General features: G+C 72.9%; 93 protein-coding genes, 1 tRNA gene, 1 other RNA gene and 1 pseudogene (1 of these 96 running past the window's edge). 41 read left to right on the forward strand and 55 right to left on the reverse strand.

What is annotated here, in order from left to right; all coding sequences use genetic code 11:
- Nucleotides 1-256: 256 nt before the first annotated feature.
- The gene (gene hppD, locus AB6L24_RS39530) at nt 257-1,402 is read right to left on the reverse strand and encodes a 4-hydroxyphenylpyruvate dioxygenase (RefSeq protein WP_405664346.1); all 1,146 of its coding nucleotides are present in this window, start codon (nt 1,400-1,402) and stop codon (nt 257-259) included.
- 121 nt (nt 1,403-1,523) lie between these two features.
- On the opposite strand from hppD, the gene AB6L24_RS39535 reads away from it, so the two are divergent.
- The 6 genes from AB6L24_RS39535 (at nt 1,524) to AB6L24_RS39560 (ending at nt 6,628) form a co-directional block, all read left to right on the forward strand.
- Nucleotides 1,524-2,003 carry an Lrp/AsnC family transcriptional regulator gene (locus tag AB6L24_RS39535; protein WP_030358359.1) on the forward strand — a complete coding sequence of 160 codons (480 nt, stop codon included), beginning with the start codon at nt 1,524-1,526 and terminating at the stop codon, nt 2,001-2,003.
- 78 nt (nt 2,004-2,081) lie between these two features.
- Entirely contained in the window at nt 2,082-2,729 is a 648-nt protein-coding gene (locus tag AB6L24_RS39540) for an ABC transporter permease (protein WP_030358360.1), read from the forward strand.
- Entirely contained in the window at nt 2,722-4,008 is a 1,287-nt protein-coding gene (locus tag AB6L24_RS39545) for a betaine/proline/choline family ABC transporter ATP-binding protein (RefSeq protein WP_405664349.1), read from the forward strand. The genes AB6L24_RS39540 and AB6L24_RS39545 overlap by 8 nt, the downstream gene beginning before the upstream one ends.
- Nucleotides 4,009-4,034: 26 nt before the next feature.
- Complete coding sequence (locus tag AB6L24_RS39550) at nt 4,035-4,907, forward strand: ABC transporter permease (protein WP_380855316.1); 873 nt, start codon at nt 4,035-4,037, stop codon at nt 4,905-4,907.
- Nucleotides 4,904-5,911 (forward strand): glycine betaine ABC transporter substrate-binding protein, encoded by a 1,008-nt coding sequence (locus AB6L24_RS39555; RefSeq protein WP_405664351.1) that lies wholly within the window; start codon nt 4,904-4,906, stop codon nt 5,909-5,911. Before AB6L24_RS39550 ends, AB6L24_RS39555 begins: the two co-directional genes overlap by 4 nt.
- A gap of 105 nt (nt 5,912-6,016) precedes the next feature.
- A complete protein-coding gene (locus tag AB6L24_RS39560; protein ID WP_405664352.1) occupies nt 6,017-6,628 on the forward strand; it encodes an ArsR/SmtB family transcription factor in 612 nt (203 codons plus the stop codon).
- 154 nt (nt 6,629-6,782) lie between these two features.
- Here AB6L24_RS39560 and AB6L24_RS39565 read toward each other — a convergent pair whose 3' ends face one another.
- From AB6L24_RS39565 to AB6L24_RS39585, 5 genes are all read right to left on the reverse strand, one after another.
- Nucleotides 6,783-7,592: a S16 family serine protease gene (locus AB6L24_RS39565; RefSeq protein WP_405664354.1), complete on the reverse strand. Its 810-nt coding sequence runs from the start codon at nt 7,590-7,592 to the stop codon at nt 6,783-6,785.
- A gap of 113 nt (nt 7,593-7,705) precedes the next feature.
- Nucleotides 7,706-8,347, reverse strand: coding sequence for an IclR family transcriptional regulator (locus AB6L24_RS39570; RefSeq protein ID WP_087884308.1), 642 nt, complete (start codon nt 8,345-8,347; stop codon nt 7,706-7,708).
- Between the two features lie 326 nt (nt 8,348-8,673).
- Nucleotides 8,674-10,467 (reverse strand): DEAD/DEAH box helicase, encoded by a 1,794-nt coding sequence (locus tag AB6L24_RS39575; protein ID WP_030358367.1) that lies wholly within the window; start codon nt 10,465-10,467, stop codon nt 8,674-8,676.
- Between the two features lie 325 nt (nt 10,468-10,792).
- Nucleotides 10,793-12,268, reverse strand: a complete 1,476-nt coding sequence (locus tag AB6L24_RS39580; RefSeq protein WP_405664356.1) for an MFS transporter — start codon at nt 12,266-12,268, stop codon at nt 10,793-10,795.
- 150 nt (nt 12,269-12,418) lie between these two features.
- Complete coding sequence (locus tag AB6L24_RS39585; RefSeq protein WP_405664358.1) at nt 12,419-13,135, reverse strand: hypothetical protein; 717 nt, start codon at nt 13,133-13,135, stop codon at nt 12,419-12,421.
- Nucleotides 13,136-13,544: 409 nt separating this feature from the next.
- On the opposite strand from AB6L24_RS39585, the gene AB6L24_RS39590 reads away from it, so the two are divergent.
- Together AB6L24_RS39590 and AB6L24_RS39595 are read left to right on the forward strand one after the other, a co-directional pair.
- Nucleotides 13,545-13,967, forward strand: a complete 423-nt coding sequence (locus tag AB6L24_RS39590) for a tyrosinase cofactor (protein WP_405664360.1) — start codon at nt 13,545-13,547, stop codon at nt 13,965-13,967.
- Between the two features lie 17 nt (nt 13,968-13,984).
- Nucleotides 13,985-14,812, forward strand: coding sequence for a tyrosinase family protein (locus AB6L24_RS39595; RefSeq protein ID WP_405664362.1), 828 nt, complete (start codon nt 13,985-13,987; stop codon nt 14,810-14,812).
- On the opposite strand, the gene AB6L24_RS39600 is transcribed toward AB6L24_RS39595, so the two are convergent.
- On the reverse strand, nt 14,794-15,063 hold the full coding sequence (locus AB6L24_RS39600) for a DUF397 domain-containing protein (protein WP_405664364.1): 270 nt from the start codon (nt 15,061-15,063) through the stop codon (nt 14,794-14,796). The genes AB6L24_RS39595 and AB6L24_RS39600 overlap by 19 nt on opposite strands.
- Nucleotides 15,060-15,917 (reverse strand): helix-turn-helix domain-containing protein, encoded by an 858-nt coding sequence (locus AB6L24_RS39605; protein WP_405664366.1) that lies wholly within the window; start codon nt 15,915-15,917, stop codon nt 15,060-15,062. The genes AB6L24_RS39600 and AB6L24_RS39605 overlap by 4 nt, the downstream gene beginning before the upstream one ends.
- Nucleotides 15,918-16,076: 159 nt before the next feature.
- On the opposite strand from AB6L24_RS39605, the gene AB6L24_RS39610 reads away from it, so the two are divergent.
- A complete protein-coding gene (locus AB6L24_RS39610; RefSeq protein WP_405664368.1) occupies nt 16,077-16,496 on the forward strand; it encodes an ATP-binding protein in 420 nt (139 codons plus the stop codon).
- A 10-nt stretch (nt 16,497-16,506) separates the two neighbouring features.
- Here the strand turns inward: AB6L24_RS39610 and AB6L24_RS39615 are convergent, their stop codons facing one another.
- The 5 genes from AB6L24_RS39615 to AB6L24_RS39635 all read right to left on the reverse strand — a co-directional run bounded on the left by AB6L24_RS39615 (nt 16,507) and on the right by AB6L24_RS39635 (nt 20,564).
- Nucleotides 16,507-17,058 (reverse strand): isochorismatase family protein, encoded by a 552-nt coding sequence (locus tag AB6L24_RS39615; protein WP_405664369.1) that lies wholly within the window; start codon nt 17,056-17,058, stop codon nt 16,507-16,509.
- A gap of 47 nt (nt 17,059-17,105) precedes the next feature.
- The gene (locus AB6L24_RS39620; RefSeq protein WP_405664371.1) at nt 17,106-17,921 is read right to left on the reverse strand and encodes a histidine kinase; all 816 of its coding nucleotides are present in this window, start codon (nt 17,919-17,921) and stop codon (nt 17,106-17,108) included.
- A 70-nt stretch (nt 17,922-17,991) separates the two neighbouring features.
- On the reverse strand, nt 17,992-18,600 hold the full coding sequence (locus AB6L24_RS39625) for a hypothetical protein (protein WP_405664373.1): 609 nt from the start codon (nt 18,598-18,600) through the stop codon (nt 17,992-17,994).
- A gap of 12 nt (nt 18,601-18,612) precedes the next feature.
- Nucleotides 18,613-20,067: a hypothetical protein gene (locus AB6L24_RS39630; RefSeq protein WP_405664375.1), complete on the reverse strand. Its 1,455-nt coding sequence runs from the start codon at nt 20,065-20,067 to the stop codon at nt 18,613-18,615.
- A 71-nt stretch (nt 20,068-20,138) separates the two neighbouring features.
- Nucleotides 20,139-20,564, reverse strand: a complete 426-nt coding sequence (locus AB6L24_RS39635) for a hypothetical protein (protein WP_405664377.1) — start codon at nt 20,562-20,564, stop codon at nt 20,139-20,141.
- Between the two features lie 283 nt (nt 20,565-20,847).
- Here AB6L24_RS39635 and AB6L24_RS39640 point away from each other — a divergent pair.
- Nucleotides 20,848-20,922: transfer RNA gene (locus AB6L24_RS39640), tRNA-Cys, on the forward strand.
- A gap of 15 nt (nt 20,923-20,937) precedes the next feature.
- Here the strand turns inward: AB6L24_RS39640 and AB6L24_RS39645 are convergent.
- Nucleotides 20,938-21,888 carry a L,D-transpeptidase gene (locus tag AB6L24_RS39645; protein WP_405664379.1) on the reverse strand — a complete coding sequence of 317 codons (951 nt, stop codon included), beginning with the start codon at nt 21,886-21,888 and terminating at the stop codon, nt 20,938-20,940.
- A gap of 177 nt (nt 21,889-22,065) precedes the next feature.
- Here AB6L24_RS39645 and AB6L24_RS39650 point away from each other — a divergent pair, with 177 nt between their 5' ends.
- Both AB6L24_RS39650 and AB6L24_RS39655 read left to right on the forward strand, forming a co-directional pair.
- A complete protein-coding gene (locus tag AB6L24_RS39650) occupies nt 22,066-22,632 on the forward strand; it encodes a SigE family RNA polymerase sigma factor (RefSeq protein WP_405664381.1) in 567 nt (188 codons plus the stop codon).
- Nucleotides 22,622-23,326, forward strand: coding sequence for a L,D-transpeptidase (locus tag AB6L24_RS39655; protein ID WP_405664383.1), 705 nt, complete (start codon nt 22,622-22,624; stop codon nt 23,324-23,326). The genes AB6L24_RS39650 and AB6L24_RS39655 overlap by 11 nt, the downstream gene beginning before the upstream one ends.
- A gap of 240 nt (nt 23,327-23,566) precedes the next feature.
- Here AB6L24_RS39655 and AB6L24_RS39660 read toward each other — a convergent pair whose 3' ends face one another.
- The 7 genes from AB6L24_RS39660 to AB6L24_RS39690 all read right to left on the reverse strand — a co-directional run bounded on the left by AB6L24_RS39660 (nt 23,567) and on the right by AB6L24_RS39690 (nt 33,604).
- Nucleotides 23,567-24,112: an AAA family ATPase gene (locus tag AB6L24_RS39660; RefSeq protein ID WP_405664385.1), complete on the reverse strand. Its 546-nt coding sequence runs from the start codon at nt 24,110-24,112 to the stop codon at nt 23,567-23,569.
- A 229-nt stretch (nt 24,113-24,341) separates the two neighbouring features.
- The gene (locus AB6L24_RS39665) at nt 24,342-26,633 is read right to left on the reverse strand and encodes a xanthine dehydrogenase family protein molybdopterin-binding subunit (protein ID WP_405664387.1); all 2,292 of its coding nucleotides are present in this window, start codon (nt 26,631-26,633) and stop codon (nt 24,342-24,344) included.
- Nucleotides 26,630-29,104: a 2Fe-2S iron-sulfur cluster-binding protein gene (locus tag AB6L24_RS39670; RefSeq protein WP_405664389.1), complete on the reverse strand. Its 2,475-nt coding sequence runs from the start codon at nt 29,102-29,104 to the stop codon at nt 26,630-26,632. The genes AB6L24_RS39665 and AB6L24_RS39670 overlap by 4 nt, the downstream gene beginning before the upstream one ends.
- A complete protein-coding gene (locus AB6L24_RS39675; RefSeq protein ID WP_405664391.1) occupies nt 29,101-30,003 on the reverse strand; it encodes an FAD binding domain-containing protein in 903 nt (300 codons plus the stop codon). Before AB6L24_RS39675 ends, AB6L24_RS39670 begins: the two co-directional genes overlap by 4 nt.
- Before the next feature lie 298 nt (nt 30,004-30,301).
- The gene (locus tag AB6L24_RS39680; RefSeq protein WP_405664393.1) at nt 30,302-31,927 is read right to left on the reverse strand and encodes a beta-N-acetylhexosaminidase; all 1,626 of its coding nucleotides are present in this window, start codon (nt 31,925-31,927) and stop codon (nt 30,302-30,304) included.
- Nucleotides 31,928-32,103: 176 nt separating this feature from the next.
- A complete protein-coding gene (locus AB6L24_RS39685; RefSeq protein ID WP_033263869.1) occupies nt 32,104-32,400 on the reverse strand; it encodes a DUF3039 domain-containing protein in 297 nt (98 codons plus the stop codon).
- Entirely contained in the window at nt 32,387-33,604 is a 1,218-nt protein-coding gene (locus AB6L24_RS39690) for an MFS transporter (protein ID WP_405664395.1), read from the reverse strand. Before AB6L24_RS39690 ends, AB6L24_RS39685 begins: the two co-directional genes overlap by 14 nt.
- A gap of 117 nt (nt 33,605-33,721) precedes the next feature.
- Between AB6L24_RS39690 and AB6L24_RS39695 the strand changes: the two genes are divergently transcribed.
- Nucleotides 33,722-34,594 (forward strand): LysR family transcriptional regulator, encoded by an 873-nt coding sequence (locus AB6L24_RS39695; protein ID WP_405664397.1) that lies wholly within the window; start codon nt 33,722-33,724, stop codon nt 34,592-34,594.
- Nucleotides 34,595-34,735: 141 nt separating this feature from the next.
- Here the strand turns inward: AB6L24_RS39695 and AB6L24_RS39700 are convergent, their stop codons facing one another.
- Nucleotides 34,736-35,296, reverse strand: coding sequence for a YqgE/AlgH family protein (locus AB6L24_RS39700; protein ID WP_190113989.1), 561 nt, complete (start codon nt 35,294-35,296; stop codon nt 34,736-34,738).
- A gap of 254 nt (nt 35,297-35,550) precedes the next feature.
- On the opposite strand from AB6L24_RS39700, the gene murA reads away from it, so the two are divergent.
- Complete coding sequence (gene murA, locus AB6L24_RS39705) at nt 35,551-36,900, forward strand: UDP-N-acetylglucosamine 1-carboxyvinyltransferase (protein WP_405664399.1); 1,350 nt, start codon at nt 35,551-35,553, stop codon at nt 36,898-36,900.
- A gap of 139 nt (nt 36,901-37,039) precedes the next feature.
- Here the strand turns inward: murA and AB6L24_RS39710 are convergent, their stop codons facing one another.
- The 6 genes from AB6L24_RS39710 to AB6L24_RS39735 form a co-directional block, all read right to left on the reverse strand.
- Complete coding sequence (locus AB6L24_RS39710) at nt 37,040-37,321, reverse strand: HU family DNA-binding protein (protein WP_016645140.1); 282 nt, start codon at nt 37,319-37,321, stop codon at nt 37,040-37,042.
- Nucleotides 37,322-37,719: 398 nt separating this feature from the next.
- The gene (locus AB6L24_RS39715; RefSeq protein WP_087884325.1) at nt 37,720-39,150 is read right to left on the reverse strand and encodes an NAD-dependent malic enzyme; all 1,431 of its coding nucleotides are present in this window, start codon (nt 39,148-39,150) and stop codon (nt 37,720-37,722) included.
- A gap of 398 nt (nt 39,151-39,548) precedes the next feature.
- Nucleotides 39,549-41,987, reverse strand: coding sequence for a HelD family protein (locus AB6L24_RS39720; RefSeq protein ID WP_405664401.1), 2,439 nt, complete (start codon nt 41,985-41,987; stop codon nt 39,549-39,551).
- Between the two features lie 111 nt (nt 41,988-42,098).
- Nucleotides 42,099-42,983 carry an anti-sigma factor family protein gene (locus tag AB6L24_RS39725; protein WP_405664403.1) on the reverse strand — a complete coding sequence of 295 codons (885 nt, stop codon included), beginning with the start codon at nt 42,981-42,983 and terminating at the stop codon, nt 42,099-42,101.
- A complete protein-coding gene (locus AB6L24_RS39730) occupies nt 42,980-43,597 on the reverse strand; it encodes a sigma-70 family RNA polymerase sigma factor (RefSeq protein WP_289950216.1) in 618 nt (205 codons plus the stop codon). Before AB6L24_RS39730 ends, AB6L24_RS39725 begins: the two co-directional genes overlap by 4 nt.
- 206 nt (nt 43,598-43,803) lie before the next feature.
- Nucleotides 43,804-44,421 carry a CGNR zinc finger domain-containing protein gene (locus AB6L24_RS39735; RefSeq protein ID WP_405664404.1) on the reverse strand — a complete coding sequence of 206 codons (618 nt, stop codon included), beginning with the start codon at nt 44,419-44,421 and terminating at the stop codon, nt 43,804-43,806.
- Nucleotides 44,422-44,588: 167 nt separating this feature from the next.
- Here AB6L24_RS39735 and AB6L24_RS39740 point away from each other — a divergent pair, with 167 nt between their 5' ends.
- Complete coding sequence (locus AB6L24_RS39740; RefSeq protein ID WP_405664406.1) at nt 44,589-45,182, forward strand: DUF1772 domain-containing protein; 594 nt, start codon at nt 44,589-44,591, stop codon at nt 45,180-45,182.
- Here AB6L24_RS39740 and AB6L24_RS39745 read toward each other — a convergent pair.
- The 4 genes from AB6L24_RS39745 to AB6L24_RS39760 form a co-directional block, all read right to left on the reverse strand.
- Nucleotides 45,134-46,273, reverse strand: coding sequence for a uroporphyrinogen-III synthase (locus tag AB6L24_RS39745; RefSeq protein WP_380860397.1), 1,140 nt, complete (start codon nt 46,271-46,273; stop codon nt 45,134-45,136). The genes AB6L24_RS39740 and AB6L24_RS39745 overlap by 49 nt on opposite strands.
- 142 nt (nt 46,274-46,415) lie before the next feature.
- On the reverse strand, nt 46,416-47,795 hold the full coding sequence (locus AB6L24_RS39750; protein WP_405664408.1) for a nitrate/nitrite transporter: 1,380 nt from the start codon (nt 47,793-47,795) through the stop codon (nt 46,416-46,418).
- A gap of 135 nt (nt 47,796-47,930) precedes the next feature.
- A complete protein-coding gene (locus AB6L24_RS39755) occupies nt 47,931-48,893 on the reverse strand; it encodes a hypothetical protein (RefSeq protein WP_405664409.1) in 963 nt (320 codons plus the stop codon).
- A gap of 41 nt (nt 48,894-48,934) precedes the next feature.
- Entirely contained in the window at nt 48,935-49,063 is a 129-nt protein-coding gene (locus AB6L24_RS39760; RefSeq protein WP_405664411.1) for a hypothetical protein, read from the reverse strand.
- 171 nt (nt 49,064-49,234) lie between these two features.
- On the opposite strand from AB6L24_RS39760, the gene AB6L24_RS39765 reads away from it, so the two are divergent.
- Both AB6L24_RS39765 and AB6L24_RS39770 read left to right on the forward strand, forming a co-directional pair.
- Complete coding sequence (locus AB6L24_RS39765; protein ID WP_405664537.1) at nt 49,235-50,041, forward strand: helix-turn-helix transcriptional regulator; 807 nt, start codon at nt 49,235-49,237, stop codon at nt 50,039-50,041.
- Between the two features lie 162 nt (nt 50,042-50,203).
- A complete protein-coding gene (locus AB6L24_RS39770) occupies nt 50,204-50,779 on the forward strand; it encodes a DUF1707 domain-containing protein (RefSeq protein ID WP_405664412.1) in 576 nt (191 codons plus the stop codon).
- An 89-nt stretch (nt 50,780-50,868) separates the two neighbouring features.
- On the opposite strand, the gene AB6L24_RS39775 is transcribed toward AB6L24_RS39770, so the two are convergent.
- From AB6L24_RS39775 to AB6L24_RS39795, 5 genes are all read right to left on the reverse strand, one after another.
- Nucleotides 50,869-51,918 carry a hypothetical protein gene (locus AB6L24_RS39775; protein ID WP_405664414.1) on the reverse strand — a complete coding sequence of 350 codons (1,050 nt, stop codon included), beginning with the start codon at nt 51,916-51,918 and terminating at the stop codon, nt 50,869-50,871.
- Nucleotides 51,909-52,562 (reverse strand): hypothetical protein, encoded by a 654-nt coding sequence (locus tag AB6L24_RS39780; RefSeq protein ID WP_405664416.1) that lies wholly within the window; start codon nt 52,560-52,562, stop codon nt 51,909-51,911. Before AB6L24_RS39780 ends, AB6L24_RS39775 begins: the two co-directional genes overlap by 10 nt.
- Before the next feature lie 206 nt (nt 52,563-52,768).
- The gene (locus AB6L24_RS39785; RefSeq protein WP_405664539.1) at nt 52,769-54,925 is read right to left on the reverse strand and encodes a glycosyltransferase; all 2,157 of its coding nucleotides are present in this window, start codon (nt 54,923-54,925) and stop codon (nt 52,769-52,771) included.
- Nucleotides 54,926-55,194: 269 nt separating this feature from the next.
- A complete protein-coding gene (locus tag AB6L24_RS39790) occupies nt 55,195-56,178 on the reverse strand; it encodes a hypothetical protein (RefSeq protein ID WP_405664417.1) in 984 nt (327 codons plus the stop codon).
- 159 nt (nt 56,179-56,337) lie between these two features.
- Nucleotides 56,338-57,393 (reverse strand): LysR family transcriptional regulator, encoded by a 1,056-nt coding sequence (locus AB6L24_RS39795; protein WP_405664419.1) that lies wholly within the window; start codon nt 57,391-57,393, stop codon nt 56,338-56,340.
- A gap of 83 nt (nt 57,394-57,476) precedes the next feature.
- Here AB6L24_RS39795 and AB6L24_RS39800 point away from each other — a divergent pair, with 83 nt between their 5' ends.
- A complete protein-coding gene (locus tag AB6L24_RS39800) occupies nt 57,477-58,826 on the forward strand; it encodes an MFS transporter (protein ID WP_405664421.1) in 1,350 nt (449 codons plus the stop codon).
- Here the strand turns inward: AB6L24_RS39800 and dacB are convergent.
- The 6 genes from dacB to ftsE form a co-directional block, all read right to left on the reverse strand.
- Complete coding sequence (gene dacB, locus AB6L24_RS39805) at nt 58,750-60,351, reverse strand: D-alanyl-D-alanine carboxypeptidase/D-alanyl-D-alanine-endopeptidase (protein ID WP_405664423.1); 1,602 nt, start codon at nt 60,349-60,351, stop codon at nt 58,750-58,752. The genes AB6L24_RS39800 and dacB overlap by 77 nt on opposite strands.
- Nucleotides 60,352-60,541: 190 nt before the next feature.
- Nucleotides 60,542-60,911, reverse strand: a transfer-messenger RNA (tmRNA) gene (gene ssrA / locus AB6L24_RS39810).
- Between the two features lie 120 nt (nt 60,912-61,031).
- Entirely contained in the window at nt 61,032-61,553 is a 522-nt protein-coding gene (gene smpB / locus AB6L24_RS39815; RefSeq protein ID WP_051810593.1) for an SsrA-binding protein SmpB, read from the reverse strand.
- An 18-nt stretch (nt 61,554-61,571) separates the two neighbouring features.
- Entirely contained in the window at nt 61,572-62,771 is a 1,200-nt protein-coding gene (locus AB6L24_RS39820; RefSeq protein WP_405664425.1) for a S41 family peptidase, read from the reverse strand.
- Between the two features lie 100 nt (nt 62,772-62,871).
- A complete protein-coding gene (gene ftsX / locus AB6L24_RS39825; protein ID WP_030358417.1) occupies nt 62,872-63,789 on the reverse strand; it encodes a permease-like cell division protein FtsX in 918 nt (305 codons plus the stop codon).
- A 104-nt stretch (nt 63,790-63,893) separates the two neighbouring features.
- Nucleotides 63,894-64,583, reverse strand: a complete 690-nt coding sequence (gene ftsE, locus AB6L24_RS39830) for a cell division ATP-binding protein FtsE (RefSeq protein WP_016644946.1) — start codon at nt 64,581-64,583, stop codon at nt 63,894-63,896.
- A 286-nt stretch (nt 64,584-64,869) separates the two neighbouring features.
- Between ftsE and AB6L24_RS39835 the strand changes: the two genes are divergently transcribed.
- Nucleotides 64,870-65,061 carry a hypothetical protein gene (locus AB6L24_RS39835; RefSeq protein ID WP_030358418.1) on the forward strand — a complete coding sequence of 64 codons (192 nt, stop codon included), beginning with the start codon at nt 64,870-64,872 and terminating at the stop codon, nt 65,059-65,061.
- Nucleotides 65,062-65,314: 253 nt separating this feature from the next.
- Here the strand turns inward: AB6L24_RS39835 and AB6L24_RS39840 are convergent, their stop codons facing one another.
- The 4 genes from AB6L24_RS39840 to AB6L24_RS39855 form a co-directional block, all read right to left on the reverse strand.
- Nucleotides 65,315-65,992 (reverse strand): hypothetical protein, encoded by a 678-nt coding sequence (locus AB6L24_RS39840; protein ID WP_405664428.1) that lies wholly within the window; start codon nt 65,990-65,992, stop codon nt 65,315-65,317.
- Nucleotides 65,993-66,318: 326 nt separating this feature from the next.
- Nucleotides 66,319-67,425 carry a peptide chain release factor 2 gene (gene prfB, locus AB6L24_RS39845; RefSeq protein WP_405664430.1) on the reverse strand — a complete coding sequence of 369 codons (1,107 nt, stop codon included), beginning with the start codon at nt 67,423-67,425 and terminating at the stop codon, nt 66,319-66,321.
- Nucleotides 67,426-67,480: 55 nt separating this feature from the next.
- Nucleotides 67,481-68,716: a serine/threonine-protein kinase gene (locus AB6L24_RS39850; protein WP_405664432.1), complete on the reverse strand. Its 1,236-nt coding sequence runs from the start codon at nt 68,714-68,716 to the stop codon at nt 67,481-67,483.
- A gap of 160 nt (nt 68,717-68,876) precedes the next feature.
- Nucleotides 68,877-70,502: a serine/threonine-protein kinase gene (locus AB6L24_RS39855; protein WP_405664434.1), complete on the reverse strand. Its 1,626-nt coding sequence runs from the start codon at nt 70,500-70,502 to the stop codon at nt 68,877-68,879.
- 584 nt (nt 70,503-71,086) lie between these two features.
- On the opposite strand from AB6L24_RS39855, the pseudogene AB6L24_RS39860 reads away from it, so the two are divergent.
- The 8 genes and pseudogenes from AB6L24_RS39860 to AB6L24_RS39895 all read left to right on the forward strand — a co-directional run.
- Nucleotides 71,087-71,947 (forward strand): annotated as a pseudogene (locus AB6L24_RS39860) (FHA domain-containing protein); the annotation flags it as partial.
- A gap of 426 nt (nt 71,948-72,373) precedes the next feature.
- Nucleotides 72,374-75,925 carry an FtsK/SpoIIIE domain-containing protein gene (locus AB6L24_RS39865; protein WP_405664541.1) on the forward strand — a complete coding sequence of 1,184 codons (3,552 nt, stop codon included), beginning with the start codon at nt 72,374-72,376 and terminating at the stop codon, nt 75,923-75,925.
- Between the two features lie 710 nt (nt 75,926-76,635).
- Nucleotides 76,636-78,036 carry an ABC transporter substrate-binding protein gene (locus AB6L24_RS39870; protein WP_405664436.1) on the forward strand — a complete coding sequence of 467 codons (1,401 nt, stop codon included), beginning with the start codon at nt 76,636-76,638 and terminating at the stop codon, nt 78,034-78,036.
- Between the two features lie 7 nt (nt 78,037-78,043).
- Complete coding sequence (locus AB6L24_RS39875) at nt 78,044-79,426, forward strand: carbohydrate ABC transporter permease (protein ID WP_405664438.1); 1,383 nt, start codon at nt 78,044-78,046, stop codon at nt 79,424-79,426.
- Nucleotides 79,423-80,337 carry a carbohydrate ABC transporter permease gene (locus tag AB6L24_RS39880; protein ID WP_405664440.1) on the forward strand — a complete coding sequence of 305 codons (915 nt, stop codon included), beginning with the start codon at nt 79,423-79,425 and terminating at the stop codon, nt 80,335-80,337. Before AB6L24_RS39875 ends, AB6L24_RS39880 begins: the two co-directional genes overlap by 4 nt.
- 269 nt (nt 80,338-80,606) lie before the next feature.
- Nucleotides 80,607-81,617, forward strand: a complete 1,011-nt coding sequence (locus AB6L24_RS39885; protein ID WP_405664442.1) for a class I SAM-dependent methyltransferase — start codon at nt 80,607-80,609, stop codon at nt 81,615-81,617.
- 317 nt (nt 81,618-81,934) lie between these two features.
- A complete protein-coding gene (locus tag AB6L24_RS39890; RefSeq protein ID WP_405664444.1) occupies nt 81,935-83,020 on the forward strand; it encodes a hypothetical protein in 1,086 nt (361 codons plus the stop codon).
- Between the two features lie 55 nt (nt 83,021-83,075).
- The gene (locus AB6L24_RS39895; RefSeq protein WP_405664446.1) at nt 83,076-85,985 is read left to right on the forward strand and encodes a stealth conserved region 3 domain-containing protein; all 2,910 of its coding nucleotides are present in this window, start codon (nt 83,076-83,078) and stop codon (nt 85,983-85,985) included.
- Here AB6L24_RS39895 and AB6L24_RS39900 read toward each other — a convergent pair.
- Nucleotides 85,961-88,120: a CDP-glycerol glycerophosphotransferase family protein gene (locus AB6L24_RS39900; protein ID WP_405664448.1), complete on the reverse strand. Its 2,160-nt coding sequence runs from the start codon at nt 88,118-88,120 to the stop codon at nt 85,961-85,963. The genes AB6L24_RS39895 and AB6L24_RS39900 overlap by 25 nt on opposite strands.
- Before the next feature lie 179 nt (nt 88,121-88,299).
- On the opposite strand from AB6L24_RS39900, the gene AB6L24_RS39905 reads away from it, so the two are divergent.
- The 7 genes from AB6L24_RS39905 (at nt 88,300) to AB6L24_RS39935 (ending at nt 101,330) form a co-directional block, all read left to right on the forward strand.
- Nucleotides 88,300-91,821, forward strand: coding sequence for a CDP-glycerol glycerophosphotransferase family protein (locus AB6L24_RS39905; protein WP_405664543.1), 3,522 nt, complete (start codon nt 88,300-88,302; stop codon nt 91,819-91,821).
- Entirely contained in the window at nt 91,818-93,401 is a 1,584-nt protein-coding gene (locus tag AB6L24_RS39910) for a hypothetical protein (protein ID WP_405664449.1), read from the forward strand. The genes AB6L24_RS39905 and AB6L24_RS39910 overlap by 4 nt, the downstream gene beginning before the upstream one ends.
- 136 nt (nt 93,402-93,537) lie before the next feature.
- On the forward strand, nt 93,538-95,166 hold the full coding sequence (locus AB6L24_RS39915) for a glycosyltransferase family 2 protein (RefSeq protein WP_405664545.1): 1,629 nt from the start codon (nt 93,538-93,540) through the stop codon (nt 95,164-95,166).
- A 150-nt stretch (nt 95,167-95,316) separates the two neighbouring features.
- A complete protein-coding gene (gene galE / locus AB6L24_RS39920; RefSeq protein WP_405664451.1) occupies nt 95,317-96,303 on the forward strand; it encodes a UDP-glucose 4-epimerase GalE in 987 nt (328 codons plus the stop codon).
- 94 nt (nt 96,304-96,397) lie between these two features.
- Complete coding sequence (locus tag AB6L24_RS39925) at nt 96,398-97,279, forward strand: NAD(P)-dependent oxidoreductase (protein ID WP_405664453.1); 882 nt, start codon at nt 96,398-96,400, stop codon at nt 97,277-97,279.
- Nucleotides 97,280-97,506: 227 nt separating this feature from the next.
- The gene (locus AB6L24_RS39930; RefSeq protein WP_405664455.1) at nt 97,507-98,346 is read left to right on the forward strand and encodes an ABC transporter ATP-binding protein; all 840 of its coding nucleotides are present in this window, start codon (nt 97,507-97,509) and stop codon (nt 98,344-98,346) included.
- A 368-nt stretch (nt 98,347-98,714) separates the two neighbouring features.
- Nucleotides 98,715-101,330, forward strand: a complete 2,616-nt coding sequence (locus AB6L24_RS39935; protein WP_405664457.1) for an ABC transporter permease — start codon at nt 98,715-98,717, stop codon at nt 101,328-101,330.
- A gap of 102 nt (nt 101,331-101,432) precedes the next feature.
- Here the strand turns inward: AB6L24_RS39935 and AB6L24_RS39940 are convergent, their stop codons facing one another.
- Nucleotides 101,433-102,074 carry a response regulator gene (locus tag AB6L24_RS39940; protein WP_405664459.1) on the reverse strand — a complete coding sequence of 214 codons (642 nt, stop codon included), beginning with the start codon at nt 102,072-102,074 and terminating at the stop codon, nt 101,433-101,435.
- The gene (locus tag AB6L24_RS39945) at nt 102,062-103,276 is read right to left on the reverse strand and encodes a sensor domain-containing protein (RefSeq protein ID WP_405664461.1); all 1,215 of its coding nucleotides are present in this window, start codon (nt 103,274-103,276) and stop codon (nt 102,062-102,064) included. The genes AB6L24_RS39940 and AB6L24_RS39945 overlap by 13 nt, the downstream gene beginning before the upstream one ends.
- A gap of 170 nt (nt 103,277-103,446) precedes the next feature.
- Here AB6L24_RS39945 and AB6L24_RS39950 point away from each other — a divergent pair, with 170 nt between their 5' ends.
- On the forward strand, nt 103,447-103,611 hold the full coding sequence (locus AB6L24_RS39950) for a hypothetical protein (RefSeq protein ID WP_405664463.1): 165 nt from the start codon (nt 103,447-103,449) through the stop codon (nt 103,609-103,611).
- A gap of 36 nt (nt 103,612-103,647) precedes the next feature.
- Here the strand turns inward: AB6L24_RS39950 and AB6L24_RS39955 are convergent, their stop codons facing one another.
- Nucleotides 103,648-104,289 (reverse strand): TetR/AcrR family transcriptional regulator, encoded by a 642-nt coding sequence (locus tag AB6L24_RS39955; RefSeq protein ID WP_405664465.1) that lies wholly within the window; start codon nt 104,287-104,289, stop codon nt 103,648-103,650.
- Nucleotides 104,290-104,456: 167 nt separating this feature from the next.
- On the opposite strand from AB6L24_RS39955, the gene AB6L24_RS39960 reads away from it, so the two are divergent.
- Together AB6L24_RS39960 and AB6L24_RS39965 are read left to right on the forward strand one after the other, a co-directional pair.
- Nucleotides 104,457-105,407, forward strand: a complete 951-nt coding sequence (locus tag AB6L24_RS39960) for an ABC transporter permease (protein ID WP_405664467.1) — start codon at nt 104,457-104,459, stop codon at nt 105,405-105,407.
- Between the two features lie 124 nt (nt 105,408-105,531).
- Entirely contained in the window at nt 105,532-106,296 is a 765-nt protein-coding gene (locus AB6L24_RS39965; protein WP_405664547.1) for an ABC transporter ATP-binding protein, read from the forward strand.
- A 73-nt stretch (nt 106,297-106,369) separates the two neighbouring features.
- On the opposite strand, the gene AB6L24_RS39970 is transcribed toward AB6L24_RS39965, so the two are convergent.
- Nucleotides 106,370-106,612, reverse strand: coding sequence for a hypothetical protein (locus AB6L24_RS39970; protein ID WP_405664469.1), 243 nt, complete (start codon nt 106,610-106,612; stop codon nt 106,370-106,372).
- Between the two features lie 189 nt (nt 106,613-106,801).
- Between AB6L24_RS39970 and AB6L24_RS39975 the strand changes: the two genes are divergently transcribed.
- Both AB6L24_RS39975 and AB6L24_RS39980 read left to right on the forward strand, forming a co-directional pair.
- Complete coding sequence (locus AB6L24_RS39975; protein WP_405664548.1) at nt 106,802-109,048, forward strand: CDP-glycerol glycerophosphotransferase family protein; 2,247 nt, start codon at nt 106,802-106,804, stop codon at nt 109,046-109,048.
- On the forward strand, nt 109,045-110,733 hold the full coding sequence (locus AB6L24_RS39980; protein ID WP_405664471.1) for a glycosyltransferase family 2 protein: 1,689 nt from the start codon (nt 109,045-109,047) through the stop codon (nt 110,731-110,733). Before AB6L24_RS39975 ends, AB6L24_RS39980 begins: the two co-directional genes overlap by 4 nt.
- Nucleotides 110,734-111,113: 380 nt before the next feature.
- Here AB6L24_RS39980 and AB6L24_RS39985 read toward each other — a convergent pair whose 3' ends face one another.
- Nucleotides 111,114-111,557, reverse strand: a complete 444-nt coding sequence (locus AB6L24_RS39985) for an ATP-binding protein (RefSeq protein ID WP_405664550.1) — start codon at nt 111,555-111,557, stop codon at nt 111,114-111,116.
- A gap of 162 nt (nt 111,558-111,719) precedes the next feature.
- Here AB6L24_RS39985 and AB6L24_RS39990 point away from each other — a divergent pair, with 162 nt between their 5' ends.
- Together AB6L24_RS39990 and AB6L24_RS39995 are read left to right on the forward strand one after the other, a co-directional pair.
- Nucleotides 111,720-112,262 (forward strand): UTRA domain-containing protein, encoded by a 543-nt coding sequence (locus AB6L24_RS39990; RefSeq protein WP_405664473.1) that lies wholly within the window; start codon nt 111,720-111,722, stop codon nt 112,260-112,262.
- Nucleotides 112,259-113,038 (forward strand): GntR family transcriptional regulator, encoded by a 780-nt coding sequence (locus tag AB6L24_RS39995; protein ID WP_405664475.1) that lies wholly within the window; start codon nt 112,259-112,261, stop codon nt 113,036-113,038. Before AB6L24_RS39990 ends, AB6L24_RS39995 begins: the two co-directional genes overlap by 4 nt.
- A 25-nt stretch (nt 113,039-113,063) precedes the next feature.
- Here AB6L24_RS39995 and AB6L24_RS40000 read toward each other — a convergent pair whose 3' ends face one another.
- Entirely contained in the window at nt 113,064-114,248 is a 1,185-nt protein-coding gene (locus tag AB6L24_RS40000) for a transcriptional regulator (protein WP_405664477.1), read from the reverse strand.
- Nucleotides 114,249-114,466: 218 nt separating this feature from the next.
- Nucleotides 114,467-115,343 carry the 3' portion of a UDP-N-acetylmuramoyl-L-alanyl-D-glutamate--2,6-diaminopimelate ligase gene (locus AB6L24_RS40005; RefSeq protein WP_405664478.1) on the reverse strand. Its footprint extends 674 nt past the window's final position, so the window shows 877 of its 1,551 coding nt (coding positions 675-1,551); its start codon lies beyond the right edge, outside the window — the gene reads right to left on this strand; it ends in the stop codon at nt 114,467-114,469.

Below are 115,343 nucleotides of genomic sequence, written 5' to 3' on the forward strand. Positions count from 1 at the left end.
GCGGGGAGGCGGGCGGTCGCCAGGGATGCGGCCCGAGGCATGAGGTGCCAGTAAACGGGCGGGCGGGTGGGAGATGTCCACCGCGGTAGCGGTGGAAGGACTCGACGGGCCGCGGACGCCGACGGCGAGAGGCCCCCACGGGCGACGGTCACCGTCCGGTCGACTGGAAACGGGCGGGCGGGTGGGAGATGTCCGGCGCGGTAGCGGCGGGACAGGAGCAACCCCCACCCCGCCGCAGACGAAAGCGAACCCCGTCCTAGAGGTTGCCCCGCTTCTCCTGCTCGCGCTCGATCGCCTCGAAGAGGGCCTTGAAGTTCCCCTTGCCGAAGCCCATCGAGCCGTGGCGCTCGATCATCTCGAAGAAGACGGTGGGCCGGTCCTGGACCGGCTTGGTGAAGATCTGGAGCAGGTACCCGTCCTCGTCCCGGTCGACGAGGATCTTCTGCTCGCGCAGGATCTCCACGGGCACCCGGGTCTCACCGGCCCACTCGCCGAGGGTGTCGTAGTAACTGCCCGGCACGTCGAGGAACTCGACCCCCGCGGCCCGCATGGCCTTCACGGTGGCCACGATGTCGTTGGTGGCGAGCGCCATGTGCTGGACGCCGGGGCCGCCGTAGAACTCGAGGTACTCGTCGATCTGCGACTTCTTCTTCGCGATCGCCGGCTCGTTGATCGGGAACTTGACCTTCTTGGTGCCGTCCGCGACGACCTTCGACATCAGCGCCGAGTACTCGGTGGCGATGTCGTCGCCCACGAACTCCTTCATGTTGGTGAAGCCCATGACCTTGTTGTAGAAGGCACACCACTCGTTCATCTTGCCGAGCTCGACGTTGCCGACGCAGTGGTCGATGGCCTGGAAGGTCCGCTTGGCGGGGGGCTCCACGATCGGCTGCGCGGGGACGAAGCCGGGCAGGTAGGGGCCGTCGTAGCCGGTGCGCTCGACGAGGGTGTGGCGGGTCTGGCCGTACGTGGCGATGGCGGCGCGGACGACGGTGCCGTGCTCGTCCTTCGTCTCGTAGGGCTCCTCGAGGCCGGTGGCGCCGTGCTCGACGGCGTAGGCGTACGCGGCGCGCGCGTCCGGGACCTCGATGGCGAGGTCGACGACACCGTCACCGTGCTCCGCGACGTGGCCCTCGAGGAAGCGGCCCCAGTCGGTGGAGGCCTTGATGACGGAGGTGAGGACGAAGCGGGCGGCACCGCTCTCCAGCACATAGCTGGCGGTCTCGCGGCTGCCGTTCTCCGGTCCGGAGTAGGCCACGAGTTTCATGCCGAACGCCGTGGAGTAGTAGTGCGCGGCCTGCTTGGCGTTGCCCACGGCGAAGACGACCGCGTCCATTCCCTTCACCGGGAAGGGGTCGGCCTCGCGCGCGGTTTCGGGGGTGGTGTGTGTGGTCTGAGTCATAGAGCGAGGCTCCCGCCGAACCACAAGATGCGCAATAGTTCGCGTATTCACTGGGCAATCTGCCCAGCATTCATCGCGAAGCAGCGGGCGTTCTGTACAGGATGCTCATCAGGGAGGCGGCATGGCGATCGATCATTTGGACGGCAGGCTCATCGTGCTGCTCGCGCGGGAGCCGCGCATCGGGGTCCTGGAGGCGTCCCGCCGCCTGGGGGTCGCGCGGGGCACGGTGCAGGCGCGGATGGACCGGCTTCAGTCGAACGGAGTCATCCGGGGATTCGGCCCGGACGTGGATCCGGCGGCGCTCGGCTACCCGGTGACGGCGTTCGCGACGCTGGAGATCAAACAGGGCCAGGGCGCGGACGTACGGGCCCATTTGGCGACCGTGGCCGAGGTCCTGGAACTGCACACCATCACCGGTCACGGCGACATGCTCTGCCGTCTGGTGGCCCGCTCGAACGCCGATCTCCAACGTGTGATCGACCGGGTGGTGGGTTTTGATGGCATCGTCCGGGCCTCCACGGCGATCGTCATGGAGAACCCGGTCCCGCTGCGGATCATCCCCCTGGTGGAACAGGCGTCCGACGACACCGGACCTGGGTAGAGACGACGGGTACGGCACGCGGGCGCCGGGAGCTTCCCGGCGCCGTCCGAGCGCTTCTCGGCGAGGTGAACGGCACAGATGAACTTCTGGGACTACCTCGGCAACCGTCACCAGCAGTTGCTGATGGACGCGTACCAGCACGCCAGCGCCGTCTTCCAGTGCATGGTCGTGGCCACGGCCATCGGCGTACTGATCGGCGTCCTGACGTACCGCAGCGAGTGGGCGGGGAATCTCGCCACCACCCTGACGTCCACGATCCTCACCATCCCCTCGCTCGCCATGATCGGTCTGCTCATCCCGATCGTGGGCCTCGGCGTCGCGCCGACGGTGACGGCCCTGATCCTGTACGGCCTGCTCCCGATCGTGCGCAACTCCATCGTGGGCCTGCGCGGGGTCGACCCGACGCTGGTGGACGCGGCGAAGGGCATCGGGATGTCGCGGCTGCACCGGCTCGTGCGGATCGAGCTGCCGCTGGCGTGGCCGCCGATCCTGACCGGCATCCGGGTCTCCACGCAGATGCTGATGGGCATCGCCGCGATCGCCGCGTACGCGTCGGGGCCCGGCCTCGGCAACGAGATCTTCCGCGGCATCGCCTCGCTGGGCAGCAAGAACGCGCTCAACCAAGTGCTCGCGGGCACGCTCGGGATCATCGTCCTGGCGCTGCTCTTCGACGCCGTGTACGTCCTGATCGGCCGGCTGACGATTCCGAGGGGTATCCGTGTCTGAGACGTCCGATACGACCGCCGCCACCGCCCCGCCCGAGGAACCGGCGCCCGCGGCGACCACCGGCGCGACCATCGAGCTGGAGAACCTCACCAAGCGCTACCCCGGCAGCGGCGACCCGGCCGTGGACAGCGTGAACATGGAGATCAAGGCGGGCGAGATCGTCATCTTCGTGGGCCCTTCGGGCTGCGGGAAGTCGACCACGCTGAAGATGATCAACCGTCTGATCGAGCCGACCAGCGGCCGCATCCGCATCAACGGCGAGGACGTCACCGACATCGACCCGGTGAAGCTGCGCCGCAAGGTCGGCTACGCCATCCAGTCCTCCGGGCTCTTCCCGCACATGACGGTCGCTCAGAACATCGCCCTCGTACCGAAGATGGTCGGCTGGGGGAAGTCGAGGATCAAGGCGCGGGTGGAGGAGATGCTGGACCTGGTGGGCCTGGACCCGGCCGAGTTCCACGGCCGCTATCCGCGCCAGCTCTCCGGCGGCCAGCAGCAACGCGTCGGCGTGGCGCGGGCGCTCGCCGCCGACCCGCCCGTGCTCCTGATGGACGAGCCGTTCGGCGCGGTCGACCCCATCACCCGCGACCACCTCCAGGACGAGCTGATCCGCCTCCAGCACGAGCTGCACAAGACGATCGTCTTCGTCACGCACGACTTCGACGAGGCCATCAAGCTGGGCGACCGCATCGCCGTCCTGCGCGAGCGCTCGCACATCGCGCAGTTCGACACCCCCGAGGCGATCCTCACCAACCCGGCCGACGACTTCGTGTCGGGCTTCGTGGGCGCGGGCGCGGCCCTGAAGCGGCTGAACCTCACCCGCGTGCGCGACGTGGAGATGGCGGACGTGCCGACGGTGACCGTCGACGACCCGCTCCAGACGATCTTCGACAAGCTGCGCGCCAGCGGCACCAACGAACTGCTCCTGCTCGACAAGCGCGGCCGCCCCTACAAGTGGCTGCGCCGCGGCGACCTGATGCGCGCCAAGGGCTCCCTGGCCCGCGCGGGCACCCTCGTGCACGACACGGTGACCCGGGACGCGACGCTGCGGGACGCCCTGGAGGCCGTCCTCACCGACAACGCGGGCCGGGTCGCCGTCACCGGGCGGCGCGGCGAGTACACGGGCGTCGTCGACATGGAGACCCTGATGAACTCCGTGCACGAGATGCTGGAGGCCGACCGGCTCGAAGCGATGGAGCACCAGCACGAACTGGAGGAGCAGCGCGCCGAGTTGACGCACGCGGCGCAGGAGGGCACCGCCGGGGAGGCGAAGGCGTGAGCCCGCCGCCCGGGGGTGAGCCCCGGATCCCCGAACGCAAGGGCGCGGCCAAGGCACCCGCGCGCCCGCGGGGCGAGCACGAGGTCAAGGGCCTGGCGTTCCGCGACGAGGGCGAGGCCGAGCAGGAGGCGCCCGCGCCCGCCGTGGCCGCGAAGCCGCCGCGCCGGATCACCTGGCAGAAGCTGACGGTCCTGCCCGCGATCCTCGCGGCGGTGCTGCTCGCCACCTGGCTCTGGTTCCAGCAGGCGGACCTGGACTCGATCTCCGAGAACGCGCTGTCCAACGGGCAGGTCGGCAAGGCGCTGCGGCAGCACGTCGAGCTGACGGCGATCTCCACGTTCTTCGTGCTGATCATCGCGATCCCGCTGGGGATCCTGCTCACCCGGCGCGCCTTCCGCAAGGGCGCCCCGGTGGCGATGGCGCTCGCCAACATGGGGCAGGCGACCCCGGCGATCGGCCTGCTCGCGCTGCTTGTCATCTGGCTGGGCATCGGCGAGAAGGCGGCCCTGACGGGCATCATCATCTACGCCGTCCTGCCGGTCCTCTCCAACACCATCGCGGGCCTGCGCGCCAACGACCCGACACTCCTGGAGGCCGCGCGCGGCATCGGCATGTCCCCGCTCGGCGTGCTCGCGCGGGTCGAACTCCCCCTTGCCGTACCGCTGATCCTCGCGGGCGTGCGCACCGCCCTGGTCCTGAACGTGGGCACGGCCACGCTCGCGACCTTCGGCGGCGGGGGCGGGCTCGGCGTCCTGATCACGACGGGCATCACCAATCAGCGCATGCCGGTCCTGATGCTCGGCTCGATCCTGACGGTGGTCCTCGCCCTGCTGGTGGACTGGCTGGCCTCGCTGGCCGAGCTGGTGCTCAGCCCGCGCGGCCTGGAGGTGCGGTCATGAGGCGTACGACGCGACGGCGGACGCAGCGGCGCGGGGCCGGTGCGCGCACCAAGGCGCTCGCGGCCGTGGGCGGGGTGCTGCTCGTGGCCGCCGGGTGCGGGCTCACCAGCGGCTCGCCGATGGTGGACGACGTGAAGCCGGGCATCGTCGGCAAGGGCAAGCCGCTGGAGGGCGCCGATCTCACGGTCACCTCCAAGGAGTTCACGGAGCAGCTGATCCTCGGCGCCATCATGGGCATCGCCTTCCAGGCGGCCGGGGCGGACGTCCTGGACCGGACCGGCATCCAGGGTTCCATCGGGGCGCGCGAGGCGGTCAAGGGCGGGGACGCGGACGCCATGTACGAGTACACGGGCACCGCCTGGATCACGTACCTGGGCAACTCCGACCCCATCCCCGACCCGCAGCAGCAGTGGGACGCCGTGCGCAAGGCGGACGCGAAGAACGGCGTGACGTGGCTGCCGCCCGCGGCCCTGAACAACACCTACGCCCTGGCCCTGAACGAGTCGAACCTGAAGAAGTACGGCACGAAGACCCTCTCCGACGTCGCCGCCCTGTCCAAGTCCGACCCGAAGGCGGTCACGCTGTGCGTGGAGGGCGAGTTCGCCAACCGCGCCGACGGCCTGCCCGGCATGCAGAAGAAGTACGGCATGAGCCTGCCGTCCGGGAACATCACGCAGATGGACACCGGGATCATCTACACCCAGGCCCAGAAGGGCAGTTGCACCTACGGCGAGGTCTTCACCACCGACGGCCGCATCAAGGCGATGAACCTGACGCCGATGACCGACGACAAGCACTTCTTCCCCAACTACAACGCCGCCCCCGAGATCAACAGCAAGACCCTGAAGAAGTACCCGGGGATCGCCGAGGTCCTCGCCCCCGTGACGAAGAAGCTCGACAACGCGGTGGCGCAGGAGCTGAACGCGAAGGTGGACGTGGACGGGCAGGACCCGCACAAGGTGGCGAAGGACTGGATGGTGGAGGAGGGCTTCGTCAAGGAGTAGCCGCCGACGGCGCGGGCGCGGCCGCGTGGCGCCCCGACCACTTACAAAGACTCCGTTGCAAAGAAAGCGTTGCAACGGAGTCTTTGCACGCGTAGGCTGCGGAGCATGACGGAGAAGTCACCGCCGCCCGAGCAGGCGGCACCGGCCCGCAAGGTCCGCCACCTCGACCCGCGCGCCCTGCGCGGCATCGCCCACCCCCTGCGCATGCGGATCCTCGGCTCGCTGCGCCTGGACGGCCCTGCGACGGCCTCCCAACTGGGCGAGCGTCTGGGCGAGTCGAGCGGGGCGACGAGCTATCACCTGCGCCAGCTCGCGGAGTACGGCTTCGCCGAGGACGACCCCGGGCTCGGCAAGGGCCGCGAGCGGTGGTGGCGCGCCATCACCGACGGCACGTACGTGGACAACGACCTCGCCCGCAGCACCGACCCCGAAGTGCGCGGCGCCTACGCCACGTTCATGCACGAGCACGCGGGGAACCACGCCACGGAGGTCGCCACCTGGATCGCCACCGGGCAGGACTGGTCGGAGGAGTGGGTCGAGGCCGCGGACATCAGCGACTTCACACTGAACCTGACGCCCGCGCTCGCCGCCGAACTGAAGGCGAAGATGCACGAACTCGTCGAGAGCTACCGACCGTTGGCGCCACAGGACGGCACCCCGAACACCGCCAAGGTCCGCCTGCACACGCACCTGATCCCGACCCGGCTCACGGACTGAGAGGCCTGCGCGATGCACTCCGACGTACATCTGATGCTGCACCACGCCCGCGCGGCGGACCTGCTGCGCGCGGCCCCCGCCGGACGACAGCCGCGCGAGGCCCAACTGCGGGCCCAACTGGGCTGGCGACTGGTCGAGTTGGGGCTGTTCCTGGTCAGCAGCTCGGGACCTTCTCGCCCTTCTCCAGGGCTCGCAGCGACTCGACCGTACTCGCCAGCGTAGTCACGGGGACGAGCCGGAGGTCCTTCGGCTTCTCGGCCTCGGCGTCCGAGCACTCGGCCTTCGGTACGAGGAAGACGGTGGCGCCGTCGCGGGCGGCGGCCTGGGTCTTCATGGAGACGCCGCCGACCGGGCCGATCTTCCCACTGGGCGAGATGGTGCCGCTGCCCGCGATGGTGCGGCCGCCGGTCAGGTCTCCCCCGCTGCCGTCGCCGTCCAGCTTGTCGACGATGCCGAGCGCCAGGAACAGGCCCGCGCTCGGCCCGCCGATCTTGCCGAGGTCGGCCTTGACGTCGATCTTGTCGGTACCGTCCACGCCGTTCGCCCGCAGATAGCCGAGCGCCGCCTTCGTGGCGTCGTCCTGGGACTCGCGCATGTCGCCGAGGTTGTGCTTCTCGACTTCCTTGACGTTGTCGCCGTCGGGGTAGACGGAGTCCTTCGGCATCACGGCCCGGTCCGTACGGAACCAGCCGTCGATGACGTCACCGAGCCGCACGTCCATCTGCGGCCCGGTCGCCACGATGGTCGTCATCCGCAGCTCGCCGTCCGTCTCCCGCGTGGGCGCTCCGCTGATCTTGAGGACGGGCTTGCCCTTGTACTCCCCGAGCACGTCTGCGGTGCCGCCCGGCTGGGCGACGGCGAAGGGGAGCGGGGCGAGCGCGACGACGGCGAGCAGGCCGACGAGGGGCACGGCGGCGACGGCCAGGGCCTTGGGGCGGCTCAGACGAGCGAGACGAGACAGCACGCGTCCAATCTAACGCGAGCGGAGATCAGCCCGTCCGGCGCTTGAGGACGAGCCAGGCCGGAGGCCGCGATCGGCGGCGCCGCAGGTCGGCCCGAGCACGCCGGCGCGGCCTCTCAGCGCAGCGCGTCGGCGACCTCGCGGGCGGCGTCCACCACCCGCGGCCCCACCCGCTCCGGCACGGAATCGGCCAGCATCACGACCCCGACGCTCCCCTCTATCCCGGTCACCCCGACCAAGGGGGCCGCCGCGCCGCTCGCCCCGGCCTCCAGCTCGCCGTGGGTGAGGGCGTAGCCGGGGTCGGTGATCTGGGCCTGGCGGGCCGCGAGGATCGCCTTGCCCGCGGCGCCCCGGTCCAGCGGGTGCCGGAAGCCGGTGCGGTACGCCACGTGGTAGTCGGTCCAGGTCGGCTCGACGACCGCGACGGCGAGCGCCTCGGTGCCGTCGACGAGGGTGAGGTGCGCGGTGGCGCCGATGTCCTCGGCCAGGGCGCGCAGGGCGGGCAGCGCGGCCTCGCGGACGAGCGGGTGGACCTGCCGGCCGAGCCGCAGCACGCCGAGGCCGACGCGGGCGCGGCCACCCAAGTCACGCCGTACTAGGGCGTGTTGTTCGAGCGTGGCGAGCAGGCGGTACACCACGGTGCGGTTCACGCCGAGCTTGTTGGACAGCTCGGTGACGGTGAGGCCGTGGTCGGTGTCGGCGAGCAGCTTGAGGACGCGCAGTCCTCGGTCGAGCGTCTGAGATGTCTCCGCTGTCACGACGCCCACTCCTTTAGTGGTGAGGGTCGACGGCCCCCTGGCGGCGGGCACCGGACGCGCTCCGGGGCGACGCTGCCACGGGGCGTTGTGTAGCGGGGACAGTAGCGAGGGCGTCCCGCTCAGCGGAAGACTCCGTCCAGAATCCGGTCAAGGGGAGGGAAAGAGAGACCGGAACATCCCGATAGATCCCGTCGCCGATGGACGCTGCGTGCACAACGTCTACACGTGGAGCACACGATTCCCTACGGGAGGGCGTACCCGCGGCATACCGGCGGCGTACTGATCGCCACGGGCAGGCGTACGCCCCCGAACGGCGGGGCGAACCCTCACCGCATCCGGGTGGCCCACTCCTGCACCTTGGCGACCCGCTGCCGCAGCTGCCCGGCCGTGGCCTCCGCGCTCGGCGGGCCCCCGCAGGTGCGCCGCAGCTCGGTGTGGATCACGCCGTGGGGCTTGCCGCTCTGGTGGGAGTACGCGCCGACCATGGTGTTGAGCTGCTTGCGCAGTTCGAGCATCTCCTTGTGGGAGACCACGGGCCGCCGCTCGGCGGGCAGTTCGAGGAGGTCGGCCTCCTCGGCGGGCTTCTTCTTGCTGTGGGCGATCTGCCGGGCCTGCCGCTTCTGGAGCAGCAGCTGGACCTGGTCGGGTTCGAGGAGCCCGGGGATCCCGAGATAGTCCTGCTCCTCCTCGCTCCCCGGGTGGGCCTGCATGCCGAACTCGGCGCCGTCGTAGAGGACGCGGTCGAAGACGGCCTCGGACTCCAGGGCCTCGAAGGAGAACTGCTCCTGTTCGCCGGTGTCCTCGTCCTGCTGCTTGTTGGCCTCGTCCATCTCCTGCTCGGACTCGGCGTAGGGGTCCTCCTCGCCGTGCTTCTTCGGCCGGTCGAGCACGTGGTCGCGCTCGACCTCCATCTCGTTGGCGAAGCCGAGCAGGTCGGGGACGGTGGGCAGGAAGACGGAGGCGGTCTCGCCGCGGCGCCGGGACCGCACGAAGCGCCCGACGGCCTGGGCGAAGAACAGCGGCGTCGAGATGGTCGTCGCGTACACGCCCACCGCGAGCCGGGGCACGTCGACGCCCTCCGACACCATGCGCACCGCGACCATCCACCGCTCGTCGCTGCCGCTGAAGTCGTCGATGCGCTTGGAGGCACCGGCGTCGTCGGAGAGCACCAGGGTGGCCTTGGTGCCGGTGATCTCGCGGATCAGCTTGGCGTAGGCGCGCGCGGAGTCCTGGTCGGATGCGATGACGAGGCCACCGGCGTCCGGGATGGCCTTGCGCACCTCGCCGAGGCGCCGGTCGGCGGCCTTCAGGACGTTCGGCATCCAGTCGCCGCGCGGGTCCAGGGCGGTGCGCCAGGCCTGCGAGACGGCGTCCTTGGTCATGGGCTCGCCGAGGCGGGCGGCGATCTCGTCACCGGCCTTCGTGCGCCAGCGCATGTTGCCGCTGTACGACAGGAAGATCACGGGCCGCACGACGCCGTCGCCGAGGGCGCTGCCGTAGCCGTACGTGTAGTCGGCGGCCGAGCGCCGGATGCCGTCGTTGCCCTCCTCGTACACGACGAAGGGGATGGGGTTGGTGTCGGACCGGAAGGGCGTGCCGGTGAGGGCGAGCCGCCGGGTGGCGGGCTCGAAGGCCTCCAGACAGGCCTCGCCCCAGGACTTGCTGTCCCCCGCGTGGTGGATCTCATCCAGGATCACCAGCGTCTTCCGCTGCTCCACGCGGTTGCGGTGCAGCATGGGCCGCACGCCGACACCGGCATACGTGACGGCGACGCCCTGGTACTCCTTGCTGAGCGGTCCCGCGCTGTACTCGGGGTCCAGCTTGATCCCTATCCGCGCGGCGGCCTCGGCCCACTGCTTCTTCAGGTGCTCGGTGGGCGCGACCACGGTCACCTGCTGGACCACGTGGTGGTGAAGCAGCCACGACGCGAGCGTCAACGCGAACGTCGTCTTGCCGGCGCCGGGCGTGGCGACCGCGAGGAAGTCGCGCGGCTGCTCCTGGAGGTACTTCTCCATCGCACCCTGCTGCCAGGCACGCAGCTTGCTGGCGGTGCCCCAGGGGGCACGACCCGGGAAGGCGGGGGAAAGGTGGTGTGACGAGGAGGCGGCGGTGGTAGTCACGGTCTCCGGTTCGTTCGGGCTCGGCGGCACGGCTACGTATGACAACCGGGCCACCTTACCGGTGCGACCCCGGGGCACCGGGTTGACGACCCCGGGGCGGGGACGGGTGGGACACGTCTCACACCACCCGGCCTGTCCGACGCTTGAGGACGAGGCCGAGGGCCGATCGGTGGCAGCCCCTCCCGCCCGCACCCTCCCAGCCCGCCCCGGCAACTTCTAGCCCGTCCGGCGATTGAGGACGAGGCGCGAAGCGCCGATTCGACGGCGCCCTCGTCCCACCCGCCACGGGACACCCACCCCCTGGGGCCCAGGGGCGCAGCCCCGGTTACGGGAAGGGGCGGGCCTGGGGGCCACGCAGCCGCGTCCCCACCCAGACCCCCACCAGAGCCACCACGGCCATGGGCAGAAACACCACGACGAACGCCCCCGGATGCGACCCCCCGACCTCCCCCGCCCCGTGCCCCGCGCCGACCATCCCCCCACCGAGCGCGGCGAACGCGGCCCCACCCGCGGCCAGCAGAATCACATTCGAAAGCCCGTCGGATATCTGAAGCGAAGCGGAGTTGGCCCCGGCGTCCTCAGGCGCCGACAACCGCAGCAACAACACACTCGTGGACGCGATGACAAGGCCCATCCCGAGGCACCCGACCCCCCACGCGACAGCGACGATCCACACCGGCACGGCGTCGATGAGCACGCTGGGCGCGACCGCGATGGCCAGGGCGACGAGCACCATCCCCAGCGGAACGAGCCGCCCCCGGTACGCCTCCATCCCCGGCCGCGACTGCACGTACGACCCGAGCGCCCACGTGGCACCGCCCGCGGCGAGCGAGAACCCGGCGAGCGTGGGCGAGAGCCCCCGCTCGGTGACGAGCATCAGCGGCACGAAGGACTCGGCGGCGACGAAGGACCCGGCGGCGATGCCGCGCAGCAGCACGACGGAGGGCAGCCCGCGCGCGGCCCGGTAGGTGCCGCGCGGCAGCAGCCCGAGGACGGCGGGCACGAGGAGCGCGGCGCCCGCCACGGCCGGGAGCAGCGAAAGCCACCGCAGGTCCTGCCCCGCGTACTGGAGGAGCCCCGCGCCGAGCGAGATGCCGAGGGCGAGCCGGATGCGGCGCCGGTCGAAGGCCTCGACGGGCGCGTCGGGGTCGAGGGGCCCGGACGCGGTGCGCCGTATCGCGGGCAGCGCGAGCATGAGCGGCGCCACGACGAGGACGGGGATGCCGACGAACACCCAGCGCCAGCCCAGGTGCTCGGTGACGGTCCCGGCGATGAGCGGTCCGACGATCGAGGGCACCACCCAGCAGGCCGCGAACGCCGCGAGGATGGGCGCCCGCAGCCGCTCCGGGTAGGCCCGGCTGACGATGACGTACAGCGACACGATCACCAGGCCGCCGCCGAGGCCCTGCACGGCGCGCCCCAGGATGAACATCCACATCACGGTGGCCGTGCCGGACAGCACGAGTCCCGCCGCGAACGCGCTGATCCCCACCGCGAGCGGCCCGAGCGGTCCCCGCCGGTCGGCCCACTGCCCGGAGAGCACCATCCCGAACAGGCTCGTCGTGAAGTACCCGGAGAACGCGAACGCGTACAGCGAGATCCCGTCGAGCTCCCGCGCGGCCACGGGCATCGCCGTCCCGACGGCGGTCGCCTCGAAGGCGATGAGCAGGACGACGGAGACGATGCCGATGCTCAGCGCGCGATGGGCGCGGCCGAGGAGGCCGCCTTCCGGCTCGGGCGGGTCCACGTCGACGGACGGGGCGGGGGCGACATCCGTGTCGCGCGGGTCGGGGGCGGTCATGCGAGCAACCGTAAGGTCCACGACCGACATTGACCCCTGTCCGGAGAAGGTCACCCGCTGGTCCCTTGGTCGTACGACCCGGGTCCTGAGCAGGCATGGTCCCGTCCTACGCGCTCCGACCCCACGGTGCCGCGACGACCGAGGCGCGGCTCAGTTCAGCTCCACGCTCGCCACCACCTCGTCCACCGCCTCCTCGTCCACCGGCCCCTTGTCCGCGTACGGGCCGATGTCCGTGCCGGGCGTCGCGATCCCCAGCAGGAAGGCGGACCGGGTGTCGTCCACCGAGACGAGGGTCAGGCGCAGATGGGCCGTGCCGCCCTCGCCGTCGCGGACCGTGAGGGCCGTCGTGTGGGCGGGGCGGCCGTCGACGGTCGTCGCCTCGGACTCCTTCAGGTCCGACGAGCCGTCCGGGTAGAAGAACTCCGCGTTGGAGCGGGCCGCCCGCTCCGTCTCGGTCTTCAGCGAGGATTCGGGCACCGCTCCCGACCGCCCCGCGAGCACGATCCCGCCGCCCTCCTCCTCGTTCCCTTCCTCCGCCGAGTCCGCGAGGCCCTTGCCCTTAGAGGCGATCGACGACGTGAACGCGCCGATCAAGCCCCCCTTCTTGTCGTTGCGTTCCCACCCTTCGGGGATCCCGTACGACACCCCGGCCCGCGCGTCCGTCACCCGCGGCCTGCCCGCGAGCGGCCCTTCGTCGCCGTCCCGCGTCCACCACCAGGTGCCGAGGCCCGCGGCGAGCACCGCGAGGACCACGGCCACGACGACCGGGACGGTCCTGCCCCTGCGGCCCCCCGCGGGCTGCGGCGGCTGCGGGTACGGCGCGTACGGCTGCGGGGGCGTCGGCGGCATCGGGGGCGTCGAAGTCATGCGCCAAGCCTCGCCGTCCGGCTCCGCCGGGCCCTGAGTACGCCTACTCAGCGCCCTACTCACTCCCCCACATCCGCCGCACACACCAGCCCCGTGCAGCTCTCGGGCAGCAGGTCTTCAGGCCAGCTTTCCGCTGTGACCAGGGGCACCCGCCGTGAAGCATGAGTGAAGATCTTTCACGTTATCCTCACTCAAGGCGCAGGATTTGCGGTCTGCGTGCCACCAGGACAAATGGACAGCATAATCACGCTCGTCCAACTCTGCACTACTTACCCGCAGTTGTCCTTAATAAGGGGCAACTCTTCCCGCCGATTGCGGCGCCGCGCCTTTCCCCCTGTACGCATGGCCTGGGCAGTCCGGCCGACCACCGGAACCGCCCCTTCACCACGCTCACTTGGGGGTTTTACGCATGTCCGGAATCACCCGCCGCCGGGCCATCGGCGCCGCCGCGAGCGCCGCCGCCGGTATCGCCGTCGTCGGTGCCGCCCGTGCGGCGGCGACAGCCGCCGAGTCCGGCACCGAGGCCCACCCGGGCGCCGCGCCCGACGCCTTCGACGAGGTGTACCTCGGGCGCCGCATCCAGGGCGCGCCGTCCCACGGCGGCGGCCACCACGGCGCCCATGGGGGCCACGGCGCCGGCTACTCCGTCCAGATCGACGGCGACGAGCTGCACATCATGCGCAACGCCGACGGCACGTGGATCAGCGTCATCAACCACTACGAGCCGCAGGCGACCCCGCGCGCGCTCGCCCGCGCTGCCGTCGTCGAGCTCCAGGGCGCCACCCTCGTCCCGCTCGCCCCGCCCGCGCCCTCGTCCCCGTCCGCCGTCTGACCCGGAGCAGCACCGCCATGACCGTACGCAAGAACCAGTCCCAGCTCACCGCCGACGAGAAGCGGCGCTTCGTGACCGCGCTCCTCGCCCTCAAGCGCGACGGCCGCTACGACTCCTTCGTCAGCACGCACAACGACTTCATCATGAGCGACACCGACAACGGCGACCGTGTCGGCCACCGTTCGCCGTCCTTCCTGCCCTGGCACCGCCGCTTCCTCATCCAGTTCGAGCAGGCCCTGCAGTCCGTGGACGCCTCCGTCGCCCTCCCCTACTGGGACTGGACCGTCGACCGCACCCCGGCCGCCTCCCTCTGGGCCCCCGACTTCCTCGGCGGCACCGGCCGCAGCCGCGACAGCCAGGTCACCGACGGCCCCTTCGCCTCCTCCGGCAACGGCTGGCGCATCAACGTCCGCGTCGACGGCCGCGACTTCCTGCGCCGCTCCCTCGGCGCGGGCGTCCGCCAACTCCCCACCAAGGCCGAGGTCGACTCCGTCCTCGCGATGTCCACGTACGACATGCCGCCGTGGAACAGCGCCTCCGACGGCTTCCGCAACCACCTCGAAGGCTGGCGCGGCGTCAACCTCCACAACCGCGTCCACGTCTGGGTCGGCGGCCACATGGCGACGGGCGCGTCCCCCAACGACCCGGTCTTCTGGCTCCACCACGCCTACGTCGACAAGCTGTGGACCCAGTGGCAGTCGCGGCACCCGGGCTCGCCCTACCTGCCCGCCGCAGGCACCCGCGACGTCGTCGACCTGAACGACACGATGCGCCCGTGGGGCGACGTCACCCCGGCCGACATGCTGGATCACACGCGGTACTACACCTACGACGTGGCCGCCTGAACGAAGTCACGCCAGGCCCCCGCAGCGAATCCGAGGCGGGGGCCTTCGGGGTTCTTGGAGTCGCGTACGTGGATGGTGGTGGGGGTGGGGGCGACTTCGACGCAGTCGTTGCCGTCGCCGCTGCTGCTGTAGCTGCTTTTGGTCCACGTCAGCGCAACCTCGACGCAGTCGTTGATGTTGCTGCTGTCGCTGTAGCTGCTCTTGAACCAGATGAGTTCGCGGCCGTCCCCGGCGAGGGGCTTCTGGGTCATGTCTCTCCCCACAGTTGCTCAATGAAGGCCAGCGACCCCCGTGGAGTGAGAGCCTGGGCCCTGATCATGCCGTAGCGCAGCTCAAGGATTCGGAGCTGCTTCGGATCGGAGACCGGGCGGCCGTTGAACTCCCCTTCGGAACGTCCCACCGCCGTGCCGTCTCCGAACTTCAGCAACTGGATTCGCCCGCCCTCGATTCCGGCATGCTCCTCGCAGTTGGTCGGCATCACCTGGAGGGTGACGTTGGGCAACCGTCCGACTTCCAGCAGCCGTTCGAGCTGCGCGCGCAGAATCATTCTGCCCCCGATGGGCCGTCGGAGTGTCACTTCCTCCTGCACAAAGATCAGGTCGGGTGCGGGTGAGCGCTCGAAGATCTCCTGGCGTGCCATGCGAGCGGCCACGCCGCGCTCCACCTGGTCCAAGGAGTAGGCGGGTTGCCGCGACTCGAACAGCGCCTCCATGTACTCCTTCGTCTGCAACAGCCCGTGCAGGTTGTGGTTGCCGTACGAAGCGACCTCAACCGCCCGCTCCTCCAACTTCGCCAGCTCCCGAACCTTCTTCGGATACCGGGCCTTGGCCATCTCCTCCTTCATCGCCGAGATGAAGCCGCCCGCGCCGAGCACACGGTCGGCGGCATCCAAGTACTCGGGGCGAGGGATCCGCGCCCCGCGCTCGACCTTGCGGACAAGGTCCTCCCCGTACCCGATGGCCTCGCCGAACTCCCCCGCACTCAGCCCCGCGGCCTCACGCCACCGCTTCTGCTGATGGCCCAACGCCTCGACCACCGAGGCGATCTCGTCCTCGGGCTCGACGTCCCAGCCCGTCTCGTCCACACCTTCGCCGTCCGCACTCATCACGCCCACCTCCGAAAAGCGCCGCCCCGCTCCAACGCGCAGCCGTACCCGTAAGGCACTCAGGACAGCCGGGACAGCACCGGACAGCGACGGGACAGTCACCGTACGTGCACGGTGCATCACGGTGCAGGGGAACCGGCTGGCGTCACGCTGAGGTGCATGGACTCGGAGACCACACAAGCCCCGGCCGCGGTGCGGACGTTCAGCATCCGGCTCTCCTCGACGCCGAGGGGCGCCCGCCTGGCGCGCAGAGCGGCGGTGACCCAACTCCACGTGTGGGGGCTGCCGTTCGAGCCGGCGCAGCACATCGTGGCGGAGCTGGCGAGCAACGCGGTGCGGCACGGGTACGTACCGGGCAGGGACTTCCGCCTGACGCTGCGGCTGACGGAGGGCGGGGTCCTACGTGTCGAGGTGACGGACACGTACACGGAGAGGCTGCCCCGCCCGCAGGGCCGGGTGGCGCCGGAGGCGGAGTCGGGGCGGGGCCTGCTCCTGGTCGAGGCGCTCGCGACGCGCTGGGGCACGGAGGTGGGGCCCGCGCCGGGCAAGACGGTGTGGGCGGAGGTCGGCGCCGTCTGAACGGCGCGGCTCAGGAGAAGGAGAGCTCCTGCGCGCGCAGGGTGCCGCCGCGACGGCCGGGGGCTTCCTGCCGGTGCCAGTACAGGTTGGTGTGGGCGATCACGAGGTCGGGGGACGGGGCTCCGTAGGCGCTCAGGTCCTCCGTGGTGTGGGCGTCGGCGACGAGGGTGGCGTCGTAGCCGCGGGTGAAGGCGCCGTGGAGGGTGGAGCGGATGCAGACGTCGGTCTGGGCGCCGGTGACGACGAGGTGGCCGACGGCGCGCTCGGCGAGGACGGACTCCAGGTCGGTGGCCTCGAAGGAGTCGCCGTAGAGCTTGTGGACGAGGGGTTCGCCTTCGCGGCGGACGAGCTCGGGGACGTAGGCCCAGCTCTCGCTGTCGCGCGGCAGTTCGTCGTCGGAGTGCTGGATCCAGATCACGGGCACGTCGGCCGCGCGCGCCTTGTCCACGACGACGGCTATGTTCGCGACCACGGCGTCCCGCTCGTGCGCCTCGGCCACGACACCGTTCTGCATGTCGATGACGAGCACGGCGGTACGGGGGCGGTCGGGCAGGGTGGTCATGGGGGGCTCCGGTTCCAGGTGTGCCGACGGTGCGGATCCGGGTGAGATCACGTGCCGTCGTCCGAGGGCAGGGTCTCACCGATCATCTCCCACACCTGCTTGGCGGCCACACGGGAGAGCTTCAGAGGGCTGTGCGGGCCGACCTGCCCCAGCTCGACCGGTTCGGCGGGCAGTCGGCGGTGCCAGTAGCCCAGGGGGCCGCAGTCCCAGACCGCGAGTGCGCGCGCCGCCAGGCCACCCGGCTGCCCGTGCCGCCCCTGCCAGGCGGCGGTCATGCGCCAGCTCGACCGCAGTTCCGCGATCAGGTCGGCGAAGAGGGCGAGCGTCGGGCCGTCCAGGGTCCCGTGGGCCGCGAGGGCGTTCCGGATGTGCTCGCGCTCCTCGCGTCCGGATGCGGCGAGGGGGATCGTTTCCAGGGCGGACAAGGCCGCGTCGAGCGTTCCGACGGTCGTCTCGACGACGGCGGGCCGTGCGTCGTGGAGGGAATCGATCCGTCGTAGGTTCACCATGTTCGCGAGCGCCCACAGCAGCATGCTCGGTTCGACGCAGGCGTACTCCGATTCGGCGTCGCCGGGCCATGCCTCGTGGGTGACCACGTGGTCGTCGCCGATGAACATCCCGTGGTGCAGCTTTCCCTGCCGACCCGCCACCTCCAGCGAGACGGACACCACGGGGCTGACCATCGTCGTCAGCAGCGGCAGGAGAAGGCTGGAGAGCTGACCCGCCTGATTGATCAGGCCGCGCTCCCGTAACTCGCCGTGGGCCAGGGCCATTTCCCCGGGAGGCGCGTCTCCTGTCGCCAGGCAGCAGAGAACGACGACGTGGTCGTCGCCGAGGCGGAACCGGGACCTGGACACGTCCATGGAAGGCACGTCATCACTCGCTCTGAGGTCGCGTTCGCCACGCCCCGGTCGGGACGTGGTCAGGACGTGGTCAGTACTGGGACTGCAGGGAAAGGTTGAAGACCCTTGAGATTCCCGCCCGTACGGCCCCTCGCCGAGTCAGCGTCGCCCGGTCGACGCCCACGAAGAGGGCTGCGAGCGCGATGTCGGCACCGACGGCCCGTTTCTCGACGCCTATCGTGAACTTCTTTCTCGACCCGATGCCTGTTTCCCGCACCGTGATGATGACTCCGGGATCCTCATCGTCCGCCTCGCGTCGGAGAACGAAAGCCCGGCGGTTGATCGCCGTCAACCGATACTTGTCCCCCGCGTACTTGAGCATCAGCGACCGTCCTCGGTGGGTCATGCCCAACCGATTCCTCGTCGTGTAGACATGGGCGTCGCCGACTCTGAGCGTCGCGCGGTTCAGGGACGGCCTGCTCATCACGTCGGTGTGAATGCCGCGCGACTCAAGGGTGGCGGTGGGGATCGCGTCACCTCGCACCTCGGCGGTGAGACTTTCGTGGTGATTATGGCGCTCATTCGTCACCTTGATGTCGCCGAACTCCTCCGAGGTGCCTTGCCAGCCGAACAGGCGCTTCTCGCCCTTCTCGCGCTGCTTCCAGTAGTGCAGGGTGAACGAGGCAGTGGTGGTGTGCATTTCCGGTCCTCACTAGTCGAACGGGTTGACGACGTCTTTGAACTTCCGCGCACCACTGGCCACGCCGGACTTGAGATCCTCGGTCCGGTCTCCGACCCAGTCCTTCGCATTCCCGACGCCCTTGCCGATGGCTTCGTGGTTGTCCCAGATCAGGGCCCCTCCGTACACGACTCCGGTGCCGACCGCCAGCCCGGCGGTCACAGGGTTGGGCGCCACCGTAAGCGCCGTCAAGGAACCGCTGAACGCCGTCCCGCTGAGGTCCGAGGCGAACTTCGCCGGATCCGCCTTGATCTTGTCCCCGTCGTACGTGGAGAGATTGGCGACGCCATAGACGGTCGCCGCGGCGCCACCGACCACGCCCGTGCCCCGTAGCCACCCAGCGGCCCTTCCGGCCTGTGCGAGCCCGCCGCCCCGCGCGACCCGGACCAGATTGGCCTCGGACGCCGACGGCATGACGAAGGTGCCGTTCTTCATGAAGCCGCCGTACATGGCGGCTTCATCGGATCCGGTCATGGCAGTGACCAGGCCGGGGGGAACACGGCTGATGACGCTTCCGGGAGCTGATCCGGCCAGTTGGGTGTTGATGAAGCGTGACGTCAAGGTGCCAGGGGCATTGAGCGCCTTCTGGTCTCTGAAGTGGCTCACCAGGTTGATGGAGTACATGACAGACGTGCCTGTGACGAGCGCGAAGGCCCCGACGGTCATCGACCCCTTGGTCACCGCACTGACCAGATCCCCCAACTGCGCGCTCCCCGTGAGCCGAGTCACCCCGTCCCGCCGCAGCCGCTCCATGTAGTCGTCCAGGGTCTCGTCATCCCGCTTCTTGAACCAGTCGGAATCGTTCCGGGCCCGCTTCTGCTCGCCGTCGGCCTTCGCCACCTGCCCGGCGTCACCGTTGAAGCCGGTGCCCGTGGTCCCGTCGTTCTTGTTGCCCTTGCCGTCCTTGACCACGGCCTCCAGGTCCCGCTTGAGGTCCTGGTCGGCGTCGTCGAAGGCCTTGACGCACAGCCTGAGGAAGTCGGCCCACGCGTCCACACTCGCGTTGACACTCGCGGCGTGGGCGGGGTTCAAGCGGGCGGCGCTGCTCTCGGACGCGCTGAGCCGGTCGTAGTCGTACACGACCTTCCCCTGCTCGGAGACCTTCATCCCGGCCTTGACGGCATCGGAACGGGCGGTCTCCAACTGCTTCCTGAGCTCGACGAACTGCTGGTGCGCGTTGCGCAGCAGGGTCGCGGTCGCCTTGGCCTGCGTCTGAGCGGCCTGGTACTCGTAGCGCGTGGCGGCGAACTTCGCGTGCGCCGCCCGCGCGCTCGCACCGAGCCAGGCCTGGCCTTTCGTGATCTTCTGGACGCCGTCCCGGTAGCGGCCCTCGACCTTGTGGAACTCGTCCGCCATCTCCTGCCACTTGTCGGCGGCGGCGGAGAGACTCCCGAAGTCCGTCGTCATGACTTCGTAGTACGTCAGCACGCTGCGCTTCCTCCGGAAGGCGTCGGGATGCCATGCCGCTCCGCCGCCTCGCGTCGGGGCCTGGCAGCGGGTCAGTACTGGTCGAGCTTCGAGCTCGCACGGATGCGCTGGGAGGTGCCCACGTCGGTCTCCGTGAAGGTCTTGTTCGTCGACCGCAGGGCGTCCTTCTCCGCGGCGAGCCGTCCCATGAGCGTCTTGACCTGGCTGTCCCAGGTGGTCTGCACCTTCTTCAGGCCGGAGGCCGTGGCCCAGCCGCCGAATCCGCTGATGGCCTTGTCGGTCGCCGCGTCGGCCCAGGTGCCCGCCTTGCGGGTGTCCGGCTGCAGCTCGGTCTCGATGGTGTGCGCGGCGGCCTTCTTCTCCCGTGGCGTCGTCGCGAGATCCGGCGCGCCTCCGGGCGGCGGTCCTGGAGGATCCGTCTGATTGAGCCGCATCGACGTCGGCCGCGGCTCACCCTCGCCGGCCCCCGCCTGGCCCCACTGCTCGTCAAACCCCATGGTCGTGTGCCACAGCACCCCCGTGTGGCCAGGGCTAGGTCTCAGTTGTCACTCTTGTTCGTCCACAGTGACCAACGGGAACCTGGCGTTGCTAGTGCAATTTGCGCCATAGGAAGGCGAGTTCGGTGCCAACCGGTCGGGGCGCGGGTCACCCGGCCCGCCCGGACCCGAGGTGCCCCCCGCCCCCGTTCATGAACGCCGTATGGCAGTCCCGTTGCGGCGCCCCCGCCAGGGTTGAGTGGGGCGGGTGGCGCGCCTACGGTCGAGGGAGTCAGTACGACATGGCCGTGTGCCCGAGTGGTTTAGGGATTCGCCTGCAAAGCGAAGCACACCGGTTCGATTCCGGTCACGGCCTCCACGTCCCCGTCAGGGGTCATGCGTTCAGGGCGCTGCCCGCTCGCCAGTCGGCCCACGAGACGTTCCAGTCGCCGTAGCCGTTGCCGGGGGCGACCGTCTCCTTGGAGCCGGTGACGCGGACGACGTCGCCGGGGATCACCTCTTCGTAGAAGCGGCGGGCCGTGCCGTCCGTGGCGAGGCCTATGCAGCCGTGGGTGACGTTGGAGTTGCCCGCGAAGGTGTTGGCCTTGGGGTTCTCGTGGAGGTAGGTGCCGGACGTCGTGAGGTGGACCGCGTAGCTGTAGTAGCCGGCGTACGCGTCCGCGTAGCCGACCGTGCGGGAGTCCATGAAGACGCGGCGCTGCTTGTCGGAGACCACCATCGTGCCGTTCCAGGTGTCCATGCCGGGCGCCCCCGCCGTGATCGGCACGCGGCGCGTCACGCCGTCCTTGACCACGGTCATCGTGTGGCTGCGTACGTCGACCGTGGCGACCAGGGAGCGGGCGACGGTGAAGCTGCGGTCGATGCCGGAGCCCACCCGGACGGTGACCTTCGCGCCGGGCTTCCAGTACGTCCTCGGGCGGTAGTCGACGCGCTGGCCCTCGTGCAGGTTGCGGTCCTTGACCCAGCTCCAGGAACCGGTGACAGGGGTGCTCGTGCGCACCTTCAGGCGCCGCTCCACCGCCGCCCGCTCGGCCTTCGGCACGGGGCGGGCGAAGGTCACCGACACCGGCATGCCGACACCCACCCGCTGCCCGTCCGCCACGTTCACCCGCACCCCGCCCCCGCGCAGCGCCGCCGGCTCCACCACCGGCTTCGCACGCGGCGAGGGCGTACCGGCCCCGGCCGCCTTCCGGTCGTCCCGCCGCTCCGACGGCGCCGGCGCACCGTCCTGCCCGCCCAGCGAGCAGCCCGCGAGGACGCCCGCGCAGAGCACGGCCGCCGCCGCCCCGCGTACGACGTGACGGATTCTGGTGCGCCTGGCCATCGGGTCCCCCTGTGTGGTGTTCCGGCCTGGGCCGGTGTGTTTCCATGTACGCCACCCATACGCACGGCGGAGACCGCCGGGTTGCATGAGGCGTGCGGGAAGAAATTCGGGGCTGGTTGTGACGGGGCGCGGCGCGGGCGGCGCACGGTCGCGGTCGTGGACAGGAACGGCGGGGGCATGACCGAGGACGAGTTCGACGCGTTCTACGCGTCCGCGTTCCCGCGCGTCGTCGGCCAGGTCTACGCCTTCACCGGCGACCACGGTCAGGCCCAGGACGTCGTCCAGGAGGCGTTCGTACGCGCCTGGGACCGGCGGCGCGACTTCGCAGCCGTACACGCGCCGGAGGCCTGGGTCCGCACGGTGGCCATGAGGCTCGCGGTGAGCCACTGGCGGCGGGCCCGGCGCTGGCTGGAGCTGGTGCGCAAGGAGCCGCCGCCCGAGCACACGGCGGGACCCGGGCCCGAGCACGTCACGCTCGTCGCGGCGCTGCGGAAGCTGCCCGAGGCGCAGCGGCTCGCGATCGTCCTGCATCACCTGTGTGACCTCAGCGTGGAGCAGGTAGCCTCCGAGACCGGCGCCCCGACCGGCACGGTCAAGGCCCGGCTCTCACGTGGACGGGCGGCGCTGGCGAAGCATTTGTCCGGGGAGTACGGGAGCGACGCGGGCGGCAGCGGCAGTGGGGGCGACGGTGTCCTCGGCGGGACGAGCAGCGGGAAGGAGGGGGATCGGGATCGTGTCCGGTGAACCCTCGAAGCCCGAGCCGAACCCCGGGCCGGGCGCCACGCCGCACTCCGGTCCGGCGTCCGCTCCGGCCCCCGACCTCTCCGCCGCCCTCCACGCCCTCGCCGTCGACGCCCGCTCCCCCGCCCCCGGCACCGGCGCCGACGTGCGCCGACGCGCCGGGACCCGGCGGCGGCGCAGGCACGCGGCCCTCGTCGGCGGTGGTGCCGTCGCGGCCGCCGCCCTCGTGGCCGGGCTCGTCGTGGGCCTCGGCGACGACTCCGGCTCCCGGCCCGCGCCGCCCGCCGCGCCCAGCACCTCCGCCGGGCCCACCGCGCCCGCCGCCACCGCCGACCTCACGCGGCGCGAACTGTCCGTGGCGGGCCGGAAGCTGCCCCTGTCGTCGGGCCGCGCGACGTACCCGACGAAGCCGGGGCGCATGACGGTCGTCGCCAAGCACCGCTCGACGAAGCTGTCCGGCGACGGCGTCGGCCTCGGCGAGACGTACGACGTGTACTTCCACTGGGTCCTCGAACTCCGCGACGCCGAAGGCCGCACCAACTACGTCGTCGCCCTCACCTACGACGAGCCCTCCGTCGGCGAGCGCGATGTGACCCACGGGTGGCTCGGGTTGCGCGCGGCGGACGCCAAGTGGCTCTACGGGAAGCTCCGTCCGGGGTCCGTGGTCACCATCGAGGGGAAGGCGCCCGGCAGTTAGCGCCGGGACACGTGAAGAGGGGCGGCCCCCAACGGAAACCGCCCCTCCGATAGTGCCGGGATCAGCCCCAGCCCGTGTCGTTGTCATCCCCCATGACACATCTCCCCCGTAGTGACCGAGTTGTTCGGGACTCTTCGATGGTGCCCTGCAACTGGCCCTGCCTAAAAGGGATTTATGGGGGGATCGCATGCCTGAAGCGTCATCGCGACCCGACCGGCACCGGTCGGAGACATTCCACTCTCAGGTCACGGACGCCTCGTCCAGACGCCCGAGAATCGCGTCCACCGTCTGATCCACCGTCAACTCCGAGCTGTCCAGCCACAGTCCGATACGCGGCGTGGTGGCACGCATCCCCTCGTCCAGGGCAGCCACCGTCCACTCGCCGTAGCCCTTCTTGCCTCGGTTCGCCTCGCGTTCGGTGACCGCGGACGGGGTCGGGGTCAGCACGATCACGTGCAGGGGGCGGGTGCGGACCAGGTCCGCGTAGCGCTTCAGCTGCTCGCCCAGGATGACGTCCTGGACGATCGCCGTGAAGCCCGCTGCGGCGTACGCGTCGGCTGTCGACGCCGACAGGGCGTAGCGGAGGCGGAGTTGGGACTCCGCCTCCGCGCCCGCGCCGGGCTCGTACTCCTGCCGCCCTGAGACGATCATGCGGCGGAAGACGTCGCCGCGCACGTGTGCCGCGCGGGGCAGGCGTTCGGCCAAGGCCTGGGCGACTGTGGACTTTCCGGCGGCCATGATGCCGGTGATGACGATGACCCCTTCGGGGGTGGTGGGGGCGCTCATCTGCGCGAAGTTACCCGAGCGGGGGCCTGGGTTCCTCCCGGTTTTCGGGGGCCCTCGTGGGACGCCCCAGTCCCGCCCCTTCACCGAAACCGGGGCTCCGCCCCTGGACCCCAGGGGCGGGTGCTCCCTTCGGGTGGGACAGCCTCCGCCGAATCGGCGCTCCGCGCCTCGTCCTCAATCGCCGGACGGGCTGAAAATCCTCACCCAGCGCCGGACGCGCCAAGGCCCCTCACGCCAGCTCCGCCCCCACCGCCGCCTGCGGCCTGATCGGCAGGCGGTTCACCGGGCGGCCCGTCGCCGCCCGTACCGCCGCCGCGATCGCCGCCGGGGAGGTCACCACCGGTACCGCGCTCGCGGCCTTCGCGCCGAAGGGGGCGACCACGTCACGTTCCTCGACGAGTTTGACGATGCGGATGTCGGGGGCGTCGAGGGCGGTGGGGAGGGCGTAGCCGGTGAGGTCGGGGTGGCGGACGAGGCCGCGAGGGGTGCGGAGGTTCTCGGTGAGGGCCGCGCCGACGCCCTGGGTGACGCCTGCCTCGATGCGGACGCGGAGTTGCGCGGGGTTGAGGATGCGGCCGACGTCCTGGGCGACGGCGAGTTCCACGACCCGTACGGAACCGATCTCGATGTCGACGTCGACGACCGCGCGGATGGCGCAGAAGGCCATGCCGACGAAGGCGTCGCCCTGGCCGTCGGCGTCGAGCGGCTCGGTGGGGTGCGGGCGGCACTGCGCGGTGGCCCACAGCTCCTTGCCGTCCATGGCCTCCTCGACGGTGGTGGAGAGCACTCCGTCGTACGAGGTGATCTTGCCGTCGGCGATCTGGAGCAGTTCGGTGGACATGCCGAACTTGTGCGCCAGGGGCTGGAGGAGCTGGGTGCGGACCATCTTCGCGGCGCGTTCGACGGCACCGCCCGACACCCAGGTGTGCCGGCCGTGGCAGCTCGGCCCGGCCGGGGGCTGGTCGGTGTCCACCGGGGCCACCCGGACCTCGTCGATGCCGAGCGTCTCCTGGACGATCTGCCGGGCGAGGGTCGTGAAGCCCTGGCCCGTCTCGACGGCCGCGCAGATGACCGTGGCGATGCCGTCGTGGACCTTCACGGTGGCCGTGGACACCTCGTCGGTGCCCTCGGCGCCGAGGAGCTGGACCATGCCGAGGCCGTAGCCGACGCCGCGCCGGACGGCGGCGGGTTCGCCCGCGCCCTCGGGGCCGCCGGGCAGCAGCCAGTCCTCCTGCGGGGTGTCCTTGGGCAGCCCGGGGAGGGGGAAGTCCCGGACGGCGCCGAGGAGTTCGGCGACCGGGGCCGGGCAGGTCACGGTCTGGCCCGTGGGCAGGATGTCGCCGGTGGCGAGGGCGTTGCGCAGCCGCAGCTCGGCCGGGTCGACGCCGATCTTCTTGGCGAGCTTGTCCATCTGCGCCTCGTAGGCGGCGCAGACCTGGAGGGCACCCTCGCCGCGCACGTGGCCGGACGGCGGGTTGTTCGTGCGGACCGCCCAGCCCTCGATGAAGGCGTGGGGGACGACGTAGGGGCCGCAGGCGAAGGAGACGGCCGCGGCGAGGGCGTCGGCGGAGGTGTCCGCGTAGGCGCCCGCGTCGAGCAGGATCTGCGCCTCCACCTTCACCAACTGGCCCTCGGCGTCCGCGTGATGGCGGTAGCGCAGGAGGGTCGGGTGGCGGTGGGCGTGGCCGAGGAAGGACTCCTCGCGGGTCGCGGTGAGCTTGACCGGGCGGCTGGTGCGCAGCGCGAGCAGGCCGAGGGGCAGCTGGAAGCTGGCGTCCTCGCGGTCGGCGCTGGCCCCGGGCACGCCGGTGACGACGACCTTGACCTGCTCGGGGGCGAGGCCGTAGCAGGCGGCGGCCATGTCGCGGTCGCCGTGCGGGTCGGTCGAGGCGATGTACAGCTCGACGCCGCCGTCCGGGCGCGGCACCGCGAGCCCGGCCTCCGCGCCGATGGGCGCCGGGTCCTGACGCCCGATGCGGTACAGGCCCTCGACGACGACCTCACCGGCCGCCTCGGGGTCGCCGTGGCGCAGCGGGATGTGCCGGATCAGATTGCCGTCGGGATGCAGCGGCGCGGCCTCGAAGGCCTGCTCCGGGTCGGTGACCGGGTCGAGGACCTCGTACTCGACGATGATCGCGGCGGCGGCCATCCGGGCCGTGTCCGGGTGGTCGGCGGCGACGGCGGCGATGGCCTCGCCGTGGTGGCGCACCACGTCGGACGCGAACAGCGGCCGGTCGGCGGTCTTGCGGCCGTGGCTCGGCTTGCCCGGCACGTCCTCGTGGGTGACGACGGCGCGGACGCCCGGCATGTCCTCGGCGTGCGTGACGTCGATGGACACGATGCGCGCGTGCGCGTGCGGGGAGCGCAGGACGGCCGCCCACAGCAGGCCCTCGGCCCACAGGTCCGAGGCGTACGGGAACGTGCCCTCCGTCTTCGCCCTGATCTCGGCCGACGGCAGTGAGGAGCCGATGCCGTGCGGCAGTTGCTCGGCGCCCGGCGCGGCGGCTGTCTCGTTGCTCACGCCTGGGCTCCGTCCTGGCCGTAGGGCCCCGACTGGTGCGGTACGCGGGGTCCGCCGGTGTCGGCGTCGTCCGCCTGCTCGGCCGCGGCGCCCTTCGCCTCGCGCTCGGCGACCACGTCGCGGACCGCGTCGAGCACGCCCCGGTAGCCGGAGCAGCGGCACAGGTTGCCGCAGAGCGCGCGGCGCGTCTCCAGGTCGCTGGGGGCCGGGTTGCCTTCGAGGAGGTCGTGCAGGGTCATCGCCATGCCGGGCACGCAGAAGCCGCACTGCACGGCCCCGCAGTTGGCGAGCGCGCGCTGCACGTCCGAGGGGCGGCCGTCGACGGCGAGGCCCTCGACGGTGCGCACCTCGCTGCCCGCAGCGGTGGCCGCGGGCACCAGGCAGGAGGCCACGAGCCGCCCGTCCACCTGCACGTTGCAGGCCCCGCACTCGCCCTGCGAGCAGCCGTCCTTGGCCCCCGCGAGCCCGAGCCGCTCCCGCAGCACGTACAGCAGGGACTCCCCGATCCAGGCGTCGGTGACGGGCCGGTCGGCGCCGTTGACCCGCAGGACGTAGGAGACGAGGGGGTGTTCGTCGTGGGCCGGGGCGTCCGGCTCCGGCGCGTGGTCCGGGGCGTCGGCCGCAGGGGCGACCGGGTCGTCGGCCTCGACGGGGGCCGTGTCGGCGGCGAGGCCGGCCTCGGCGACGGCGGCGGCGTCGACCTCGGGCGCGTGCTCCGCGTCGGGGTCCTGGTCGGCCTCGGCGGGGTCGTCCGTCTCCGGCGCGTCGTCCGCCTCGGGCGCCTGGTCCGCGGCCGCGGGCCCGGGGTCTGGAGTGTGGTCCGCCTCGGGGGCGGGGTCCGGCTCCGGTACGGGGGCGGGGTCCGGGGCCGCGGCGGGGATCGCCTCGGCCGCGTGGTCCTGCGCGGGCGCCGGTGCGGGGTCCGCCGCCCGCGCGGGGGCCGGTACGTGCGCGGGGTCGGCCTCGTGGGGCGGGACCGCCGGTGCGACGGCCGCCGGGTGGGCGGGGTCGGCGGCGGGCTCCGCCGGGTGGGCCGGGTGCGGCGCGAGGGCCGGGTCCAGGTCGTACGAGGGGTCGGTGGCGTGCGCCGGGTCCACCGGGTCCGCCGGGTACACAGCGTCCACGGTGTGCGGGAAGCCGGGCGCGGGGGCGAGGCCCGCCGACTGCGCGGCGTGCGCGTCGAAGTGCGCGTTCCCGCCGAACGAGGCGTTCCCGCCGAGGGACGCGTCCTCGTCGTACCGCGCGTTCCCGTCGAACGCGTTCTCGTCGTACGCGGGGTCCGCCCCGTAGTGGGGGTCGGCGGTCGGCGCGAGGTGCGCGGACGCCGCGGCCTGCGGGCCGAAGTCGCCTTCCAGGGCGGCCGGATCGACCGGGTTGACCGTTTCGCCCGACGCGTCCGGCATGCCTGGCGCAACCGATACACCCGGCATGCCTGATGCGTCCGGTGCATCTGATACGTCCGGTGCGTGCGGGGCGTCTGGTGCGTGCGGGGCGTCCGGTGCGTCTGTCACGTCACCCGGGCCCCCCGAGGGCGCGAGAGACCCGTCCGGGCGCTGCTTGACGACGAACAGCTTCGCGGTCCGCTCGAAGGGGGTCTCCTCGGCGACGCGCGCGGGCCGCACGGGGGCGGCCTCCGGGGCCGGGGCGGGCGGCCCTGCGGGCGCCTGCTCCACGAACGCTTGCGCGGCCGGGTACGGGGACGCCTGGGGCGCCTCCGGGGCGTGCGGAAGCTCCGGGGCCTGAGGGACCTGAGGAAGCTGCGGGGCCTGCGGAACCTGGGGCGCCTCCGGGGCCTGCGTCGGCCACGACGTGGCCCAGGGCGCGGGCGCGCCACCGGGCAGCGTCGCGGGCGGCGGTGCACCACCCCCTCCCCAAGCTCTCAACTCCGTTCGAGCAGGGGACACCCCATCCGCGGCGAGCGACGACGCCGAGTACTCGCCGGACTCCTCCGGCAGGTCACCGTCGGCGACGGGGATGGACCACTGCCCGGTCACGTCGTGCGCGGCGGGCGCGTGCCCGTTCTGGACACCGCCCTGGCCGCCGTTCTGCTCCGGGGGCGTGACGGCGTCCGGGAAGGTCCACTGGCCGGTGGCGCGCGGGTCGTACGCGTCCGGGACCTGCGGCTCGGCCGGGAACTGCTGCTCCTGGTGGGTGCCCAGCTGCGTGCCGGGGTCCGGCCAGCTCACGGCCTGCGTCGCCCCACCGGTGTGCGTGACACCGGTGTGCGCGACACCGGTCACCTCGGGCGGCAGCACCCACGCGCCCGTGGCGGCCGGGTCGGTGGCGTCGGGGGCCGTCGGCGTGACCGTTATCTGCGGCGGTACGTAGCCGTGTCCGGGGGCGGCGAGCGGTGTGCTCACCGCGTCGGCCGCGCCCTCGGGGAGCTGCACGAACGCGGTGGCGTCCGCGTCGTACTCGCCCTGCGGGTGCGGCTGCCAGCCGCCCGCTCCATTCCTCTGACCGTCGGTCACGACAGCGCCCTCCCCAGTGCTCGTCGGGCCAGCGCGGCGACGGTGCGCCGCAAGTGCAGTACGGCGGGCGGCAGCGGCTGCGCGGTGCCGTCCTCGGCGGGCGGGTGGTCGGGGATGCACGCCGCGGCGACGTACTCGCCGAAGGCCGTCAGGGCCTCCGGCACCAGACCGCGCTCGCCGTCCCAGTCGATGAGTCCGGCCACCCACTGCTCGGCCTCCAGGGGCCTGAGCGGCATCGGCGCGATGGCGCCGACGGCGCATCGCACGCCCCTGCGCGCCGGGTCGAGCACCAGGGCGACCGACGCGGTCGCGCGGCCGGGTCCGGTGCGTCCGGTCGCCTTCAGGAAGACCTGCGGGGCGTGCAGCAGCGGCACGCGGACAAATCCGATCAATTCGCCGGGCGCCAGCATCTCCATGCCCGCGAGCAGGTGCGACACCGGGACCTCACGGCGGGTGCCGCCCGGGCCCGCGATGATCAACACGGCTTCCAGCGCGGCGAGTACGGGCAGCGAGTCACCGGCGGGCGCGGCCGAGGCGATGTTGCCGCCGAGGGTGCCCGCGTTGCGGATCTGCGGCGGTCCCGCGGCGCGCGCGGCGGCGGCGAGCGCCGGGATGAGCGCCGCGAAGTCGGGGCGGCCCATGCGGGCGTGCGTCAGGCCGGCGCCGAGGAGCGCGTGCCCGTCCTGGTACTGCCAGCCGCGGATCTCGCTGATGCGGCCGAGGCCGACGAGGGCCGCGGGGCGGAGCTGGCCTGCGTTGACCGACGACATCAGGTCCGTGCCGCCCGCGACGGGCACGGCTGCGGGCACGGCGGCGAGCGCCGCGACGGCCTCGTCGAGCGTGACAGGCAGCGTCACAGACTGCGCCCCCTGCGCCGCCCGCGGTGCGTGCGTGGTCAAAACCGGCTGCCCCTTCCCGATGGCCCGGCAGCTTGCGCGCCGTTCTCACCGTTACGCCTGTTCCGCCGTACGGTACGTGCTCACAACCCGGACGTGGCAACTCTGGCACATCTTCACCGGGCCCCGGCGCGGGGGTCCGCTAGGAGACGTTCGTCCGCAGACCCGGGGGATATGCCGTTTTCGCACTCCCTCGCCGATCAGCGGGAATTGCCACCCTTCGGTGATCCTTGTACGGCTTCCTCCTGGTGGCCCACGGTCGCACCGCGGACCACCGGGAGCACGCGCTCGGGGCGTCACCTCACACGTTTGGGGGCGCCCCCTCGATCGGGCGTCCGAGCACTCCGGGACGCTTCTGCCACGGCAACGGGCCGCCCGGCGGGCGGTAGTCGACGCCGAGGGCGTCAAGTCGGGCGTAGTGGGCGGTCATTCGCCGTTCGAAATCGGCGAAGTCGCGCTCGGCGGGCGCGGGGAGCGTGCGCCAGGCGACCTCCGCGAGCGCCGCGAGCCTCGGGAAGACCTGATAGTCCACGCGGCCGTGGTACTCCATCACCTCGGTCCACACGTTGGCCTGCGTCCCGAGCACGTGCTTCGCCTCGTCCGCGGTCAGGTCGTCCGGCACCGGCTCGAAGCGGTAGACGTCCTCCAGGGTGCGGACGAACCCGATCGGCACCGGCTCGTCGGGACCGCCGTGCTGCCGGTGGTCCAGATAGACGTGCTGCTCGGGGCACATCACCACGTCGTGGCCCGCCTGGGCCGCCGCGATGCCGCCGCCGTAGCCGCGCCAGGACGACACCGCCGCGCCCTCGGCGAGCCCGCCCTCCAGGATCTCGTCCCAGCCGATGAGCCGACGCCCGCGCGCGGACAGCCACTTGTCGAAGTGCCGGATGAACCAGCTCTGCAACTCGTCCTCGTTGCTGAGCCCGAGCTGCTCGATGCGCTCCTGGACGGCCGCCGAGTCCTTCCACTGCTCCTTGGGGCACTCGTCGCCGCCGACGTGGATGAAGGTCGACGGGAACATGTCGAGCACTTCCTCGAACACGCCCTCGTAGAACCGCAGGGTGGTGTCGGAGGGCGCGAGCACGTTGGGCGTGACGCCCCACGAGTCCCACACCCCGAGGGCGGCCGTGTCGATGACGTCGGTGTTGCCCAGCTCGGGGTAGGCCGCGATGGCCGCCTGCGAGTGGCCGGGGACGTCGATCTCCGGCACGACGGTGATGTGCAAGGAGTCGGCGTACGCGACGATCTCGCGGATGTCGTCCTGCGTGTAGAACCCGCCGTGCGGCTTCTCGTCCCACAACTCCGACGCCCGGTGCCCCCACTTGGTGCGCGACCGCCAGGACGCGACCTCGGTGAGCTTCGGATACCGCTTGATCTCGACGCGCCAGCCCTGGTCGTCCGTCAGATGGAAGTGGAAGACGTTCAGCTTGTGCGCGGCGAGCAGGTCCAGATACCGCAGCACGCCTTCCTTCGGCATGAAGTGCCGGGCCACGTCCAGCATCATGCCGCGCCAGCCGAACCGCGGCGCGTCCTCGACGACGCCCGCCGGGACGACACGCTCCTGCCCCGGCCTGACGGCCGCCCGCCGGAAGGCGTCGGGGCCGAGCAGCTGACGGAGCGTCTGCGCGCCCCAGAAGACACCCGCCGGACTCCCGCCCCGGATCTCCACCCCGTCGGCGGCGACGGTCAGCCGATACGCCTCGGCCTCGAGATCCCCGTCGACGCGCAGCGAGACACTCCCCGGCGCACCCTCGGCTCCGGGCGCCAGCGGCAGTCGCAACGCACCCCCCAGAGTGCCCCGCAACCACCGCTCCGTGCCCTCCGTACCGGCCCCCGCCCAAAGCGTGGTCGCCGCGTCGAGAACGAATCCGCCACCACTGTGCTCCTCGGCGCGTGCGGGCGCCGGGATCAGTTGCTCAAAGGTCATGGACTGAGGCTGCCACGCGATTGCACGTGACAAAAGGGCCGTTGCGGGCCCTGCAACGCCGCCGAGAAGGCCCCCGGGACGACAAACGCCGAACGGGACTGTGTCAGCCCGTCCGGCGTTTGAGGACGAGGCGCGAAGCGCCAGAGAGGGGGAAAGGGGCGAAGCCCCAGACGACGCTACTTCTTGCCGTCCTTGCCGCCCTTGTCCTTGTCTCCACCGGCCCCCATGGACTCGTAGATCTCCTTGCACATGGGACAGACGGGATACTTCTTCGGGTCGCGGCCGGGGACCCACACCTTGCCGCACAGCGCCACGACGGGCGTACCGTCGAGCGCGCTCGCCATGATCTTGTCCTTCTGGACGTAGTGCGCGTAGCGCTCGTGGTCGCCGTCACCGTGCGACACCTGTGGCGTCGGCTCTACGAGGGTCCCCGTACCTGCCCCGCGCTCGGGCTCGGGCTCAAGAGTGCTCATAGGTGCCAAGGGTACTCACGCCGGGCGCGTCCTGGCAGCGGCTGCCGTCCGAGCCCTGCGGCTGCGGCCCCGTGCGCCGCGCACGCGCCGCCAGAAGGTGCAGCGCGAGCCCCAGCGCGGCCACCCCGGCCGCCACCCACGGCAGCGCGTCCGCGCCAAGGCCTGCCGACAGGGCGAGCCCCGCGGCGCCGGAGCCGACGGCGCTGCCGAGGTAGAGCGCGGAGTTGTTCAGGGCGAGCGCCACCGTGCCGCGCTCGGCCGACAGCGCCAACAGCCGGTGCTGCTGCGGCACTTGCAGGGCCCAGCCCACCGCGCCCCAGAGCACGAGCGCGGGGAAGGCCGCCGCGCCGAGGGGCGCCACGGCGAGCTCCGCCACCACCAGGGCCGCCATCAGGCCCGCGACCAGGGCGTACAGCTTCCCCCACCGGTCCACGAGCGGCCCCGCGAGCACACTGCCGAGCACCCCGCCGATCCCCCACGCCCAGAGGTACGGCGCCACATCGCCCTCGCCGACACCGCCGCCGGCCTCCAGGACCGGCGCGAGGTAGGTGTAGAGGCCGAGGCTCGACACCGCGCCCAGGAAGGAGACGCCGACGACCGGCAGGACGGCCCGGTCGGCGAGCGCCCCGAGCCGCGCCCGCACCGGCACCGGCGGCGCGGCGGGCACCTGCGGCAGGCCGACGGCGAGCCCCACGAGCGCCACCGCGCCGAGCCCGGTGACCAGCCACATGGTCGAGCGCCACGAGGTGTGGTCGGCGAGCAGCACCCCGAGCGGCACGCCGAGGACCGTGCCCGAGCTCATGCCGCCCATGATCAGGGCGAGGGCCCGCCCGCGCCGCTCAGGACCGGCGAGGGACGCGGCGGCGGCCGTGGAGAGCGCCGAGTAGACCCCGGCGCCCGCCCCGGCCACGACGCGCGAGACGAGCAGCACGGCGAGGCCCGGCGCGAGGGCGGTCGCGCCGTTGCCGAGGGTGAAGACGGCGAGCGAGGCGATGAGGAGCGCGCGGGGGCGCACGCCCGCCAGGAGGCCCGTGACGAGCGGCGCGCTCACCGCGTACGCGAGCGTGAAGACCGTGACCATCTGCCCGGCGAGGGACACGGTCGTCCCCAGGTCGTCCGCGACCACGGGCAGCAGCCCCGCCATGACGTAGGCGTCGAGCCCCAAGGTGAAGGCCCCCAGCATCAGCAGCCATGTCCGGCGCACCGCACCCCACTCCTTTCGTCCGTTCCGCGGCACGGGTGCGCGCCGCGGAACAGAAACGTAGGCAGTCTCCGGTTCGTCGGGGAAATGCCCACGGAGGTGCGTTTATGCTCCGGAGGCATGAATGCAACGGACTCCGGGACCGCCCCCGACGGGGTCGAGCTGCGCCACTTGCGCGCCTTCCTCGCCGTCGCCGACGAGCTGAGCTTCACGCACGCCGCCGCCGTCCTGCGGATCGGCCAGCCCGCGCTGACGCGCACGGTGCGCGCCCTGGAGGAGGCCCTCGGCGCGCGGCTCCTGGACCGGACGACCCGCAGCGTCGACCTCACCGACGCCGGCCGCCGCCTGCGCGACGAGTTGGGGCCGCTGCTCTCCCGCCTGGACGCGACCCTCGGCGCCGCCCGTGGCGGGCCCCCGCTGCTCCGGCTCGGCTTCACCTCGCTCCTGCCGGAGGCCTGCGGGCCGCTCACCGCCGCGTTCAGGGCGGAGACCGGGGCGGGGGTGCGCCTTGTGCGGCGCTCCGAGCCGCTGGCCGGGCTCGCGTCGGGGGTGTGCGACATCGCGGTCGTACGGGGGGAGATTCCGTCGGGCATGGCGATCCGCAGCCGGGTGCTCCTGTACGAGCCGCGCATCGCCGTCGTCGCCCGTGGTTCCGCCGACCTGGCGCACCGCCGGGTCGTCGACTGGGCCGAGCTGGCGGCGGTGCCTCTGGTCGTGAACACCGTCACCGGGACGACCCGGCCCGATCTGTGGCCCGTCGGGCGGCGGCCGCGGCTCGCCTGTACCGCCGACAACTTCGACGAGTGGATGGAGGCGGTGGTCGCGGGGCACGGGGTCGGGGTCGCGCCGGAGCCGGTCGCTCGGCGGCACTCGCATCCGGGGCTGCGCTACGTACGCCTGAAGAACGCTCCGCCGGTCGCCGTCCATCTGGCCGTGCCGGCCCGGGACGCGCATCCGTTGGCTGAGCGGTATTTGCAGGTGCGGGGTGGGTAGCCCTGCGGGGCCTTCCCCGATCCCGCCCCTTCCCGAAGCTGGGGGCTCCGCCCCCAGACCCCGCTCCTCAAACGCCGGAGGGGCTGAGACTTACCCCGCACATCAACGCGCCGTCAGAGAGGCTGGAACTTACCCGGCGGATCAGTTCAGCGACGGGTCGTCCGGATAGGTCGCCACCATGGCGAGTTCGCTGCGCTGGCGGCGCAGGACCGCTCGCCACAGGCGTTCCGGGTCCGGCGACGACACGTCGCCCGGCTCGGACTCGACCACGTACCAGGCGCCCTCGACCAGTTCGTCCTCCAGTTGGCCGGGGCCCCATCCGGCGTAGCCCGCGAAGATGCGCAGGCTGCCGAGGGCGGAGGCGAGGAGTTCCGGTGGGGCCTCCAGGTCGACGAGGCCGATCGCGCCGTGCACGCGGCGCCAGCCGAGGGGGCCCTCCTCACCGGGGATCACGGCGACGCCGAGAGCCGAGTCGAGGGAGACCGGGCCGCCCTGGAAGACGACGCCGGGGGCGCCCGCGAGGTCGCCCCAGCCGTCGAGGATGTCCGCCACGTCCACGGGCGTCGGACGGTTGAGGACGACGCCGAGGGAGCCCTCCTCGTCGTGGTCGAGGAGCAGCACCACCGCGCGGTCGAAATTGGGGTCCGACAGGGCCGGCGTGGCCACGAGCAGCCGCCCTGTGAGCGAGGACACCTCGGTCATGCCAGACATGATCCCGCATCCCGGGCCCCCGCGGGGAGGCAATCGACCGACGGACGGGAACGCAGCTCAGCGGCTGCCGGGCCCGGTGGGACGGCCGATCGCCCCCGTGACCGTGAGCGTCCGGTTCCGCACGGTTCGTGTTGTTGCGGAGTCATGACGTGTCTGAGGCCCCCTCGGGCTTACTTGAGGGGGGTACGCGGCCATTACGCTTGGCCCTTTGGTCCCCCCGTCCACCTCATCGGAACGCGAGATTCATGACCGTCACCGGCACCCAAGACGTACTGCTTGTCCATGGCGGAACCCCGCTGGAGGGTGAGATCCGCGTCCGCGGCGCGAAGAACCTCGTGCCCAAGGCCATGGTCGCCGCCCTGCTCGGAAGCGCTCCGAGCCGGCTGCGCAATGTCCCGGACATCCGCGACGTCCGCGTCGTACGCGGCCTGCTGCAACTGCACGGTGTGACGGTCCGCCCCGGTGAGGAGCCGGGCGAGCTGCTGCTCGACCCCTCGCACGTGGAGAGCGCGAACGTCGCCGACATCGACGCGCACGCGGGCTCGTCCCGCATTCCGATCCTGTTCTGCGGGCCGCTCCTGCACCGCCTCGGGCACGCCTTCATCCCGGGCCTCGGCGGCTGCGACATCGGCGGCCGGCCGATCGACTTCCACTTCGAGGTGCTCCGGCAGTTCGGCGCGACCATCGAGAAGCGTGAGGGCGGCCAGTACCTGCAGGCCCCGCAGCGCCTGCGCGGCACCAAGATCAAGCTGCCGTACCCCTCCGTGGGCGCCACCGAGCAGGTCCTGCTCACCGCCGTGCTCGCCGAAGGTGTGACCGAGCTCTCGAACGCCGCGGTGGAGCCCGAGATCGAGGACCTGATCTGCGTCCTGCAGAAAATGGGCGCGATCATCGCCATGGACACCGACCGGACCATCCGGATCACCGGTGTCGACAAGCTCGGCGGCTACAACCACGCCGCCCTGCCGGACCGCCTGGAGGCCGCCTCGTGGGCGTCCGCGGCGCTGGCGACCGAAGGCAACATCTACATCCGCGGCGCCCAGCAGCGCTCGATGATGACGTTCCTGAACACCTACCGGAAGGTGGGCGGTGCCTTCGAGATCGACGACGAGGGCATCCGCTTCTGGCACCCGGGCGGCCAGCTGAAGTCCATCGCCCTGGAGACGGACGTCCACCCCGGCTTCCAGACCGACTGGCAGCAGCCCCTGGTCGTCGCCCTGACGCAGGCCACGGGCCTGTCCATCGTCCACGAGACGGTCTATGAGTCCCGGCTCGGCTTCACCTCCGCGCTGAACCAGATGGGCGCCCACATCCAGCTCTACCGCGAGTGCCTGGGCGGCTCCGACTGCCGCTTCGGCCAGCGCAACTTCCTGCACTCCGCGGTCGTGAGCGGCCCCACCAAGCTCCAGGGCGCCGACCTGGTCATCCCGGACCTGCGCGGCGGCTTCTCGTACCTGATCGCCGCCCTCGCGGCCCAGGGCACGTCCCGCGTCCACGGCATCGACCTGATCAACCGCGGCTACGAGAACTTCATGGACAAGCTCGTGGAGCTGGGCGCGAAGGTCGAGCTGCCGGGCAAGGCGGCCATCGGCTGACCGCAGGGGCCGCGCCCCGTAAGGGGCGCGGGGAACTGCGCGACCAGCCACAACCCAGCCGCAGACAAAAAACAACGCGAAGGGCGGCCACCCCACACGAGGTGGCCGCCCTTCGCGCTGCACAGGGCCAGAGGCCTGCTTACTTGCCCTTGGCCGCTTCCTTGAGCTTGGAGCCCGCCGAAACCTTGACGCTGTAGCCGGCCGGGATGTTGATCGGCTCGCCGGTCTGCGGGTTGCGGGCGGTGCGAGCGGCACGGTGGGTGCGCTCGAAGGTCAGGAAGCCGGGGATGGTGACCTTCTCGTCGCCCTTGGCAACGATCTCGCCGACGGTCTCGGCGAACGCGGCCAGCACGGCGTCGGCGTCCTTGCGGGTCACCTCGGCGCGGTCGGCCAGCGCGGCCACCAGCTCACTGCGGTTCATGTTTGTACTCCCGTGTTCTTCTTGCTGTTGAGGCGTGCCTCGCGGCGGAGCCGCATATCGGGCACAGCGAAGCCGATGCTGCCAGGGTCCTCAGGCGGGCCCCGGACCCGGGTCCGACGTCAGACCCTCGCGCCCAGAGACGCATCCTGCCCCCACCTGCGGCGGGAAAGCCAATCCGGCACCCGTGGGAGTCACACGAAAAGCGCCGTTTCTCGGCGGTTGCCTCGAAATGGTGACGCTCCGTCCGCTCCCGGTGCCGGACCGCATGCCCTGACGGACCGGCGTGGGCCGGCGCAGGGCCCCTGAAGGGGGCGGTCGGGCCGCGCGGGCCCTGCGGCCCGCGTCCCGCCACCCTAGAGGGCCGTTGTCGGCGCCGCGTTCCGCGACGCGCCGTGCTGTCAGGCCGTGGTACCCGTCACAGCCACCCCGGCGGCCTTGGCGGCGCTGCGCACCGCTCCGGCGACCGCGCCCGCGACCTTGTCGTTGAAGACGCTCGGGATGATGTAGTTCGGGTTCAGCTCGTCCTCGGTGACCACGTCGGCCAGGGCGGTGGCCGCGGCCAGCATCATCTCCGTGTTGACCGTGCGCGACTGGGCGTCGAGCAGGCCGCGGAAGACGCCCGGGAACACCAGGACGTTGTTGATCTGGTTGGGGAAGTCGGACCGTCCGGTGGCCACAACTGCCGCCGTCTGGCGGGCGATTGCGGGGTCGACCTCGGGGTCCGGATTCGCGAGCGCGAACACGATGGCGTCGTCCGCCATGGCCGCCACGTCGTCGCCGCCGAGCACGTTCGGGGCCGATACGCCGATGAACACATCGGCGCCGACGACGGCCTCCTTGAGGGTGCCGGTGACGCCCTCGGGGTTGGTGTTGTCGGCGATCCAGCGCAGCGGCGAGTCGGCCGCGGCGGCCACCAGGTCCTCGCGGCCCGCGTGCACGACGCCGTGGATGTCGGCGACGACGGCGTGCTTGACGCCCGCGGCGAGCAGCAGCTTGAGGATGGCCGTACCGGCGGCGCCGGCGCCGGACATGACCACGCGCACGTCGCCGATGCCCTTGCCCACCACGCGCAGGGCGTTGGTCAGGGCGGCGAGCACGACGATCGCGGTGCCGTGCTGGTCGTCGTGGAAGACGGGGATGTCGAGGGCCTCGCGCAGGCGGGCCTCGATCTCGAAGCAGCGCGGCGCGGAGATGTCCTCCAGGTTGATGCCCGCGAAGCCGGGGGCGATGGCCTTGACGATCTCGACGATGGCGTCGGTGTCCTGGGTGTCCAGGCACAGCGGCCAGGCGTCGATGCCCGCGAAGCGCTTGAAGAGGGCGGCCTTGCCCTCCATCACGGGCAGCGCGGCCTTCGGGCCGATGTTGCCGAGGCCGAGCACCGCGGAGCCGTCCGTCACGACCGCAACGGAGTTGCGCTTGATGGTGAGGCGGCGCGCGTCCTCGGGGTTCTCGGCGATCGCCATGCACACGCGGGCGACGCCCGGGGTGTAGACCATGGACAGGTCGTCGCGGTTGCGGATGGGGTGCTTCGACTGCATCTCGATCTTGCCGCCGAGGTGCATCAGGAACGTACGGTCGGAGACCTTGCCGAGGGTGACGCCCTCGATGCCGCGCAGCTCCTCGACGATCTCGTCGGCGTGCGCGGTGGAGGTCGCGGCGATGGTGACGTCGATACGGAGCTTCTCGTGGCCGGACGCCGTGACGTCGAGGCCGGTGACCGAGCCGCCGGAGGACTCCACGGCCGTGGTGAGCTGGGAGACCGCGGTTCCGCTCGCGGGCACCTCCAGCCTGACCGTCATCGAGTAGGAGACGCTGGGCGCCGTTGCCATGGCGGACTTCCTCTGCTTTCACCTTGTAGCTGTTGCCGTCCGATCGTCGCACCTACCCCTGAGTACGTGGTAGCCGCCCCGGATTGCGGACGTTTTGTTCACGGACTTGCCGCCGTGCTTTCGGAAAACGACTTCCACCATACGAGAAGTTGGGGGTCACGGGAAGGGGTGCCGGAGAAACGAAGAGAGGTCCACGTCACGGATGACGTGGACCTCTCGTACGTTCATGACACCGACCCGCCATGCTCGCCTCGCGGCAAGTGGTCGCTCGTAGCGACGAAGGTTGGGCCCGGGGGCTTGGATCGAGCCGGTGCCACATCAACGGTAACAAACGATCCCCGTAAGGCAATTCCCGTCCCGCACAAACTCCGGCGGCCCACGGCGCGCCGCCGTGACGCTCACTCCCGCAGCAGGTCCGGCACGCCCTGGCCGTCCGGCTCGTCGCGCTCCCCCGAAAGGACCGTGAGCTGCTGCGTGGCGCGGGTCAGCGCCACGTACAGGACGCGCAGGCCCGCCGGGGACTCGTCGGCGATCTCGGCGGGCGACACGACCAGCGTCGCGTCGTACTCCAGGCCCTTGGCCTCCAGGCTGCCGAGCGCCACCACCCGGGCCCCGAGCCCGGCGAGCCAGCGCGCGGCCTGCTCGCGGCGGCTCATGGCCACCACGACGCCGACGGTGCCCTCGACCCGGTCCAGCAGCCGCGCCGCCTCCTCGCGCACCGCCCCGCCGAGGTCCTGGTCGCGGCCCCCGGCGCCCTGGCCCTTGTTCACTGTCGCAAAACGCGGCTCGATGCCGGTGGAGCGGACCGCCGAGGGGGCCGTCGAGCCGGGCATGGCAAGGGCGAGGACCTTCGCCGCGAGGTCGGCGATCTCGGCCGGGTTGCGGTAGTTGACGGTGAGCGTGAAGCGGCGGCGCGGGCGGGTGCCGAGGGCCTCGTCGCGGGCCGCCGCCGCCTCGTCCGGGTCGGACCAGGAGGACTGCGCCGGGTCGCCCACGACCGTCCACGTGGCGTGCCGGCCCCTGCGGCCCACCATGCGCCACTGCATGGGGGTGAGGTCCTGGGCCTCGTCGACGATGACGTGGGCGTACTCGGTGCGCTCCGCCGCGAGGCGTTCGGCGCGCTCGCGCTGGGACTCCTCGCGCTGCGGCATCAGCTCGTCCAGGCCGGTCAGCAGGTCGAGCGGGTCCAGGTCCTTCTTCTTGCGGGGGCGGTGCGGGGTGCCGAGGATCGCCTGCAGTTCGTCGAGGAGCGCCACGTCGTGCACGGACAGGGCGTCGCGTCGCAGGGAGCGGGCGACCTTGCGGACCTCGCCGGGGTTCAGGATCCGGCGGGCCCAGCGGTTCAGGGCGCGTTCGTCGCCCATCGCCGTCAGGACGGCGCGCGGGGTGAGTTCGGGCCACCAGGCTTCCAGGAACGCGATGAAGTCGTCCTCGGAGGTGATGTCGTCGTCGAAGGACGAGCGGAGTTCGGCGGCGAGTTCGGGGTCGTCGTGTCTTCCGGCAGCGCCGGATTGGGCCCAGAGGGCGTCCAGGAGGAGCTTTCTCGCCCGGGGGCGGAGGAGGTTGACCGGGGCGGTTCCGCTCAGGGCTGTCTGGCGGATTCGGTTCAGCTGGTCGGCCTCCAGCTCCAGGCGGCGGCCGAAGGCGACTACGCGTAGGCGGGTGGGGGTGGACGGGCGCCCTCTCGCCTCGCCTTCGGCTTCGGGGGCTTCCTCGCCGAAGGCGAGTTGGTGGGTGTTCGCCGTTGGCGGGTGCGGGTCCGCTCTCTTTGGGTCGGGTTCCGCCCTCTGGGCGGGCCAGCTGCCCACAGCGGGGGCGGCATCTGCTTCCAACGCCCCCCGTGCCGCCCTGCGCAGCACCTTCAGCATCCGCGACGAACCCTTGACACGAGCCACTGCCGGGGTGTCGTAGACCGTGGACTCGGTGCCGTCGACCAGGGAGCCGACCGCGCGGATGGCCACCTGGCCCTCTTCGCCGAGTGAGGGCAGGACGCCCTCGGTGTAGGCGACGAGGAGGGGGGTCGGGGAGACGATGAGGATGCCGCCCGCGTAGCGGCGGCGGTCCTGGTAGAGGAGGTACGCGGCGCGGTGCAGGGCGACGGCCGTCTTGCCGGTGCCGGGGCCGCCCTCCACGTACGTCACCGACGCGGCGGGCGCCCGGATCACCATGTCCTGCTCGGCCTGGATGGACGCCACGATGTCCCGCATGGAGTGGCTGCGGGCCTGCCCGAGCGCGGCCATGAGGGCGCCGTCGCCGATGACGGGCAGCTCCTCGCCGTTCAGGAACGCCGTCAGCTCCGGGCGCATCAGGTCGTCCTCGACGCCGAGGACCTTGCGGCCCTTGGAGCGGATGACGCGGCGGCGCACCACCCGGCCGGGGTCGACGGGGGTCGAGCGGTAGAACGGCGCGGCGGCGGGCGCGCGCCAGTCGATGACCAGCGGCGAGTAGTCCGCGTCCAGGACGCCGATGCGGCCGATGTGCAGGGTCTCGGCGATGTCGGCGAACGTACCGGACTCCTCGGTGCGCACCGCGCCCTCGGCCGGTTCCACGGCGGTGTACGCGCCGTCCGGGCCCTTCTTGCCGTCCTTGCCGAGCAACAGGTCGATACGGCCGAAGAGGAAGTCCTCGAACTCGTTGTTGAGCCGGTTGAGATGGACGCCCGCGCGGAAGACCTGGGCGTCCCGCTCGGCCAGCGCTCCCGGTGTGCCCACCTGGGACCGCTTGGCCGCGTCGTTCATCAGGAACTCGGCCTCGTGGATCTTCTCTTCGAGGCGGCGGTAGACCTGGTCGAGGTGTTCCTGTTCGACGCTGATCTCGCGCTCGCGTACGTCGGCCACCGGGGCCCCTTTCCTGACGTGCTGCTGCCCGTATTGAGCAGCCGTCCACCGTACGCGAAAGGGACCCCGGTTGTGCAGTCGTCGGGCCGTGCGCCGCCGTCACGGCGTCGGTCAGACGTCCACCTCGACCAGCCGCTCGCCGTCGAACGTGCGCACCTCGAAGTGGTCGATGTCGTCGCGGTCGAACGCGGCGCCGCCGTGCACGTACAGCGGGTTCTGCGCGGCCTGGTGCGGGCTGTCCTTGATGCCGTAGCCCCACTGGGGCACCGACCAGGTCGTCACGGTCTCCTTCTTGCCGTCCTTGCCGACCGCGATCAGCGAGCACTTCAGCGGGCCCTTGACGTTCTTCAGCTCAAGGACCGTGTGCGTGCCCCAGGCCTTCTTCTCGGTGCCGACCGTCGCGGTGACCTTGGTCTTGGGGTCGGTGGCGGCGATCTTGTCGTCCATGTGGTTGAAGAAGGCGTCCTCGGCGGGCGAGGTGGGGTGCGGGTCGGCGCCCGCCACCTCCTTCGTGCCGCCGTCGTCGTCGCTGACCGCGAAGACCGCGAGCGGGCCGCCGATGATCAGCGCGGCCGCCGCCGCGACCAGGTACATGCCGCGCCTGCGCCGCTGGGCGCGCTTGACCGCGACCTCGTCCACCAGCCGGTCCGCGAGCCGCGGGCTCGGCCGGGCGGCGAGCTGTTCGCCGATCTGCGGGACGCCCCGCAGCGGGCCGTGGGCCGCGGGCGCCGGGAAGGGCGCCGCACCGCCGACGTCGGCGCCGCCGGCATCCGCGCCGGGGAAGTCCGCGAGGGCCGCGAGCATCGGCGCCATGCCGGAGAACTCCTCCAGCTGGTGCGCGCAGAAGTCGCAGCCCGCGAGGTGCGCCTCGAACTCGGTGGCCTCGGCGTCGTCGAGGATCCCGAGCGCGTAGGCGCCGACGGTCTCGTGCACGTCGCCGGGACCGGAGCCGGAACCACCGCCGTCGAAGCCGTATGCGTCGTACGGCGTGCTCATGCCGTCACCCCCCGCTCCTCGAGCGCAAGCTTCATCGAGCGCAACGCGTAGAAGACCCGCGAGCGCACTGTCCCGCTGGGTATGCCCAGCGTCTCGGCCGCCTCATTGACCGTACGCCCTTTGAAGTAGGTCTCGACAAGTACCTCCCGGTGCGCGGGAGTCAGGTCCTCCAGCGCGTCCGACAGCGTCATCAGCCACAGCGCCTTATCGATCTCGTCCTCCGCGGGGATGACCTCCAGCGGCGACGGGTCGACCTCCTGCGGCCGGGCCTGCCGGCTGCGGTGGCCGTCGATGACGATGCGGCGCGCGACCGTCACCAGCCAGGGGCGTACCGAACCGGTAGCTCGGTTGAGCTGACCGGCGTTCTTCCAGGCACGGATGAGCGTTTCCTGTACGACATCTTCGGCGCGCTGCCGGTCTCCCGCCACCAGCCGGAGCACATAGGCGAGAAGTGGTCCCGCGTGCTCACGGTAGAGCGCGCGCATGAGTTCCTCGTCCGGCCCCGGCACGGAAGTCGGCGTCAGTCGATGTCGTCGGTGCGGGCGTTCATCGGCCACGGCGGAATCCTTGCGCACGTCTGCCTCCGCTGTCCGCTGTTCGTCTCGGCTGCCCATGTCGGCCGTGCTCTCCGCGTGGTCGGCCCTGTCGGCTGGTCACCCTGGACGTACGGACCGGGGCCGGGGTCCGTTCAACGGAGGGCGCGGAATTCCTGGCGGGAGTGCGGGATGTCCCGGTGTGGGCATGAAAGTTCCCGGCCGGGCGGGCTCCCCACGGGGCAGGCCGGGGCCAGCTCCCCACGGGCCGGAGGGCGCCGTACCGGTCAGGCCCGGGCCAGTGCCGCCCGCCGCCGGTGCCGCGCCACCCGCTCCCGGTTGCCGCACACCTCGCTGGAGCACCAGCGGCGGCGGCGTCCGCGCGAGGTGTCCAAGTAGACGATGGCGCAGTTGTCGCCCGCGCACTGGCGAAGCAGCGACCGGGCCACCGGGTCGGTGAGCAGCTCGACGGCGTCCCTGGCGACGGCGGCGAGCAGCGCCGTGCGGCCGGGCGTGCCGTGCAGGGCCCGGGTCAGGGTGCCGTCGGGGTGGCGGACGGCGCGGGGGGCGGGCGGGGCCGCGGCGGCGAGGGCGTTGACGCGGGCCAGGGCGGCGTCGGCGGGGCGTCCCGCCAGCTCGGCGCGGACCAGCTGGGCGATCTGGCCGCGCAGCTCCCGGAAGGCGGCGAGCCAGGTCACGTCGGCCCCGGGCAGCGGCGTGCCCTGCGGGACCAGGCCGGCTCCGGCCAGCCAGGCCCGCAGCCGCCGGACGTCGCCGATGCGCTCCACCGGGTGCGCGGTGGCGACGAGGTCGAGGCAGGGCCGGCCGGCGTCGAAGCGGAGTTCGTGGAACGCGGAGTGGTACGCAGCAGGGGTCGCGGACTTGGTAGTCGCACCCAACACCATGCGCCTTTCACCGCCCTCGGGGTGTGCCGGTGAGTGCCGTACCCCCTACAGTGCCCGCCCACGGGCGCCACCGGAACCCCTGCCACCGGGGGTGGTGCAGACGCACGCGTATGCGGCCGCGCTTCTGAGCGATGGTCCGGGCCCGCGCCGCCCGCTTGACTCGGGGCATGAACGAAAATGTGGCGACAGCACGCAACACGACGGCGGCGGGCAGGCGCCGCGGCACCGGTCTCGTCCTGGGCGCGGCGACCGTGGCCATGGGCCTGATCGCCGGGACCTTCTACATCTTCGCGTGCGGGGTGATGCCGGGCCTCGCGCGCAGCTCGGACCGCGCGTACATCGAGGTCATGCAGGACATCAACGCGGCGTTCGAGAACGCGGTGTTCTTCGCGAGCTTCATGGGCGCGCTGCTGATCACGGCGGTCGCGGGGTGGCTGCTGCGGCGCGACCCGGCGCGCTGGTGGGTGCTCGCGGCGCTGCTCGCGTACTTCCTCACGTTCGTCCTCACGGTCACGGTGAACGTGCCCCTGAACGACGAGCTCGCGGACGCGGGCGACCCGGCGAAGATCGCCGATCCGGCCGCGGTGCGCGCGGACTTCGAGGACACGTGGGTGGCATGGAACGTGGTGCGGGCGCTCCTGAGCACCCTGGCCCTCGGGCTCCTGGTGCGGGCGCTCGTGGTGTTCGGCCGGGGGCGCGGGGCGGGCGCGGCTCAGTCGGCGTACTTGGACCCGGCCGCCGGGTCCAGCGCGAGCCGGTAGCCGCGCTTGACGACGGTCTGGATGAGCTTCGGCGCGCCGAGTGCCGTCCGCAGCCGGGCCATCGCCGTCTCCACGGCGTGCTCGTCGCGGCCCGCGCCCGGCAGCGCGCGCAGGAGTTCGGCGCGCGCCACGACCCACCCGGGCCGCCGCACCAGGGCCCGGAGCAGCGCCATCCCGGCGGGCGGCACGGCCCGCAGCTCCCCGTCGACGAGCACCGCGTGCCCCCGGATCTCCACCAGGTGCCCGGCGATCGGGAGCGACCTGGCCCGGCCGGGCAGCTCCTGGCAGAGCAGCTGGACGAGGGGGCCGAGCCGGAAGCGTTCGGGCTGCACCGTGTCCAGGCCCCGGGTCTGCAGCGGCAGCGCGGTGACCGGGCCGACGCAGGCGGGCAGCACGTCGTGGCGGAGCGCGGCGGTCAGCTCGGCCGCCATCCCGCGCTCCTCGGCCCGCGCGAACAGCGAGGCGGCGGCGGGCGCCGACGTGAAGGTCAGCGCGTCGAGGCCGCGGCTGACCGCGGCGTCGAGGAGCCGGTCGACGGGGGTGAGGTCGGCGGGCGGGAGCCAGCGGTAGACGGGCACGAGGACGACGTCGGCGCCGCCCGCGCGCAGGGCCTCCACGAAGCCGGGCAGGGGCTCCCCGTGCAGTTGCAGGGCGATGCGGCGCCCGTCGACGCCCTCCCCGAGGAGCCGGTCGAGCACCTCCGCCATGGACTCCGACGTCGGCGACCAGTCCTCGGTGAGCCCCGCGGCCCGCACGGCGCCCTTCACCTTGGGCCCCCGGGCGAGCAGTTCGACGCCCCGCAGCCGGGCGAGCAGCGCCTCCCCGTGCCCCCAGCCGTCGGCGGCCTCGACCCAGCCGCGGAAGCCGATGGCGGTGGTGGCGACCACCACGTCGGGGGCGTCGGCGATCAACTCCTTGGTCGCCGTGAGGAGTTCGCTGTCGTCCGCGAGCGGCACGATGCGCAGGGCGGGGGCGTGCAGGACGGTGGCGCCGCGCCGCTGGAGCAGCGCGCCCAGCTCGTCGGCGCGGCGGGCGGCGGTGACGCCGACGGTGAACCCGGAGAGAGGTCCGTGCTGCCGGTCGTTGTCCATCGCGCGCCTCCCCTCCTCTGTGCGATCCGGGTCCCCGAGCCTGCCAACGCCGGGTGACGGTCGCGGATCACGCCGATGTCCGCCGTGTTACGTCGCTCCTCGGCGTACGTGACCTGCGACTCCTCCACATCCGGTGGACGTCTCACACCTCGGCGTACACGCGCTGTGGCTCGCTCCCCGCCGTCGGCGCGGACGCGGCGGCCGGTGCGGCCTGCCGACGAAGGTATACGGCCCAGGTGACGGCGAAGCAGGCCGCGTAGCAGACGAGGAAGGCCACGAAGGCGCCCGTGCCCGTGCCCGCCGTCTGGAAGGACTGCCGGAAGGCGAGGTTGATGCCGAGGCCGCCGAGCGCGCCGACGGCCCCGATGAGCCCCATGGAGGCCCCGGAGAGCCGCCGTCCGTAGCGCGCGGCCTCCTCCCCCGTGAGCCCCGCGCGGACCGCCTTGGCGTGGAAGATCCCCGGGATCATCTTGTACGTGGAGCCGTTGCCGAGCCCGCTGAGCACGAAGAGCACCACGAACGCGCCGGTGAACAGGGCGAGCGACTCCCGCGCGGACGCGAGCACCACGACCCCGGTGGCCGCCGCCATCCCGACGAAGTTCCACAGCGTGATGCGGGCCCCGCCGTACCGGTCGGCGAGCCGCCCGCCGACGGGCCTGATCAGCGAGCCGAGCAGCGGCCCGAGGAAGGTGATCTGGGCGGCTTCCAGGGGCGTGCGCCCGAACTGCGTCTGGAGTACGAGCCCGAAGGCGAAGCTGTACCCGATGAACGAGCCGAACGTCCCCACGTACAGCAGCGACATGATCCAGGTGTGCGGGTCGCGCAGGGCCTCGCGCGCGGCCCCGGTGTCGTTCTTCACGGCCGCGATGTTGTCCATGAAGAGGGCGGCGCAGACGGCGGAGACGACGACGAGCGGGATGTAGATCCCGAGGAGCACGCGGGGCCCGCCGCTCGCGCCGATGACGGCGAGTGCCATGAGCTGCATGACGGGGACGCCGATGTTGCCGCCCCCGGCGTTCAGGCCGAGCGCCCAGCCCTTCTTCCGCAGCGGGAAGAAGGAGTTGATGTTGGTCATGGAGGAGGCGAAGTTGCCGCCGCCGACGCCGGTGAGCAGCGCGCACACCATGAACGTCGCGTACGAGGTGCCCGGCTCCATCACGACGAAGGCCGCGATGGTGGGCGCCAGGAGCATCGAGGCGGCCACGACGGTCCAGTTGCGCCCACCGAAGCGGGCGACGGCGAAGGTGTACGGGACCCGGACGACGGCGCCCACCAGGGTCGCCATCGACACCAGGAAGAACTTCCCGGCCGGGTCGATCCCGTACTCCGGCCCCATGAACAGCACCATGACCGACCACAGGGTCCAGACGGAGAACCCGATGTGCTCGGACAGGATCGAGAAGACGAGGTTGCGCCGGGCGACGTGGGCCCCCTCCCGCTCCCAGAACTCCTCGTCCTCGGGATCCCACCGCGAAATCCACGACGACCCGCGCTGCTGCTTCCTGATGCCCTCGGTACTCATCCCACGCCTCCCCGGCAAGCGGCTGATGATCCCGAAGGTAGGGAGGGCTCGTTTCAGCGCTGTGCCGGTGAGTGACCGGCGGGGAACTTCGGGCTCACGGTGGGGTGGGGTGGGGGGTGAGGCCGTGGCCCTGGGTCAGTCCAGACCCCCGGCCCACTTGAGGGTGTCGGAGCCGCCCTTGTCCCAGTCCATGACGACGGAGTCGCCGGAGCGGGACAGGTCGGCGCCGATGAACTTCTCGTTGGTCCCGCTGCCGCACTTCAGGGCGAGCCGGAACTTGCCCCCGGCGCGGTCCTGGCCGAGCCCGGTGCACATGCCGTCGCCGCCGGGGTCGAGGTAGGACACGATGTGCTTGCCCGCGGCCTGGCCGGTGGTCTGCTTGTCGGCGATGGTGAGGGTCTTGAGCTTCTCGTTCTGCCACTGCCCCTTGTACCCGGTGCTGGGCGCGGGCCCGTCGTCGTCATCGCCGCCGATGCCGCCGCCGCCCGGGGTGCTGGGTATCCCGGTGGTGGGTTCGGTGGACGGCAGCGCGGGCGCGTCCGTGGCGGGGTCGTCGGAGGGCTCGGCGGGCGCGCCCGGCGTCACCTTGTCGGACGCGCTCTTGTCGGCCTGCGGCTTCTTCTTGTCGTCCTTGTCGTCGTCACTGCCGCTGACGAGGAAGAAGACGCCGCCACCGATGACGAGGACCGCGGCCACGGCGACCGCGATGATCATGTTCCGCTTCTTCGCGTCACCGCCGCCCGGGGGCGGCGGCGGGTAGGCGCCGAACTGGGGCTGCCCGTACGGGGGCTGCTGCCCGTACGGAGGCATGGCCTGGGTCTGTCCCTGATTCCCGTACGGGTCCTGGGGCTGGCCGTAGGGGGGCTGGCCCTGGGGCTGGCCGTACGGGTCCTGGCCCTGCGGCTGGCCGTACGGTCCCGCGGGCGGGGCTCCGTGCGGGGGCGGGGGCTGCTGCGGGTAGCCGTAGCCGGGCTGCGGCCCGGGGGGACCTGGCGGGGCGGCCGGCGGCTGGCCGGGGAAGGGCGGCTGGGGCTGGTTCGGCTGGGGCTGCGGGGCGCCGAATCCATCCTGGGGCGGCTGGCCGGGAGGCTGCGTCATAGCGCGTGAGCCTAATCGCCGGGGGGCGGGGGCCACATCCGTCATGCGGACGACTGCGTCACATCGGCGGGGGCGGGGGCGGGGTGGTGGCGCGCGTCGGCGTCGGGGGCTTCGGGGAGTGCGGGCGCGCCGGTGCCGGAGGGCTTCGGGGAGTGCGGGCGCGTCGGCATCGGGGGGCTTCGGGGAGTGCGGGCGCGCCGGCATCGGGGGGGGCTTCGGGGAATGCGGGCGCCGACCCGGCCGTTGGACGGACCGTGACGACCCGCGCCCCGGACCAGCCCCGCACCCTCGGCACGACCAGCACCCCGGCCGCACCCCGGACCCCGGACACGACCCAGGAGCTGGCCGCGTTCCTGCGCACCCGGCGCGAGCGCCTGGACCCGGACGACTTCGCCCTGCCCGCGCGCCGACGGGCCCGGCGCACCCCCGGCCTGCGCCGCGAGGAGGTCGCCGAACTGGCCGGGGTCAGCACCGACTACGTCGTACGCCTGGAACAGGGCCGCGGACTGCGCCCCTCCGCACCCGTCGTCCAGGCGCTGTCCCGCGCCCTGCGCCTGCCCCCCGACGAACGCGCCTACCTCTTCAACCTGGCCCAGCAGCACCCCGGCGCCCCGGACAAGCCCACCACCACGGCGCCGCCGCCCCTGGCCCACCTGGTCACCGACCTGTCCCCGCACCCGGCCATGCTGATGAACCACCGCTACGACATCCTGGCCCGGAACCCCGAGATGGCGGCGCTCCTCCCGGACTTCGACACCCTCCCGCCCCTGCACCGCAACGCCATGTGGCTGTGCCTGCTGCACCCGGCGATGCGCGGCTTCTACGACGACCGCGAACACACCCTCCGCGAGGGCATAGCCCACCTGCGCGCCGCCTGGGCCGCCCACCCCGACGACCGGACCCTGACCGACCTCATCACCGAATTCACCACCCGCGACGAGGACTTCGCCCGCCTGTGGGAGGAGGGGGACGTCAAGGTCAACGGCCGCGGGACCAAGGTGCTGCACCACCCCGCCGTCGGCACGATCACCGTGGACTTCGACGTCCTGGTGCCCCTCCAGGACCCGGACCAGCGGGTGCTGATCTACCGCGCGGCGAACCCCGAGAGCAGGTCGGCGCTGGACCGCTTGCGGGCACAGCACCCCTGAGAACTCCACGGCCCCCCTGAGGATTCACCAGCACCCCCGAGATCCGTCAGGGTCATCACCCATATTTCCGACCGGCCGTTGCCGGTCCCCGGAGCCCGACAGCACACTGGAACCATGCCAGGCGATCTCTCCAGAGCAGACGATTCCGTACCCCGTCGCCCCGTGGCCGAGCAGCGGGTCTCGCACCGGGACCGGGATTTCGCCGTGGAGATCCTGCGGGTCGCGGCGGGCGACGGGCGGCTGACGGGCGAGGAGTTGGACGAGCGCGTCGAGGCGGCGCTGGCCGCTCGCACGGCTTCCGACCTGGCGGAGCTGACCGCCGACCTGCCGCTCCACGGGATGCCGCCGCAGGCCCGCGAGGTGGTCCGGATCGACCAGCGCTTCGGCGACAGCAAGCGCGCCGGCCGCTGGCTGGTCCCGCACCGGATGGAAGTCCGGCTGATGTTCACCGACCTCAAGCTCGACTTCACCGAGGCCGTGATCAGCTACGACACCCTCCACATCGCCCTCGACCTGCGCATCGGCGGCAATCTGACCCTGGTGACGGCCCCGGGCATCGTGATCGACACCGACGGCATCACCCACACCCGCGGCGACATCAAGATCACCCCCGAGACCGGCCCCGAGGTCCCGACACGCCTGCGCGTGATCCTGACCGGCAGATCGTCCGGCGGCGACATCGTGGCCCGCCCCCCACGCCGCACACCGGGGCAGTGGCTGCGCCGCAGCAGGCCGTGATCCGATCGTGGACTCGCCCACTCGACACACAACGGCCGCCCCGGCACATACGCAGCCGGGGCGGCCTCATCAACTCACTCAAGCCCTGATCAACGGTTGATGGACTGGATCTCCTTGACCACGACGTTCTGGTCGCCGCCGAACTCGCCGTCGGGCATCGGGTGCTGGCCCGGGTCAGTCGTGCTCGTCCAGCTGACCTTCCAGGTGATGGTGGCCTTCAGGTCGTACGAGCCGTCGCCGGAGGAGCGCAGGTACTTCACGCCGCACGGGGGCGTCTTCTTCGCGTTGCCCTTGGCGTAGGGCTCGCCGATGCGTCCGTCCTTGCCGATCTTGCACACGCCACCGGCCGGGTACGTCTCGGCGTCCTTCGTTCCGGGCTCGATGCGCAGCGACTCGGGGGTGGCGGTCGTCGTGGCCGACAGGTTCGTGTTGGGGAGGGTCGCCGTCACCGAGAGCTTCTTGAACCTGGCCTTGTCGAGCCACGCCCACGTCGGGAGGTTGACCTTGGTCTCGCCCTCGGGCGCGAGGGTGACCTTGGTGCTGGGGATCTCGATCTCGTCGTAGGCGTACTCCGCGAGGACCTGGGGGCTGACGGCGAGCGGCTCGCCGGAGTCATCGCCCTCGTCGACCCAGAACGGCTGCTTGTTGCAGGCGTTGGCCGCGGGGTCGTCCTTGCGGTTGGGATTCTTCACCGCCGCCCAGAACATCCCCTTGCCCTGCTTGTCGAGGTTGTAGTCCTTGTACGGCTTGCCGTCCTTGTAGCGACTGTCCAGTACGTCGCCCACGAAGTCGCCGATCCCGCCGAGGAACGGCAGGTCGAGCCCGCGCCACGCCTTGACCTGCGCCTCGATCTCCTTCGGCGAGAAGGCGGGCTCGTACCAGCAGGCCGGAGGCGTCCAGTTGTGGTCGCCCGCGGTGAGGGTGCCGGTCCTGCCCTTGCCCTTGGTCCCGTTGCCCGAGGTCCTGATCTTGGTCTCGGCGTAGATGACACCGCCCTTCATGTCCCCCTTGCCGCTGCCCTCGACGGGCTTGCCGCCGCCCTTGCCACCGCTCGCCTGCGCGACGCCTGGCACGGCCACCAGGGACAAACCGGCGACAGGAGCCACCACGTACCGTACGAACCGCTGTGTCACCTGCACTGCTTCGCCGCCTCGATGGATGTGACCGATGTCGTCTGCCAAACGCCCTTGGCGTTCTTCACCAGCCTCGTGTTGAAGAACGTGTAGTCCTTGTCCGAGGCCGGAATCGACCGGTCGACCTTCTTGGTCTTCCGGTTCATGGGATAGGTCTTGCTCGAGTCCATGCAGTAGGTCACCGCGGCGGCTCCCTTCTTCAGGATCGTCACGTTGCGGTTGTAGTAGCGCGACGTCCCGACGAACGACCTGTTCTCGTCGTAGAAGCTCTTGATGTACGTCGCCGCCGAAATCAGCGCCTCGCCCGACGAGTAGAACTTCAGCGCCGGGTGCTCCTTCGCGTCGACGGTGACCGCCTCGTCGAGCGAGTTGATGCGGCGCTCGCTGTCCGCGAGGACGGCGTCCTTCTTCGGCTCCCCGGTCTCCCCGCCCTCGAAGACGTTCTTCACGCCCTTGGGCAGCTTGATCTCCGGCCGCTCGATCGCGTCCTCGGAAGCCTTCGGTGAAGGCGACTTCGTCTCGCTGTTCCCGGCACCCTCGATCTTGTCGTCGCTCTTGGAGTCGCCGTCTCCGCCGCCGCAGGCGGAGAGCGACAGAGCCGCGGCAGTCGTCAGCGCGGCCACCGCGAGCAAGGCAGGTCGGCGGTTCACAGTCAGCTCCCGATGGGACGTGGGTTCAGTGGGTTCACTCGAGTGAACCCACGCTATCCACGGGCACTGCGCGAAGCGAGAGTGAGGTTTACCCAGCACGGGGACAGATGGGGGCATACCGAAGCTCTGTGCGGGTCGTTGTTGCCTAACAGTCGCACAACGCCGAGCGATGATTACCGGCCTGTGTCGGTTCGGGGCCTTGCCATTCAGGCCCAGTGGGCCCTGGGCGGCGCGCCCACCGCCCCGGTGCGGCGCAGTTTCTGCCAGCGCAGGCGACCGCCGGTGAGGGCGGTGATCCAGGACTGGAGGAGGACGACGTACATGAGCTGGCGGTAGAGGAGTTGCTGGAGGGGGAGCGATATGAGGTGGGTCAGGGGTTCGCGGTCGAGACGGAAGGCGTAGGCCGCGCAGACCGCCTGGAGGGTGAGGACGCCGAGCCAGGCGAGGGCGGTCTGGAGGGTGGGGCCGAAGACCAGGCCGTAGAGGAGGAAGACGTCGATCAGCGGCGCGAGCAGCGGCGCGATGATCATGAAGAGGGAGACCAGGGGCAGGCCGACGCGGCCGAAGCGGCCGGACGGGCCGGAATCGACGAGCGCGCGCCGGTGCTTCCAGATCGCCTGCATCGTGCCGTACGACCAGCGGTAGCGCTGGGACCACAGCTGCCGCACGGTCTCCGGCGCCTCGGTCCACGCGCGCGCCCGCTCCGCGTACACGACCCGCCAGCCGTCGCGGTGCAAGGCCATCGTGACGTCGGTGTCCTCGGCGAGCGTGTCGTCGCTCATGCCGCCGACGCGCTCCAGGGCGGTGCGCCGGAAGGCGCCCACCGCGCCGGGGATGGTCGGCATGCAGCGCAGTACGTCGTACATGCGGCGGTCGAGGTTGAATCCCATCACGTACTCGATGTGCTGCCAGGCCCCGATGAGGGAGTTCCTGTTGCCCACCTTGGCGTTGCCCGCGACGGCGCCCACGCGCGGGTCGGCGAACGGCTGGACCAGTTCGCGCACGGTGGCCGCCTCGAAGACCGTGTCGCCGTCCATCATCACGATCAGGTCGTGCCGGGCGTTGGCCAGACCCCGGTTGAGGGCGGCGGGCTTGCCCGCGTTGTGCTGTCGTACGACGCGTACGTTCGGCAGGCCGAGGCCCTCGACCGTCCGGGCCGTGCCGTCCGTGGAGCCGTCGTCGATGACGACGACCTCGATGGGGTGGTCGCTCGTCATGAGGGAACGGACGGTGTTCTCTATGCACTTCGCCTCGTTGTAGGCGGGCACCAGGACCGACACCGGCTCCGTCACCGCCGCCCCGCCCGTGCCGGAGTCGCCCCGACGGGAGCCACCCCCGCGGGAGTCGCCCCCGCGAGAGCCGCCCCAGCTGAAGTCCCGTCCGCGGACCCGCCGGGCGTGCGCCGCGGAGAGCAACAGCATCAGGCCGAACCGGGCGATGACCAGCACGCCGACCACGGCCAGGCCGATCACCAGGGCGTCCGTCGTGTGTTCCGCGGCGCCGACCAGGAGCACCCACGCCTTGCCGCGCCACAGCTCCAGGCCCTCCACGCGCGCGTGCGCACCGGTCGTGCCCGCGCCCAGGGCCTCGGTGAGGTTGGTGAACTCGTAGCCCTGCCCCGCGAGTCGGGGGATGAGGCGGTCGAGCGCGGCGACGGTCTGGGAGCGGTCGCCGCCCGAGTCGTGCATCAGGACGACCGCGCCCTTGCCGTCGGCGGGCGTGGCGCGGCGGGCGATCTCGTCGGCGCCGGGGCGCTTCCAGTCCTCGCTGTCGGTGTCGGTGACCACCGTGAGGTAGCCGCGGCTGCCGATGTGCCGGGCGACCGGCCAGGACTTGTTGTCCAGGGCGTCGGCGAACGACGAGTACGGCGGCCGGAACAGGGACGTACGGATGCCCGCCGCGCCCGCGAGCGCCAGCTGGCTCTGGGACAGCTCCCGGTCGACGCGGTCCTTCGACTGGTAGGACAGGTCCGGGTGGTTGAAGGTGTGCAGGCCCACCTCGTGGCCCTCGTCGACCATGCGGCGCACCAGGCCGGGGTGGCGCGAGGCCATCGTGCCGGTGACGAAGAAGACGGCGTGCGCGTCGTGTTCGGCGAGCACGTCGAGGACCTTGGGGGTCCACTTCGGGTCGGGGCCGTCGTCGAAGGTCAGCACCAGGCGGTGGTCGGGGACGCTCAGGGACCGCGTCCGGCCGTCGCGCGTATCGATCACCGGGCCGCCCTGGAGGATCTTCTTCGGCACCTGGTCCGTGGCCGCGGGCGGCCGCACACGGTGGTCGGCCTGGATCTCGCTGTGTACGTAGCCGCGCAGCATCAGCATGGCGATCAGGGCCACGAGGAGGAGTGCGGGCAGGAGGTAGCGCATCGGGAGGCGGGGGCGGAGACGGAGGCTCACACGGGAGCGGGAGCGGGAGCGGGGACGGGGGCGCGTGGTCTTGTGTCCGCGCCTGCGGTGGGGGCGCGTTGGGCTTCGGCCTTCGCCGGGAGCGGGGGCCGGGGCAGGACCAGGTGCAGGAGCTGGCGCAGGACCAGGTGCAGCACCAGGCGCTGGCGCAGGACCAGACGCTGGCGGCGCGAAAACGGAAGCCGAAGCGGACGCCCCCTCGACCGTCCCACGCCCACCGGAACGGAAGTTCATGCGCGTACGCCCCCCACAGTCCCGTCCCCCCGGACCCGCCCGTCGGCCACGGCCCGCACCCCGGCCCCCGCCTCGCCACCCACATCCGCCCCGGCACCACCGCCGCCCTCGGCACCTCCACCACCCTCAGCACCGCCGCTGCCGCCGCCACCGTCCGACGTCCCCGTGGACGGAGCCACAGGCGGACCGCTCTCCCCCGTGGGCGCGGGGCCCGGGCCGTCCGGATCCGCCCCGGGAGCCGTGGCGTCACCGCCGGGCGCCGGCGCCTCCGTGGCGCTGCCGCCCCCACCCGGACGCGAGCCGGACTTACCGCCGGACCCACCGCCTTCACGCGCGGGACGCGACCCCGAGGAGCCCCCGGACCCGCCCGCCGCGTCACCGCCCCGCGCCGACGGTATGGAGCGCCCGGGCTCACCGCCCGCCCCCGGCGCCCCGCCCTCGCCGGACCGCGCGTCCGTGGACGTCGACGGAGGCGTGGAAGCAGAAGCGGAAGGCGACTTGGGCGTGGCGCCGCCGGTGGCGGGTGCCGTCGGCCCGGTCGGCTCGGCCGGCAGCTCAGGCGTGTCGACCTGGCTCGCGGGCTGCTCGTCCTTGGGGTCGGGCACCGGCAGCCAGGGTGCGCTGGAGTTGCCCGAGACGAGCGTGGCGGCCATGACGACGGCGTATCCCGCGCAGAGAAGGCCCACGGCCGCGCCGATCCGGCGATACCGTCTGCTCCTGCGGCCGGTCTCGTCGACGAACACCGGTGTATCAGCCACGCTCAGGGTGTCCGAAAACCCCCGCATGACGCGGGTGCCGCCGACCGCCGAGCCGCCGGACTCCCCCGCCAGGCACCGGCCGACGCCGTCGATCTGGACGGTGACCTCGTTCGGGTCGTGCGTCGGCGCGGGCAGTCCGCCCGACCACTCCGGCCGGTCGCCGTCAGGCCCGAAATGACCTTCTGTGGGCCTCGATGACCCGTTTTCTCGTCGGCTCGCCATGCGTACGCACACCCCCCACGGGTTTCGTGATGCGGGCGCGTACGACCTACCGGGCACTCGTCGTCCGGATCGGGCCCCCACCCGATCCAGGCGCCCCCTCTATCACACCGAACCCGGAAGCCGAATGTAGCGCACGCCGGTGACAACCGTGGTTTTACGTCAGTCTTGAATCATCATGATGAGTGCATCGGTGGCCGGAATCCATCCGTCCGCCGGTCGGTTCAGCCAGTCTTCCTCCGCCGCGAGTTCGGCCGCGGCGCGGCGCAGCGCGTCGAGGCCGGGGTGCCGCAGACCGCGGCGCCACACGAGCGACACCGGCGACAGCGGTACGGGGTCGACGAGCGGCCGCCGCACACAGCCGGGCAGTTCGGGGAAGCCGACGACGGCGAGCACGGGATTGCGGTGCTTCGCCATGATCCGCGCGAACTCCTCGGGGCCGACGGCGAGCGGCTCGGGCGGCGCGACCTCGATGCCGCGGCCGTCGAAGAGGCGGCGGGCCAGGTCGGTCCACTCCAGGGTGCGTTCGTTGCCCGCGCCCGCGTAGACACGCTCGCCCGCGAGCCGGTCGAGCGGCACCGCGTCGAGCCCCGCGAGCGGGTGGTCGACGGGGAGCAGCACCGCCATCGGCTCGTACCGCACGGGCTGGTGGGCGAGTCCCGCGCGTACGGTCTCGGGCAGTCCCGCGAAGCGGCCGAACGACGCGTCGAGGCGCCCCGCCGCGATCTCGGCGGCGGCGCCGGTCAGACCGCTCTCGAAACGGGCCATCAGCTCGCACTGCGGCGCCAGCTCCCGGGCCCGGTCCAGGATCCGGCCGAAGAACAGGCCGGGGCTGTTGAGGTCGACGAGCAGCGGCCGGAGCGCCGCGGCCGCGCCGCCGCGCGCGAAGGCGGCCGAAAGGTCGTCGTGCGCCGCGAGGACCCGCCGCGCGTACGGCAGCAGCCGCTCGCCGTCGGCGGTCAGCGTCACCTGCCGCGTCGACCGCGCGAACAGGTCCACCGCGAGGTCCCGTTCGAGCCGTCGTACGTCCCGGCTCAGGGCCTGCTGGGCCACGTACAGGCGGGCGGCGGCCCGGGTGAAGTGCAGCTCCTCGGCCACGGCGAGGAAGGCGCGCAGGAGGCGGGGGTCCACGTCACGGGGGACGGCGGACGGCGCGGCGGAGGCGGACGTGGGCCTGGTCGCGGGCACGGGCGGCTCCCCGGGCGGCGGTTCTGTCATCCCGTGAATTTACAACCCAGGCGCGTGAATCGGCCTCCAGAAGGTGTTGGACCCCGCCCGCGCGCGGCGGCGAACCTGAAGCCATGCCCGAGGCCCCCACCGACTCCCGCACCGCACCCACCGCGTCCGCCGCAACCCCGGAGCCCCCCTCGCCCACCACAGCGCCCACCACCGCACCGGACCGAGCCCCCCGCCCCCGCAACCCCTACGCCCGCCTCTTCGCGATACCCGGCGCCACCGCCTTCACCGTCGGCAACCTCATCGCCCGGCTGCCCATGGGCATGTTCAGCGTGAGCGCCGTGATCATGATCGCGGGGGCCCGTGACTCCTACGCTCTCGCGGGCGCCGTCACCGCCACCGGGCTCGCCGCGACCGCCCTCGTGGGGCCCTGGACGGCCCGCATGGTCGACCGCCACGGGCAGGCGCGGGTCGCCGTGCCCGCCACGGTCCTCGCCGTGCTCGGCTCGCTGTCGCTGCTGCTGTGCGTGCGCTTCGGGGCGCCGGACTGGACGCTGTTCGTCTCGTACGCGGCGACGGCCACGACCCCGAACACCGGGGGCATGTCGCGGGCGCGCTGGTCGCATCTGCTGAAGGGCGAGCCGGACGCGCTGCACACCGCCAACTCCTTCGAGCAGGCGGCGGACGAGCTGTGCTTCATGCTCGGCCCGGTGCTCGCGGCGTTCCTGTGCGGGGCGCTCTTCCCGCAGGCGGGCACCCTCGTGGGCGCCGTCCTGCTCCTCACCGGCGTGCTGCTCTTCGCCGCGCAGCGCACCACGGAGCCCCCGGTCCGGGAGCGTACGGACGGGACGCCGAGGCCGAAGTCGCCGCTGCGCACCCGCGGGATGCCCGCTCTGCTCGTGGTGTTCCTCGCGACCGGGGCCGTCTTCGGCGCCATGGAGGTCGCGACCATCGCGTACGCGGACGAGCGGGGCCACAAGGCGGCCGCGGGCGTCGTCCTCGCCCTGCAGGCCGCGGGCTCGTGCGGGGCGGGGCTCGTCTACGGAGCGCTGCGGCCGAGCGGTTCCCCGGACCGGCGGCACGTCCTGTGCGGCCTCGCGATGGCGGCCCTGATGACGCTGCCGCTCCTCGCCGTGGCGACGACCGGCTCGCTCGTCGTGCTCGCCGGGGCGCTCCTGGTGGCGGGGATGGCGACCGCCCCGACGATGGTGACGGGCATGACGCTGGTGCAGCGGTACGCCCCCGAGGGGCAGTTGAACGAGGCCATGACCCTCGCCGTGACCGGGCTCCTCGGGGGCATCGCGTGCGGCGCGGCGGGCGGCGGCTGGACGGCGGAGCATGTGAGCCCCGCCGCCGCCTACGCCGTTCCGGTCGCCGCCGCGCTGTGCGCGCTGCTGCTCAGCAGCGTGCGGGCTTGCGCCACGAGCACTCGACGTCGCCGCTCTGCCCGGACCCGCGCTCCGTCCGAGGCCTGACCAGGACGGCCCTGTCCTCGTCGGACTTGGCGAGGGTGACGACGATGGCGTCCTCAAGGGCCTTCACCGAGGAGGGCAGGTAGTTGTTGAGGACGATGCTGAAGACCAGTTCACGGCCGCCCGCGTCGGTCACGTACCCGGAGAGGGCGGAGGCGCCGGTCAGCGATCCGGTCTTCGCGTGCACGTTGAGCGCCGCCGGCGTCCCGCACATGCGTGTGCGCAACGTGCCGCCGTCGAACTTGTCCGGGTCGCACGCCACCGGCAGCGACCGGTACCAGTCGGCGAACCACGGCTCGCCCTTGGCCGAGCGGAGCAGCTTGATGAACTGGTCGGCGGCGATGTTGTTCTTGCGGGAGAGCCCGGAGCCGTCGACCTGACGCAGCTTGCCCGGGTCGACCCCGGCGGTCTTCAGATAGCCGCTGATGGCCGCGATGCCGTCACTCCAGTTGCCGGGCCGCCCGGTCGCCTTGTGCCCCATGGCCTTCGTCAGGGACTCGGCGTGCATGTTGTTGGACAGCTTCATGAACGGGATCAGCAGGTCCCTGAGTTCCATGGAGTCGTGCGCGGCCAGCTCGCGCGCCCCCTTGGGGGTCGCGATCCCGGCCCGGGTCGGCCCGCTGACCTTCACGCCGTGGGCGGCGAGCGCGTCCCGGAAGATCGCGGCGGCGTACCGGGTCGGCTCCCAGACGGTGATCCACTCCTTGGTGGCGGAGCCGCCGACGGGCACGTTGCCGGTGACGGTGATCGTGTTCTTGCCGTGCTGCCGCTCGACGGCGATGGTGTCGCCGCCGCCCGCGGCGACCGTCTCGGCGCGCAGATCGATGTCTACGTAGTCGGTCTTCGGGGTCACGGTGACGCGCGGCTTGTCCCCGGCGGCGGCTCCCGGCGCCACCTCGACGACGACCGTGCCCGTGTCGTAGTCGGTGTCGGGGGCGACGCTCAGCGCGGAGATCTGCGCGGCGTAGTACGCGGACTCGTCGTCGGCGCCCCAGGTGTCGCCCTGGCGGCGGTCGTCGAAGCGGGTGTCGTCGGCGACGAGCCGCCCCGAGACGCGCTTGATGCCCTTGGCGGCGATGTCGGCGGCCAGCTTGTCGTAGTCCTTGGCGAGCGTCGTCGGGTCGCCGGTGCCGCGCAGGTACAGGTCGCCCTTGAGGACGGGCCCGTGCCGGTCGCCGGCGGCGAGCACGTCGGTGCGGAAGCGGTGGTCGGGGCCGAGCAGTTCCAGGGCGGCGGCGGAGGTCAGCATCTTGGTGTTGGACGCGGGCATCAGGCGCCCGCTGGACAGATGCTGGTAGAGGGTCCTGCCGGTCTCGGCGTCGGCGACCACGACACTGGCCGCGCCGCCCTCCATACGGGGGTCCCCGAGGATGGTGTCGATGGCTTCGGGCAGCCCGCTCCGGTCGGAGTCCGCCCCGGCCGGGGCGGTGAGGGAGCCGAAAGAGAGGGTGGCCACGGCGATGCCGAGCACGCCGGGCCAGATCCAGTGGCGCATGCGGTGGTTGACGCGTCTCACGGGTCTACTCATGACCCTGGAGCATCCCCGAAGCCACCGCGCGGCGACAGACCCCACACCGGTCACGTATGCCGCGTGGCCCAGCCGCACCCACGTCGGGGGGTGCGGGTGGCGGAGCCCCCGCAACGCGCGGCGCAGCCGCGCAGAAACGACGAAGGCGACGCGGCCCGCGCTGTTCGCGGGCACACGTCGCCTGTCGACTTCGTGGAGATGGCGGGAATCGAACCCGCGTCCAACGGTGCAGAATCAGGGCTTCTCCGTGTGCAGTCCACTGCGATTTTCTCAGCCCCGGAGATCTCGTGGACAAGTCTCCGACGGGCTCAGTCACTGTTTGATTTCCTCCCAGACCCCGTGACCGGGTCTAGAAGTTTAGTTCCCTAGCTGATGCCAGGATCCGGGTCGGGAACAGCCCCGGGCTGACACTTCGCAAGTCGCTACTTAGGCAGCGAGGGCGAAGGAATCGCGCTTGGTGTTGGCGATTATTGGTTGCGACATATGGTTAACGAGATCATTGCCGCTTCCTCGACACGCTTCCCCTGCTTCGACATCCGCTGTCGAAACCGATCATCCCCATGTTGATTTTTCAAACCCTCCGAGGAGGGGGCGCCCCGTCACCTGCGGGGCATGAACCATCGTACGTGACCAACGCACGACGGTGCCAGCGAATTCCCGGCGGCCCGCCGAACCGGCGGCTAGCCGATGCCCTGCCGGCGCCGGGCCGCCGAGATCGCCCGGTTCGTCTCGCGGGTGTCCTGCTTCTCGCGCAGCGTCTGCCGCTTGTCGTACTCCTTCTTGCCCTTGGCGAGCGCGATCTCGACCTTGACGCGGCTGTCCTTGAAGTACAGGGCGAGGGGCACGATCGTGTGACCCGTCTCCTGGGACTTCGACTCCAGCTTGTCGATCTCGGCCCGGTGCAGCAGCAGCTTGCGCTTGCGCGTGGCGGAGTGGTTGGTCCAGGTGCCCTGGACGTACTCGGGGACGTGGATGTTGTGCAGCCACGCCTCGCCGTGGTCGATGTGCACGAAGCCGTCCACCAGGGACGCCCGGCCCATCCGCAGCGACTTGACCTCGGTGCCCATCAGGACCAGGCCGCACTCGTAGGTGTCCAGGATGTGGTAGTCGTGCCGCGCCTTCTTGTTCTGCGCGACCATCTTCCGGGCGGGTGCCTTCTCGTTGGCCTTGGCGGCCTTGCGCTTTACCTTTTCCTTCGCCATAGTGCGGCCATTTTCGCACTACGAGGGGGGTCCGAGGCCACTCAATACTGTCTCGGCCCGCTCCTGGGCACCGTCCTCGACCTCCAGGTCCGGGGTGATGCCCCGGCCGTCGACCGCCTTCCCCGAAGGGGTGCGGTAGTGCCCGACCGTCAGCTCCGCGACGGAGCCGTCGGGCAGCTTGCTCGGCATCTGCACCGAGCCCTTGCCGAACGTCCTGGAGCCCACGACGACCGCGCGGCCGCGGTCCTGGAGGGCCCCGGTGAGCAGCTCGGCCGCGCTCATCGTGCCGCCGTCGACGAGCGCGACCACGGGTCTCTCGGTGTCGCCGCCCTGCTTGGCGTGCAGCGCGCGCTGCTTTCCCCGGACGTCGTACGTGGCGACGAGGCCGCCGTCGAGGACCGCGGAGGAGGCCGTGGTGGCCTCGGAGACCAGGCCGCCGGAGTTGCCGCGCAGGTCGAGCAGGATCCCGGCGCCCGCGGGGGCCCGGCGCACCGCCCTGCGCACGGCGTCGCCGGAGCCCTTCGTGAACGCCGCGACCTTGATCATCACGGCGCCGCCGCGGAGCCGGGTCACGGTCACGGAGTCCGTCGAGAGGCGGGCGCGGCGCAGGGTCTCGGTCCACACGCGCGCGGCGCGCTTCAGGCCGAGGGTGACCGGGGTGTTCGCGCGGGTGCCGCGCAGCAGGGACACGACGTCGGTGACGGGGCGGCCGGTGACGTCCTTGCCGTCGATGGCGGTGAGCTTGTCGCCCTCGTGGATGCCGGCCCGGTCGGCGGGCCCGCCGCGCTGCACCCGGGACACCTCGATCCTGCCGTCGGCCTCCCGCCGGGCCCACAGGCCGACGCCGGTGTAGGCGCCGTCGAGGGACTGCTCGAACTCGCGGTACTCCCCCTGGGAGTAGACCGACGACCAGCGGTCGCCGCTGCGGCTGACCACGTCCTCGGCGGCCTTCTTGCCCGACTTGCCGTCGGCCATCGCCTCGGCGGCGGCGTCGGCGGCCTCGTCCGCGGGGTCCCGGTCGGCGTCGCGGGGGCCACGCGCGTCGCGGGTGGCGGAGACCGAGCGGGTCGAGGGGGCTGCCTTGTTCCGGCCTTCCTCGGCGTCCTCGGACCAGGATCCGGTGGCCGCGCCGGTGGCGAGGACGCTCGCGAAGACCAACGTCAGGGCCGCCCCGCGGCGGATGCGGCGGGGCTCGGCGTGCCAATCAGGGCCTGACATGTCGGTGAGTCTAGGACAACGAGGGGCGCCGCACGGCAGGTTGACCGCACGGCGCCCGAGGCACTCCTCACACCCGAAGGCGCGGGTGATGCCTGCCGTCTCACACCTTCAGGTACTTGCGCAGGGCGAAGAACGCGGCCAGCGCGGGCATCAGCAGACCGATGGCGAGCACCAGCGGCAGCTTGGCGAGCACCGCGTCCCAGCCGATGAAGTTGATCAGGTTGAGCTTCTCGGACAGCTCCAGGCCGTGGTCGATGATGAAGTACCGGCCGAGGAGCAGGAATCCGCACGCGAGCCCGCCGCCGATCAGGCCCGCGACCGCCGCCTCCAGGATGAACGGCATCTGGATGTAGAAGCTGGACGCGCCGACGAGCCGCATGATCCCGGTTTCACGGCGACGGCTGAACGCCGATACGCGCACCGTGTTGACGATCAGCATCAGCGCGACGACGAGCATCAGCGCCATCACCGCGAGCGCCGCCCAGTTCATGCCGTTGAGCAGCTCGAAGAGGTTGTCGAGCACGCCCTTCTGGTCCTCCACGGACTGCACGCCGTCCCTTCCGGAGAAGGCGGTCGCGACCACCTGGTACTTCTCCGGGTCCTTCAACTTGATGCGGTACGACTCCTGCATCTGGTCCGGCGTCAGCGAGCTGGACAGCGGGGAGTCGCCGAACTGCTCCTTGTAGTGCTTGTACGCCTGGTCCGCCGTCTCGTGCTGGACCGTGTCGACGACCGGCATCTTCTTCAGATCCGTGAGGATCCGGTCCTTCTGCTCGTTCGTGACGGCGCCCTTGGCGCACTTGGGGTCCTGCTCGGCGTCCGCCTTGTTGCACAGGAAGATCGAGACGTTGACCTTGTCGTACCAGTAGCCCTTCATCGTGCTCACCTGGTCGCGCATGAGCAGCGAGCCACCGAAGAGGGCGAGCGAGAGCGCTACGGAGACGACGACCGCGAAGGTCATCGTGAGATTGCGGCGGAGACCGACGCCGATCTCCGACAGGACGAACTGGGCGCGCATGGCGGCCTTTCAATGGATCAGGGGGAGCGGTGCGGCGGGGGCGGGCGCGGCGACCGGCGGCCGGGGGGCGCGCCGACGGCCGTGGGGGCGCGCCGACGGCCGGGTCAGTGCTGGTAGCCGTAGACGCCGCGGGACTGGTCGCGGACCAGGCGGCCCTTCTCCAGCTCGATGACGCGCTTGCGCATCTGGTCCACGATCTGCTGGTCGTGGGTGGCCATCACGACGGTGGTGCCGGTCCGGTTGATGCGGTCCAGGAGCTTCATGATGCCGACCGAGGTCTGCGGGTCGAGGTTGCCCGTGGGCTCGTCGGCGATCAGCAGCTTCGGCCGGTTGACGAAGGCCCGCGCGATGGCCACGCGCTGCTGCTCACCGCCGGACAGCTCGCCGGGCATCCGGTCCTCCTTGCCGCCGAGGCCGACGAGGTCGAGGACCTGGGGCACGGACTTGCGGATCTCGCCGCGCGACTTGCCGATGACCTCCTGGGCGAAGGCCACGTTCTCGGCGACGGTCTTGTTCGGCAGGAGCCGGAAGTCCTGGAAGACGGTGCCCAGCTGGCGGCGCATGTGCGGCACCTTCCAGTTGGAGAGCCGGGCCAGGTCCTTGCCCAGGACGTGCACCTGGCCGTGGCTGGTGCGCTCCTCGCGGAGGATCAGCCGCAGGAAGGTCGACTTTCCGGAGCCGGATGACCCCACCAGGAAGACGAACTCGCCCTTCTCGATCTCCAGCGACACATCGCGGAGGGCCGGGCGGTTCTGCTTCGGATAGGCCTTGGACACATTGTCGAATCGGATCACGGATGCACCACGGGTAGCCGGGGGTAGGTGAGCGTGACCATACGCGAAGCGGAAGGGGCCGCGCAGTCGGCGTCCTGAGTTGCGCGGTTTGTTGCGGATCCGACCCGGAACAAATGGGGCGCCCGGGGGTGCGGTGACGGCCGTCCACGGCCGGGGCGGGGCGGGCGTCAACCGGGGCCGGGCAGCGGGCCGCGCCGAATTCCGCGGAAGCTGGCACAGTGGTAGGGGGAACGGTTGAGGTTCCCCGAGCGTTGGGCAGGCTGAGACTGTGCGGGAGGAGAAGCGCATGACCTATGACAGGTTGGTGTGCGCGAACTGCGCGGCGCCTGTGAGCGAGGGCCGCTGCCCCGTGTGCCGGGCGAACCGGGAGCGGATGCAGCACGAGGGCCCCTTCGGCGGCCTCAGCCCCGCGGCCCTGATAGGGCTGCTCGTGGTGCTGATCACGGCGATGGCCCTGCTGGCGCACCAGACCGCGTAGTCGTTGGGCACTGGTCCTGGGCGGACGTCCGACCCGGGCCGGGATCGCCGGGGACGACCGCACGAAGCGGCACGCGGGCAGTGAGGCCGCACACACCGAACGCGCACGGCGGACGCGCCACGCGGAAGGGCCCGGAGCCGACCTGGCTCCGGGCCCTTCCGCGTGTTCAGCCAACTCCCGAGGGGCGTCTGCTACGGCGCGTACGTCTCCGTACGCGCCGCGTCACGCGCGTCCCTCAAGGCGCCTCGCCGGATCAGGCAGCGGCGCCGCGGTTGCCGGCCAGGCGCGGCAGGAAGCGGAAGCCGACGCCACCGGCGATCATGGTGGCGGCACCGATGATCAGGAAGGTGGTCTCGGTGGCGCCCGTCTCGGCGAGCTCGCCGTCGTTCTTGCCGCTGCCGGTGTCGGAGACCCGCTCGACCGGCTTGGAGCCGGTGTCGGTCAGGCTGTCCTTGCCGCCCTGCTCGGCGGGGTTGGAGCCGCCGCCGTCGGGGTCGGTGTCGTTGCCGCCGTTGCCACCGGTGCCGCCGCCCGTGCCGTTGTTGTCACCCGGGTCGGTGGGCTGGGTGGGCGGGTCCGAGGGCTCGGTGGGCGGGTCCGTGGGCTCCGTGGGCGGGTCCGTCGGCTCGGTCGGCGGGTCCGTGGGCTCCGTGGGCGGGTCCGTCGGCTCGGTCGGCGGGTCCGTCGGCTCGGTCGGCTCGTCGGTCGGCTCCGGCGGGTTGGTGGGCTCGTCCGGGTCCTCGTCGTCGCCCGGCAGGTCGACGTCGACGCCGATGCCGTTCTCGTCGGCGGAGGCGCTGGCACCGGTCCCGCCGAGCTCGACGCCGACGTCCAGGGCCGAGGCGGCGCCGGCGGCGGTCAGCGAGGCGCCCGCGGCGATCACTGCGCCGGCGGCTATCCGCGCGACACGGATCCGCGTCTTCTTCGTCATCTGGCTGCTACCCCCAGTAGCTGAATCGTCAGTGAGGCAGCGTCCCGGATCGCGGTCGCGGGGTGACTCGTCTTCGGCCCCCCGGATCACACGCGCACCGGAGATACGCATGCCGCTCGCTAGCCAATCCAGTTTTCGAAGCACCGTCAAGGTCGTTGCGGGCGCGATGCCCGTTATGGGGACAGTTGACCGGCGTACGGACATGTGACTGTGACGTAAAAGGCGCAAGAAGCCCACAGGAGGCCTGAGAAGCCCCATAAACAAAGGCAACTGCCGCCCTGGGGGCGACAGTTGCCTCACTCAGTTTTGTCGACAAAGCGCCGAAATTACTTCTCCTGCTGCTTGCGCCAGCGAATTCCGGCCTCCAGGAAGCCGTCGATCTCGCCGTTGAACACGGCCTCGGGGTTGCCGACTTCGAACTCCGTGCGCAGGTCCTTCACCATTTGGTACGGGTGCAGGACGTACGAACGCATCTGGTTGCCCCAGGAGTTGCCGCCGTCGCCCTTGAGGGCGTTCATCTTGGCCTGCTCCTCCTGGCGGCGGCGCTCGAGGAGCTTCGCCTGGAGGACGTTCATCGCGGTCGCCTTGTTCTGGATCTGCGAGCGCTCGTTCTGGCAGGAGACGACGATGCCGGTGGGCAGGTGGGTCAGGCGGACCGCGGAGTCGGTCGTGTTGACGCCCTGGCCGCCGGGGCCCGAGGAGCGGTACACGTCGACGCGCAGCTCGCTCTCGTCGATCTCGATGTGGTCCGTCTGCTCGACCACGGGGAGGATCTCGACACCCGCGAAGGACGTCTGGCGACGGCCCTGGTTGTCGAACGGCGAGATGCGCACCAGGCGGTGCGTGCCCTGCTCCACGGAGAGCGTGCCGTAGGCGTACGGAGCCTGCACGGCGAAGGTGGTCGACTTGATGCCGGCCTCTTCCGCGTACGACGTCTCGTACAGCTCGGTCTTGTAGCCGTGGCGCTCCGCCCAGCGCAGGTACATCCGCTGGAGCTTCTCGGCGAAGTCGGAGGCGTCGACGCCGCCGGCCTCCGCGCGGACGGTGACGACCGCCTCACGGGCGTCGTACTCCCCTGACAGGAGGGTGCGGACCTCCATCTCGTCCAGCGCCTTCTTGACCGCCGTGAGCTCCGACTCGGCCTCCGCGCGCGTGTCCGGGTCGTCCTCCTCCTCGGCCATCTCGAAGAGCACGCCCAGATCGTCGATACGCCCGCGCAGCGTCTCGGCCTTCCGCACCTCCGCCTGGAGGTGGCTCAGCTTGCTGGTGATCTTCTGCGCCTCGTCCGGGTCGTCCCAGAGGGACGGCGCGGCCGCCTGCTCCTCGAGCACGGCGATGTCTGCCCTCAGCTTGTCGAGGTCCAGGACGGCCTCGATCGACTCCATGGTCGAGGAGAGGGACTTGAGCTCTTCGGATACGTCGACGACTGCCACCACACCAGCGTAACGGCTACGGCAAGCAGTCTTCCCCCGGCGGCGGGCCCGGGGCCTACGGGACCGGCGGCGCCGAGTTCCTGTTGTCGGGGGTCGCGGGGTCGCCCTCGTCCCCGGACGTGGCGTACCAGGCGCCCGCGCCCACCGCCGCGGCGAGGACGACGCCCGCCACCCCGAGCGTGATCCGGCGGCGCTTGGCCGAGGCGCGGTGGCGGGCCGAGCCGGGGCGGACGGTGCCCGTGGCGCGGGGGGCGCGGGCCGTGCCGCGGGCGCCGCCCGCCAGCTCGTCGGGGGCGGGGACGCGCATGGAGGTGTGGGTGTCGCGGTTGGCGTCGGCGGGCGCCGCGCCGGGGACGAGGGGCACGGCTCCGCGCCGCGGGGGCCTCTCGTGCGGCTCCGGGGACGTCTCCTCGTACGGCTCGTCGGTGGGCTCCGCCTCGGGCTCGTCGACGTCCAGGGGCGGCATGCCCGCGAGCAGGGGCAGCTGCTCGCGCAGCCGGTCGCCCAGCTCGGAGGCGCGCAGGCGGGAGGCCGGGGCCTTGGCCAGGCACTGGACCATGAGCTGCCAGAGCTCGTCGGGGATGCCGGGCAGCGGGACCACGGTCTCGGTGACGTGGCGGCGCAGGACCGCCCCGGGGTGGCCGCCGCCGAACGGCGTGAAGCCCGCGAGCAGCTCGTACAGGACGGTGGCGAGGGCGTAGATGTCGACGGCCGCGCGCGGGGGCAGGCCCTCGATGATCTCGGGGGCCAGGTAGTCCGGCGTGCCGATGATCTTCGTGGCGCGGGTGCGGCGCGGCGAGTCGATGAGCTTGGCGACGCCGAAGTCGGTGAGCAGGGCCGGGTGCGAGCCGCCGGGGCCGAGGGGGCCCTGCATGTCGAGGAGGACGTTCTCGGGCTTCACGTCCCGGTGCACGATCCCCGCCGCGTGCGCCGCGGCGAGCGCGTCGGCGACGTCCGCGACGATCGCGACGGCGGCCTCGGGGGCGAGCCTGCGCTCGCGCTCCAGGCGCGTACGCAGATCCGTGCCCCGTACGAGGTCCATCACCAGGGCCAGGTCGTTGCCGTCGACCACCAGGTCGTGGACGCCCACCACGCGCGCGTGGTCGAGGCTGAGCAGCGCCGTGCGCTCCTGGACGAAGCGGCCGACGAGTTCCTGGTCGGACGCCAGGTCCTCGCGCAGCAGCTTGATGGCGACAGGACCTTCGGGACCTTCGCCGAGCCACACCGTGCCGGCACTGCCCCGTCCCAGAATCTGGTGGGCCGTGTACCGGCTGCCGATCTTCCGTCCCAAGACTGCTCCTACGGATGTGTGTTGGCCCCAAAACTACGCGGCCAGGGCACCAACCATCACATCCGCACGGGAAATCACCCCGCAGGAGTCGACAAATCAACAGAGTCGGCCGGGTTCGGCTCCCGAACCCGGCCTTCTCCCCGTTCCCGCTCGGTCCCGCTCAGTTCCCGTTGATCTTGCTCGACCAGTCGGACACCGTGTTGTAGACGTCCTTGATCTGGTCCCAGTAGCTCTTCGTCGTGCCGATCCAGTCCTGGAGCGGGCTCAGCTCCCAGACCAGCCAGCTCGCGACGAACAGGATCACGAGCACGACCAGGCAGCCCTTGAGGCAGCCGAGGCCGGGGATCCGGGTCCGGTTCGGGTTCGGCTGGCGCTGGCGGCGCGGCTCCGGGGGCGCGGGCTGCGGCGGAGCGGGCTGCTGGGGCGGCGGCTGGTACGGCTGCGGCTGCGGCGCGTACGGCTGGGGCTGCGGCTGCATCTGGCGCGGCTGCTGCGGCGGCTGGTACGGCTGCGGCTGGTGCTGCGGGGCGTACGGCTGCGGCTGCTGGGGCTGCTGCGGGCGGGCCACCTGGCGCTGCGGACGGCGGCGCAGCGGGTCCTGGCTCGGGTCCAGGTACTGCACCTGCGTCTGGTCGTTGCGGTCGCGGGCCGCCCGCATCTGGTTCTGCCAGGGGTGCGGGTCGTCGGGGTTGCCGCCCGGCTGGCCGGGGCCCACGGGCGGCATGACGGCCGTGGGGTCCGCGTTCGGGCCCTGGGGGCCGCCGGTGTGCGGCAGCACGCTGGTGGCGGCGGCCGGGTCGTACCCGCCCGCGTTGGTGTTCGGAAGGACCTGGGTGGGGTCGGCCGCGCCCGGGGTGTCCGGGACCGGGGCGGGCGCCGGGTCCGGGGCGAGCAGCGCGGCGACGCCCTCCGCGGCGGCGATCTGCGCGGCGCTCGCGTGCACCCCGATGCCGTCGGCGACGGCGCGCAGGCCGCGCGCCAGGTTCTCGGCGCTGGGGCGGCGGTCGGGGTCCTTGCTGAGGCAGCGCTCGATGACCGTCCACAGCGGGTCGGGCACGGTGGAGGGGCGGCGCGGCTCGGCGCTCAGGTGCTGGTGCAGCACTTCGAGTGCGGAGCCGCCCGCGAACGGCGGCCGTCCGGTGACCAGCTCGTACAGCAGGATGCCCGCGCCGTAGATGTCGACGGCGCTCGTCTGCGGGCGGCCCTCGGCGGACTCCGGCGCGACGTACGCGGGCGTGCCGACGAACTCCTGGGTGCGGGTCAGGCCCGGGGAGTCGGCGAGGCGGGCGATGCCGAAGTCCGTGAGCATCGGGTGCATGCCGCTCGCGTCCTGCTTGACCAGGACGTTCGCGGGCTTCAGGTCGCGGTGCACGACGCCGTCGGCGTGGCTCGCGGCCAGCGCGTCGGCGATCTGAGCGGTGAGCAGGGCCGCCGCGGCCGGTGTGAACGGGCCGTTCTCGCGCAGGTACTTGTGCAGGTCCGGGCCCTCGACGAGGTCCATGACCAGCGCGAGCAGATCGCCCTCGACGACCAGGTCGCGGGTCCGCACGATGTTCGGGTGCGTCAGCCTGAGCAGGACGGAGCGCTCCCTCAGGAAGCGCATCACCACGTCCGGGTCGTTGGCCAGCTCCTCCTTGAGGACCTTGATCGCGACGGTCTCGCCGGGCTGGCCGGGAACGGCCGCCTCGGCGCCCGCGGTCTCCCGCTGGCGGGCTCGCCAGACGGTGCCCGTGGCGCCGCGCCCGAGCGGCTCCTCGAGCAGGTACTTGCTGCCTACCGGCCGCACGTCATGCGCTCCCTGCTGATCTGGCTGGTCTGTGGTCCTGCGGTGCGTTCGCGCCGCCCCGCTGCGCGGTGGCGCCGTCCCGCTGTCCTTGCGGTGCTGGTGTGCTGCTCGCCGCCCCGTCGTCCGGTACAGCGTTCCGACCCACTGTAGTGCCGCCGAACGGGGCACCGTCCGACGATCTTGCGCCTCCTGGCGGCCGGAATCGGACCCACGACGGACCTTTGTTCGGAGGGAAGACGCTGGACCAGCGCGGTTGGTTGCCGAGAGGACGCGGTCGACTGCCGTGGGACCCGGAAACGGACTTCGGTCCCGGCGTCGGTCCTGAGCCCGCCGCCCAGGGACCCCGGGTCCACCACGGTCCCGTGGCCATCACCGCCCACATCGGTCCGAGCAGGCACTTTGCGGGCACGTTTCCGAGCAGAGCCGACCAATCAAGATCAAATGCGGGTGGGGGGCGGGCGTGTTGTCAGTGGCAGGTGCGAGGATGCTGTCCGTACTGGCCGACGTGCCCGTGTGCGGTGGGGGGAATCACAGCGCGAGTCCCCGTGCCGGGCGCCCAGCGCAGGAAGGGACCGCTGACGGCGATGCAGATCCGGCTGACCGTCCTCGGGCCGCGTGGCGGCCAGACCGAGCCGGGGGGACGCCCCGCGGCGGCCTGCGACGTGCTCGTCACCGCCCCCGCCGGGACCGCCCTCGCCGCGGTCGCCTCCGGCCTGGCCGCGGCCGTGACCTCGGGCGAGGGCCCCACCGTCCTCTACGCCCAGTCGGACCGCCTCGACCTCCAGCGCTGCACGCTCGGCGAGCCGCCCCTGGTCGACGGCGCCGTCCTCTCCGTCGGCACCCCCGCCGAGCCGGGCCCCGACCTGGCCGAGGCCACCGCCCGGCTGCACGTGGTCGCGGGCCCCGACGCGGGCGGCGTGCACCTGCTGCACGGCGGCCAGATCCGCGTCGGCCGCTCCGGTCAGGCCGACGTCCCCCTCGACGACCCGGACGTCTCCCGGCTGCACTGCGCGGTCACCCTGGACCCGGACGGCCGCGTCACGGTCACCGACCTCGGCTCGACGAACGGCACGACGGTCGACGGCCGCGCCATCTCCGACCGCCCGGTCCGCCTCCCCTCCGGCTCCCTCCTGCGCGTCGGCGAGTCCGTGCTCCGCCTCACCGCGGGCGACGCCGTGGACGACCCACTGCCGACGGCCTCGGACGGCGAGGGACATGTGCGGGTGCGGATCGCCGCCCTGGAGGGGACGGGGGTCCCTGTGCAGGGGGCGAGCGCCCCGGGGCGGGGCGTGGCGGGTCCTGGGCATGGGGTGCCGGTGGGTCCGGGAGACGGCGTCGGGGTGCCGGTGGGTCCGGGACACGGTGCCGGGGTACCGGTGGGTCCGGGACACGGGGTCCCGGGCGGGGCTGGGGCCGCAGCTGCCGGGGACGGGTGGCAGCCGGGGCCCGGGGGCGGGGATGAGCGGCCGGAAAGCGGCCGGCGCGGGGATGGGCGGCCGGAAGGCGCCCGGCACGGAGATGGGCGGGCGAGCGGCGGCTCGACTCAGCATGCGTACGGTTCGGCGGGCTGGGGGGCTGCCGAGGGCAGTGCGGGCGGGCATGAGGGTGGGCCCGGGAGTGAGGGCGGGCGTCTGGGTACGTCGGACGGTGCCGGAGCCGCTGGGGCTTCTGGGGCGCCCGGGACGCCTCGGGCCACGGGGGCGTCGGCGGCTCACGGGGTGCCTGGGCCCAGGGGGACGTCTGCGTCCGCGGGGCTGTCCGGAGCACGCGGGGCGTCCGGTGCTCCGGGGGCTTCTGTGGTGTCGGGTGGGGCTGGCGCTCCCAGGACCCCTGCGATGCCGGGTGTGCCCGGAACCCCGGGGGCCTCTGCGATGCCGAGTGCGCCTGGGGCTTCGGGGGCCTCCACGGTGCCCGGTGCACCGGGCACTTCGGGGGCCTCCGCGATGCCGGGTGCGCCGCGGGCCTCTGCGATGCCGGGTGGGCCTGGCGCTCCCGGGACCCCTGCGGCGCCGGGTGCACCGGGGGCCTCCGCAATGCCGGGTGGGGCTGGTGCTCCCGGGACCTCTGCGACGCCGGGTGTGCCCGGTGCTCCAGGAGCCTCCACGATGCCCGGTGCGCCGGGCACTTCGGGAACCTCTGCGACGCCGGGTGTGCCGGGCGCTCCCGGGGCCTCTGCAACCGGAGGCATGCCTGGAGCCCACGGAGCACCTGTGACACCAGGGATGCCTGGAGCGCACGGAACCTCTGCGATGCCGGGCGCGCCCGGAACCCCGGGGGCTTCTGCTGTCCCCGGGGCCCCTGCTGCCCCGGGGGGGCCTGCCGCCCCCGGGACGCCCGGGGCCCAAGGAACTCCTGCGCCCGCCGCACCACCCGCACACCCTGCTCACCCGGCAGCGCCCGGGCACTCCGGGCACTCCGGGCACTCCGGGAACCCTGCGGCTCCCACGCCCCCCGTCGCATCGGGGATGCCCCCGGCCGCTTCGGGGATGCCCCCGGCCTCCCCCGCCTCTCCCGGCACCGCCGCCTCCCCCACCCCTCCCGAGACACCCGTGGTGCCGCAGCAGGGCGGGGCTCCGGAGAAGGAGCGGCACCGGGCCGGTACGCCGCCGCGCGGGACGACCGTGCCGCGTGGGGTGCGCAAGCGTGGCGGGCTGTCCGCGTGGGCGCGGCGGCTGGCCGGTGGGCGGGGCGAGGAGGCGGAGCGGGAGCACGCCGCGTACGACGAGACGTATGACGGGCCCCGGAACGCGGAGGCGTACGAGGACGGGTGGCCGGGCGGGACGGAGGCTGCGGGCGCCGGTGGGACGGCCGACGCGGGCGCGCGGGTGCCCGAGGCGTGGCCCGACGCGGCGGCGCTGCTCCTGACGGCGCTCGGGCCGGGGGCGCGGCTCTGGGAGCGCGGCCCCGGGCACCCGGAGGCGCTGACCGTGCGGCTCGGCACGGTCGACCGGGCCGCCCCGGGCGCGGACGGTCTCGTGCCCGCGGTGCCGGTGACGGTGAGCCTGCGGGAGGCGGGGGCGCTGGGGCTCGCGGGGCCGCGCGGACGGCTCGCGGGCCTGGCGAGGTCGGTGCTCGCGCAGTTGGCGGCGCTGCACTCGCCGGGCGCCCTTGAGATCGTCCTGATCAGCACGGACCGTACGCGCACGCCGAGGCAGCGGGCCGACGAGTGGGCTTGGCTCGGCTGGCTGCCGCACGTCAGGCCAGGCCACGGGCAGGACTGCCGGCTGCTGCTGGCGTACGACAGGGAGCAGGCGGCGGCCCGGACGGGCGAGTTGCTGCGGCGCCTCGACGAACCGGCTGAACCGGCCGGAGCGCAGGCGGGGTTCGGGGCGGCATCCGGTCGACCGGGGGCCTTCGGGGGCCCGTTGGGCGGGCACGCCGAGGGCGTGCTTCCGGCCGGGCCGCGCACGGTGGTGGTCGTGGACGGGGATCCGGGGTCGGCCGGGCTGCGGGAGGCCGCCGTGCGGCTCGCGCGCGAAGGGGCCGGGGCCGGGATCCATGTGGTGTGCCTGGCCGAGACGACGGCGGCGTCGCCCACGTCGCCGGTGACGGACACGTACGAGGCGGCGTGCGAGGTGTCGCCCGCGTTCCGCGCGTGCGGGGCGGCGGCGCTGCTCAGCGGGGACGTGGCGACGGCGCTGCGGGTGCTGCGCACGGCGGAGGGGCGGCCCGCGGGGAACGGCACGGTCGCCGTGGTGGACGCGGTGTCGGCGGCGTGGGCGCAGCGGTTCGCGCGGGCGCTCGCGCCGCTGCGGCCCGACGGGGCGGGGACGGAAGGCGGGCAGGCCCGGGTGGCCGTGCCGCTGCCCCAGTCGGCGCGGCTCCTGGACGAGTTGGGGCTGGCCCGGGCCACGCCTGCCTCGCTGATGGCGCGGTGGGCGGCCGCCGCGGACGACACGCAGGCGCTGGGCGGGCGGGCCTGGGCGGTGCTCGGGGCGGGGGCGCGCGGGCCTGTGGTCGCGGACCTCGTCGCGGACGGCCCGCATCTGCTGATCGAGGGGCCCACGGGCAGCGGACGCACGGAGCTGCTGCGGTCCGTGGCGGCGTCCCTCGCGGCGGCCGAGCGGCCCGACCGGCTCGGGATCGTCCTCATCGACGGCCGCGACGGCGGACCGGGCGGCGGGTCCGGGACGGGCGGGAGCGGGGGCGGCATCGGGGTCGGAGGCGGGGAGCGGCCGGGTGACGGTCTGCGGGCCTGTACGGAGCTGCCCCACGTCACCACGCACCTCGCCGCCAACGACCCCGTCCGGATGCGGGAGTTCGCGCAGTCCCTGACGGCCGAGCTGAAGCGGCGGGCGGAGTTGCTGGGGCGGGTGGGGTTCGCCGAGTGGCACACGCAGCAGGAAGTGTCGGGGCGGATGGTCGCGCAGCGGTCTTCCGGGGCGGAGGCCGGGGGGTCGCTCGGGGTCGGGCGTGCGGGTGGAACGGGTGGGGCCGAGGGGGTCGGCGGGGCGGGTGGCGCTGCCGCGTCAGGCGGATCTCGTGGCTCTGGCGGCCTAGGCGGGTCCGGCGGGTCCAGTGACCCCGGCGGGTCCGGCGGCTTCGGCGGGTCCAGCAGGTCCGGCGGGTCCGGCGGGTCCGGCGGCTTCGGCGGGTCCAGCAGGTCCAGTGGGTCCAGCGGCCCCGGCGGATCCGGTGGCCCCGGTGGCCTTGGTGGATCCGGGGGCCCTGGTGGCCTTGGTGGATCCGGGGGCCCTGGTGGCCTTGATGGCCTTGGTGGATCTGGGGGCCCTGGTGGCCCTGGTGGATCCGGTGGCCCTGGTGGATCCGAGGGCCCCAACGGCCCCCGCGGACCCGGCGGTCCTGGCGGCCCCCACAGCACGAGCACCCCCGACAGCGGGGACCTCGACTCCCCGACGCGCGCCACCATGCGGCTGCGTCCCGTCACGGCGGGGCGGGCCGAGCCCGGGCCGCCGCTGGCGCGGCTCGTCGTGCTCGTGGACGACTTCGACGCCTTGCTCGCGCCCGCGCTCGGGTCGCCCGGGCGGCCCGCAGCCGGGTCCGTGGTGCGGGCCCTGGAGGCGGTGGCCCGGGACGGGGAGCGGCTCGGCGTGCACCTGGTCGCGGCCGCGCGGGGGGAGCGGGTCGGGGCCTCGGAGGTGGGGCGGCGGGCCGGGCTCGTGGTCGCGCTCGACGCGGTGGGGGCCGGGGCGGACGATCCCGCTCCCGGGCGGGGTGTGCTGCGGGGCCTGGACGGGCGGGGGGTCGCCTTCCAGGCCGGGCGGGTCACCGGGCGGATTCCGCGGACCGCGACGCTGCGGCCCACGGTGGTGCCCCTCGAGTGGGAGCGGATGGGGGATCCGCCGACGCGGAGGCCCGTGCGGGAGCTGGGGAACGGGCCTACGGATCTGGCGCTCCTCGCCAGCGCGCTGGAGCGCGCGGCGCGTTCGGTGTCGGCGGAACGGGTCCCTTCCTTGCTGTGAGCCCACCCCGGGCCGGGGGCCGGACAAGGAACCCCTCCCACCAGGGGCGCCCTCGGCCCAGGCTGCGCCCCTCCCCCCGTCGCCCGCTGCGCGGCCCAACTGCCCACAGCGGGCCGGGGGCCGGACAAAGCCCACCCCACATCGATGCACCGTCGGCCGGGGCTGTGCCCACCCGTTCCGCCCTCTGGGCGGACCAGCTGCCCACAGGGTGGGACGGCAGTCAAGCAGCCCCCACCCCGGCGGGACGGTAGGCGCCCCGGCCGCGAGCCGCACGGGCGACGCGGCCGCAACCACCCTGCCGCCCGCGAGGGCAAGGCACGTCCCACGATCACGGGCGGGTGGGCGGGAGAGTCACCGCGCAGCGGTGGGACGGAGGGCACTGGGGCGCGAGCCGCGCCGGGGGGGTACTGCCCCAGCCACCCCGCCGCCCGCAAGGGCAAGGCGCGTTCCACAGTCACGGGTGGGTGGGTGGGGAAAACCGCCGCGTCAGCGGTGGGGCGGAAGGCATGGCCCCCGCGCAGGAACAGGTGGGGCCAAAGGCGTACGGAAGCCCCGGCGGGCCTCGTCCACAAGGGCGCCCGCGCCAGATGACGGCACGTCACAACGCCATCACGATCACCGACTTGGCGCCGTAGACCATCTTGCCGCCCCTGACCACGCGGGCGTAGACAGACGCAACGGGACCTGTCGGGGAAGAGAACGGGGCAGTGATGCGCAGCACTCTTCGTACACGCACACCCAGTACACGTCGCGCTCGTCGCACGCGTGGGACGGCCGCCAAGACGATCGCCGCCGTCGGCGTCCTCGCGCTGGGGCTCAGCGCCTGCGGAGGCGACGACAAGGACGACGACAAGGCAGGCGGTGGCGGCAAGGAGAGCGCGGCCGCCGTGCAACTGCCCGAGCTGGACGGCGAGAAGGTGTCGGTGGCCGCCGTCTGGGGCGGCGCCGAGCGGAAGGTGTTCCTAAAGGTCCTGGACGAGTTCGAGAAGCGTACGGGCGCCGAGGTGTCGTTCGTACCGGCCCAGGACCCGATCATCAGCTTTCTGGAGTCGAAGGTGGCGGGCGGCCAGCCGCCGGACGTGGCGATGCTGCCCCAGGTCGGCGCGATCGAGCAGGCGGTGCAGAACAAGTGGGCCAAGCCGGTCGGGCCCGAGGCACGAAAGCAGCTCACGAAGAACTACGCGCAGGGCTGGCAGGACCTCGGCGCGGTGGACGGCAAGCAGTACGGCGTCTACTTCAAGGCCGCCAACAAGTCCCTGATCTGGTACAACACCGAGGTCTTCACGAACGCGGGCGTCAAGGAGCCGAAGACCTGGAAGGAGTTCATGAAGACCGCGCAGACGGTGTACGACTCGGGCGTCACGCCGATGTCCGTCGGCGGCGCGGAGGCGTGGACCCTCACGGACTGGTTCGAGAACATCTACCTCTCGCAGGCGGGTCCGGAGAAGTACGACCAGCTCGCCCAGCACAAGATCAAGTGGACGGACCCGTCCGTCAAGGACGCCCTGACGACGCTCGGGGAGCTCTTCGGGAAGAAGGGGTTCATCGCCGGGGGCGCCGACGGTGCCCTGCAGACGGAGTTCCCCGCGTCCGTGAAGCAGACGTTCACCGGCGGCGACCAGCCGAAGGCGGGCATGGTCTTCGAGGGCGACATGGTGTCCCTGTCGATCGCGGAGACCAAGGCCGAGGTGGGCAAGGACGCGAAGGTGTTCCCGTTCCCGGCGGTCGGGGACGAGTCGCCGGCCGTCGTCGGCGGTGACGCGGCCGTGGCGCTGAAGAACAGCAAGGGCGCGCAGGCCCTGCTCACGTTCCTGGCCACCCCGGACGCCGCGAAGATCTGGGCGGAGGCGGGCGGTTTCGTGTCGCCGAACAAGGCCCTCGACCTGAAGGCGTACCCGAACGACGTGCAGCGCGGCATCGCCGCCGCCCTGATCAAGGCGGGCGACGACATCCGCTTCGACATGTCGGACCAGGCCCCGCAGTCCTTCGGCGGCACGCCCGGAAAGGGCGAGTGGAAGGCGCTGCAGGACTTCCTGAAGAACCCGAAGAACGTCGCGGGCACCCAGCAGACGCTGGAGGACGCGGCGGCCAAGGCGTACAAGAAGAGCTGACGGGGCGATGACGACCCCGGATGCCGGGGGCACCGCGGCGGTGCCCCCGGCCCACTCGACGCCGCACACCTCCAAGACCGGCCCGCGCGGGGCCGGTCCCCGCAGGAGCGTCACCGGAACCCGCAAGACGGTCGCGGTGCTGTTCCTGCTGCCCGCCCTCGTCCTGCTCGGCGCGCTCGTGCTCTATCCGATCGGCTACTCGGTCGGCCGCAGCTTCTTCGACAAGGCCGGTGACTTCGCCGGGCTCGACAACTACGAGACGATGTTCTCCGACGACGGGATCCGTACCGCCGTCAAGAACAACGCGATCTGGCTGGTGGCCGCACCGGCGCTGACCACCGCGCTCGGCCTGATCTTCGCGGTCCTCACCGAACGGGTGCGCTGGGGCACGGCGTTCAAGCTCATCATCTTCATGCCGATGGTGATCTCGATGCTGGCGGCGGGCATCATCTTCCGGCTCGTGTACGAGTCCGACCCCGACCGCGGCGTCGCCAACGCCCTGTGGGTGGGCGTGCACGACACCTTCGCCGAGTCGTCCGGCTTCCCGCAGGGCCACCCCGGCGCGCGCTCCCCGCTGGAGAACGCGAGCGGCGGCGCCTTCATCACCAAGGAGCCGGTGCGGGCGGGCGAGCCGGTGGCGCTGCCGCTCACCGGTGTGCCGCCGGACCAGATGCCCGACGACGCCAAGTCCGCGAAGCCCGCGTCGGCCGACCCGGGCAAGGTCACCGGCACGGCCTGGCAGGACTTCACCCGCGGCAAGGGCCGGGGGAAGCTGAACGCGCCGGACGCCGCCGAGTTCGGCTACCCCGGCATCAAGATCGAGGCGGTCAAGGGCGGCGAGGTGGTGGCCTCGACGAAGGCCGCGGCCGACGGGACGTTCAGCCTGCCGAAGGAGGCCGACGGGGCCCAACTGCGCTATCCCGCATCGAACTTCCGTGAGCCGTACAACGGTGTGGACTGGCTCGGCCCCTCGCTCATCACGCCCGCCATCATCGGCAGCTACATCTGGATGTGGGCCGGGTTCGCGATGGTCCTGATCGCGGCCGGGCTCGCGAGCGTGCCGCGTGAGCTGCTCGAAGCGGCGCGCGTGGACGGGGCCAACGAGTGGCAGGTGTTCCGGCGGGTCACGGTGCCGCTGCTCGCGCCGGTCCTCGCGGTCGTCGTGGTCACGCTGATGATCAACGTGATGAAGATCTTCGACCTGGTCTTCGTGATCCCGCCGGGCTCGTCGAAGGACGAGGCGAACGTGCTCGCGGTGCAGCTGTACAACTCGGCGTTCGGCGACCGGGACGCGGGCGTGGCGAGCGCCATCGCGGTGCTCCTCTTCCTCCTGGTGATTCCGGTGATGCTGTTCAACATGCGGCGCATGAGGCGGGAGGGGCGGCGATGAGCACCCAGGGTGAGACGGCCAAGAAGCCGCCCGCGCAGCCGGTCACGGTCGTCAAGGCCAAGCAGTCCCTCGGCAGCCGGATCGCCGCGATCGTCAGCGGCAGTGTGCTCCGGGTCTTCCTGGTCGTGGTCGGCCTGTTCTGGCTGGTGCCGACGCTCGGTCTTATGCTCGGCTCGCTGCGGACGACGCAGGACATGAGCGAGAGCGGCTGGTGGAAGGTCTTCGGCAAGCCCTCGCAGCTGACGTTCGAGAACTACTCCAACCTGCTCGAGGACGAGACGATCACCGACTCGATCCTGACGAGCGTGTCGATCACCGTGCCCGCGACGCTGCTCGTCGTGGTGATCGGCTCGCTGGCGGGGTACGCGTTCGCGTGGATGGAGTTCCCGGGCCGCGACTGGTGGTTCCTCGGCGTGGTCGGGCTGCTCGTGGTGCCGGTGCAGGTGGCGCTCCTTCCGGTGGCGAAGCTGTTCGGCGAGATCGGGATCTTCGAGTCGACGACGGGCGTGGTGCTCTTCCACACCGCCTTCGGCCTGCCGTTCGCGATCTTCCTCCTTCGGAACTTCTTCGCGGAGATCCCGCGTGAGCTCCTGGAGGCGGCCCGGCTCGACGGGGCCGGGGAGCTGCGTCTCTTCCTGCGCGTGGTGATGCCGCTCGGCGCGCCCGCGATCGCCTCGCTCGGCATCTTCCAGTTCCTGTGGGTGTGGAACGACATGCTGATCGCGTTGATCTTCGCCGACGCGGGCAGCCCGCCGATCACGGTGGCGCTCCAGCAGCAGGTGCGGTTCTTCGGCGACAACGTGCAGATCCTGGCGCCGGGCGCGTTCATCTCCATGGTCATCCCGCTGGCGGTGTTCTTCGCCTTCCAGCGTCAGTTCGTGTCCGGCGTCATGGCGGGCGCCGTCAAGTGACGGGCGGCGGGCTTCGGCAAGTGACGGGCGGGCGACGTCGACAAGTGACGGGCGGGCGACGTCGACAAGTGACGGGCGGGCGACGTCGACAAGTGACGGGCGGGTGACGTCGACAAGTGACGGGCGGGTGACGTCCGGGGGAAAGGGGGCCCAAGGAGTCGGGGGCGTGTCGTGCCGCTTCGGCGGCGTGTCGTGCCGGTTGTGGTGTCCGGCGGATCATGGCCACTACGGTCGATCGCGGCGCACTGCCCCCGACTCCAGGACTTGACATGCCCGAAGCCTCCGCTTCCGTACCGACGTCCGCCCAGGAATTGGACGACCTGCCGCTCCCGCCCGACCTCTCCTCCGTGAAGGGCTGGTTCCACCCCGCCGACCAGGTGCTCTTCGACTGGTTCCTGAACCGCCAGCGGGACCTGGAGGAACCCGGCGACCTGCTCGAACTCGGCGTCTACCTCGGCAAGAGCGCGATCTTCATGGGCGATTTCCTGCGCCCCGGCGAGACCTTCACGGTCTGCGACCTCTTCGACTCGCCCGCGCCCGACGACGCCAACTCCAAGGAGATGAACCGCTCGTACGCGACCCTCACCCGGCGCGCCTTCGAGGCCAACTACCGCTCCTTCCACGACGAGCTGCCCGCCGTCGTGCAGGCGCCCTCGTCCGGCATCACCGCGCACGTCCGCGCGGACAGCTGCCGCTTCGTCCACATCGACGCCTCGCACCTGTACGAGCACGTCCACGCCGACATCGCCGCCGCCCAGCGCCTGCTCCGCCGGGACGGCATCGTCGTCCTGGACGACTTCCGCGCCGAGCACTGCCCGGGCGTCGCCGCCGCCACCTGGGGCGCGGTCGCCACGACCGGCCTGAAGCCGCTGTGCATCACGGCGACCAAGTTCTACGGGACGTGGGGCGCCTACGACGCGGTGCACGGGGAGCTGAAGGCGTTCCTGGAGGGCCGGGACGACATGTGGCACGGGGCGGAGGAGGTCGCGGGGCAGCCGATGATCCGCATCAGCGGCGGGAAGGCGCGGATGCCCGCGCATCCGGTGTCGCGGCACGCCTCGGCGGTGCCGGGGCAGGCGGCGGGCGCGGAGGGGGCCCCGGGTGCGGCGGCGGCCGCCGGTGCGGAGCGGGGCAAGGGCGCGGCGCAGGCCACGGCCGTCCAGCAGCCGCCGGGCAAGCCGGCCCGGCGGACCGGCGACAACCGACGCCCCAAGGGGCGGGGCCTCGTCTCGTTCCTGAGCCGCCGGTTCTGGCCGGAGGCCCTGAGCCGCCCGAGCTGACCGCCGGACCTGGCCGGAGGCCCTGAGCCACCGGACCTGACCACCGCGCCTAAGCGCTTTGCTGGAAGTGCCGCGCTGTGCCGTCGTTCTGCCGCGGCGCCGTCGTGGCTGGTCGCGCAGTTCCCCGCGCTCCTTCGGGGCGCCTCCCTGCCGCAGCGAACGTCACCCGAGCCGCTTGGACCGCCGAGCTGAAGCCACGGAACCCGAACCACCGCACCCGGCCCGGCGCCCCTCCCCGGCCGCTCGCACCGCCCCGGTCAGGCACCAGGCGCGTGCCGTACCGATGAATTCTGGGTTAATAGCGGCAAAGTGGGGCAATGCGCCACGACCCCGCACGCGGGCCCGCCCCCGGCCCCCGCCCTCCCCTCGGCCCGCGCGGCCCACGCGGCCCGCTCGGCCCCCTCACCCCCCATGCCCGCCGCCTCGCCGCCCTCGCCCGCACCGCCCGCTTCCGCCTGGAGCGGGCCACCGCCGGGCGGGGCACCGGGCCGGACGCGCTGCTGCCCCCGCCCGCGCACCTGTCGCTGCGGGACAGCCGCACCCTCAACCTCGCGCTGGCCGCGCCCGAGCCCGGCCTGCGGACCGCCGAGCTCCTGATCAGCCGCGGCCACCGCCGCTTCCGCGTCCCGCTGGCCGTGGAGCGCGACACCGACGGCGGCCCCCTCCTGACGGCGACGGTGACCCTGCGCGACGCGCTGGACGCCGCCCCAGTCGCCCCCGGCACGCCCCGCACGCCCCGCACGCCCCGCGCGCCTCTCATCCAGGGCACCCCCACCCCCCTCCTGACCGAGGGCGTCTGGCGGCTCGCCGTCGCGACGAGCGGCGCCGACGGCCGCGTACGCCGTCGCGGGCTCGCCCTCGCCGACGTCGGCGCCCCGCCGCCGGGCCCCACCGCGCCGCACGCGCCGAGCCCCCGCACGGGCACCCTGATCCGGGTCGTGCGCTGTCGTGGCGGGCGGGCCGCGGTGCAGGTCACGCGGTCGCGGCCGCGGGCGGAGCTGGTGCGGTTCGTGCCGCGCGGGGACGGCATCACGGTGTACGGGCGGGTGGTCGCCGGGCCCAGGGGGCAGGCCCTGACGCGGTGGGCGGCGCGGGCCGTGCGGCGCCGCGACGGCCTGGTCGCGCCCGTCGAACTCGTCTGGGACGGGGACCGGTTCAGCTTCGCGCTGCCGCTCGGCGCGATGGCGGGCGCCGATCCGGGCCAGTGGGTGTGGGACTTCCGCGTCGGCGAGCTTGGCCTCGGGCGGCGCCTGACCGACGTACGCGATCTGCCGTCGGCGTTCCCCACGCCGTTCCGTCTGGTCGCGCTGCCCGGGGGGCGCCTGGTGCGCGCGCACCCGCATCTGACCGCGTCCGGCGCCTTCGCCGTGACCTGCCTGGACATCACGGAGGAGACCTCGTGATGCGCCCTACCCGCCAGAACCGCCGGAACCGCGTGCGACCCGCTGAGGAGACGTCTTGAAGATCACCTACCTGCTCGGCTGGGGCGACGAGATGGGCGGCACCGAGCTGGCCACGTACACCCAGGCGCTGCACCTCGCCGAGCGGCACGACGTCGAGGTCGTCTCGGTCTTCCGCACCCGCGCCGAGCCGTTCTTCCCCGAGGCGCGGCAGGTGCCCGTGCGGTATCTGGTGGACCGCACGGTGACGCCGGAGCGGCCGGTGCGGGAATCGCGGCTCGACGAGGCGGCGTGCCGGACCCTCGCCGCGCTGCCGAGCGAACTCATCAGGCCCGCCTGGGAGTCGGCGTTCGACCGCCTTTCGGATGTGGAGCTGACGGCGGCCCTCAGCACCCTCGACACGGACGTCCTGGTGACGACGACGCCCGCGCTGCTCGCCGCCGCCGTCGGCCTCGTGCCGCCGCGCGTGGTGACCGTCCACCAGGAGCACCGCCCCACCCAGCGCCGGGGCCCCTCCGGCGAGCCGCTGCTCCTGCACGCGCCGCGCCTGGACGCCCTGGTGACGCTGACCGGGCGGACCCGGGACTGGATCGCGGAGTCCCTGGGCGCGACCGCGCCGGAGCTCGCCGTGATCCCCAATGCCGTGCCGGACGGCTTCCGGCCGCGCGCCGACGGCGAGAGCAAGGTCATCGTGATGGCGGCGCGGCTGACCGGCGAGAAGCGCGTCGACCACGCCGTGCGGGCGTTCGCGCGGGTCGCGGACGCGCACCCGGAGTGGTCCTTGCGGATCTTCGGCGGCGGGCACCGCGAGCAGAGCCTGCGCCGGCTGGTGGACGCCTTCGGGCTCCAGGACCGGGTGGAACTCCTCGGCCCCTGCCAGGACATGGCGTCCGAGTGGGCGAAGGCGGGCCTGTCCCTGATGACGGCGGGCCACAACGAGGCGTTCCCGCTGGTGCTCCTCGAAGCGCTCGCGGCCGGGGTGCCGGTGGTGACGTACGACGTGCTCACAGGACCGGCGGAGATCGTCCGGCATCGGGTGGACGGACTCCTCGTGCCGCCCGGCGAGATCGGTGAACTCGCCGCCGCCATGGACGAGTTGATGTCGGACGACGAGCTGCGGCGCGGCTGTGCGCGGGCGGCGAGGGAGGGTGTGTACGCGCGGTTCTCCTCGGCCGGGGTGACGGCGCTGTGGGAGGAGCTGTACACGCGGCTCGTAACGGGGCGGGACCGGCCCGAGCGGCTCGCGGGGCGCGCGGACCGGGTGGCGCTGGGCGTGGCGTCGGGCGGCTGCGGGTTCCGGCCGACGGCGCCGCACACCTTCAACGCGGACGCGGGCGCCGACGAGCGGGCCCGCGAGGACGAGATCATCGCGGCCGCCCCCGACGGCCGGGTGATCCGTTCGGTGGGCCGCCTCGCGGAGTGCAGGGACGACGTGCTCGCGCCGCGCATGGCCGAGTGGAACCTCGACGTCACCGCGACCGCCCTCGAATCCCGGCAGGTCCCCTACGTCCTGGTGCGCACCGACGGCACGGCTCACACCCTCGCCGTGGCCGAGGACGACCGCGACCGCGCCCTGAAGGCCCTCGCGGAGGCGCTGCACGGCGAGCCGGTCTACGCCGAGCTGGTCAACCCGCGCGACGCGGCGCCCGGCGCGGTCCTCGCCGAACGGCTCGACGGGATCGGCGAGTTGGCGGGCGTGAAGGTGTTCAGGCCGGTGACCACGACGACGCTGTCGCTGCGCCACGGGGTGCAGCAGGCGTGCACGGTGGCGTTCTGGCCGCGCGTCCAGGACCCCGGGGCCACCGAAGCGCAGGACTCCCCCGACGCCGAGGCCGACCCCGATGCCCCCGCCGCGCCCCCCGCGCCCGACCTGTCGTGGCGCCGCGCCCCCTTCGGCAGCACCCTCGCCGGGGCCGAGCTGCCCTCCCTCGCCCCCACCGCCCGCCTGCGCGTCGGCGCGCGCGACTACCCGACCCTCGACGTCTTCACCGAGCGCCTCATGAACGACGCCGACTTCCCCGTCGACGCCGTCTACACCTGGGTCGACGACTCCGACCCCGACTGGCGCGCCGCCCGCGCCGCCGCGCTCGGCGGCAGCACGGACGACGCCGACTCCTCGGCGGACAGCGGCACGGTCCGCTTCCGCAACCGCGACGAGCTGCGCTACTCCCTGCGCTCGCTTGCGATGTACGCACCGTGGGTGCGGCACGTGTACCTCGTCACCGCAGGACAGGTCCCCGACTGGCTCGACCGCGACCACCCGGGCCTGACCGTCGTCGACCACCGCGACCTGTTCGCCGACCCCTCCGCCCTGCCGACCTTCAACTCCCATGCCATCGAGACCCAGTTGCACCGCATCGAAGGCCTCGCGGAGCACTTCCTCTACTTCAACGACGACATGTTCCTGGGCCGCCCGACGACCCCCGGCACCTTCTTCCTCGGCTCCGGCCTGCCCAAGTTCTTCTGGTCGTCGGCGTCCGTGCCCGGGCTGCCGGTGGACGCGGCGGACGAGGGCTATCTGGCGGCGGCGAAGAACAACCGCGAGCTGCTGCGCCGCGACTTCGGCCGCACGGCCACGCACTGCTTCCTGCACGTGCCGTACGCGCTGCGCCGCAGCATCCTCGAAGAGCTCGGCGAGCGGTACGCGGACGAGCTGGCCGCGACGTCCCGCGCCCGCTTCCGCGGCACCACCGACCACTCCCTGGTCTCGTCCCTGCACCAGCACTACGCGTACGTGACGGGCCGCGCGGTGCCGGGCTCGGTGTCGTACGACTTCGTGGACATCGGCAGCCGCGCCGACCACGCCCGGCTCGGGCAGCTCCTGCAGTCGCGGAACAAGACGGCGTTCTGCATCGGCGAGTCGCCCGACAGCGGGATGTCCGACGAGGAGACGGCGCTCGCCGTGCGGTCGTTCCTGACGGCGTACTTCCCGGTGCGCTCGCCCTACGAGCGGCCGGTGTCCGGGTGATCCGCGAGGAACACCCGCCGCACCACCCGCTCGGCGGCGCCCCCGTCGTCGTAGGGGCAGAACCGCTCCCGGAACGCCTTCCGCAGCCCCGTCGTCGCGTCCGTGTCCCAGCCGCCGTCCCGGAACAGCGCGGTCAGCTCGTCCTCGGTGGTCGCGAGGGCGCCGGGGGTCTCGCCCGGGCGGCCCGACAGGAGGTCGAAGTAGGTGCCGCGGGCGAGGCGGTAGGCCTGCCAGTCGGGGGCGTAGCTGACGATCGGGCGGTCCAGGCAGGCGTAGTCGAACATCAGTGACGAGTAGTCCGTGACCAGGGCGTCGGCGGCCAGGCACAGGTCCTCCACGCGCGCGTGGCCGGTGACGTCGAGCAGGCCGGGGTGGTCGGCGAGGCCCGCGTCGGCGCCGTAGAAGTAGTGCGCGCGGACGAGGACGACCCAGGACTCGCCGAGCGCGGTCGCGAACCGCTCCAGGTCGACGCGGGGCAGGAAGCCCTTCTGGTAGTCGCGGTGCGTCGGGGCGTAGAGGAGGGCCCGCTGGCCGGGGCGCACGCCCAGGCCGGCGCGGATCTCGGCGATGGCGTCGGGGCCGGTCGTGAAGTACACGTCGTTGCGCGGGTAGCCCGCCTCCAGGGCCTGGTACGCGGCCGGGTAGACGCGCTCCCACACCTCCGTGGAGTGCGGGTTGGCGGAGAGGCTGTAGTCCCACTGGTCGGTGTGGTCGAGGACCTTCTGGAAGCTGATGCCGTGCGTGCCCGCGGGGTAGCGGCGCTGGTCCAGGCCCATCTTCTTCAGGGGGGTGCCGTGGTGGGTCTGGAGGTAGACCTGGCCGGGGCGTTTGGTGAAGCCGCCGGGGAAGGAGGAGTTGTTGACGAGGTAGGTGGCGCGGGCCATCGCGCGCCAGTAGCGCCGGGAGCCCTCGATGACGTACTCGACGCCGGGCGGCACGCGGTGCTTGTGGCGGCTCGACACCACCCACACGCCCCGGATGTGGGGGGCGAGTTCGCGGGCCTTGGCGTGGATCGCGGCCGGGTTGCAGCTGACGCCGCGGTTCCAGTAGGCGCCGTAGACGGCCAGGTTCGGGTCCAGGGAGCGGCGCAGGTCGGCGTGGTAGCTGACGCGCATGGCGCGGGCGCGGACGGACTTCTTGCGGCGGGCGAGCGCCGCGCGGACGGACGTCATGCGGCCGCCCGCGCGGGTCAGGGCGCGGTAGGACGCGTACGAGCCGAGGACCAGGGCCTGCTGACGTTCCGTCATGGCCGGGCGTTCGGCGGGGCGGTGGGCGCGCAGCATGCCCGCGGCGGCCCGGAAGTACGCGGAGCGGTCGCCCGGCGCGATCCGGCCCGGGTCGTCGAGGACGGCCAGGAGGTGGTCGACGGCACGCAGGTAGAGGCGGTCGGTGGCCCCGGCGCCGTCCGTGAACAGCTCCTCGTACCGCCCGATCACCGCGAAGTGCTCCCGTCCCGGCGACTTCGCGAAGCTGCCGCCGCGCCGCTCGCGCCAGCGCACGCACACCCGGTCGAGCGCGCCGACGCGGCTTCCCGCGGCCAGCGTCGCCCGGTGCACGGGCACCACGTCCTCGTAGGCGCCCCGGGAGAAGGCGAGGCCGTGCGCGGACCAGAAGGACCGCCGGAAGACGCGGTTCCAGGCGGCGACGGTGACGGCGAGGGGATCGCCCGTGACGTCCTCGCCCGCCGGTCTGCGCACGGTCTCCCACCAGTCGGTGCGGTCGTGCCCGAAGAGCAGCACGTCCAGGCCGGGCGCGACCGTGTCGCCCTCGGCCCCCTCGGCCCCCTCGGCCCGCTCGGCCCGCTCGGCGCGCGCGATCTCGCGGTCGAGGGCCGCGAGCGCGCCGGGGAGCAGCACGTCGTCGCCGTCGAGGAACAGCAGCCAGTCGCCGGTGGCGCGGGCCGCGCCGGCGTCGCGGGCGGGACCCGTGCCCTGCCGTCGGGCGAGCCGGACGAGTTGCGCGCGCGGGTCGCGCTGCGCATACTCCGCCGCGATCGCGGCGCAGGAGTCCGGCGACGCGTCGTCGACGACGAGGAGTTCGAGGTCTTCGTAGGACTGGTCGAGGACGGACTCCAGGCATTCCCGCAGGTAGCCCTGGACGCGGTGGGCGGGCACGACGACTGAGAAGCGCGGCATGGACACCGACGGTAGTCACGCGTACACGCTCTGTCGAAGACCGCGCCTCACTCGATGGGGTGATCGCGATCCTCGTTGGGGTGAGCGGCGGCAAAGAAGTTGATCGCGACGGGCAAAAGGTGTGAATACGCCCGTACTGGGTGTTATCGCCAGCCGACTTCTACGAAAGGCCGCTCGCCGTGCAGCCCCGACTCAGCGTCGTCGTGCCCATCTACAACGTCGAGGAGTTCCTGGAGGAGTGCCTGGAGTCGATCGCCCGGCAGACCTTTGACGGTGGGGATACGAGGGGCGGCGGGGAGGTGGGGAGCGGTGGGGACACCGGGCCCGGCGGGCTCGAAGTCGTCCTCGTCGACGACGGCTCCACCGACGCCAGCCCCCGCATCGCCCGCGCCTTCGCCGCCCGCGACCCCCGCTTCGTGTACGTCCGGCAGCCGAACGCGGGCCTGAGCGCGGCCCGCAACACCGGTGTGCGGCACGCGAGTCCGGCCGCCGAGTACCTGACGTTCGTGGACAGCGACGACATCGTGCCGCACGACGCGTACGCCCGCATGATCGCGAGCCTGGACGCCAGCGGCTCCGACTTCGCCAGCGGCAACGTGTGGCGCCTGACCGAGCGCGGCCGCTCCCAGGCCTGGCAGTACCAGTGGCTCACCGCCCCGCGCACCCGCACCCACATCTCCCGCGATCTGGCGCTGCTCGCCGACCGGGTCGCCTGGAACAAGGTCTTCCGGCGCTCCTTCTGGGACCGGCACGGCTTCCTCTTCCCCGAGGGCAGGCTGTACGAGGACACACCGGTGATGATCCCGGCGCACTTCCTCGCCGCCTCCGTGGACGTGCTCAAGGACCACGTCTACTACTGGCGGGTGCGGGAGGGCTCGATCACGCGGCGGCGCACCGACGTCAAGGGCGTGCGCGACCGCGTCGCGGCCTGCGCGCACGTCAGCGCCTTCCTCGGCGAGCACGCGCCGGAGCTGAAGTCCACGTACGACGTCTCCTGTCTGCGCGACGACTTCGTGTACTTCCTGGAGGGCCTGCCGATGGGTGGGCCCGAGTACCGTGCGGCGTTCCTCGCGGACACCGCCGAGTTCCTGCGCACCGCCGACCCGGCGATCCTGCGGCGGCTCCCGGTGGACCTGCGGGTGAAGTGGCATCTGGTGCGGGAGCGGCGCACGGGTGAGCTGATCGAGCTGCTCGACCGCGAACGGCGTGGCGGCAAGGGGGCGTTCGCGGTCCGCGGCTCCCTGCGCCGGTACGCGGCCTACCCGGGCGTCGACCGGCTCCCCCGCGACCTCACCCGCCTCGACCAGAGCGAACTGCCCGCCGTGGCCCGGCTCGACGAGGCCGGCTGGGACGAGCGGGGGCGGCTGCTGATCCGCGGCCACGCCTATGTGCGCAACCTGGAGGCGGCGCGGCCCGGGCAGTCGGTGAAGGCGGGGCTGCTCAAGTCGGCGCACAGCAGGGGCCGGTTCAAGCGGGTGCCGACGCGGACCGTGGCCGCGCCCGAGGCCACCGAGCGCTCCGGGCAGCGGCTGCACTGCTACGACCTGTCCGGCTTCGAGATGACGATCGACCCCGACCAGCTCAAGTCCGGCGGCCGGTGGCGGCCGGGGAACTGGCTGCTCGGCGTGGTCGTCGCGGGCCACGGCACCGTGCGCAGGGCCGCCGTGCGCGCGGCGGACGGCCCCCGCACCCAGTCCCTGACCCGCGATCTCGGCGACGGCCTGCGCCTGGTCCTCGGCTTCAGCAAGGGGCGGCTCGTGCTGCGCGTCCAGGAGTACGCGGCGCGGGTGGACGGCCACCGCGCCGACGGCGGCGACGTGATCCTCACCGGCACCCTCACCCCCGCCGGGAACGGGAACACCGGCGCCGCCCGGCCCAAGGCCCTGCGCCTGACCCGCCCGGACACGGGCGCCGCCGTCAGCTGCCCCGTCGCCCTCGTCGACGACCGCTTCGAGGCCCGCGTGCGCCTCGCCGACCTGGAGGACGTGCCGCCCGCACCGCACCGCGCGCCCGCGCAGGTCGAGCCGCCGCACGGCGACCGCTGGGGGGCCGTCCTCGAACGGGCCGACGGCACCACGGTCCCCCTCGCGGCCGCCCTCGACCTGCCCCCGGGCCGCTACGCCACCCGCCCGGGCCGTGAGCTGTGCGCCACCGCCGACGACCGCGGCGGCCTCGTCGTCGAACTCACCCGGCGCCCCGTCGCCGACCGCGTCGACTGGTCCGACGACGGCACCCTCACCGTCGGGGGCACGGCCGCCGCGGCGAGCTGGCCGTCGGCCGAGCTCGTGCTGCGGCACAGCGGCCGCGACGACGAGGTGACCGTGCCGGTCGAACTGTCCGGCGGACGGTTCCTGGCCCGCGTCGCACCCGGGGGCGGGGTGCTCCGGGAGGGGCGGTGGTACGCGTTCCTGCGGGAGGTGGGGCACGGCGGGGCGGGCGTGCCGGTGCGGGTGCTCACGTCGGTGGGGGCGGGGATGCCGGACCACCGGGTGGTCCAGGGGCGGGAGTTCACGGCCGACCGGCGCTTCGGCGACCGGCTCCTGATCGACGCCGGGTCGGTGCTCGCGCCCACCGAGCGCGGCGCGTACCGGCGCCACCGGCTGCGTACGGAGCACTATCCGAGGGAGCGGGTCAAGAGCCTGCGCGACGCCGTCCTGTACTTCGACGGCGACTCGCCGCGCGCCGTCCACGAGGAGCTGGTGCGGCGCGGCGCCGACGTCGAGCACCTGTGGGTGACGCAGGACCAGCAGACGCGGGTCCCGGCGGGCGCGCGCGGCGTGGAGGAGCACAGCGCCGAGTGGTACGGGGCGCTCGCCCGCTGCCGCCGCATCGTCGCCGCGGGCCATCTGCCGGACTTCTTCGCGCGCCGCGAGGGCCAGACGGTCGTCCAGACCTGGCACGGCACGCCCCTGAAGCGCATCGGCACCGACCTCACGGACACCCTGTACGCCGACCACGGCCACCTCGACCTGCTGCCGCGCCTCGCCGCGCAGTGGAACGTCCTGGTCTCCCCCAGCGGCTTCGCGACCCCGCACCTGGGCCGCGCCCTCACCTACGACGGCGAGGTCCTGGAAGCCGGATCGCCGCGCAACGACGTGCTGTTCGCCGACGACCGCCACAAGGTCACCGAACGCGTCCGCCGCGAACTGGGCCTCACGCCGGACAAACGGATCGTCCTGTACGCCCCGACCTACCGCGACCACCTCGGCTTCGGCCCCGGCCGCTTCCGCTACGACCCCGCCCTCGACCTGCGCGCCGCCGAGGCCGTCCTCGGCGACGACCACGTGCTGCTCGTGCGCAAGCACCCGCTGACCTCCGGGCGGCTCCCCGGCGCCCGCGCCCCCTTCGTCCGCGACGTCACCGGGCACCCCCGCACCGCCGAACTCCTCCTGGTCGCCGATGTGTTGATCACCGACTACTCGTCCCTGATGTTCGACTTCGCGCACACCGGACGCCCGATGCTCTTCCACGCCTACGACCTGGAGCACTACCGCGACACGGTGCGCGGCTTCTACCTCGACTTCGAGTCCCGCGCGCCGGGCCCGCTGCTCGCCTCCACCGGCGAGGTCGTCGACGCCCTGCGCGACCTCGACTCCGTCTCCGCCCGGCACCGCAAGGCGTACGCGGCGTTCCGCGAGGCCTACTGCGATCTCGACGACGGCCGGGCGGCGGAGCGCGTCGCGGACAGGCTGATGCGATGACGGCCGGCACGTCGGGGACGACGACCGCGCCGGCCGCGGAGAGCCCGGCGGCTCCTGGGGTGACGACGTGGCAGCGGCGGCGCGCCCGGCTCGGCGCGACCGCCACGGGCTTCGGGATCCGCTGGCACCCGAGTCCGTACCTGGTCGTCGGCGGGCTGTTCTGGCTGGTGATGTCGCTCGCGTACTGGCGGGTGCCGATCTGCTGCGACTTCGGCCAGCACGCGGCCGTCGTCGAGCGCCTCAAGGACGACCTGCTGCACCCCCGGCACCCGATGGCCGACCTGCCGGGCGACGGCAGCGCCTACTACTCGCCGTACGCCGTCGCCCAGGCGCTGTTCGCCAAGGCCACGGGGCTCGCGGGCTGGCAGGTCGTCAAGCTCTCCGGGCCGCTGAACCTGCTCGTCCTGCTCACCGGCATCGCCCGCTTCGTGCGCGTCCTCACGCCCCGGCCCTGGGCGCCCGTCCTCGCGCTGTTCGCGATGGTCCTGCTGTGGGGCACGCGGATGGCGTGGTGGAGCGGCTACCTGGGCCTGATGTCGATGACGGGCAACCTCGGCTATCCGTCGACGTTCGGCATCGCGCTGATGTTCTGGGCCTGGGCGTGGGCGGGTTCGCTGGCAGCGGCGCCCCGGAGCTGGTGGCCGTACGCGGGCCTCGGCGCCCTGTGCGGCCTGATCCTGCTGATCCATCCGATCACCTCGGTGGCGGCGGTGATCGGCGTGACGGCGTTCGCGCTGCCGCGGCTGCGGTCGCCGCTGCGGTGGGTGCTCACCGGGCTCACCGCGCTCGCGGTGGCCACCACCTGGCCGTACTTCAACCCGCTCGCCCTCGTCGGGGACGCGAGCGTCGACTGGATCCACCGCCAGCTCTACACCGACATGCCGCAGCGCTTCTGGCTCGCCGCCCTCGGCCTGCCCGCGCTGTTCCTGCGCTGGCGGCGGAACCGCACGGATCCGCTGGTCCTGATGTTCGCCCTGGACTGCGCGGTCGTCGGCTACGGCTGGCTCAGCGGCCACTACACGTACGGCAGGATCCTCGGGCTCACCCTCGTGCCGCTCCAGTTCGCCCTCGCCATCGAGCTGACCGCGCCCCGCACCTGGGGCAACCGGCGCGCCGCCCTCGCCGGGGCCACCGCGCTCGGCGCGTTCGTCGGCTTCGTGCAGATCCAGGCGGGCGCCGTCGTGCCCCGCACCCTCGACCCGATCGGCTTCGACCAGCCGCCGCGCTGGCCGAGCTACGCCTGGGCGGCGGCGCACATGCAGCGCGGCGACGTCGTCCTGACCGACGGCTACCGGCCCATGCGCTCCGTCCCCGCGTTCGGCATCAACCTGGTCGCGCCCGCCTGGCCGGACGCGTCGCTCGCGGAGTCCGCGCGCAACAAGCGCCTGAGCGAGGTGCGCGCCTACCTCGACCCGGCCACCCCGGCCGCCGAACGCGCCGCCGTCGTCCGGCGCTACCACGTGCGCTGGCTCCTGGTGGCCCCGCAGCAGCCGCTGCCGCCGGAGGCGGTGGTGGTGGCGTGGAGCGCGCGGACCGGGGAGATCCTGGCGCGGGTGGGGGGCGGGGCGGCGCGCGGGTGAGCGGCACCTGGCCCGGTCCGAGCCGCCGTCCAGGACCCCGTCCGGGCCCCCGTCCGAGCCCTCGTCCGGCACTCCGTGACGAAGCCCCCTAATCGGATAATTTCCACTAAGCCCTAAAATTCCCCCTGTGGACCCCATCTCGCCTCAAGAGCCCCAGATCACCGTCGTCGTGATCGGCTACGACGACGCCCCGCACATCGCCGACGCGGTGCGCTCCGCGCTCGCCCAGGGCCCCGTGGTGGGCGAGGTGATCGCGGTCGACGACTGCTCGACGGACGACACCCCCGCCGTCCTCGCGGAACTGGCCGCCGCCGACCGGCGGGTGCGGGTCGTGCGGCGCGCCGTCAACAGCGGCGGCTGCGGCGCCCCGCGCAACGACGGCGTCGACGCGGCGACCCTGCCGTACCTGATGTTCCTGGACAGCGACGACGTGCTGGCCCCCGGCGGCGCGCGGGCGCTCCTCGCCGCGGCGCTGCGGCACGGCGCCGACGTCGCGTCGGGCCTGTGCGTGCGGCGCGAACTGCCGTCGGGGCGCGAAGTGCCCTGGCAGCCGGAGCTGTACCGCAAGGCCGCGCTCGTGACCCGCCCCGAGCTGCGCCCGCGCCTCGTCCACGACACGCTGTGCGTCAACAAGCTCTACCGCACGGACTTCCTGCGCGAGCACGCCGCCCGCTTCCCCGAAGGCCGCTTCATCTACGAGGACTTCGTCTTCGGCGCCCGGGTCCTCGCCGGGGCCCCGCGCATCGCCCTCGTCCCCGACACCGTGTACGTGTGGCACGTGCGGCGCACCGCCGCCAAGCTGTCGATCTCCCTCGACCGCGCGGGCATCGAGAACTGGCGGGCCAGGATCACGGCGCACCGCCAGGCCGTGGACATCCTGCGCGGCGCCGCCGACGGCGACAAGGTGCTCGCGCGGGCGGCCCGCGCCCAGTTCCTCGACCACGGTCTGCGCATGTACACCAAGGAGCTGCCCCAGCGCGGCCCCGAGTACCAGCGCGCGTGGTGGGCCCTCACCCGCGCCTACCTCACCGAGTTCGACGAGGCCGACCTCGCGGCCGCGCCCGCCCCCGGCCGCGTCATCGCCCGGGTCGTCCTCGCCGCCGCCGAGCCGCGCGACCTGGACCGCCTCAAGCAGGTCGCGGCCCGCCCGGCCCGGCTCGCCCCGCCCTACGCCCGCGCCGCCGACGACACGCCCGTCTGGTCGGCGGACCTGCCCCAGGTCACCCTGGAGCACCTGCTCGCCCGGCCGCTGCGCCTGCTGCCGCTCGCCGTCGACGCCGAGCTGCGTCCGCGCCGGGGCGCGAGCGTGCTGCGGCTGCGCCTGCACGAGCTGTACGGCCGGGTCGCGGCGGCGGGCCCGGGGGTGGTCGACGTGGAGCTGACGCGCCGGGGCGACGGGCGGCCCGGGGTGCGGCGGTCGGCGGCGTTCACGGCGGAGGAGCCGGGGCGGACGTGGGTGGCCGACGTGCGGGTGGACCTCGCGGCGCTCGACGGCGACGTGTGGGACCTGCGGGTGCGGCTGCTGTTCGGCGACGGCACGGCGCGCGAGACCACGGCGCGGGCGGTGGCCGGGCCCGGCCTGCTGCGCCGCACGGCGGTGCCGGGCGGGCGGCACGGCGTGCTCCTCGTCCAGCCGTACGCGACGCAGGCGGGGAACCTGTCGGTGCGGCTGGCGCCGGGTCTTCGCGGGGTGGTGGCGGTGGCGCGGCGGCGGCTCGCGCGGTGGGTGCGGAGGATGCCGGGCGGGCGCGCGAACGGGGCCTGAGGCGGGGCGGGGGGGCGCCGGGCGGACGGGGCCGGGGGACGCCGGGTGTACGGGGTCTGACGTGAGCCGTACCCGGGCTCTGCGACACTGCACGTCCGGGATGTCCGGGGTACATCCCGGGCCAACACGACACGACGGGACGAGCTGACCATGACCTGGCTGATCACCGGCGGCGCCGGATACATCGGTGGGCACGTCGTGCGCGCCATGACGGACGCGGGCGAGCGGACGGTGGTCTACGACGACCTGTCGTCGGGCCTCGCCGAGCGCGTGCCCGAGGGGGTGCCGCTCGTCGTCGGCTCCACCCTCGACGCGGACCGGGTCGCGGGCGCCCTGCGGGACCACGCGGTCACCGGTGTCGTACACCTGGCGGCGAAGAAGCAGGTCGGCGAGTCGGTCGAGCAGCCGCTGCGCTACTACCGCGAGAACGTGGAGGGACTCAGGGTCCTCCTGGAGGCGGTGGCGGACGCCGGGGTGCCGTCCTTCGTCCTCTCCTCGTCGGCCGCCGTGTACGGCATGCCGGACGTGAACCTGGTCACCGAGGACACGCCCTGCGTGCCGATGAGTCCGTACGGCGAGACGAAGCTCGCGGGCGAGTGGCTGACCCGCGCGACGGGCCGCGCGACGGGCCTGCGCACGGCCTGCCTGCGGTACTTCAACGTGGCGGGCGCGGCGAGCCCGGACCTCGCCGACACCGGCGTGTTCAACCTCGTCCCCATGGTCTTCGAGAAGCTCACCGAGGGCGCGGCCCCGCGGATCTTCGGCGCCGACTACCCCACACCGGACGGCACCTGCGTGCGCGACTACATCCACGTCTCGGACCTCGCCGAGGCCCATGTGGCCGCCGCCCGGCGCCTCGCGGGCGCGCCGGAGTCCACCGACCTGACGCTCAACGTCGGCCGTGGCGAGGGGGTTTCGGTGCGCGAGATGGTCGACCTGATCGCGGACGTCACCGGGTACGACATCCCGGCGACGGTCGCCGGGCGGCGCGCGGGCGACCCGGCGCGGGTGGTCGCCGCCGCCGACCGCGTCACCGCGGAGCTGGGCTGGTCGGCCAAGCGGGACGTGCGCGAGATGGTCGAGTCGGCGTGGGCGGGGTGGGTGCGGCTGCACCCCGAGGCACGCACCGAACGGTAAGTACCGCACCAAATAGTAGGTACTTGAGGATCCGTACGGCGGAATCCAGGCTGGGGTGCGAGGCCGACTCACCCACCCCAGCATTGGAGCATCCATGCCCGAGCATGCCCGCACGCCTGTGACGATCGTCGGACTCGGGGCCATGGGAGCGGCGCTCGCCTCGGCGTACGTCGCGGCCGGGCACCCGACGACGGTCTGGAACCGCAGCCCCGGGAAGGCCGCGCCCCTCGTCGAGCAGGGCGCCGCGCACGCCCCCGACATCGCCGACGCGATCGCCGCGAGCCCCCTGACGATCGCCTGCCTCACAACCTACGAAGCCACCTTCGCCGCCCTCGGACCGGCCACCGCCGCGCTCGCCGGACGCACCCTCGTCACCGTCAACTCCGGTATCCCCTCCGGCGCCCGCGCGATGGCCGACTGGGCCACCGGGCACGGCGCGCGGTTCCTGGACGGCGCGATCAAGAACGTCCCCGCGGCCGTGGGCGGGGCCGACACCCTGCACTACTACAGCGGCGACCGCGCCCTCTTCGACGAGCACGAGGCCACGCTGCGGGTCATCGGCGGCGACACCGTCCACCTGGGCACCGAGCCGGACCTGGCGGCGCTGTACGAGTCGGCGGTCGGCGGCACGCTCCTTCCCGCGCTGCTCGGCTTCTTCCAGGGCGCCGCCCTGGTCACGGCGCGCGGCCTGGAGGCGAGCACGCTGGTGCCGTACACCGAGAAGTGGCTACAGATGATCATCTCCGTCCTTCCGCACCTCGCGACCGAGATCGACCGCGGCTCCTACGACGACCCCCAGTCGTCCATCGGCATCTTCCACGCGGGCATCGCCGACGAGGCCGAGGTCGCGGCCGAGGCCGGGCTCGACGCGCGCTGGCTGGAGCCGATGCACGCGCTCCTGGAGCGGGCGGTGGCCGAGGGCCGCGCCGACCAGAGCATCGCGGCCCTCGTGGAGGTCCTGCGCAAGCCCGCGTGACGCCCACGCCCGGGGCCCGCGGCCCGGTGGGGGTGCAGCAGGCTGCACCCCCACCTCGGGGGCTCGCCCTCTCGTGGCCGAGTGCCCCGGATTCCTAGCGTTCTCGGTGGCGGGCGGCACGTGCCGCGACAGTCACCGAGAGGGCGTACGGGATGTTCAGGCGGCGCGGTCCGGCGGGGGCGGGGACGACGGGGCGGGTGGGGAGGGTGGGGAGCGGGCACGGGGGTGTGCTCCAGCCCGACGGGGGCGCGTCGGAGTCCGACGGGGGCGCGTGGGAGGCCGACGGTGGTGTCGGGGCCGACGGAGGCGCGTCCGGCGCCGCTGCGCCCGGCGGTGGCGCGCTCACCCTCGACGGGGTCTCCCGTGCCTACCGCGGCGGGGCCGTCGTCGCGCTGCACCCGACCGATCTGGCCGTGGAGCGCGGCCGGTTCGTCGCCGTCATGGGGCCCTCGGGGTCCGGCAAGACGACGCTGCTCCAGTGCGCGGCCGGGCTCGACCGGCCGACGTCCGGGCGGGTGCGGGTGGAGGGCGTCGAGCTCGGCTCGCTGAAGGAGGCCGCGCTGACGCGGCTGCGCCGGGAGCGCATCGGCTTCGTCTTCCAGGCGCACAATCTCGTGCCGTCGCTGAGCGTCGCGGAGAACGTGGCGCTGCCCCTGATGCTGGGCGGCGCCGACGGGGCGACGACCCGGCGCGCGGCCGTGGCCCTGTCCTCCGTCGGCCTCGGCGACCGGGCCGACGACCGCCCCACCGAACTCTCCGGCGGCCAGCAGCAGCGCGTGGCGATAGCCCGCGCCCTGGTGACCGACCCGGCCGTGGTCTTCGCCGACGAGCCGACCGGCGCCCTGGACCCGTCGACCGCCCACGACGTCCTCGCCCTGCTCCGCCAGGCCGTGGACCACGACGGCCACACGGTCGTCATGGTGACCCACGACCCGACCGCGGCGGCGTGGTGCGACGAGGCGGTGTTCCTCGCGGAGGGCCGCGTGGTGGCAACCCTGCACCACCCGGACGCGGAACGGGTGCACGCGGTGATGCGACGCCTCGGACGCGGGGCGGTGGCGGCGTGAGGAGGCCCGACTCCTGGACCGGGCGCCGGTCGACGTCCCCGCCGGAACCCGGGTCGCCACCCGTGTCCGGCGCCGCACCGGAACCCGAACCCCCGTCCACACCCGAGCCCGGGCCCACACCCGAGCCCGGACCGCCACCCACGTCCAGCTCCACACCAGAACCCGAGCCCCCACCCGCTCCGGGGCCCAGGTCCACATCGGCGCCCGAGCCCCGGTCCCCGTTCACACCCGAGCCCGGGTCCCCGCGCACGTCCGGACCCAAGGTGACGCCGGAACCCGCGCCCACGGCCGAGCCTGGGTCCCCGCCCACGTCCACGCCGGAGCCCGCGTACACGCCCGAGCTCAGGCCCACACCCACGTCCGGGCCCGTGCCCGCACCCGAGCCCGAGTCGACTCCGTCCGGGCCCGCACCCCACCCGTCCGGCCCCGCATCCCGGCCCCGGCCCACCCCCAAAGTCACCACCCTCCTCGCCACCCGCGCCGCCCGTATCCACCGCAAGGCCTGGGCCGCCGTGTTCGCCGCGCTCGTGTTGACCTCCGTGCTGCTCGGTGCCTTCGCGTTGGCCGTGGCGTCGGCGGCGCTCGGGCGGGCGGGCGTGGAGCGGTACGCGGCGGCCGACCTCGTGGTGGCCGGGGATCAGAACACGCGGTACACCGCGAAGCCGTGGGGGTCCGAGCCTGAGACGGTGAGCGCGGGGCTTACCGAGCGGGTGCGGGTGCCCGAGGAGGCGCTCGGGGTGGTGCGCGCGGTGGACGGGGTCGAGAGGGCCGTCGCCGACCGGATCTTCCCGGTGGGGCTCGGGGGCGGGTCGGTCGTCGGGCGGCCCTGGGACGCGGCCCGCCTTGCGCCGTTCGCGCTGCGGGACGGCCGGGCGCCGCAGGGGCCGGGTGAGGTCGTCGTGGGTGCGGGCCGGGCCCGTACCGGGGACCGGGTGACGCTCCGGGTCGGCGGGGCGGACGCCTCGTACCGCGTGGTGGGCGTCGCCGACGGGCCGCGCGCCGCCGTGTACTTCACCGCGGGGCGGGCCCGTGACCTGGCCGGGCGCGCGGGCACGGTCGACGCGATCGGTGTCGTGGCCGCGCCCGGCGTGAGCGCGGGCGAGCTGTACGGGCGGGTGCGGGACGCGGTGGACAAGGCGGAGCTGCGTGCCGCCGGGGAACGGGCGGAGGGGGACTCGGCCGGGCTGCGGGTGCTCACCGGGGACGGCAGGGGCGCCGCGGAACACCTGGCGGCGGCGCCCGCCCGCGCGACCCTGCTGGGGGCGCTCGGCGCGATCGCCGGGACCGTGGTCATGATCGCCGTCCTCGTGGTGTCGTCGACGATCGCGCAGGCGCTGCGGCAACGCGGCCACGAGCTGGGCCTGTTGCGGGCGGTGGGCGCGACGCCCCGGCAGCTGCGGGGCGCGGTGGGCCGCGAGGTGGGCCGGGTCGCGGTGGCCGCCGCGGCGGTGGGCGCGGTCGTCGCCGTACCGGCGTACCTCGGCCTGCGGGCGCTCCTGGACGCGCGCGGCGTGCTGCCGGACGGGCTGCGGCTGCCCCTGCCGCCCTGGCTGTTGACGGCTCCCCTCGTGACCGCCGCCGTGACGGTCGTCGTCGCCCGCGTCTCCGCCCTGTTCGCCGTCTCGCGCGCGGCGAAGGTGCGTCCGGCGGAGGCGCTGCGCGAGTCGCCGCCCAGTACGCCCCGCCGCGTCACCGGCCTGGTCCTGCTCGGCGTCGGCGTGACCGCCGCGGGCACGGCGGCGGCGCAGCACGGCCAGGGCGCCGCGGCGGCGGCGAGCGCGGCGGCGGTGTCGCTGGTCGTCGCGTGCGCGGTGCTCGGCCCGTGGATCGCGACGGGCGCGATGCGGGTCCTGGGCGCCCCCATGCGCCGCTTCGGCGGCCCCGGCGGCAGGCTCGCCGCCGCCAACTGCACGGCCGCCGCCGCCCGCCTGGGCGCGGCGATCACCCCGATCGTGCTGGTCACCGCGTTCTCCGTGGTCCAGCTCGGGGCGGGCGCGACGCTCACGCACGAGGCGCGGGCGCAGGCGCGGGACGCGGCCCGTGCGGACCTGGTGGTGCGGGCGGACGGCGGCCTGCCGTCCGGCGCCCTCGACCGGATCCGCTCCGCGCCCGGCGTTGCCGCGGCGACCGAGGTGGTCCACAGCACGGTCGTCATCGCCCGCAAGGAGGCGGGCTCGCCGCTCCTCGAACGCCTGCCGGTGCTCGGCGTCACACCGGAGCGGCTGACCCGCACCCTGGACCCCGACGTCCGCGAGGGCGGCCTCGGCGGCCTCGGTCCCGGCACGGTCGCCGTCTCCTCGGACCGGGCCCGCGCCCTCGGCGCGAAGCCGGGGTCGACGGTGACGCTCCGCTTCGACGACGGGGTCGCGGGGCGGCTGCGGGTGGTCGCGGTGTACGAACGGGGCCTCGGCGTCGGGGACTTCCTGCTCTCCCGGGACGAGGTGCTGCGGCACACCGCCGGTGCCGGGGCGGCCCGGGTGCTCGTCGCGACGGACGGCGGTTCGGACGCGGTACGCGCGGTCGGCGCGGCCGTGCCGGGGGCGCGGGTGGTCCGGGGCGCCGAGGCCGTCCGCGCCGCCGCCCGCGTCGAGCCGGAGGACCAGGCCCTGGGCGAGGTGGTCGGCGTGACGGCGGTCGGGGCGATCGGGGCCTTCACGGTCGTCGCCGTCCTGAGCACCCTCACCCTGATCTCGATCGGCCGCCGCCCTGAACTGACCCTGCTGCGCCGGGCGGGCGCGGCCCGCGCCCAACTGCGCCGCATGCTGCACGCGGAGGCCGCGGCGATCGCCCTGACCGGCCTGGCCGTGGGCCTCGCGGTGGCCCTGCTCCCCCTCCTCGCCTTCAGCCTGTCCTTCGCGGGCGCACTGCCCTACCTGCCGCCGGTCCAACTGGCCCTGATCGTGGGCGTGGTGGGGGCGACGGCACTGGCGGGGACGCTGCCTCCGGTGCGGCGGGCGCTGCGGGGGCGGTACCCGACGGGGTGAGGGCGCCTCGCCCGAGCAGGCGGGCCCTAGGGCCTGTCCGATGGGTCGGCGCGGCGTCTGGCACGCACGCTCCTTGCTCCACGCCGACCCGTCGGACAAGCCCTAGCCCTTGTTCAAGTAGGCCAGCACGGCGAGCACCCGCCGGTGCCCGCTGTCGCTCGGCGGCAGCCCCAGCTTCAGGAAGACGTTGCCGATGTGCTTGCTGACCGCCCGGTCGGAGATGGACATGAGGGCGCCGATGGTCGTGTTGTCGCGGCCCTCGGCCATGAGGTGCAGGGCCTCGCGTTCGCGGGGCGTGAGGGAGTCGAGGGGGTCGGCGCGGCGGGTGAGGAGTTCCGTGACGACCTCGGGGTCGAGGGCGGTGCCGCCCGCGGCGACCCGTTCGAGGGCGTCGAGGAACTCGTCGACGCGGCCGACGCGGTCCTTGAGGAGATAGCCGACGCCGCTCGCTCCGGCGCCGAGGAGCTCGGCCGCGTACGTCTCCTCGACGTACTGGGAGAGGACGAGGACCGGCAGCTCGGGCAGTCGCTCGCGGGCCGCGAGGGCGGCGCGCAGTCCCTCGTCGCGGAAGCCGGGCGGCATCCGGACGTCGAGGACGGCGACGTCGGGGCGGTGTTCGAGGAGCGCGGGCAGCACCTCGGGCCCGGTGGCCGCGACGGCGGCCACCTCGTGGCCCACGGACGTGAGGAGCAGCACGAGCCCCTCCCGCAGCAGGGCGTTGTCCTCCGCGATCACCACACGCACGGCAGCTCCACTCCGATCCGGGTCGGCCCCCCGGCGGGGCTGACCACCTCCATGGTCCCGTCGAGCGCGGCGACCCGGCGCCGCATGCCGAGCAGGCCGGTGCCGCCGGACTCGTCGGCGCCGCCGCTCCCCTCGTCGCTCACGAGGAGGCGCAACCCGGCCGCGCCACGGGTGAGTTCCACCGTCGCCCGCCGCGCCCCGCTGTGCTTGGCGGCGTTCGTCAGGGCCTCCGCGACCACGAAGTACGCGGCGGCCTCCACGGCGGCGGGCGCGCGCGGCCCGTCCTCGACGCCGTCGTCGCGCACGGTCACGTCCAGGCCGCTGCCGGCGGCGAGGGCCCGGACTGCGCCGGCGAGCCCGCGGTCGGTGAGGACGGGCGGGTGGATGCCGCGCACGACGTGGCGCAGCTCGGTCAGGGCCTCCTCGGCCTGGTCCTGCGCGTCGGCGAGGAGCTTGCGGATGACGTCGGGGTCCTGCGGGCCCTCGCCGGGTCCTGCGGCGACCTGCTTGTCGTACGCCCGCCGGGCCAGGCCGACCCGCATCGAGAGGGAGACGAGGCGGGCCTGGGTGCCGTCGTGCAGGTCCCGTTCGATCCGGCGCAGTTCGGCGCCGTGCGCCGCCACCGCGCCCGCCCGGGTGACGGTCAGCTCCTCGACGCGCTCGGCCAGTTCGGCGTTCCGCTCCGCCTCCGGCGACGGCTTGAGCAGCGCCGTCGACCAGCGCGTGTCCAGCTCGGCGAGGCGCACGATGAGCGGCAGCACGACGGCCCTGCGGCCGAGCAGCCCGCACCACACCCCGTCGACCAGGGCGCCGATCACCCACAGCAACAGCGCCACGTACAGCAGGAGCAGGCCGTGGACGAAGTGGACGACCAGCCACCGCAGGTCGCGGTAGGTGCCGGGGTCCTTGACGGCCTTCTGCACCCGCTCGACGAGCGTGCCGGTCAGGGGCGTGTACGCCTCGCGGATCTCCGTGCCCGACCACCGGCCGACCTGCCGCCGCTTGGCCCCGGTCATCCGGCGAAGGAGCAGGACCGTCTCGGGCAGCACGCCCAGACCGATCACGATGAGCGACGCGACGAGGGTGAAGAGCAGGACACCGACGAAGACGTACGAGAGGAGGGCCATGCCCGCGCCCATGAGCAACTGCATGGACGCGCGGTCGGCCCGCGCCAGCGCATCCCGCAGTTCCGTCCGAGCCATGCCCCTCAGGCTAGGCGAACCGCCGTCCGGTGAGAGGCGGGCAGACCCCCGCCCGGGGGTGTAGCGGGCTGCACCCCCGGTTCGGGAGAACGCACCCTCGCCGTGCGGCGGACGACACGGCAGAGTCGATCTCGCACCGGAATTGCGCCACCACCCCGAAAGGTCCCGCCATGAAGGCCGTCCTCTGGCTCGTGCTCGCCCTCGGCGTCATCGTCAACGCGTTCAGCAGCGTCGCGTTCAGCGGGGCCACGGAGATCGCCGTGAGCATCACCACGGGTGTCGCCGTCATCGGCTCGATCACGGCGCTGGTGCTGACCCGCGAGAAGCACTCCTGACCACCGGCGCCCGGCGCCCAAGCAACTCCCGTCCGCTCACAGCGCCTTGAGCGCCGCCGTAGTCGCCGTGGCGAGCGCGCCCAGGTACCCCTTGGGCAGTTCGCCGCGCACCACGACCGCCCGCCAGTACAGCGGCCCCGACATCAGGTCGAGGGCCAGCTCCTCGTCCGCTTCGGCCAGCCCCTCCCGCAGTTCGCCGCGCGCCACGGCCTGCGCGACGATGCCGCTCGCGACGCCGTGCTGGCCCTCGCGGAGCGCCTTCTGCAGGGCGGCCTCCATCTCGGGGTTGCGGGCGGCCTCGGCCTGGAGGTCGGGGATGACCTGGGAGGCGACGGGGTGGCGCAGGGCCCGGGACGTCACCTCGTACAGGAGCCGCAGGTCGCCCTCCAGGGAGCCGGTGTCGGGCGTGGGCAGGCCCTGGACGGCGAGGGCCGACACCAGGTCGAGGACCAGGTGCAGCTTGGAGCGCCAGCGCCGGTAGACGGCGGTCTTGCCGACGCCCGCGCGGCGCGCGATGCCCTCGATGGACATGCGGGCGTAGCCGACGGCCGCGAGTTCCTCGAAGACGGCGGCCCGGATGGCCTCGGTCACATCCTCACGGAGCACGGCGGCCCCGGCCGGTGCCCTTTTGCCCTGCTGGCGGGCGCTGCGGCCCGCGTCCCCGTCGCTCGTCGTCATACGGACAGCATAGGGCGTGACGACGAAACGGTTGCGTCCCGACGTAACGACGCCCTACTGTCGACGTCACGACGATACGGACCCGTCCCGACGTACGTATCGCCGTCGCCCTCGGACTCCCGCGCCCCGAGCGACCTTCCCGCGCCCCCCGAGCGAAAGCAGCGGACGTGAGCCAGCTCCTCGACAAGCCGCCCACCGCGACGGCAGCCCCCTCCGGGCCCTCCGCCCCGTCCCCCGACGCGGCCCCCGCCCTGTCCCCCGCCGACCTGGCCGCCCGCCACGGCCTGACCGTCAGCGGCGCCCGCCCCTCCCTGCCCGCCTACGTACGCCAGTTGTGGCACCGGCGGCACTTCATCACGGCGTTCGCCACCGCCAAGCTGACCGCGCAGTACAGCCAGGCGAAGCTCGGCCAGCTCTGGCAGATCATGACGCCGCTCCTGAACGCGGCCGTGTACTACTTCATCTTCGGCGTCCTGATGAACACCAGGCACGGGGTGCCGGACTACGTCCCGTTCCTGGTCACGGGCGTCTTCGTGTTCACGTTCACGCAGCAGTCGGTGATGGCGGGCACGCGGGCGATCTCCGGCAGCCTCGGCCTGGTGCGCGCCCTGCACTTCCCGCGCGCCTCGCTCCCCCTGTCGTACTGCCTGCAACAGCTCCAGCAACTGCTGTTCTCCCTGTGCGCCCTGGTGGCGATCCTGCTGGCGTTCGGCGTGCCGCCCACGGCGTCCTGGCTGCTCGCGATCCCCGCGCTCGCGCTGCAGTTCACGTTCAACGCGGGGCTCGCGCTCGTCGTGGCGCGGCTCGGGGCGAAGACGCCGGACATCGCGCAGCTGATGCCGTTCGTGCTGCGGACGTGGATGTACGCGTCCGGCGTGATGTGGAGCATCGACACGGTCCTGAAGGACCGCCACCTGCCGCACGCGGTGACCGTGCTCCTGGAGTCCAACCCGGCCGCCGTCTACATCGACCTGATGCGCTTCGCCCTCATCGACAGCTTCCACGCGAGCCAACTCCCGGCGCACGTGTGGGCGTGGGCGGTGGGCTGGGCGCTGCTCGCCGGGGTCGGCGGGTTCATCTACTTCTGGAAGGCAGAGGAGACGTACGGACGTGGCTGACACCCTGACGAAGCAGACGGCACCGGGCGCGCCGGGCCCTCACGCGACCACGGAGGCCCGCCCCTCCGAGGACCGCACCGCCGCCGCGCCCGAGCAGCCCGCCCCCACCACGGTCGCCCCCACGGTGATCGCCGACGCGGTCGACATCGTCTACCGCGTCCACGGCACGGCCACCTCCGGCCGAGGCGCCGCCACCGCCGCCCTCGGCCGCATCCTGCGCCGCCGCGGCAAGGGCGGCGAGGAGCGCGGCGTACGCACGGTCCACGCCGTTCGGAACGTCTCCTTCACGGCCCACCGGGGCGAGGCGATCGGCCTGATCGGCACCAACGGCTCCGGCAAGTCCACCCTGCTCAAGGCGGTCGCCGGACTCCTCCCCGTCGAGCGCGGCCACATCTACACCGACGGCCAGCCGTCCCTGCTCGGCGTCAACGCGGCCCTGATGAACGACCTCACCGGCGAGCGCAACGTCCACCTCGGCGGCCTGGCGATGGGCATGTCCCGCGACCAGATCCGCGAGCGCTACCAGCGCATCGTCGACTTCTCCGGCATCGACGAGAAGGGCGACTTCATCTCCCTGCCGATGCGCACGTACTCCTCCGGCATGGCGGCCCGCCTCCGCTTCTCCATCGGCTCCGCCAAGGACCACGACGTCCTCCTCATCGACGAGGCCCTCGCCACCGGCGACCGCTCCTTCCAGAAGCGCTCGGAGTCCCGCATCCGCGAACTGCGCGAGCGCGCGGGCACGGTCTTCCTGGTCAGCCACAACAACAAGTCGATCCGCGACACCTGCGACCGCGTCCTGTGGCTGGAGCACGGCGAGCTGCGGATGGACGGCCCGACGGCAGAGGTCATGCGGGAGTACGAGCGGTTCACGGGCGGCAAGGCCTGACGTGCCCGCCCCCGCGAAGCCCCTGGTGGAGAAGGCCCTGCGGACCGGGAACCCACTCCACCAGGGGTCCGGCTCACCAGTTGTAGATGATCTCCCCGTTGCTGCCGTAGTACGTGAACGAGCCGTCCGGCTGCCCGACGATGCACGCGTATCCACCGGCGGGCGTGTTTCCGCAGAAGGTCGCGGCGCCGGCCGAGCCCCCGGCGAAGATCCCGCCGACCACGAGGGCGCCGGTGGCGCCGACGGCGACGGCGAGCCGCCGGGCCCACCTGCGCCTCGGCGTGACGGTGGTGGTCGCGTTCTGCCTCAGCTTCATGGCTGACTCCTTGCTGCCCATGGGTTGTCGGTCACCAAGGGTTCGCAGCGGCCCCGCGGCCGGATTGCTCTCGCTGAGACTTCGGCGACCTCGGCGGCACGTCGGCTCACCGTGCCCCTTTTGTCGCATCAATACGCAGATCCTTACACTATGGGAGCGTTTAGCCATGGAGGAGAGGCGGGAAGCGTGGTGCCGGAACTGAGCGTCGTCGTGTACGGCCGCAACGCGCAGGGGCATCTGCCCGACGCCCTGGCGGAGCTGACCGGGGCGGGGCTCGACGGGACGGGCCCGGCGGGCGCGGCCGACCCGGCCCCCGGAGCCCCCGCCGTCGAGGTGATCGTCGCCGCCGTCGGGCCCTCCGCGCAGGACGCCGCCGCCCACCACCCCTCCGTGACGGTCGTCCCGCTGCCCGAAGGCACCCCGGACAGCGCGGCCCGTGCGGCGGGCGCGGCGCGGGCCGCCGGACGCTGGCTGCAGTTCGTGCGGAGCAAGGACGGGGTGACGGCGCTCGCGGCCCGCGCGGTCGCCGAGCGGGCGGCGGCGCTGGCCGACACCGTGGACGTCCTGCTCACCGACCACGTGCGCTCGACCTGGCGGCACGCCCGGATGCCGGGCCCCGACGGCCGGTTCCTGGCGAAGCCGGGCCGCCGGGACGTGTTGCTCGCGGACTGCCCGGACCTGTTGAAGGTCACGCCGCTGCTGGGGACGAGGGTCGTGCGGGCCGGCTTCTGGCGGGCGCACGCGGAGCTGTTCGGCACGGACGACGAGCTGTTCGTGGCGTACGCGGTGGCGCTGGCCGCCGGACGTCTGGCGACGTACGACCAAGTCGCCCTGGAGGACCGGCGGGTGCGGGCGGAGAGCCTGCCGCCGGTCACCGCGGACGACCGCTTCGCGCTCCTGGAGACGTACGAGCGGCTGCTCGACCTGGCGGCCGCGCGGGAGGCGGGGACCGGACCGAGTGCCGTGCTGTACGCGGCGATGGTCACCGCGAGCCTGCGGATCGTCGCCCGTGACCGGCTGCCCGAGCCGGCGGCGCGGGAGTTCTTCCGCCGGGCCTCCCGCGCGGCGGTCGCCCACCGCCCGGCCGGGTACCGGCGGCCCGGCGGCCTGGAAGGGGTGCGCCGCCGCCTCCTGGAGGAGGACGCGTACGCGAAGTACCGCGCGTTCCAGGCGGCCAACCAGCAGCGCCGCAAGGTGCGTTCGGCCGTCGGGGCGGGGCGCGCGGCGGTCGGCAGGAAGGTCAGGGACGCGCGCTACCACCAGGACCTGCGGCGGCCGATCGACCCGGACCTGGCCGTGTTCTCGGCGTACTGGGACCGGGGCGTCGCCTGCAACCCGGCCGCGATCGCCGCGAAGCTCGCCGAACTCGCCCCGCACATCCACGCGGTGTGGGTGGTCGCCGCCGAGAACGTACCGCTCCTTCCGCCCGGCACGGACCACGTCGTCCCCGGCACCCGCCGCCACTCCCGCGTCCTGGCCACGGCGAAGTACCTGGTGAACAACGCCAACTTCCCCAACGCGATCGTGAAGCGGCCCGACGCCGTGCACGTCCAGACCCACCACGGCACCCCCCTCAAGCGCATGGGCCTCGACCAGCTCGACTACCCGGCGGCGGCCAAGGGCCTGAACTTCCACGACCTGCTCGCGCGCGTGGACCGCTGGGACTACAGCGTCTCGTCCAACAGCCACTCCACGCAGATGTGGCAGCGCGCCTACCAGTCCCGGTACGTGGAGCTGGACTACGGCTATCCGCGCAACGACGTGTACTACGCGGCGACGGCCGCCGACGTGCGGACGGTCCGCGAGCGCCTCGGCATCGCGCCCGGCGCGCGAGCCCTCCTCTACGCCCCCACGCACCGCGACTACGAGGCCACCTGGACCCCGCGCCTGGACCTCGCGGCGCTCTCCGAACGCCTCGGCGACGACACCGTGCTCCTGGTGCGCGGCCACTACTTCTACGGCGGCACGGCGTCCCCGCTGGCCGGTCTGCGCCGGGCCGGGCGGGTCATCGACGTGTCGACGTACGACCCCGTCGAGGACCTGGCGCTCGCCGCCGACGCCCTGATCACGGACTACTCCTCGATCATGTTCGACTACGCCAATCTGGACCGCCCGATCGTCGTCTACGCCGACGACTGGGAGACGTACGCCAAGACGCGCGGCGTGTACTTCGACCTGCTCGCGGAGCCGCCGGGCCAAGTGGCGCGCACCCAGGAGGACTTGACGCGGATCCTCACCTCCGACGCCTGGCGGGACGAGACGGCGGCGAAGGCGCGGGCCGCGTTCCGGCGGAAGTTCTGCGAGTTCGACGACGGGCGGGCGGCGGAGCGGGTCGTACGGAGGGTGTTCCTGGGCGAGAGCGAAACGTCACTGCCGCCGATCGCCCCCCTGGACGAACGGACCCCGGCCCCGACCCCGGAGGAGGCGACCCAGTGACCACCGATGCTTCCGACACCCCCGACGTGACCATCACCGTCATCGTCTACAACGACGCCGAACGCCTCCCGCGCGCGGTGGCCTCGCTCCTCGCCCAGACGCACCCGAACATCGAGATCGTCATCAGCGACGACCACTCGACGGACGAGACGCCGCGCGTGGCACGGGAGTTGGCGGCGCGGGACGCCCGCGTGACGTACCTCCGCCTGCCCGAGAACAGCGGCGGCTGCAGCGCGCCCCGCAACCGGGCGATCGACATCGCGCGCGCCCCGTTCCTGATGTTCCTGGACAGCGACGACGAACTCCCTGAGCGGGCGGTGGAGTTGCTCCTGGCGGCGCACGCCGAGGCGAGGGTCGACTTCACGATGGGAGCGGTGGAGCGGGTACGAGTAGACACGGGCCGCACCTCGACCTGGATGCCGCACCTCGTCGCGGAGCGCCGCACGGTGGCGGGCATCGAGGCCGAACCGGCCCTGTTCTTCGAGCACTTGTCGACGAGCAAGATGTACCGCAAGGCCTTCCTGGACCGGAATTCCCTCCGCTTCCCCGAGGGCATCCACTACGAGGACCAGCTCTTCTCGGCGCAGGCGTACTGCCTGGCGAGGGCGTTCACGGTGATCCCGGAGCCGGTGTACCGCTGGTACATAGAGCCGTACGGCGCGGCGGAGGCGGCGTCGATCTCCAACCAGCGCCACAAGCTGAGCAATGTGCGGGACCGGGTGTACGTGCAGGGCCTGATCGACGCGTTCCTGGTGGACAGCGGGCACGCGGGGGTCCGCGAGGCCAAGGACTACAAGTTCCTCAAGCACGACTTCCGGATGTACGCGGGCGACCTCCCGTTCCGCGACGAGGAGTGGCTCCGGGGCTTCGCGGACATCGTGAACCCCTACCTGGCGGGTCTCGCGCCCGGCGCCTACGAGCGGCTGCCGCGCGCGGAGCGGGTCGTCCTCCAGCTCGTACGGGACGGGCGGCTCGCGGAGGCGCAGCTGGCGGCCCGGGGGCTCGGCCACGGCGTGGGCCCGCGCGAGACGTCACTGGACGCGGAGGGGCGCCTGTACTGGGGCGGGACCGTCCCCGACTCCCCCGGCGCCCGCCGCGAGCTCGACCTGACGGAACTGGGCCTGGACTCGCGGCCGTTCCCGGGCGCCCAGTTCCGCCACGAGATCACGCGGATCGAGCGGGCCGGGGGCGCGGCCCTGCGGCTGAGCGTCCGCACGTACGACCCGGGGCTGCGGCTCCCGGTGGGCCCTCAGGTCGCCCGGCTCGTCGTGGCCCCGGGGCGGAGGCGGCTGACGACTCCGTTCCGCCTCGATCCGGTCCGGCCCGGCGTCTACGAGGGCGAGGTGACCCTCGACCTGACGAAGGCCCGCGTCCCCGCGGACGGCTTCTCCGGCACCCGTCACCCCTTGATCCAGCTCACCGACGGCCGCCTCCGCAACAGCGGCCTGCTCCTGGCCCCCCTGACCTTCCCCCGCCTGACGGCCCGCGTCCCCTACCGCTCGGGCACGGCCCCGCACGTGGTGACGGCGGAGCCGGAGGGCCGGGGCGCGGGCCGCCTCCAGCTGACCTGGACCCCGGTGGGCGTGACGGCCCGCGTACTGCGCCCCCTGGCCAGGAAACTCATCGGCCCCCACAACTCCCGCATCCGCAGAGCGGCCCACCTGGCAGCAAGCGCAACCCGCTGACGCGACGTCACGAGGGGACCGCACCCCTGCCCCAAGGCAGCACCCCGCACCCTGCGCCACACACCGTCACCCGCCGCCCGTCCCCCGAGCCCCGCACCCCACACCGCACCCCAAGCCCCGAGCCAGAGCCCCCGGCACCTTCACCGCACGCACCCCCCGCCCCAAGCCCGTCCGCCCACGCCCCCGCCAGCCGATCACCCCCGCCTTCACCGCACCGCCCTTTCCCACCCACCCGCCCCCACCAACCCGAGTGAGCCCCCGAGGGCGCCAGCCCGCCACCCCTCCGGCCTACAGCGTGCGCGGACCCGCCATCCCCTCGGCGACCGTCAGCACGCACTCGGCAACCCCGTACCTGCCTCGCGCGATCCCGCCCCCGCTGCTCACGTGTGAACCCCGCGCGTCTCGTCGGAATTCGCGAGCCTCGGCACCACTTCGGCGACGGCCTTGAAGACCAGCCAGACAGTCTTGCCAGGGCTGTGCACGGTGACACCGAAGTCGTCGACCGAGGCCGCCACCAGACGCAGCCCCCGGCCACCGCACTCCTCGGCACCCTCGCGCATGACCCGCGGGTGCCCGCCGCCGCTGTCGCGCACCTCGATCCGGAGCAGCGGACCGTCCGCGGCAAGCGTGCGGCAGAACTCGCGCCCCGGCGGCACACCGTGCAGCACGGCATTCGTCGCGAGCTCCGAGACGCAGAGACACACGTCGTCGCACCGATCGGCTAGGTCCGCACCCCACTCCACCAGCGTCTCGAGAGCGAAGGCGCGCGCAGCGGGCACGGAGCGGCGCGCGCGGGGAAATCGTCGTTGCCGTGACAGGGGCACGGTGAACACCGCCTTGGTCCTGGGCCGTACGATGACGAGGCCCGTACTACTATTCACGAAAAGCGGCAAGATTACCCAAGGGTCAGGCACCGAGCGGGTCGCTCAACGTGTAAAGCAGCAAGGTCGAACCCCCCTGACCGCCCGGCCGAACCGGAGGACACGGTGAGCGACAGCACGTGGGTCAGCACCTCGATGCCGTACCTGGCGCCGCAGGCAGCGGGACAGCCCCACGCGTGGGCGGCCGAAGCCGCTGCCCGAGGCGGCAAGGGCGGCCAGCGCATCACGCACGCCGGTGAGGTGCCGGCCCCGGACGCGGTGGCCGCGCTGCTCGGCGTGGCGGCCGGCGAGCCCGTCGTCGTGCGCCGCCGGATCATTGAACTCGACGGCGAGCCCTGCGAGTTGACGGACACGTACTATCCCGTGGCCATCGCCCGAGGCACCCGCCTCGCCGAGAAGGGGAAGATCCCCGGCGGCGCCGTCACCCTGCTCGCCGAGTTGGGCCACATCGGCGTACGGGTCCGGGAAGACGTCACCGCGCGGATGCCCGGCGCGGACGAGCGCGAGGCGCTGCGCACAGGCACGGACGAGCCCGTCCTGCACCTGTCCAGGGTCACCCTGGACCGCGACGACCGGCCGATCCAGGCCGACTTGATGGTCATGCCCGCCCACCGGCAGCAACTGCGCTACGAGATCAGGATCGGATGACCGTGCCCACCACCGAAGCCCACGCACCCGACCCGCGCTCACTGCACGAGCGGATCGCCGCCGACCTCCGGGACGAGATCATGAGCGGCGACCTGCCCCCGGGCGGCAAGCTGCCGTCCACCGCGCAGCTGAAGGCCCGCTTCGACGCGTCGAACGCCACCATCCAGAAGGCGCTGCAGCTCCTCAAGGGCGAACAGCTCGTCATAGGCCGTGCCGGAGCAGCGGTCACGGTGCGCGAACACAGGCAGCGCACCATGCGCCCCGCTTCCTACCTGGCCCCAGCAGGCCCGGGAGAGCCCTATCGCTGGCTCACCGAGGCGTCGCGGCACGGCGCGTCGGCGCGCGTCACCCTGCTGGACGTGGCAGAGGCGCGCCCGCCCTCCGACGTCTCGGCCGCCTTGAACCTCACCGACGGCGAACCGGCGCTGCTGCGGCGCCAGCTCCTCACCATCGACGACGAGCCGGCCGAACTGGCCACTTCCTACTATCCGTTGACCCTGGCCCGGGGAACCGCCCTCACGGAGAAGCGCCGGATCAAGGGTGGCACCCCGACCCTGCTCGCCGCACTCGGCTTCCCGCCGCGCCGGAGCGTGGACCGCGTCTCCGCGAGAGTCCCCACCCAGGACCAGCATCAGGCCCTGAGGCTCCCCGGCAACCTGCCGGTGCTCCACACCCTGCGCGTCGTCCACAGCGACAACGACCGCCCCGTCGAGGCCACCGTCATGGCCAAGGCGGGCCATCTCTACGAGCTGGAGTACGAGTTCACACCGGAGTGACCCTGCGAACGCGGCGCCACCGACGTCACTCGCCCCCGCCCCATGGCCTCAACTCCTCATACGCCTCCCGCAAATCCACAGCCTCCGGCAGCCCCCGCCCCTCGACCACCCGGACGATCTCCAGGGCCCGCCAGTGGTTCGCGGGCAGCAGTCGCCCGGACGCGATCGCACGCCGTGCGGCATCGCACGCCTCGTCGAGGCGGTCGCAGGACAGCAGAATCAGGGCGAGGTCGATGTGGGCGGACACGGCACGGCGGGGCCAGGACGCGGCGTCGGCGCCGAGTGGGAACTGTGCGATGACCTCGCGGGCGGGCTGTTCCGCGGCGGGGTCGCCCATCCAGGCCAAGGTCGTGGCGGTGTACGACGTGGCCTTCGCGGGGTCGTACTGGTAGTGGTGCTCCGGCCGGGCCCGCAGCACCATCGTGGTGGCGAGCCGTTGCACGCGCTCGATGGCGGCGCATGCCTCCCGCCGCTGGCCGAGGCGCGCGCGGGCCCGCCCCTCCTGGGCGGTCGCCTGAAGCTCGGCCGATCCCCCGCGTGGGGCGACGTGCCGGGCAGCCCGGGAGAGTTCCGCGGCTCGCGGATAGTCGCCGGTGGTGAGAGCCCGCCAGGCCTCCGTCTCGTACGTCCACGCGTGGATCTCGTGATGCTCGGCGTGCTGGGCCAGCGAGGCGGCCGTGGTGAGCCGCGCCGCCGCAGCGCGGGGTTCCCTGAGGTCGACGTGCAGGGTCGCGGCGAGCAGCGAGAGCCAGCCGCCCAGGACGATGAGGCGCCGGTGTTCGCTCAGCGTCTCGCGGTCGTCCAGCAACTTGGTCACGTAGCCGAGGTGTTGTCGTACATCTCGCAGCAGGGCCGGGGGCGACGCCGTCTGGTAGCCGACCGCGAACTGGTCGAAGGCGCTCTCCAGCCGCTCGAGGGTCTCGGCTCCGACGTCGCTGGCCCGCACGCGGCGCGCCAGTTCGACCGCTTCGAGGTCGTCGCCCGGACCGTCCCCCGCGTCGGCGGCGACAGCCACTTCCGCGGCCAGCAGCGCCCCCTCGGCCCCGGTGAGCCCGTCCAGCCCACGCCTCAGGTTCTCGGACGGCCGCTGCTTCCCTTTGAGCACCCGGGACAGATACGCCACGTCGTAGTTCAGCGCACGCGCGGCCTGGCGCATGGAGATGCCCTGTTCCGCCAGGGCATCGCGGGCACGGGAGGTGAAGTCGGCCACGGGACGCTCCGGACAGTTGTCGACCGTTGACACCGAGTTTAGTCAACGGTCGCTCCACTGGGCCGGGTTGGCCCGGATCGCCGACCATCGGCATGACAGGCCGCACAGGCCTCCGGTCCGCCGACAGAAGTGAGCACCGCATGCCCGCCCCTGAGCTCACGCCCACCCCTGTGCGCCTGCCCCCGCTGCCTGGGGTACTCCGCGGCCCCCTGACCCCCTCAGTACGTGCGCGCTCCGGTCCGCGCAGCGGCAGCGGCGGCGCCACCCCGCCCGGGGCGGCCCGCCGAGGCCTCCAGGGCCAGCCCCCGTACGACAGCCATGTCGCTGAACGGAATCAACCGCCCCCGCACGGTCTGATGCGGCTCACTCCCCTTGCCCGCGATGAGCACCGTGTCCCCGGGCCCCGCCGCCGACAGGGCGTAGGCGATCGCCTCGCGGCGGTCGGCGAGGCGGTCGAAGGGGGTGCCTGTGGCGGCGAGGCCGGGGGTGATCTGGTCGAGGATGACGTCCGGGTCCTCGTCGCGGGGGTTGTCGGAGGTCAGGACGCACAGGTCGGAGTGGGTCCCGGCGATCCGGCCCATGTCGGCGCGCTTCGTGGTGTCACGGTCGCCGCCGCAGCCGAAGACGGTGATGACGCGGCCTCGCGTGTAACCGCGGATGGTGGTGAGGACCTTGTCCAGGGAGTCGGGGGAATAGGCGTAGTCGACGATCACGGAGGTGCCGTCGGGGGTCTCGAAGCGTTCGAACCGGCCGGGGACGGGCGGCATGTGGGCGAGTGCGGCGACGAGGGCGTCGAGGTCGTGTCCGAGGACGTGGCAGGAGGCAAGCGCGGCAAGGGCGTTGGCGACGGAGTACCGGCCGGGGAAGGGGATGGCCGCCGGATACGCCCGCCCCCCGTGCCGGAGCGTGAACCGCGTCCCCATGGCGCTCACCGCGAGGCCGGTCGCCCGGTAGTCCGCCGGTACGTCGAGTGCGTACGTGGTCACCGCCCCCGGCATCATCGCGGTGATCGCGACGCCCACGGGGTCGTCGGCGTTGACGACCGCGTGCCCGCACAGGCCCTGGAAGAGCCGGAGCTTGGCGTCCCGGTAGTCG

This window comes from Streptomyces sp. RK9, from assembly GCF_045070545.1.
In the GTDB taxonomy this organism is placed as follows: Bacteria; Actinomycetota; Actinomycetes; order Streptomycetales; family Streptomycetaceae; genus Streptomyces; species Streptomyces alboflavus.

Excerpts from the sequence above, each read along its gene's own strand:
- hppD (WP_405664346.1), bottom strand. The coding sequence starts at position 1,402 with ATGACTCAGACCACACACACCACCCCCGAAACCGCGCGCGAGGCCGAC.
- AB6L24_RS39535 (WP_030358359.1), top strand. The coding sequence starts at position 1,524 with ATGGCGATCGATCATTTGGACGGCAGGCTCATCGTGCTGCTCGCGCGG.
- AB6L24_RS39540 (WP_030358360.1), top strand. The coding sequence starts at position 2,082 with ATGAACTTCTGGGACTACCTCGGCAACCGTCACCAGCAGTTGCTGATG.
- AB6L24_RS39555 (WP_405664351.1), top strand. The coding sequence starts at position 4,904 with ATGAGGCGTACGACGCGACGGCGGACGCAGCGGCGCGGGGCCGGTGCG.
- AB6L24_RS39560 (WP_405664352.1), top strand. The coding sequence starts at position 6,017 with ATGACGGAGAAGTCACCGCCGCCCGAGCAGGCGGCACCGGCCCGCAAG.
- AB6L24_RS39580 (WP_405664356.1), bottom strand. The coding sequence starts at position 12,268 with ATGACCGCCCCCGACCCGCGCGACACGGATGTCGCCCCCGCCCCGTCC.
- AB6L24_RS39585 (WP_405664358.1), bottom strand. The coding sequence starts at position 13,135 with ATGACTTCGACGCCCCCGATGCCGCCGACGCCCCCGCAGCCGTACGCG.
- AB6L24_RS39590 (WP_405664360.1), top strand. The coding sequence starts at position 13,545 with ATGTCCGGAATCACCCGCCGCCGGGCCATCGGCGCCGCCGCGAGCGCC.
- AB6L24_RS39595 (WP_405664362.1), top strand. The coding sequence starts at position 13,985 with ATGACCGTACGCAAGAACCAGTCCCAGCTCACCGCCGACGAGAAGCGG.
- AB6L24_RS39600 (WP_405664364.1), bottom strand. The coding sequence starts at position 15,063 with ATGACCCAGAAGCCCCTCGCCGGGGACGGCCGCGAACTCATCTGGTTC.
- AB6L24_RS39605 (WP_405664366.1), bottom strand. The coding sequence starts at position 15,917 with ATGAGTGCGGACGGCGAAGGTGTGGACGAGACGGGCTGGGACGTCGAG.
- AB6L24_RS39610 (WP_405664368.1), top strand. The coding sequence starts at position 16,077 with ATGGACTCGGAGACCACACAAGCCCCGGCCGCGGTGCGGACGTTCAGC.
- AB6L24_RS39615 (WP_405664369.1), bottom strand. The coding sequence starts at position 17,058 with ATGACCACCCTGCCCGACCGCCCCCGTACCGCCGTGCTCGTCATCGAC.
- AB6L24_RS39620 (WP_405664371.1), bottom strand. The coding sequence starts at position 17,921 with ATGGACGTGTCCAGGTCCCGGTTCCGCCTCGGCGACGACCACGTCGTC.
- AB6L24_RS39625 (WP_405664373.1), bottom strand. The coding sequence starts at position 18,600 with ATGCACACCACCACTGCCTCGTTCACCCTGCACTACTGGAAGCAGCGC.
- AB6L24_RS39635 (WP_405664377.1), bottom strand. The coding sequence starts at position 20,564 with ATGGGGTTTGACGAGCAGTGGGGCCAGGCGGGGGCCGGCGAGGGTGAG.
- AB6L24_RS39645 (WP_405664379.1), bottom strand. The coding sequence starts at position 21,888 with ATGGCCAGGCGCACCAGAATCCGTCACGTCGTACGCGGGGCGGCGGCG.
- AB6L24_RS39650 (WP_405664381.1), top strand. The coding sequence starts at position 22,066 with ATGACCGAGGACGAGTTCGACGCGTTCTACGCGTCCGCGTTCCCGCGC.
- AB6L24_RS39660 (WP_405664385.1), bottom strand. The coding sequence starts at position 24,112 with ATGAGCGCCCCCACCACCCCCGAAGGGGTCATCGTCATCACCGGCATC.
- AB6L24_RS39680 (WP_405664393.1), bottom strand. The coding sequence starts at position 31,927 with ATGACCTTTGAGCAACTGATCCCGGCGCCCGCACGCGCCGAGGAGCAC.
- AB6L24_RS39685 (WP_033263869.1), bottom strand. The coding sequence starts at position 32,400 with ATGAGCACTCTTGAGCCCGAGCCCGAGCGCGGGGCAGGTACGGGGACC.
- AB6L24_RS39695 (WP_405664397.1), top strand. The coding sequence starts at position 33,722 with ATGAATGCAACGGACTCCGGGACCGCCCCCGACGGGGTCGAGCTGCGC.
- AB6L24_RS39700 (WP_190113989.1), bottom strand. The coding sequence starts at position 35,296 with ATGACCGAGGTGTCCTCGCTCACAGGGCGGCTGCTCGTGGCCACGCCG.
- murA (WP_405664399.1), top strand. The coding sequence starts at position 35,551 with ATGACCGTCACCGGCACCCAAGACGTACTGCTTGTCCATGGCGGAACC.
- AB6L24_RS39710 (WP_016645140.1), bottom strand. The coding sequence starts at position 37,321 with ATGAACCGCAGTGAGCTGGTGGCCGCGCTGGCCGACCGCGCCGAGGTG.
- AB6L24_RS39715 (WP_087884325.1), bottom strand. The coding sequence starts at position 39,150 with ATGGCAACGGCGCCCAGCGTCTCCTACTCGATGACGGTCAGGCTGGAG.
- AB6L24_RS39725 (WP_405664403.1), bottom strand. The coding sequence starts at position 42,983 with ATGAGCACGCCGTACGACGCATACGGCTTCGACGGCGGTGGTTCCGGC.
- AB6L24_RS39730 (WP_289950216.1), bottom strand. The coding sequence starts at position 43,597 with ATGGGCAGCCGAGACGAACAGCGGACAGCGGAGGCAGACGTGCGCAAG.
- AB6L24_RS39735 (WP_405664404.1), bottom strand. The coding sequence starts at position 44,421 with ATGGTGTTGGGTGCGACTACCAAGTCCGCGACCCCTGCTGCGTACCAC.
- AB6L24_RS39740 (WP_405664406.1), top strand. The coding sequence starts at position 44,589 with ATGAACGAAAATGTGGCGACAGCACGCAACACGACGGCGGCGGGCAGG.
- AB6L24_RS39745 (WP_380860397.1), bottom strand. The coding sequence starts at position 46,273 with ATGGACAACGACCGGCAGCACGGACCTCTCTCCGGGTTCACCGTCGGC.
- AB6L24_RS39750 (WP_405664408.1), bottom strand. The coding sequence starts at position 47,795 with ATGAGTACCGAGGGCATCAGGAAGCAGCAGCGCGGGTCGTCGTGGATT.
- AB6L24_RS39755 (WP_405664409.1), bottom strand. The coding sequence starts at position 48,893 with ATGACGCAGCCTCCCGGCCAGCCGCCCCAGGATGGATTCGGCGCCCCG.
- AB6L24_RS39760 (WP_405664411.1), bottom strand. The coding sequence starts at position 49,063 with ATGCCGACGCGCCCGCACTCCCCGAAGCCCTCCGGCACCGGCGCGCCC.
- AB6L24_RS39785 (WP_405664539.1), bottom strand. The coding sequence starts at position 54,925 with ATGCGCTACCTCCTGCCCGCACTCCTCCTCGTGGCCCTGATCGCCATG.
- AB6L24_RS39790 (WP_405664417.1), bottom strand. The coding sequence starts at position 56,178 with ATGGCGAGCCGACGAGAAAACGGGTCATCGAGGCCCACAGAAGGTCAT.
- AB6L24_RS39795 (WP_405664419.1), bottom strand. The coding sequence starts at position 57,393 with ATGACAGAACCGCCGCCCGGGGAGCCGCCCGTGCCCGCGACCAGGCCC.
- AB6L24_RS39800 (WP_405664421.1), top strand. The coding sequence starts at position 57,477 with ATGCCCGAGGCCCCCACCGACTCCCGCACCGCACCCACCGCGTCCGCC.
- dacB (WP_405664423.1), bottom strand. The coding sequence starts at position 60,351 with ATGAGTAGACCCGTGAGACGCGTCAACCACCGCATGCGCCACTGGATC.
- smpB (WP_051810593.1), bottom strand. The coding sequence starts at position 61,553 with ATGGCGAAGGAAAAGGTAAAGCGCAAGGCCGCCAAGGCCAACGAGAAG.
- AB6L24_RS39820 (WP_405664425.1), bottom strand. The coding sequence starts at position 62,771 with ATGTCAGGCCCTGATTGGCACGCCGAGCCCCGCCGCATCCGCCGCGGG.
- ftsX (WP_030358417.1), bottom strand. The coding sequence starts at position 63,789 with ATGCGCGCCCAGTTCGTCCTGTCGGAGATCGGCGTCGGTCTCCGCCGC.
- AB6L24_RS39835 (WP_030358418.1), top strand. The coding sequence starts at position 64,870 with ATGACCTATGACAGGTTGGTGTGCGCGAACTGCGCGGCGCCTGTGAGC.
- AB6L24_RS39840 (WP_405664428.1), bottom strand. The coding sequence starts at position 65,992 with ATGACGAAGAAGACGCGGATCCGTGTCGCGCGGATAGCCGCCGGCGCA.
- AB6L24_RS39865 (WP_405664541.1), top strand. The coding sequence starts at position 72,374 with ATGCCGAGTGCGCCTGGGGCTTCGGGGGCCTCCACGGTGCCCGGTGCA.
- AB6L24_RS39870 (WP_405664436.1), top strand. The coding sequence starts at position 76,636 with ATGCGCAGCACTCTTCGTACACGCACACCCAGTACACGTCGCGCTCGT.
- AB6L24_RS39875 (WP_405664438.1), top strand. The coding sequence starts at position 78,044 with ATGACGACCCCGGATGCCGGGGGCACCGCGGCGGTGCCCCCGGCCCAC.
- AB6L24_RS39880 (WP_405664440.1), top strand. The coding sequence starts at position 79,423 with ATGAGCACCCAGGGTGAGACGGCCAAGAAGCCGCCCGCGCAGCCGGTC.
- AB6L24_RS39885 (WP_405664442.1), top strand. The coding sequence starts at position 80,607 with ATGCCCGAAGCCTCCGCTTCCGTACCGACGTCCGCCCAGGAATTGGAC.
- AB6L24_RS39890 (WP_405664444.1), top strand. The coding sequence starts at position 81,935 with ATGCGCCACGACCCCGCACGCGGGCCCGCCCCCGGCCCCCGCCCTCCC.
- AB6L24_RS39900 (WP_405664448.1), bottom strand. The coding sequence starts at position 88,120 with ATGCCGCGCTTCTCAGTCGTCGTGCCCGCCCACCGCGTCCAGGGCTAC.
- AB6L24_RS39910 (WP_405664449.1), top strand. The coding sequence starts at position 91,818 with ATGACGGCCGGCACGTCGGGGACGACGACCGCGCCGGCCGCGGAGAGC.
- galE (WP_405664451.1), top strand. The coding sequence starts at position 95,317 with ATGACCTGGCTGATCACCGGCGGCGCCGGATACATCGGTGGGCACGTC.
- AB6L24_RS39925 (WP_405664453.1), top strand. The coding sequence starts at position 96,398 with ATGCCCGAGCATGCCCGCACGCCTGTGACGATCGTCGGACTCGGGGCC.
- AB6L24_RS39945 (WP_405664461.1), bottom strand. The coding sequence starts at position 103,276 with ATGGCTCGGACGGAACTGCGGGATGCGCTGGCGCGGGCCGACCGCGCG.
- AB6L24_RS39950 (WP_405664463.1), top strand. The coding sequence starts at position 103,447 with ATGAAGGCCGTCCTCTGGCTCGTGCTCGCCCTCGGCGTCATCGTCAAC.
- AB6L24_RS39955 (WP_405664465.1), bottom strand. The coding sequence starts at position 104,289 with ATGACGACGAGCGACGGGGACGCGGGCCGCAGCGCCCGCCAGCAGGGC.
- AB6L24_RS39970 (WP_405664469.1), bottom strand. The coding sequence starts at position 106,612 with ATGAAGCTGAGGCAGAACGCGACCACCACCGTCACGCCGAGGCGCAGG.
- AB6L24_RS39995 (WP_405664475.1), top strand. The coding sequence starts at position 112,259 with ATGACCGTGCCCACCACCGAAGCCCACGCACCCGACCCGCGCTCACTG.